Below are 114,313 nucleotides of genomic sequence, written 5' to 3'. Positions count from 1 at the left end.
GTCCGGCTCGCCGCGGGCGTCCGCGGCACGGGCCTGGGCACCGCCGCCTTGAACTGGGCACACGCCTGGGGTCGCCGGCACGGTGCGGTGCTCGCCCAGCTGACCTCCGATGCCACGCGCACCGGGGCCCACCGCTTCTACGCCTCACTGGGCTACGCGGCCAGCCACACGGGATTCAAGCGCCCCCTCTGAGCCCGCCACCCTGCCCCGCCCCCATCCGCGGGGCCGAGACGCTCGCGGACGCGCACCCGTGGGCGGGCACCCGCTAGGGTCCACCCCATGGAAGAGCGCGACCTCGCACTGCCCGCCCCGTACGATGCCCCCGGTGTCTTCGCCTTCCTGTCCCACCGCGCGATCCGCGGTGTCGAGCACGCGCAGCGGCTGCCGGGCGGCCGCCTGCGCTACGCCCGCACGCTCCACCTGCCGGGCGGCCCCGGGGCCTGCGAGGTGACCTTCGCGCCGGCGCCGCGCACACCCGCAGCGCAGGTGACGGCAGCGCACGCGCCGGCCGCCGAGGCACCGGCCACCCAGCGCTGGGCCGCCCGCGCCCGCCTGGAGCTGGCCCGCGAGGACGACGCGGATGCCGCGCTGGCCACCGTGCGCGCCCTGTTCGACCTCGACACGGACCCGGCGGCGGTGGGCGCCGCACTGGCGGGCAATCCGCTCACCGCGCAGGCCATCGCCGCGCGGCCGGGCGTGAGGGTGCCCGGCATCCCGGATGCGCCCGAGGCCCTGCTGCGCGCGATCAGCGGGCAGCAGATCGCCGTGGCCCGGGCCGTCGGCTACCTGGGGGAGGCCGCCGAGCACCTCGGCACCCCCTACCGGCCCGGGGGCTCCGCCAGCGCCTTCGAGGGGCTCAGCGTGCTCGTCCCCACCGCCGCCCAGCTGGCCGAGGGGATCCCACCGGCCGTGCCCGGCAAGCCCGATCCCGCTCGCCCCCTGCGCCTGCCGGCCCGCAGCACCGAGGCGATCCGCGCGCTCGCCGCGGACCTCGCCGCCGGCCGGCTGGTCCTGGAGTCCGGTGCACGATCGACAGGAGCGGACGCGAGCGCGGACGACCCGGCCGCCGCGCTGAGCGCCTATGCGGGCGTGGGCGAGTGGAGCGCCGGCTACGTGCGCATGCGCCTGCTGCGCGACCCGGACGTGTGGCTGGGCGGGGACATGTACCTGCGCGGCATCGACGCGGAGGGCTGCCGGCCCTGGCGCTCCTACGCCGGCATGCTCGTCTGGCTCTTCTGAGGCCCCGCCCGGCCGGTTCACCCGAGCTCCACCGCACCCGGCAGGGCGCAAACCCGGCGCCCGCCCCTGTGACGCCCCATGACGCCCGGTGACGCGCGCATGACGAACCCGCCGGGGCGCCTCGGCGGCCTCTCCTAGCGTGCGTGGTGTCGGGCACGCGCATCCGCGTGCCGCAGCCCAAGCCACACCGCCACAGCGAGGAGCCCCTCATGAGCGACCTGTCCTTCGAGACCCGCCAGATCCACGCGGGCCAGGAGCCCGATTCCGCCACCGGGGCGCGCGCCCTGCCCATCTACCAGACGACCTCGTTCGTCTTCGACTCCGCGCAGACCGCCGCGGACCGGTTCGCCCTGGCCGACCTCGGGCCCATCTACTCCCGGCTGGGCAACCCGACGCTCGAGGCGGTGGAGAACCGGATCGCGGACCTCGAGGGCGGCGTGGGCGCCGTGCTGACCGCCTCGGGCCAGTCCGCGGAGTTCCTCGCCCTCATCAACGTCCTGGGCGCGGGCGACCACGTGGTGGCGAGCCCCAGCCTCTACGGCGGGACGTACAACCTCCTCGACGTCACGCTGCGCAAGCTCGGCATCGAGACGACGTTCGTGACAGACCCCAGTGACCTCGAGGCGTGGCGGGACGCCCTGCGGCCGGAGACCCGTGCGCTCTTCGGCGAGGTCGTGTCCAACCCGCGCTCCGACGTCCTCGACATCGCGGGCGTCGCCCAGATCGCCCACGAGGCGGGCGTGCCGCTCATCGTCGACAACACGCTGGCCACCCCGTACCTCGTGCGGCCCATCGAGCACGGCGCGGACGTCGTCGTCCACTCGGCCACGAAGTACCTGGGCGGCCACGGCACCGCGATCGCCGGGGTCATCGTGGACTCGGGCAACTTCGACTACACGGCCGAGCCGGAGAAGTTCCCGGGCTTCAACACCCCGGACGAGTCCTACAACGGCATCGTCTTCGGGCGGGACCTGGGCGCCGACTCCGCGTTCGGGGCCAACGTCTCCTACGCGATCAAGGCCCGCGTCCAGCTGCTGCGCGACCTGGGGCCGGCCGCCTCGCCGTTCAACGCGTTCCTCCTCAGCCAGGGACTCGAGACGCTGAGCCTGCGCATCGAGCGCCACGTCGCCAACGCCGAGCGCATCGCGGCCTACCTCGAGGCCCACGAGCAGGTGGAGTCCGTCAACTACGCCGGGCTGGCCTCGAGCCCGTGGCACGGCCTGGCGCAGAAGTACCTGCCCCGCGGCGTCGGCTCGGTGCTGGCCTTCGAGATCGCCGGCGGCTACGACGCCGCGGTGGCCTTCGTCGACGCGCTCGAGCTGCACTCCCACGTCGCGAACATCGGCGACACCCGCTCGCTCGTCATCCACCCCGCCTCCACCACGCACTCCCAGCTGGGGGAGCAGGCGCAGGCGGCCTCCGGGGTCACCCCGGCGCTCGTGCGGCTCTCGGTGGGCCTCGAGGGCGCCGATGACCTCATCGCCGACCTCGAGAAGGGCTTCGCCGCCGCCCGCGGCTGAGTTCCATGGCACTGAGTGTGCACACGTCCGCCGTGGACCTCGGCGCGTTCCGCCTCGAATCGGGGCAGCGGCTGCCGGCCGTCCACCTGGCCTACGAGGCCTACGGGCGCCTGAATGCGGCGGGCACGAACGCCGTGCTCGTCGAGCACGCGCTCACCGGCGACTCGCACGTGGCCTCGGCGGGCGTGGACGGCAGCGGGGCGTTCGCGCCGGGCTGGTGGGAGGCCGTCGTGGGCCCCGGCCGCGCAATCGACACCGACGAGTTCTTCGTCGTGTGCGCCAACACGCTGGGCGGCTGCTCCGGGAGCACGGGCCCCGCGAGCACCGCCGCCGACGGGCTGCCCTACGGTTCGCGCTTTCCCCGCGTGGGCATCCGGGACATGGCGCGCGCGGAGCTCGCCCTGTCCGATGCGCTGGGCATCGAGCGCTGGCACGCGGTGATCGGCGGGTCGATGGGCGGCGCCCGCGCCCTGGAGCTCGCGCTGCTCGCCCCGCAGCGGGTCGCGCGGGCGGGGATCCTCGCCGCACCCGCCTACTCGCAGGCCGACCAGATCGCCTGGGCCCACGCCCAGCTCCGCGCGATCCGCATGGACCCCGACTACTGCGGCGGGGACTACGCGGCGCTCGGCCGGTGCCCGGCCGCCGGGCTGGGCCTCGCCCGCCAGATCGCCCACCTCACCTACCGGGCGGACGCGGACCTCAACGAGCGCTTCGGTCGCGACCTCCAGCCCGGCGCGAGCGCGGAGGCGGGTGCGCGCGCAGGGGCCGTTCCGAGTGCGGGGGCCGGGGCGCAGGGCGCCTACGCGATCGAGAGCTATCTCGACTATCAGGCGAACAAGCTCGTGGCCCGCTTCGATGCGAACTCCTACGCGGTGCTCACGGCCGCGCTGCGCGATCACGATGTGCGCCGCGGGCGCTCGGCCGACCTCGCCGAGGCACTGGCCGGCGCGCGCTGCCGGTTCTCCGTGGCCGCCCTGTCAAGCGACCGGCTCTACCCGCCGGGCCAGGTCGAGCAGCTCGCCCAGGCGCTGCCCGGCCGGGTGGACTACGCGCTCATCGCCACCGCCGCCGGCCACGACGGCTTCCTCACGGAATCGCACGCGGTGGGCGAGGTGCTCGCCGCGCTGCTCGCTCACTGAGCCGCCCGGCCCGCCGGAGCGCGGCGTCCGGACCCTCTCCGGTGGCGACCACTGCCAGCGGGGCCTCCCACCGCTGCCGGTGGGAGGCCCCGCGAGGCGCGCGGCTCAGGATTTCTGGGCGCCCTTGGCCGCCTTCGCCTCGGCCTTCCGGCGGCGGTGGAGGACCTTCTCGTCGACCGGGGCATCGGCCTTGGCCCGCTCGCGGCGCAGGTACTCCGCCGCCTCCTCCTGGCGCTCGGCCTCGGCGCCCTCGGCGATCGCGGAGCGGCGCTGGGCCGGGCCGTAGCCGAACGCGCCCACGAGCTCCGCGGCGTTGTCGCGCAGCTTGCGGCACAGGCGGTCGATCGCCGGGCCGATCTGGCGGGCGCGGGCCATCGACAGGCGGCCGAACATGATGTGCCAGCCGATGTGCTCCTCGATGAGGCTGAGCCCGAAGAGGTCGCGGATGCGCCGGAGCACCTTCGCCTCGCTCGGGTGGGCCTTCGCATCCACCGCGTGCATCGCCTCGTTGAGCGCCTGCCACTTGAGCAGCTCGACGTAGGCCTGGGCGGCCTCGATGAGCGCGTGCTGGTTGTCGTTGAACAGCGCGGCCGCTGTGGCCGGGTCCGCCTTGGCCGCCGGGCGCAGGTCCTGGGCGACCTGCGCGACCATCGACTCGACGCGGCTGGCCAGCAGGGCCTCCTGCATCTTGCCCGAGCGGATCCGCGAGGCGTTGAGCGCCGGGGTGAACAGATCGCCGATCGTGCGCCCCACATTGGCCAGGCCGGAGCGGTAGAGGGAGTACTCCGCGGCCTGGGAGCCGATGAGGCGCGCCGCGCCGCCGAAGTCGATGTGGCGCAGCTCCTCCGAGTAGTCGCCCAGCAGGCGCTTGCCCACGAGCTGGAGCAGGACCGTGTTGTCGCCCTCGAACGTCGCGAAGACATCGAGGTCCGCGTGGAGGCCGACGAGGCGGTTCTCCGCCATGAAGCCGGCCCCGCCGCAGGCCTCGCGGCACACCTGGATCGTGTCGAGCGCGTTCCACGTCGTCATCGCCTTGAAGCCCGCGGCCTCGGTCTCGAGGCGCTGCTGGGCGGCCTCCGAGTCATCGGCGCCGGAGAAGACGGCCTGGAAGCTCTCCAGCAGCTTCTCGTGGGCGAAGGCATCGGCGTAGGCGCGGGCCAGGCGCGGCATGAGCCTACGCTGATGGCGGCCGTAGTCGAGGAGCACGGTCTCCGCGTCGCCCGCGCCGCTGAACTGGCGGCGCTCGAGCCCGTAGCGGATCGCGATGTCGAGGGCGAGCTTCTCCGCCACCGTCGCCGCGCCGTCCAGCGACACGCGGCCCTGGACAAGGGTCGAGAGCATCGTGAAGAACCGGCGGCCGGGGGACTCGATGGGGGAGGAGTAGACGCCGTCCGCGTCCACGGCGCCGTAGCGGTCGAGCAGGTTGGTGCGCGGGACGCGCACGTGGTCGAACGCGATGCGGCCGTTGTCGACGCCGGGCAGGCCGCCCTTGTACCCGTCGTCCTCGAACGACACGCCGGGCATGGGCGCCCCGTCCTCATCGCGCACCGGCACGAACAGCACGTGCACGCCGTGGTCCACCCCGTCGACGATGAGCTTGGCGAAGACGACGGCGGCCTGCGCGTGGCAGGCGGCGTTGCCGATGTACTCCTTCGTCGCCGCCCGGAACGGGGTGTCGAGGACGAACGAGTCATCCGCGGGATCGTACAGCGCGGTGGTGCCCAGGGAGGCGACGTCGGAGCCGTGGCCGATCTCGGTCATCGCGAAGCTGCCGAGCAGCTCGCCCTTGAGCGCAGGCAGGAGCCACTTGGCCTGCTGCTCGGCGTTGCCCAGGTGCTGGATGGCACCGCCGAAGAGGCCGAACTGCACGCCGGCCTTGATCTGGAGGCTGGGGGAGCTGGCCACGAGCTCCTCGAAGCCCGAGACGTAGCCCGCGTGGTCGTTCTTGCCGCCGGCGTCGACGGGCAGCGGCAGCTGCGTCATGCCGGAGTCGACGACGTGGTGGAGCGCCTCCTTCGTCGCCTCGCGCTTCTGGTCGAGGGTGAGGTCGTCGGGCAGGTGCGCATCGGCGTGCTCGGCGACCTCGCGGCCGCGGTGGCGCTTGTCCGCGTGGGGGCCGTCGAGGAGCGCGCCGAGGAAGCCCGTGTCGAGGTCGAGCCGGTGGTTCGCAGCGGTCATGGTGTCCTCCTTGTGGACGTGGCGGTGGCGTGTGCGTGCGTGGGCCGGCCGGCCGGGGCCGGCGCGGAGGCGGCGAGCCAGTCGGCGACCCGGCCGGCGAAGGCGGGCAGGTCGGCCGGGGCGTGGAGCCACTGGTCGGTGGCGGCGCGCACGAAGCCGATGGCGCCGCAGCCCCAGAGCACCTCGGTGGGCTCGGTGAGGCCCAGCCGCTCGCAGAGCAGGCCGGTGATGTCGGCGAAGAAGCCGCCGACGGGGGCCTCATCGCCCGAGGGCGGCTCGTCCGTGGCGGCGACGGCGGGGTTGCAGAACCGGTAGACGTCGGGCCCGGCGGCCGCGAGCTCGGCGTACGCGCTGATCATCGCGTAGAGGACGGCGCGCGGGCTGCTGTCGGGCGCCTCGGCCTCCTGGAGGCGGCGGCGGATCGTGCTCATCGCCCATTCGCCCATGGCCAGGCGCAGGCCCCGGCGGTCGCCGAAGTAGCGGTAGAGGACCGGCTTCGAGGTGCCCGAGTACTGCGAGATCTGCTCCATCGTGACGTCCTCGCCGAAGGCGGCGATGGCCGCGCGCACGGCGCGGAGCAGCTCGCGCCGGCGCTCGCGGCGATGGCTGTCCCAGCGGGTGGCGCGGCCGTCCCGTCCTGTCGAACTCATGTTACGAACCGTACCAGGAAGAATCGCGGGCCGGGACGCGCATCACACCGGCAGAACTGGCTGGTACTGTTCGTCACAGATAAACCCATCGACCTGGAGGCACCGTGACCCGCAGAGCACTCATCCTCGGGGGCAACCGCACCCCGTTCGCCCGCTCGAACAAGGAATACTCGCACGCGTCCGAGCGCGATCTCCTCACCGCCGCGCTCGACGGCCTCGCCGCCCGCTACGGCCTGGCCGGCGAGCGGATCGGCGAGGTCGCAGGCGGTGCCGTCATCAAGCACCCGCGCGACATCAACCTCACCCGCGAGGCCGTGCTCGGCTCCGCCTTCGCGCCCACCACCCCCGCCTACGACGTGGGCATGGCGTGCGCCACCGGCCTCGAGGCGATCCTGGGCATCAGCAACAAGATCCGCCTGGGCCAGCTCGAGTCCGGCATCGGCGGCGGCGCGGACTCCACCTCGGACGCCCCCCTCGTGCTGGGCGACAACGCCCGCACCGCACTGCTCGACGCAATGCGCGCCAAGACCACCGCGCAGAAGCTCAAGGCGTTCGCCCGGCTGCGCCCGGCCGACCTCGCGCCCCAGGGCCCCGAGGCCGGCGAGCAGCGCACCGGCAAGTCCATGGGCGAGCACCAGGCCATGACGACCCTCGAGTGGGGCATCTCGCGCCAGGCCCAGGACGAGCTCGCCGCCCTGTCCCACCAGCGCGCCGGCAAGGCGTGGGACGAGGGGTTCTTCGCCGACCTCGTCACCCCGTTCCTGGGCGTGTCGCGCGACACGAACCTGCGCCCCGACTCCACCGTGGAGAAGCTCGGCAAGCTCAGCCCGGTCTTCGGCACGAAGCTCGACGGCGAGGCCACGATGACCGCCGGCAACTCCACGCCGCTGACCGACGGCGCCTCGGCCGTGCTGCTGGGCTCCGACGAGTGGGCCGCCGAGCACGGCCTCACGCCGCTGGCGCAGATCGTCGACGCGGAGGCCGCCGCGGTGGACTTCGTCTCCGGCGCCGAGGGCCTCCTCATGGCCCCCGCCTACGCGGTGCCCCGCCTGCTGGCCCGCAACGGCCTGACCTTCGCGGACTTCGACGTCGTGGAGATCCACGAGGCATTCGCCGCAACCGTGCTGTGCCACCTCGCTGCCTGGGAGAGCGAGGAGTACTGCCGCGAGCGGCTCGGCCTCGACGGCCCCCTGGGCTCGATCGACCGCGACAGGCTCAACCCGCTGGGCTCGTCCCTGGCGGCGGGCCACCCGTTCGCCGCGACCGGCGGGCGCATCGTCGCCCAGGTCGCCAAGTACCTGCACGCGACCGGCAAGCAGCGCGCACTCATCTCCATCTGCGCCGCCGGCGGACAAGGACTCGCAGCGATCGTGGAGGCAGCCAAGTGAGCGATACGTACCTCGACCTCGTCAACGGACCCCTGCGCGGGATCGCGAAGAAGCTCGGCCTGCCCGCGCCCGTGCCGCTGCGCCGCTTCAGCCCCGACGACCCGCAGCACGGCTACCTGGCACAGCCCGTCCTCGTGGCGGGCGCCACCCCCGGTGCCGAGGCGCTGGCCGGCCTGCTCGTCGACGCGGGCTTCTCCGTCCAGCGCGCCGCCGATCCCGGCCAGCGCTACAGCGCGATCATCGCCGCCTACGACGGCGCGCAGACCCCGGCCGACCTGCAGGATGCGACGCTCGCCGTCGGCACCGCCCTGCGCGGGCTCGTCACCTGCGGTCGCGTCATCACGCTCTCCGATGCCCCGGCAACGGCCGATGAGGCCGCCGCGGCGCCCGTCGACCCGGCGCTCAACGCCGCGCGCGGCGGCGTGACCGGCATCCTGCGCTCCGCGGCCCACGAGATGCGCTCGGGCAGCACCGCCAACGGCATCCTGCTCGACGGCGTCGGCCCCGAGGCGCCCTCCGTCGCCGCGGCGCTGTGGTTCCTGCTCTCGGCGAAGTCCGCCTACGTCTCCGGCCAGTTCCTCACGGTCGACTCCGAGCGCGGCCGGCGCATCGGCGCCGCCGACTTCGCCGCCACCGGCGACTCCGCGGCCGCGCCGCTGGCCGGGCGCGTCGCCGTCGTCACGGGCGCGGCCCGGGGCATCGGCGCGGCGATCGTCGAGGTGCTGCACCGCGACGGCGCCCAGGTCTACGGCGTCGACGTCCCGGCCGCGGGCCAGGCGCTGGCCGACACGATGAACCGGGTGCGGGGCACGGCCATCCAGGCCGACATCACCGCCCCCGACGCCGCGGACACGATCGCCGCCGCCGTCGGCCGGCCCATCGACATCCTCATCCACAACGCGGGGATCACGCGCGACAAGATGCTCGCGAACATGGACGCCGGGCGCTGGTCCTCCGTGCTGGGCGTCAACGTCCTCTCCCAGCTGCGCATGGACGACCGGCTCGACGAGCTGGGCGCGTGGGGCGATGCCCCCCACGTCGTCTCCCTGGCCTCGACCTCCGGGATCGCGGGCAACCGCGGGCAGACGAACTACGCGGCCTCCAAGGCCGGCGTCATCGGGATGGCCGCGGCCGCCGCGGACTCGTTCGCGCGCCGCTCGGGCAGCATCAACGCCGTGGCCCCGGGCTTCATCGAGACGGAGATGACGAAGAAGATGCCCGTGCTCACCCGCCAGGTGGCCCGCCGCCTGTCGAGCCTCGCCCAGGGCGGGCTGCCGCGCGACGTCGCGGAGGCGATCGCATTCCTCGCCTCGGACGCCGCCGCCGGGATCAACGGGCGCACGCTGCGCGTGTGCGGCCAGAACATGGTGGGCGCCTGATGGCCGGGCAGGGCGCGAACGAGCGCACCCCGGCCCGCGCCTCGGCGGGCGCGACCTACGCGCGTGCCCTGCGCGGGCTGCTGCCCGGGCGGGGCACGCCGAGCGCCCACGTCCCCGCGCGCACGATCGTGGCCGACACCGTGCTCGACCCGCTGGCCGTCTCACGGTTCGACACCGTCGTGGACGCGCCGGTGCGCGACACCGTCTCACCGGCCTACCTCCACACGCTCGGGTTCGCGCCGAGCCTGGAGCTCATGACGGACCCCGGCTTCGGGCTGTCCGTGCTCGGCATGGTCCACGTGCGCAACGCGTTCGCCCAGCTGCGACCGGTGCGCGTGGGCGAGAAGGTCCGCGCGGAGGTGAGCCTGTCGCCCCTGCGCGCGGTGCACAACGGCACCGAGGTCGACATCCTCGTGGCCGGCAGCGTGGACGGCGAGCCCGTCTTCACCGAGTCCTCCACGTACCTGGCGCGGGGGAAGACGGTGCCCGGGGCGGCCGCGGGGCAGCCCGCCGAACGGATGGCGATGCCCGACGGGCTGACGGCCACCGCGCTGTGGCGGCTGCCGCGGGGCATCGGGCCCACCTACGCCCGCGTGTCCGGGGACTACAACCCCATCCACGTGAGCGTGCTGGCCGCCAAGGCGTTCGGCTTCCGCTCGACGATCGCGCACGGGATGTACACGGCCGCGCGCGCGCTCGCCGCCGCGGACCCGCGCCTGGACGCCTTCGACTGGACGGTGCAGTTCGCCAGCCCGCTCACGCTGCCCGGCACCGCCGGCTACGCGCAGTTCGACCGGGACGCCGAGGGGTTCTCGACCGCCGTCTTCAGCCCGTCCAAGGGCAAGCCGCACGTCCTCACCCGCGTGCAAAAGCGCTGATCAGGCACGGATTTGGCACCCGGCCAGCGGGCGTGTATTGTTCTATCCGTTGCCTGCGCGGGTGGCGGAATAGGTAGACGCGCTAGCTTGAGGTGCTAGTGCCCCAATTAGCGGGCGTGGGGGTTCAAGTCCCCCTCCGCGCACAGGACGGCGAAGGGCCCCGGCGAATCGATTGATTCGCCGGGGCCCTTGCTCCTGCCGGGCCCTGTCTCCTGTCAGGGAGCCCGTGGACAGCGCAGTTAGGCTTGGCCCATGCCCAGCCCGCAGACCGTGCCCGCCGCCGCCACCGCCGTGCGGTTCCTCTACGCCGCCGGGGCGGGGCTGCCCTCCGTCGGCCCGGAGGCGGCTGGGGCCGCGCTGCCGGAGGCCGAGGCGCGCGTCATCCGCGCGGCACTCGTGCGCCAGGGTGCGGACCAGGCGCAGGCCGAGGCGCTGCTGAGCGAGCTCGCCGCCGGCGCCGCCGCCGCGGCCGAGGTCATCGCGGCGGGCGAGGCGAGCCCGCTGAGCGCCGAGGCCTACGATGCCGCGCGCGCTGCCTGGCTGACCGCCCACGGCATGAGCGCGCGCTCGGGTCTGCGGACCTGGCCGCCCACCTCGCAGACCGTCCGGGCCCTGTTGGGCGCCCAGTACTGGAACGATGCGATGACAGCGGTGGGCCTGCCGGCCTCCGGGCGCGGCCGGCAGCGGGGCAACACCCGCTTCTCCGCCGCGGACTACGCTCAGGCGATGCGCGACTTCCTCGCAGCGGCGGGGTCCAGCGCGCCGTTCGCAGCCTACGCCCCCTGGGCCAAGGACGAGGCGAGCGCGGGCCGGCCCCGCCCCTCGGGTGCCGCCGTGCGCAAGCAGTTCGGCTCGTGGTCGGCTGCGAAGGCGGCGGGCGCGCCTCGCTAGACTGCCGGAGGATCCCCACCGACGGAAGGCAGCCATGGCAGAGCAGACGCAGACCCACCCGGCCGCGCAGGACGAGGTCGTGCGCATCGCGCAGGAGCTCATCCGCATCGACACCCAGAACTGGGGCGACAACCGGGCCAACCCCGAGCGCCCCGCGGCCGACTACATCCAGCGGCTCTTCGCCGAGGTGGGCCTCGAATCCGTCATCGAGGAGTCCGCCCCCGGCCGGGCCAACCTCGTCGCCCGCATCCCCGGCAGCGATCGGAGCGCCCCCGCCCTCGTCGTCCACGGCCACACCGATGTGGTGCCGGCCGCCGCCGAGGACTGGAGCGTCGACCCCTTCGCGGGTGAGATCCGCGATGGCATGCTGTGGGGCCGCGGCGCGGTGGACATGAAGGACATGGACGCGATGATCATCGCGAACGTGCGCGCGATGATGCGCGAGGGCATTGTGCCCCGGCGCGACCTCATCATCGCGTTCTTCGCCGACGAGGAGGCCGGCTCGACGTACGGCTCGCGCTACATGGTCGAACACCACCCGGAGCTGTTCGCCGGTGCCACGGAGGCGATCTCCGAGGTGGGCGGGTACTCCGTGGAGGTGCGCGGCCAGCGCATCTACCTCGTCCAGACCGCCGAGAAGGGCATCGAGTGGGTCAAGCTCGTCGCCCACGGCACCGCCGGGCACGGCTCCCAGGTCAACCGCGACAACCCCGTCGTCACGCTCGCCGCGGCGATCGCGCGCATCGGCGCCCACGAATGGCCGATCGAGCTGCCGCGGGCCACCCAGGACCTGCTGCGCGGCGTCGCCGAGCTCACGGGGATCGACTTCGCCCCGGAGAACTACCAGGCGCTGCTCGACGAGCTGGGCTCGGTGCAGAAGTTCGTCGGGGCGACGTTCGCGACCTCGGCCAACCCCACGGTGCTCGACGCCGGCTACAAGCACAACGTCATCCCCGGCACCGCCGAGGCGCTTGTGGACTGCCGCACGCTGCCGGGCCGGTCCGAGGACGCGCTGCTCACGCTCAAGGAGCTGGCGGGGGAGAACGTCGACGTCGTGCCGCTGCTCAGCGGCATCGCGCTCGAGACGCCCTTCGAGGGCTCGCTCGTCAACCAGATGATCGCGGCGCTCAAGGCCGAGGATCCCGGCGCCGACGTCATGCCCTACGCCCTGTCCGGCGGCACGGACAACAAGCAGCTGGCCCGCCTGGGCATCACCGGCTACGGCTTCGCGCCGCTGCGCCTGCCCGCCGAGCTCGACTTCCCGGCGATGTTCCACGGCGTCGACGAGCGCGTCCCGCTCGACGCGCTGGACTTCGGCACCCGGGTGCTCGGCCGGTTCATGCGCGAGGCCTGAGCCGCGCCCGAGGCGGGGGCGGGCAGGCCGCCGCCCTGCGCCTCGGGCCCGGCCCGGGAGGGGACCGGCGCTTCGGTGCGGGCGGGGCCATCGCCCGGGCAGTCGGGCCGCCCATCCGGCGGCTGCGGCCGACCGGGGGCTCCGACCGCACTTCGGGCGGCGCCTCAGCGGCTCGGTGCGCCCCTCCTGCGGTTCAGCGCAGGCGGCCCAGGGGGCGGCCGGGCACGGAGGCCACGCACACGCCCACGAGCACGAGCCCCATCGCGATGAGCGTGGAGGGGGCCAGCGCCGTCGCGGCGCTGCCGGTGATGACGTCCGTGACGAGCGAGCCGGCGAGATTGCCGAATAGCGTCGTGAGGCTGAGCAGCAGGACGCCCAGCCGCGCGACCGTGAGGGTCGACACGCCGATGAAGACGACGCCGAGTACGCCGCCGATGAGCGTCCACCACTGCGCGGGCAGCTCGGGCGCGCCCCGCACGGGAGTGCCGGTCGCGAGCACGAGCGCCGAGCACACGGCCAGGAAGACCGTGCCCACGAGGAAGTTCGTGAACGTCGCCGCGGCGGCGGAGTTCGCCGCCGCCTTGAGCCGCCCGTTGAACGCCTGTTGGAATGCGGTACCGACGCCGGCGATGAGGGGCAGCAGGGGCGCCCACCAGGCGATGCCCTGCCCGAAGACCCCCGCGGAGGAGACGACCACACCGGCCAGCACGATCCCCGTCCCGGCCAGGCGTGGCAGCGTCGGATGCCGGCGCCCGCCCGGGGGCAGGTCCGTGTTGTCGACCAGCAGCGCCCCGCCCAGCTGGCCGCACACGAACGCCATCGTGAAGATCGAGACCCCGAAGAGGGGGACGGTGAGCGACTGCGAGATGACGATGAGCGAGCCGCCCACCCCGCCCAGCAGCATGAACCAGGGGAACTGCCCGGCGGCCACGAGGCGCCGGGCGCGCCCGATCCCGCGGCGCGCGCTCGGCCATGCCGCGCACACGACGATGAGGACGGCGAGGCCCCCGGCGAACGAGACGGTGGCGGCGAGGATGCCCGAGCCGACGATCCCGGCGAGCACGCCGTTCGAGTGGCCCTGCACGGCCATGGCCGAGCCGGCGATCATGGCGGCGGCGGCCGCGAGGACGGCGGCGAGGGGGGAGTCGCGGACGGGAGCGGCGCTCACGGGCGGCTCAGGCGGTGCGCTCGACGCGCACGATGCGCCGGCGCAGCCAGTGCGTGCGCACACCGCCCATGCCGATGCGGGTCCGGGCCAGCTCCCAGCGGCCGTATTCCGCGGCCTCGGTGAGCGCCTGCTTGGCCTCGCCGCGCGGGGTGTCGCGGGTGAAGCGCACGGTCCTGAACTCGTACTCCATGGCGGCGCGGGTCCGCTTCATACGGCCTCCTCGATCGGATGAACCCGAGCACTCTACCAGCCGGTCGGCTAGCCTGGGCCCATGGTCCGAATCATCGCCGTGCGCCACGGCCAGACCGGTGCGAACGTCGCGGGAGTGCTGGCCGGCCGGCTGCCCGGCGTCGAGCTCACCGCCGCGGGACGGGCCGATGTGCTCGCACTCGGCCGCCGCTTCCCGGTGTCCTCCGCGGCGATCCTCGCGCATTCGACGGTGGAGCGCTGCGCCGTGACGTCCGGGCTGCTCCTCGAGTCCGTCAGCGCCGCGCAGGTGCGCGCCGAGCCCGCCTTCGACGAGGTCGACTACGGCGCCTGGTCGGGGCGCACGCTGGCCGAGCTCGGGGCGCTCGACGAGTGGCGGCTGGTCGCCCGTCAGCCCTCCAGAGTCGTGTTCCCGGGCGGCGAGGCGCTGGCCGGCGCCGCCGCCCGGGCGCGGGCCGGCGTCGCGGCGCTCGCGGCCGAGCTGCGCGACCTGCGGGCCGGCGATGAGAGCGGTGCGAACGGCGCCCCGAATGGCAGCGGCGGCGGCGGGGGAGCGGGCGGCGCGGTCGGCATCGTCGTGAGCCACGGTGACATCATCAAGGCGATCCTCGCCGATGCGCTCGGCATGGACCTCGACGACTTCCAGCGCATCGCGGTCGCGCCGGGCTCCTACAGCATCATCGACTACCCCGACGATCCCTCCGTGCCCCATGCCCACCCGACCGTCGCGGCGATGTCCGTGACCGCCTCGGGCACGGCCGGCAGCGCCCAGCTGGGCGGCGGGGACGGCGCGTAGCACCGCAGCGCATCCGGGCGGCGCCCCGCGCGGGGTGAGGGCCGAACGCCCGCTGGGGCACGCACGGAGAGCCCGCAGCGCCGGCCGAACGGGCCCAGGGCGCGGGCCCAGTGTGCCCGGGGTACCGGCCCCGTGCGCTCACGCCCCCGCCCACGCACCCGAACTGCCGGCCGAGCAGCCGGCGCGGGCGCGGCTCAGGCGGTGAGGACGCCGGTGCCGAGCAGCAGGAAGAGCAGCAGGCCCAGGGCCACCCGGTACCACACGAAGATCGCGAACGACTTCGTCTCGATGAAGCGCAGGAAGCCCACGATCACGGCGTAGCCCACGGCGAACGACACGATCGTGGCGAACGCGGTGGGGCCCCAGCTTAGCGACGAGGGCTCGCCGATCGCCTTGTACACGCTGTAGAGGCCGGAGGAGAGCACCGCGGGGATCGCGAGGAGGAACGAGTAGCGGGCAGCGGACTCCCGGGTGAAGCCCATGAGCCTGCCGCCGGTGATGGTGCCGCCGGAGCGGGAGACGCCCGGGATGAGCGCGAGCGCCTGGAACAGGCCGAACGCGACGCCCTGGCCCCACGTCATCTGCCCGAGCGTGCGGTCCTGGCGGCCGAACCGGTCGGCCAGGCCCAGGATGATGCCGAAGACGATGAGCATCGAGGCGACGACCCACAGGCTGCGCAGCGTCGTCTCGATCGCGTCCTGGAACAGCAGGCCCAGCACGGCGATCGGGATCGACCCGGCGATGATGAGCCAGCCCATGCGCACCTCGGGGTCGCGCCGGTCGTGCCGGCCCACGAGCGCCCGGCACCACTTCGTGATGATCGCGACGATGTCGTCCCAGAAGTAGACGAGCACCGCCGCCTCGGTGCCGATCTGGATGATCGCGGTGAAGAAGGCCCCGGGCTCGCGGCCGGGCATGAGGAACTCGCCGATGATGCGCAGGTGCGCCGACGAGGAGATCGGCAGGAACTCCGTGAGCCCCTGCACCACACCCAAGATGCCCGCTACGAGCCAGTCCATAGTCTCCTCTTCCGTGCCCGCGGCCGGCGGTCGCGCGGCCGTAGGCCAGCGTAGGGCCTCGAATCGGGTAACCTCAACAGACATGCAGGTCAATCGCGTCGGTCACAGCGGATTCTTCGCCTCCGAGCTCACCCTGGGCGCGTTCGACTGGGGCCGCGGCGTCGCTGCCGGCACCGCGCAGGAGCTGGTGGACGGCTATGCCCGGGCCGGCGGCACGCTCATCGAGATCCCCGCCTTCCAGTCCCCGGCCGCCGAGGTCCTGGGCTCCCTCACCATCCCCAAGGGCGTGGGCATCGCCGCGCGCATCGGGATCGCCGGGCGGGGCGACGACGTGCGCATCAGCGCCGGGCGCGCCACCCTGCTCGACCAGGCTTCCCAGGTGCTCGACCGCCTGGGCCGCGACGCGCTCGACCTCGTCATCCTCGACGCCTTCGATCCCGTTACCCCGCTCGCGGAGACCGCCGGGGCCCTGACCCGCCTCGTGGAGTCCGGCCGGGCGCACTACGCCGCGGCGGCCCACTGCACGGGCTGGCAGCTCGCCGCCCTGTGCGGCGCGGGCGCCCCGCTCGTCGCCGCGTGGGCCGAGGCCTCGCTGCTGGCCCGCGACGCGGAGGCCGAGCTCGCACCGGCAGCGGAGTACCTGGGGCTGGGCGTGTTCGCGGGCGCGGCCCTGGGCCGCGGGGTCCTCACGGGGAAGTACGACTCGGGCACGCCGCAGAACTCGCGGGCAGCCGGGGCCGCCCGCGCCTATGTCGAGCCCTACCTCGAGGACGGCCCGGGCCAGGTGGTCGCGGGTGCGGCGCGCGCCGCGAGCGCGCTGGGGGCCAGCCCCCTCGATGTGGCGCTGGCCTGGAACCGGTCGATGGGGTGGGCGAGTTCGGCCGTCGCGCCGCGCACCCCGGCCCAGCTGGAGGAGATCCTCGCCTCCGAGCTCGTCCTCGAGCCGGAGATCCGCGATGCCCTCGATCAGATCTCCGCGCCGGACGGCCTGGTCTAGCCTGCATCGGGCAGCGCCCCGGCAGGCGGTGCCCCGGCAGGCAGCGCCCCGGCGGGCTCAGTCCTCGTCGTCGTCCTGCTCGTCGGCCTCGTCAGCGTCCTCGCCGAGGTCCACCTGGTCGTCGAACTCATCGTCGTCGTCCTCGTCGTCGCCGTCCTCGCGGGCATCCTCGACATCGTCGAAGAGCTCGAACGGGGTGACCTCGTCATAGGCGGTGTAGAGGGCGTCCTCGTAGAGCTCGAACGCATCGGCAAGCGCCATATAGGCCGCCTGGACGCGCGGGTCCGTATCGGAGGTGCGGTGCGCCGCGGCCGCGAAGTGCTGGCGGACGGCGCTGAGGAACTCTTCGAGTGCGACTGCCGGATCCTGGCTCATGGCCCCATTGTAGCCCGCCTCGGGCGCTAGGCTTGAGCCATGGCCTCCCGCAGCTTCACCTTCTCCCATCCCGACCGCTTCGTCGTCGGCACCGTCGGCCTGCCCGGCAAGCGCACATTCTTCCTCCAGGCCGTCGGCGACGGCAGCGTGGTCACCGTGACCCTGGAGAAGGAGCAGGTGGAGATGCTCGGCGAGCGGATGAACGAGCTCCTCGACATGGTCCGCGCCCGCGGCGGTGCCGGCCGGGCGGTGCCCGCCGCGGCGGATCCGGAGCTGGCGGACAACGCCGGACTCGAGATGCCCGTGGACCCCGAGTTCCGGGTGGGCACCATGAGCCTGGGCTGGGACACGGCCGAGGACCACCTGCTCGTCGAGTGCCTCGAGCTCACCGCCGAGGACACCGAGGCCGGGGTCACCGCCGACCCCGAGGACGATGCCGAGGACGAGAAGCGCGCCGCGCTGCGCGTCATCCTCACCGGGCCGGCCGCACGCGAATTCGCCCGCCGCGCGGACCAGGTCGTCAGCGCCGGGCGCGCCGACTGCCCGTTCTGCGCCCTCCCGCTCGACCCGGAGGGCCACCTCTGCCCCCGCGCCAACGGCATTCCGCGGTGAGCCGGGCCCCCGCGGCCGGCGAGCGGGCCCGCGCGGCACGGGACCTGCTCGCCCGGGGCGAGCTCACGGACCTGGGCCGGATCCCCGGCGCCTCCAACGACACCCGCCTCGTGCTCGCCGCCCTGGGCCCCACGGTCCGCCGCGCGGTCTACAAGCCCATCGCCGGCGAGCGGCCCCTGCACGACTTCCCCGCCGGCAGCCTCGCCGGCCGCGAGGCCGCCGCCGCGGTCCTCGACGCTCAGCTGGGCACGGACGTCGTGCCGCCCACTGTGCTGCGCGCAGACGCCCCGCTGGGCCCCGGCTCCCTCCAGGCCTACGTGGAGCCGGACCCGGACGCCGCCGAGCCCGTGGGCGTCTTCGCCCCGGCCGAGGTGCCAGCCGGGTGGGCGCCCGTGTTCGCCGCGCAGACCGAGGACGGCGCCGAGGTGCTCGTCGCCCACGCGCCCTGGGAGCGGCTGCGGGCCCTCGCGTTCTTCGACGCGCTGGCCAACAACGCCGACCGCAAGGCCAGCCACATCGTGGCCGGCGACTTCGCCTTCTCACCCGCCCAGCCGCGCCTGTGGGCGATCGACAACGGGCTGTGCTTCCACGCGGAGGACAAGGTGCGCACCGTCCTGTGGGGCTTCGCCGGGGCGCCGCTGAGCGCGGCGGAGACCGCCGCCACGCAGCGCGCTGCGGACCCGGACGGGGCTGCGGCCCGTGAGCTCGCAGGGCTGCTGGCGGCCCCGGAGATCGCAGCGCTCCAGGCCCGCGCCCGCGCGCTGCTGGCCGCGGGCGCGCTGCCGGAGCCGCCCGCGCACCGCTACCCGATTCCCTGGCCGCCGCTGTAGGGTCCGAGTCCAGCCCCTATGCTGGGCGGGTGAGAGATTGGTCGGCACCCCAGGTCCCTGCCCTCGACGACGCGGGCATCAAGCCCGCCGTCTACAGCACCTCCGCGCAGGGGGAGGTGCAGCCGGTGGGGGAGGACGGGCCCGCCCGCCTCTACGTGTGCGGAATCACCCCCTACGATGCGACGCACCTGGGGCACGCGGCCACGTACGTCGCCTTCGACCTCCTCGTGCGCGCCTGGCGCGATGCGGGCGTCGACGTGGTCTACGTGCAGAACACGACGGACATCGACGACCCGCTCCTCGAGCGCGCCGCGGCCACCGGGGTGGACTGGCGCGAGCTCGCCGAGTCCCAGATCGAGCTCTTCCGCACGGACATGGAGGCGCTGCGCGTCATCCCGCCGCAGGCGTTCGTGGGCGCGGTGGAGTCCATCCCCCAGATCGCGGAGGGCGTCGAGGCCCTCCTGGCCTCCGGCGCGGCGTACACGCTGCCCAGCGGGGACGTCTACTACCGCGTCGCCACGCCCGTCGAGCCGCCCTTCGGCTCCGAGTCCCACTACGACGCCCAGGAGATGGCGCGCACCTTCGCCGAGCGCGGGGGAGACCCGGACACCCCCGGCAAGGAGGATCCGCTCGATGCCCTCCTGTGGCGCGCGGCGCGCCCGGACGAGCCCAGCTGGCCCGGGGGCGGCCTGGGGGCGGGCCGGCCGGGCTGGCACATCGAGTGCGCGCTCATCGCCCGCGACCACGCCGGCCTGCCGCTGAGCGTCCAGGGCGGCGGCTCGGACCTCATCTTCCCCCACCACGAGATGGGCGCCGCCCACGCCGAGGCGCTCACCGGCATCCCGTTCGCCCAGGCCTACGTCCACACGGGCATGGTGGGCTACGAGGGCGAGAAGATGAGCAAGTCGAAGGGCAACCTCGTGCTCGTCTCGAAGCTGCGCGCCGCGGGCGAGGACCCGATGGCGATCCGCCTGGCGCTGCTGGCCCACCACTACCGCAGCGACTGGATGTACGACGATGCAGTCCTCGCCACGGCCAAGCAGCGCCTGGCCGCGTGGCGCACCGCCGCCGCGCGCGGCTCGCGCACCCCCGCGGCGCAGGTCAGCGCCGCGATCCGGGCCGCCCTGGCCGCGGACCTCGACGCCCCGGCCGCACTTGCGGCCGTGGACGGCTGGGCCGCCGAGGCCCATCCTGCCGATGCCCATGCCGAGGGCGCGGGCGCGGATGCGGCCCGCGTGGTCCGGGCTGTCGACGCGCTGCTGGGCGTCGACCTCGCGGGCTCCTGAGGGGGGCTACTTGCCGCCGTCGCGGCGGCGGCGCTCCAGGTAGCGCTCGAACTCGCGGGCGATGACCTCGCCGGAGGCCTCCGGCAGCTCGCTGGCGTCCATCGCACCGGCGAGCGCCTCGACGTGCTCGGCCAGGTCCTCGTCCTCGGCGACGAGCGCGTCGGTGCCCGTCTCCCAGGCGCGGGCTTCCTCCGTGAGCGCGCGCTGGGCGACGACGAGGCCCGTGACGTCCTCGAACGCGCTCAGCAGCGCGAGCACCGCCTTGGGCGAGGGCGAGGCGCCGGCGTAGGCGGGCACGGCGACCCACTGCGAGACCGTCGGGATCGCGCGTTCGAGCAGCATCGTCGAGAGCACCCCCGTGATGCCCGAGGGGCCCTCGTACTCGGAGGCGAAGACCGTCTCGTCGTCGACCAGCTCCGCGTCCTCCGACGTCGTGGAGACCGGCAGCGGGCGCACGTGGGGGACATCGGCCAGCAGGGCGCCCAGCAGGACGACCCTGTCCTCGGCGCTGAGCGCACCGCACAGCTGGCCGGCGAACTCCTGCCACCGGAAGTTCGGCTCGAAGCCGATGATGACGAGCGCCTCGAGCGCTGTGCCGGGCACCGTGCCCCGGTAGAACGAGCAGGCCGGCCACACGAGCTCGGGCCTGCCGTCCTCGTCGCGCACGGTCAGCGGGCGCATGACGGTGTAGTCGTAGAACGCCTCGTCCGTGAGGATGCCCGCCAGCTCCAGGCCCCACTCCTCGACGAGGTGGCGGGCGGTGTCCGAGGCGGCGTCCGCGGCATCGTTCCAGCCGCGGAAGCTCATGACGACGAGGCGGCCGCTGGCACCGGGCAGAAAGCTCATGGGCCAAGACTACGCTGAGGCCATGGATCCCTTCCGAAGCTATGCCGCGGTGCTCTGGGACATGGACGGCACGCTCGTCGACACCGAGCAGTACTGGATGGCCGCGGAGGGCCGGCTCATGGCCGCCCACGGCCTCCCGTGGTCGCACGAGCAGGGGATGCTCATGGTGGGCAACGAGCTGCTGGTCTCCGCGCAGATCATGCGCGAGCACGGCCTGGAGCTGCCGGCCGAGGCGATCGTCGAGCACCTCCTCGACGCCGTCATCGCCCAGGTCCGCGCGCACGTGCCCTTCCGGCCCGGCGCCCGTGAGCTGCTCGCGGACCTCGCGGCCGCCGGGGTCCCGTGCGCGCTCGTGACGATGTCCTACCGCAGGCTCGCCGAGGCCGTGGTCGCGGCCTGCCCGCCCGGTTCGTTCGCCGCGCTCATCGCCGGCGACGAGGTGCCTGCCGGCAAGCCCGATCCCGCCCCCTATGTGCTCGGCGCCCACGCGCTGGGGCTCGAGCCCGGCCAGTGCATCGCGCTCGAGGACTCCGTGCCGGGCCTCGCGAGCGCCGAGGCGGCGGGCACGCGGGCCATCGGCATCCCGCACCTCGTGCCGCTTCAGCCCGCGCCCGGCCGCATCCTGGCGCCCACGCTCGCGGGACTCGACGCCCGCGGCCTGGAGGAGCTCAGCCGGCCAGCAGGTCGCGGCCCGCGATCCGGGTGATCGGCGGCGCGGGCGGGGGAGTGCCGCCCCACGCGGGGCACAGCGGCTTGAAGTGGCACCAGCCGCACAGCGGGGACTTGCGCGGGCGCCACGTCCCGGACTCCGCACTGGCCGTGATGTCGGACCAGATGTCGAGGACCTCCGCCTCGGTGCGCTCCACGTCCGCCAGCTGCGGGTGCATCGCCTTGACGCTGCCGGAGCCCAGGTACATGAGCTGGAGCGTGTGGGCGAGCTCGCCGTCCGTGCGGTAGCGCAGCAGCGCGTAGAAGCGCATCTGGAAGTCCGCCTCGCGGGAGTACTGCGGCTTGGGCTGCTTGCCGGTCTTGTAGTCGACGAGGCGCACCTGGCCGCCCGGGGCCACGTCCACCCGGTCGATGAAGCCGCGCAGCACGAGCCCGTTGTCCAGGGGCGCGCTCACGAAGCTCTCCCGGGCCGCCGGCTCCAGGCGGTCGGGCAGCTCGAGCGAGAAGTACGTGCCCACGAGGGCGTCGGCCTGCGCGCGCAGCGCGACCCGCGCGGCCTCGTCGGGGAACAGCTCGGCGGCCTCGGCATCGCGCTCGAGCAGGCGCTCGAGCTCGGGTGCGATGAGCCCGCCGGCGGTCTCGCGGGTCCGCTGCGCGGCGGGGAAGTCGAAGAGGCGCTCGAGGATGGCGTGGACGAGCGTGCCCTTGAAGGCGGCCGGCGAGGGCGGCTCGGGCAGGCGGTCGACGGTGCGGAAGCGGAACTTCAGCGGGCACTGCACGAAGTCGTTGGCCCGCGAGGGCGAGAGCGCGAGGAGTTCGGCCATGCCGCCAACTCTAGCGAGGTGCACGGACGTTAGGATGGCCCCCATGCCTTCCTCCAGCGCGACGCGCAATCCCGGTGCGCCCCGCGGCCTCGTCGTCGGCCGCGTGTTCGGTGCGCCGATCGTGCTCGCCTGGTCCTGGTTCGTCGCCGCGGTCGTCATCACCGTCTTCTTCGCCCCGTGGATCATGCGCATGTCCCCGGGCCTGGGCTGGCCGCTGGCGTGGGGCATCGCGTTCGGCTACGCGGTGCTGCTGTTCTCCTCCGTCTTCCTCCACGAGCTCGCGCACGCGGTGGCCGGCCGCGCCAGCGGCCAGCAGGTCGCCGGCATCGAGCTCAACATCTGGGGCGGCTTCACCCAGTTCTCCCCGCGCGCGGAGGAGGACACCCGCCGCGCGGCGACGACGAGCTTCATCGTCTCGATCGTGGGCCCCCTGGTCAACATCGTGCTGGCGGGGGCGGCCGTCTGGGGGCTCTACGCGCTGCCGCCGTGGACCGCGGGCTGGCTCCTGCTCCTCGCGGTGGCAGTCGCCAACGGGGCCCTGGGCATCATGAACCTGCTCCCGGGCATCCCGCTGGACGGCGGCTGGGCGCTCCAGGCGCTCATCTGGCGCGCCACGGGCAGCCAGTACCGCGGCACGATCCTCGCCAGCTGGGTGGGCCGGCTCATCGCGCTGGCCTTCGTGTTCGCTGCGGTTGTCGTGCCCCTCCTCTCCGGTCAGCGGCCCGATCTCATCACCGTCGCCTGGACCACCGCGATCGCCGTCATGCTGTGGTTCTCCGCCGGCGATGCCGCGGCCCACGCGCGCCGCGCGCAGCGGATGGAGACCTACGACCTCGACCGGGTCATCCAGCCCGCGATCGCCGCGGCCTGGGACGCCGACGTCGACCAGACGCTGCGCGTGGCCGACGCCCAGCCCTCGCAGACCGCCACCCTCGTCGTCGTGCTCGACGCCCGCGGCCTGCCCTCGGGGCTGCTCGACCGCCGGGCGGCCTCCCGCGCCCCGGACCTCGAGGGCCGCCAGGTCCACGAGTTCATGCACCCCCTGGGGGCCTGGATCGGCGTGCCGCACTCCATCACCGCACCGCACCTCCTGGAGTCGCTCACGCACCGGCCCAAGGCGGCGTTCTGCCTCGTCATGGAGGGCAGCACGCTCACCGGGGTCATCGACCTCCAGGAGTTCTACGACGAGCTGCTCGCCGACTGAGCCGGGCGGGCGGCTGCCGGGCACCGCGGCGGGCCGACTAAGGTAGGCCAAATGACGTCTTCTCCCGTTGGGGCCGCCGACCGCCGCGGCCCGCTGCGCGCCGGCGACAAGGTCCAGCTCACGGACCCCAAGGGCCGGATGCACACGATCCTCCTCACCCCGGGCCAGGAGTTCCACACCCACCGCGGCATCATCGCCCACGACGACCTCATCGGGCGCCCCGAGGGCATCGTCGTGCACAACTCCGGCGACATCGCCTACCAGGCGCTGCGGCCCAGCTACGAGGACTTCGTCCTCTCCATGCCACGCGGGGCCGCCGTCGTCTACCCCAAGGACGCCGCCCTCATCGTGACGCTCGGCGACATCTACCCCGGGGCCACCGTGGTCGAGGCCGGCGTGGGCTCGGGCGCGCTCACGCTCGCGCTGCTGCGCGCCGTGGGCGACGGGGGCCGCCTGCACTCGTTCGAGCGCCGCGAGGAGTTCGCCGCGATCGCCCGCGGCAACGTGGAGGACTTCTTCGCCGGCCCCCACCCCGCGTGGGACCTCACGGTGGGCGACCTCGCAGCCGAGCTGCCCCGGGCCTTCGGGCCCGGCGAGGTGGACCGCGTCGTGCTCGACATGCTCGCGCCCTGGGAGTGCCTCGACGCGGTCTCCACGGCCCTTGCACCGGGCGGCACGCTCATCGTCTACGTCGCCACCGTGCCCCAGCTCTCGCGCACGGCGGAGGCCATCCGCGCCTCGGGCCGCTACGCCCAGGCCCACGCCTTCGAGTCCACCGTGCGCGACTGGCACCTCGAGGGGCTGGCCGTGCGGCCGGAGCACCGCATGATCGCCCACACGGGCTTCCTCCTCACCGCGCGCCTCCTCGCGCCCGGTGAGCGACCGCTCGAGCGGCGCAAGCGGCCCCAGGGCACCGAGCCCAGCGCGGCCGATCGCGCCGCATGGGAATCCGGCGAGGTCACGGAGCGTTCCCTTGGACAGCGGGAGCCCACGCCCAAGAAGCTGCGCCGCGCGGTCCGGGACGCCGGCCGGCGCGGGCGCCACCTCGGCAGCGGCGCGCCAGCGGGCGACCCGCCCGCACCGGGCCCCGGCACCGCAGAGAACACTACAGGCACGAATCGGGAGGAAGCATGACACAGGCCTCGGACCGGAGCACGGACACCGAGCTCGACCGGCTGCGCAAGGACTCCGCGGCGCTGCGCCAGCAGCTGTTCACCGCGGGCCAGCGCAACGAGGCCCTGAGCAAGACGCTGCGCACAGCGCGCGAGGAGCTCGTGCGCATCCGCGGCGAGGCCGAGCGGCTCAGCGAGCCGCCGAACTCCTACGCCACCGTGCTCGAGGTCATCGAGCTCGCCGAGGGCGCGCACGTCCTCGACGTCCTCTACGCCGGGCGCCGGATGCGCGTGGCGATCGCCCCGGACCTCGACCTCGCCTCGCTCGTGCCCGGCATCGACGTGCGCCTGTCCGAGAGCCTCGTGGCCCTCGAGGCCGCGGACTACCCGCAGGCCGGCGCCGTCGCCACGGTGCGCGAGCGGATCGGCTCGGACCGCATCCTCGTGGGCGCTCCCGGCGACGACGAGCAGGTCTACCGGCTCACCGGCGCCCTGGCCGCCCAGGGCGTCCGGCCCGGCGATGCGGTGCTCGTGGACACCCGCACCCACTTCGCCGCGGAGAAGGTGGAGAAGCCGGAGGTCGCCTCACTGCTGCTCGAGACCGTCCCGGACATCTCCTACAGCGACATCGGCGGCCTGCAGGCGCAGATCGACATGATCCAGGACGCCGTCGAGCTGCCGTTCGAGCACCCCGAGCTCTACACTGAGCACGGCCTCAAGCCGCCCAAGGGCATCCTCCTCTACGGCCCTCCCGGCTGCGGCAAGACGCTCATCGCGAAGGCCGTGGCGAACTCGATCTCGCAGCGCCGCACGGGCCAGCCGCAGCGCTCCTACTTCCTCAACATCAAGGGCCCCGAGCTGCTCGACAAGTACGTGGGGGAGACCGAGCGCCAGCTGCGCCTCATCTTCTCGCGCGCCCGGGAGAAGGCCACCGCCGGCTCGCCCGTCGTCGTGTTCTTCGACGAGATGGAGTCGCTGTTCAGAACCCGCGGGACGGGCAAGTCCTCGGACGTGGAGACGACGATCGTCCCGCAGCTCCTCGCGGAGATCGACGGCGTCGAGCGGCTCGACAACGTGATCGTCATCGGCGCCTCGAACCGCGAGGACCTCATCGACCCCGCGATCCTGCGCCCGGGCCGGCTCGACGTGAAGATCCGCATCGAGCGCCCCGACGCGGCCGCCGCCGTCGACATCTTCTCGAAGTACCTCACCCCGGAGCTGCCCCTGCACCCCTCGGTGCTCGCGGGCTCGGACGGGCCCGAGGCCCGCCAGCGGGCCGTCGAGTCGCTCATCGAGCGCTGCGTCGAGCGCATGTTCGAACCCAGTGCCGCCAACGAGTTCGTCGAGCTGACCTACGCCGACGGCGGCCGCGAGCTCCTCCACTTCGCCGACTTCGCCTCCGGCGCGATGATCGCCAACGTCGTCGACCGCGCGAAGAAGCACGCGATCAAGTCGCTGCTGTCCACCGGCGAGCGGGGCATCCGCTGGGAGCACCTCGACCAGGCGATCGGCGAGGAGTTCCTCGAGCACGAGGACATGCCCAACTCGTCGAACCCGGACGAGTGGGCCCGGATCTCCGGGCGCAAGGGCGAGCGGGTCACCCACCTGCGGATGATCGACCACGAGCCCGCCGCGCCCGTCGTGCTCGAGCCCGCGGCCGAGCGCGGCCCGGCCGGCGCCTCGGCGCCGGAGGCGGGCGCGGCCGTCACCGGCACCCCGGACCCCACCGTGCTGTGAGGCCCGCGCGGCGCCGGCCGCTCAGCGCGAGCGGCCGGCGACGGCGGTGGCGATGAGCCGCCAGCCCACGAGCGTGAGCAGGTTGAACGAGGCCGCGACGATGAGGAACGTGCCGGGGATCCCGGTGCCGCTCTGGCCGGCGAGGAAGCGGATGATCATGCCCACGAGCACGGTGGTCGCCCAGATCCCGGCGCCCGTGCGCAGCGGCGCGAGCGGTGCGGACCAGACCGCGTTGAGCACCCACGCCGCGGCGAGCGCCGCGAGGAACGGCCAGGCGGTGCGCACGAGGCCCGCGACCTCGAGACTGTGCTCGTGGGTGTAGTGCCCGACGACCGCGAAGACGGCGACGAGCACGAGGTCCACGAGCAGGGCGACGGGCAGATGCGAGGTTCTCTTAGCAGGCACGCTTAGAGTGTAGACGGACCGATGAGGGGAGACGCCATGGTGAGCGCGCGGCGCGTGATGGGCGCGGAGACGGAGTTCGGCATCTGGCAGCAGGGCAACCCGCGGGCCAATCCGATGCGCGATTCGGCGCGCGTCGTCGACGCCTATGCCGGCCCTCGCGGACTGAAGTCCTCGCAGAGCTTCTGGGACTTCGCCGCCGAGTCGCCGCTGGCCGATGCGCGCGGGTTCCTCATGAACGTCGCCGAGGCGCACACCTCCCAGCTCACCCACCTGCCGGACGCGCAGCCGGAATCGCAGTACCTGGCCAACGTGGTGCTGGAGAACGGCGCACGGCTCTACGTCGACCACGCCCACCCCGAGTACTCGTGCCCGGAGGTGCTTACCCCCCGCGACCTCGTGCTCTACGACCGGGCCGGCGACCTCGTGGCGCTCCAGGCGGTCCGCGCGCTGGCCCAGAGCCCGGAGCCGGTCAACCTCTACAAGAACAACACGGACTCGAAGGGCTCGTCCTACGGCGCGCACGAGAACTACCTCGTGGACCGCAGCGTCGAGTTCGACGACATCGTCGCGGGCCTCACCCCGTTCTTCGTCACCCGCCAGGTGCTGTGCGGCGCAGGGCGCGTGGGCCTCGGGATGTCCGGCGAGGAGCCCGGCTACCAGCTGTCCTCGCGCGCGGACTTCTTCGAGGCCGAGGTGGGGCTCGAGACGACCCTGCGCCGGCCGATCATCAACACCCGCGACGAGCCCCACGCGGATCCCGCCCAGTACCGCCGGCTCCACGTCATAGTCGGCGATGCTACCCTCGCCGAGCCCGCGACGCTCGTGCGCTTCGGGGCCACCGCCCTGGTGCTCGGCCTCATCGAGGAGGGCCTGGCGCCCGCCTGCGAGCTCGCCGACCCCGTCCAGGCGCTGCGCGATGTCTCCCACGACCTCACCCTGGCCCGGCCCCTCGCCCTGGCCGACGGCACGCAGACCACCGCCCTGGCAGTCCAGCGGGCCTACCTCGAGGCGTGTGAGGCCGCCGCCGGTGCGCAGCCGGACGCCGCCACCGCCGAAGTGCTCGCCGAGTGGCGCCGCTTCCTCACCGCGCTCGAGACCGATCCCATGGAGCTCGCCGACTCCGTCGACTGGGTGGCCAAGCTCTCGCTCCTCGAGGGCTACCGCCGGCGCGAGGGCCTCGCATGGGACCACCCGAAGCTCGCGCTCATCGACGTCCAGTACGCCGACGTGCGCCCGGAGAAGGGCCTGTTCTACCGCCTCGAGGCCGCCGGTCGGATCCGGCGCCTCACCGACGACGCCGCGGTGGCGCGGGCCGCGGTGGAGCCGCCGGCGGACACCCGGGCGTGGCTGCGCGGCACAGCCGTGGAGCGCTTCGGCCAGCAGCTCGTCTCCGCCAGCTGGGACTCGCTCGTGTTCTCCGTGGACGGGGGGCTGGTGCGCGTGCCCATGAAGTACCCGCTCAAGGGCACCCGCGCGCTGCTGGAGGAGCGGATCGCCGGGGCCCGCGACGCCCCGTCACTGCTGCGGGCGCTCGGCGTCACTAGACTGGGGGACACGACCACGGAAGGAGAGGTCTGAGATGAGCCAGGAGCAGTTCCGCGCCCAGCCGCGCGGCGGTTCGGACCACGGCGAGGAGCCGGCCGAGCTCGGCCAGGTGCAGGCGCAGGCGAACACGCAGGGCGTCGACGACGTCCTCGACGACATCGACTCGGTGCTGGAGACCAACGCCGAGGACTTCGTGCGCAACTTCGTCCAGAAGGGCGGCCAGTGAAGCGCATCTTCGGCCTTGAGACCGAATACGGCATCGCCTTCACCCCCTCCGAATCCGGCCGCAGGCTGGGCCCCGAGGAGATCGCCCGCTACCTGTTCCGCCCCGTCGTCGCCTGGGGCCGGTCGTCCAACGTCTTCCTGCCCAACGGCGCGCGGCTCTACCTCGATGTGGGCTCGCACCCGGAGTACGCCACCGCGGAGTGCGACCGGCTGCCCGACCTCGTCGCCCAGGACGGCGCGGGCCAGGCCATCATGGTCGACCTCCTGGGCCGCGCCCAGGATGCGCTGGCCGACGAGGGCGCGGCCGGCACCGCGCACCTCGTGAAGAACAACAAGGACTCCGCCGGCAACTCCTACGGCAGCCACGAGAACTTCCTCATCCGGCGCAGCGTGGACTTCAAGCACCTCACCGGCGTGCTCCTGCCGTTCCTCGTCGCCCGCCAGCTCCTCGTGGGCGCCGGTGCGGTGCTGCCCGCCGGGATCAGCACGGAGATCGCCCCCGCGGATGCGAACCGCGCCCCGAGCGCCGGCCAGGCGCCGCCGGTGCGCACCGGCGAGCTCGTCTACGGCCTCTCCGCCCGCTCGGACGTCATGTGGGAGGGCGTGTCCTCGGCCACGACCCGTTCGCGGCCCATCATCAACGCCCGCGACGAGCCGCACGCGGACGCGGAGAAGTACCGTCGCCTGCACGTCATCGTGGGCGACTCCTCGATGTCGCAGACGACGAGCGAGCTCAAGGTCGGCTCCGCGGGCCTCGTCCTCGACCTCATCGAGGCCGGCGTGCCGCTCGAGGACCTCAGCCTGCGCAACCCGATCCGCGACATCCGCCGCATCGCGCGCGACCTGACGGGCTCCACGGTGCTCGAGCTGCGCTCCGGGGCCACCCTGACCGCACGCGAGCTGCTGGGCCGCTACTTGGAGCGCGCCGCGGCGCTCGTGGCCGCCGGCGACCACAGCCTGGGCGACGACGCGGCCGCGGCACGGGTCATCGACCGCTGGGAGCGGATGCTCGCAGCCCTCGAGACCGGTGACTTCTCCGCCGTGGACACGGAGATCGACTGGGTCATCAAGAAGAAGCTCATCGACCGCTACCTCGAGCGCTCCGAGGCCGGGCTCGCCGATCCGCGAGTCCAGCGCCTCGATGTCGCCTACCACGACCTCACCCCCGGCAGCGGGCTCTTCCCCCGGCTCGAGGCCGCGGGCCTCGCGGCCCGGGTGGTCGACGCCGCTGCGATCGAGGCTGCCAAGGACTGTGCCCCCGCCACCACCCGCGCCGCGATCCGCGGCGACTTCGTGGCCGCCGCCCACGACGCGCGGCGGGACTACACGGTGGACTGGGTGCACCTGCGCCTCAACGACCACGCCCAGCGCGCCGTCGTGCTCAAGGACCCCTTCGCCCACGCCAGCGAGCCCGCGACGGCCCTCATCGCCGCACTGCGCGCCGACACCGCGCCCAGTGGCCCGCCCGCGCCATGACCGTCAGGCCGCGCCCACAGGCCAACGCCCGCCCCTTCAGCCCCCTCATGCCCGGCGGCCCGCAGCTGACCGCCTCAGGAAGGAAATCCGTGCGCAGAAGAATCCTCGCCGCGTGTGCCGTCACCGTGCTCGCCCTCACCGGCTGCGGTGGGAACGGGGACGACGAGGGCGGGGGCGAGACGCCCCAGGCCAGCGGCTCCCAGTCCGCGGCGGCCGACTCGCTCGACGCCGTCAAGGTCACGGGCAAGCCCGACGCCAAGCCCTCCGTGGAGTTCCCCACCCCCCTCGTCATCGCCAAGCCGGCGCACAAGACGCTCGTGACGGGCTCGGGGGAGAAGCTCGCCGCCGGCAAGCAGGTGAGCGCGAACATCACCATGGTCTCCGGCACCACCGGCAAGGTCGCCAATTCGACCTACGACCAGGGCAAGCCCGCCACGTTCCCCATGGACAAGGAGAACGGCATCAGCGAGGACCTCTACTCCGCGCTCGAGGGCCAGCCCGTCGGCTCGCGCATCGCGGTCGCGATGCAGGGCAGCGCGCAGCAGGGCGAAGCCGCCCAGACGCTCGTCTACATCATCGACATCGTCAAGCAGGAGAACGCGCCCAAGACCTACACGAAGGCCGAGGGCAAGGCCGTCGCCCCCGCGAAGGCGATGCCGAAGGTCACCCGCGACGCCAAGGGCAAGCCCTCCATCGCGAAACCCCAGGGCAAGGCGCCGACCTCCCTCGTGTCGGACTACGTGATCGAGGGCAAGGGCGCCGAGGTGAAGAAGGGCCAGAAGGTCAGCGTCCAGTACTCCGGCTGGCTCTGGACCGACAACACGAAGACCTTCGACTCCAGCTGGGACAAGGGCCAGCCGTTCAGCTTCACCACCGGCGGCGGCGAGGTCATCGCCGGCTGGGACGAGGGCGTCGTCGGCAAGAAGGTAGGCTCGCAGATCCTCCTCGTCGTGCCGCCGGACAAGGGCTACGGTGCACAGGAGAGCGGCTCGATCCCGGCGAACTCCACCCTCGTCTTCGTCGTCGACATCCTCTCCGCCGCCGGCTGACCCGGCCCGCGCCTACCCCCCCCGCACCCAACCGCCCACCCAAGGAGCACACCATGGACCGCACGAAGCCCGAGGTCGACTTCCCCGGCGAGACCCCGCCCACCGAACTGGAGATCATCGACGACATCGTCGGCGAGGGCCGCGAGGCTCAGCCCGGCGATGCCGTCGCCGTCCACTACGTGGGCGTCGCGCAGTCCACCGGCGAGCAGTTCGACGCAAGCTGGGACCGCGGGGAGCCGCTGCGCTTCACCGTCGGCACCGGCAAGGTCATCGAGGGCTGGGACCGCGGCCTGCTGGGCATGCGCGTGGGCGGCCGGCGCACCCTGCGCATCCCGGCGGCCCTGGCCTACGGTGAGCGCGGCGTCCCGGGCGTCATCGCCCCCGGTGACGCCCTCGTCTTCGTCTGCGACCTCGTCGACGCGGTCTGAGCTCCGCAGGCCGTCCATGGACCGGGTGAGGAAGCAGACCGAGCGGCTGCTCAACCTGCTCATCGCACTGCGCTCGGCGCGCGGCTGGATCGACCGCGATTCGCTGCGCGCAGCGCTGGACGACTACCGCGCGCAGCCGGACAACGCGGCATTCGACCGCATGTTCAGCCGGGACAAGGACCTCCTGCGGCGCCTGGGCATCGAGATCTCCACGACGGACTGGTCCGATGCGGACACCGGTGAGACGGCGTACGGCTACCGCATCACGGAGGGCGACTACGCGCTGCCGCCCATCGTCCTGACCCCGGAGGAGGCGGGTGTGCTATCGGTTGCCCAGACGGTCTTCGAGGGCTCCGAGCTCGCCGCCGACACGGCGCGTGCGGTGACGAAGCTGCGCGGGCTCGGCCTCGACATCGGCGGGGGAGCCGACCGCGAGGTGCCCCCGGCGCGCATGGCCTCCGGGCTGTTCGCCACCTTCGTCGCGGCGCTCGGCGACCGGCGCCCGGTCGAGTTCGACTACCGCCGACCGGGCGACCGGCTGCACCGCCGCCGCTTCGAGCCCTATGCGCTGCTCACCCGCGGCGACCGGGTCTACGCCGTGGGCCGTGACATCGACCGCGATGCGGTGCGCACGTTCCGCCTCAGCCGGATCGCGGGCCCCGTGAGGCCGTTGCGCTCGCGCGCCGCGGGCGACTATGCGATCCCCACGGACTTCCGCGCGGAGGACTACTTCGCCCCGGAGCGGGCGCCGGAGGGCGCGCGCACGGCGCTGCTCGCGCTCGAGCCCGGGCGGGCCGACCCCCTGCGCCGCGAGGGCCGCGCGCTCGGCGCCGCCGCCGCGGCGGCCCAGGACGCCGGAGCGCCCGCCCCCGGCGCCGGCCGCGAGGACTGGGAGGGCCTCGAGCTCGACTTCGACGACGCGGAATCGCTCACGGCCCGCCTGCTGGGCTTCGCCCCGGGGGTCGAGCCACTCGCGCCCGCAGCCCTGCGCACCGCCTACGCGGCGCGCCTGCGGGAGACCGCCGCGGCACTGGCGGCGATCGCCGCACCCCAGGGAGCCGACCGTGGCTGACGCATCCGAGCGGCTCACCCGCCTGCTGGGCCTCGTGCCCTACCTCACCCGCAACCCCGGCACGGGCATCGCGACGACCGCCAACGTCTTCGGCATCACCCCCGCCCAGCTCATCGACGACCTCGAGCTCCTCTTCGTCTCCGGCCGGCCCGGCCACATGCCCGACGACCTCATCGAGGCCAACTGGGAGGGCGACCGGATCTACGTGGCGAACGCGGACGAGGTCTCCGTCCCCGTGCGGCTGAGCTCGCGGGAGGCCCGGGCGCTGCTCATCGCGCTCGACTACCTCGCCGAGGTCGACGACGTCGAGCCCGCCACGATCGCGCGGGTGCGGGCGAAGGTGTCGGCCGCTGCCGCCCTGAGCCCCGCCGGCGGTGCCGTGGACGTGCGCGTGCCGGAGCGCCCGGCCGCGCTGCAGGCGGCGCTGGCGCAGGCGCGCGCCCGCGGCGAGGGCCTCGCCCTCGACTACTACGTGGCCGCCCGCGATGAGCTCACCCACCGCCTCGTGACCCCCAAGCGGCTGCGCCTGGCCGGCGCCTGGTACCTCGACGCGTGGTGCCACACCTCCCGCGGCCCGCGCACCTTCGCCGTCTCCGCCATCCGCGGCTTCGCCCCAGCCCCTGTGCCCGAGGTGCCCGCCGGCGCCGCTGCGGGGGCGGGCGGCCCGCGCGACGAGGGACTCGGGGTCGCGCTCACCTTCACCCCGGAGGCCGCGTGGCTGGCCGACGAGCTCGAGACCACGGCCGTCGACTACGACGCGGCCGGGCCCGGCACGGTCCGGGCGCAGCTGCGGGTGCACTCCCGCGAGTGGCTCACCCGCCTCCTCCTGGCCCACGGCCGCCACGTGCTCGCCGTCGAGCCGCCGGGACTCGCCGCGGATGCCGCGCGGATCGCGGCCCAGGCGGCCGGGCGCGTAGACTAGGGGCGGATCAACCTTAGGAGCCGCACATGTTTCACCCCTCCGCCATGCACGTCATGATCGTCGTGCTCGTCATCGTGCTCATCTTCGGCGCCGCCAAGCTGCCGTCGGTGGCGAAGAACCTCGGCAAGTCGATGAAGGTCTTCAAGGACGAGGTCAAGGACATGCGCAGCGACGATGCGGATGCCAAGCGCTCCGCGGAGATCACGGACGCGCCGCCCGCGGCGCCCGCCTCCGCTCCGCAGGCCGACCCGGCAGCCGAGGCCGCCCGCCGCGCCGATGTGCAGGGCTCCGAGCAGCGCAATCCCTGACCGGCGGTGGTCGACTCCCTTCCGGGCCGGGCGAAGAAGCCGCGCCGTCAGAAGAACCGCGAGCGGCGGATGCCGCTCATGGGCCACCTGCGCGAGCTGCGCAACCGCGTCGTCATCGTCGGCGCCGCGCTGCTCATCGGCTCGGCCGTGGGCTGGTTCCTCTACGACCCGGTGCTGGCACTGCTCCAGGCGCCCATCGACGAAGTCGCCCGCAGCCAGGGCCGCACCGCGGAGCTGAACTTCGCGGGCATCGCCTCGCCCTTCGACATCCGGCTGAAGGTCTCGGTCTTCATCGGCATCTTCCTCACGCTGCCCATCTGGCTCTACCAGCTCTGGGCGTTCATCGTCCCGGGCCTCACCCGCACAGAGGTGCGCTACAGCCTGGGCTTCCTGCTCACCGCGCTGCCGCTGTTCCTCGTCGGGGCGGCGTGCGCGTTCTTCGCGCTGCCCAACGCCGTGGCAGCACTCGGCGAGCTCATCCCCTCGGGGGCCTCGTACATCGTGCCCGCCCAGGACTACCTGACGTTCGTCATGCTCATCATCGTGGTGTTCGGGATCGCGTTCGTGCTGCCGGTGCTCATGGTGGGCCTCAACATGCTCGGCCTGCTCTCCGCTGCGACGCTGCGCCGCTCCTGGCGCTGGCTGGTGGTCCTCGTCTTCGCGTTCGCCGCCGTGGCCACGCCCTCGCCGGATGCGATCTCGATGTTCTACCTCGTCGTGCCGATGCTCGTCATGTTCGTCCTCGCCTGGGCGATCTGCGCGCTCGGCGACCGGCGCCGCAAGGCGCGGGCGATCGCGGCGGGCACGTGGGTCGAGCCCGCCGTCGTCGACGACGACGACTGAGCCCCGGGCCGGCCGATAGACTGGCCCGATGCCAGCCGATCCCTCACCCGCACAGGCCTATGCCGCCTCCCGCCGCCGCGCCGCACTCGACGCCGGCGAGCTGGGCGCCTTCGAGGCGGCGCTGCCGTACCCGCTCGACGACTTCCAGCGCGAGGGCTGCGCGGCTCTCCAGGAGGGCCGCTCCGTGCTCGTCGCGGCGCCCACCGGGGCCGGCAAGACCGTGCTCGCCCAGTTCGCCGTCATGCTCGCCGTGGCCCAGGACGTCCGCGTGTTCTACACGACCCCCATCAAGGCGCTGAGCAACCAGAAGTACCAAGAGCTGTGCGCGGCCTACGGGGAGGACCGCGTCGGCCTGCTCACCGGCGACACCTCGATCAACCGGGATGCGCAGATCGTCGTCATGACGACCGAGGTGCTGCGCAACATGATCTACTCGGGCGCCGACCTGAGCACCCTGCGCTACGTCGTGCTCGACGAGGTGCACTTCCTGGGCGACCGGTTCCGCGGGCCGGTGTGGGAAGAGGTCATCATCCACCTCCCGCCCCACGTGCTGCTCGTGTGCCTGTCGGCCACCGTGTCCAACGCGGAGGAGTTCGGCGACTGGCTCGCCGAGGTGCGCGGCTCGACCGACGTCATCGTCTCCGAGCACCGCCCCGTGCCGCTGTACAACCACGTGGCCGTCGGCACGGACCTCTACCCGCTCTTCGCCCCGCGCGGCTTCGAGGTCGACCGCGACCTCCAGCAGGCGGTGCGGCCCTACCAGGCGCGCCGGGGCCGCGGGGGGCGGCGCGGGGGCCGGCCGCCGCGCTTCCACCGCCCCGGGCGCGCGGCCATCATCCGCGAGCTCGACGCCGACGGCCTGCTGCCGGCCATCTACTTCATCTTCTCCCGCAACGCCTGCGACGACGCCGTCGAGCAGTGCCTCGCGGCGGGCCTCGACCTCACCGACCGCGAGCAGAAGCGCCACATCATGGCCCGCCTCGACGAGCTGCAGGAGCAGCTGGGCTCGGAGGACCTCGGGGTGCTGGGCTTCGGCAGCTTCGCCGCGGGCCTCGTCAACGGCTTCGGGGCGCACCACGCCGGCCTCATCCCGCAGTTCAAGGAACTCGTGGAGGAGCTCTTCGCCGGCGGCTTCCTGCGCGTCGTCTTCTCCACGGAGACGCTCGCGCTGGGCATCAACATGCCCGCCCGCACGGTCGTGCTGGAGAAGCTCACGAAGTTCAACGGCGAATCGCACGTCCAGATCACGCCGGGGGAGTACACGCAGCTGACCGGGCGCGCCGGCCGCCGCGGCATCGACGTCGAGGGCCACGCGGTGACCGTGTGGTCGCCGGACGTCGAGCCCGCCGACATCGCGGCCCTCGCCTCGAAGCGGATGTACGCGCTCTCCAGCCGCTTCGCCCCCACGTACAACATGGCCGCCAACCTGCTGGCGCGCATGACCCGCGAGGACGCCGCGAAGGTGCTCGAGACCTCGTTCGCCCAGTTCCAGGCCGACGCCTCCGTGGTCGGGCTGGCGAAGCGGGCCCGCCGCAACGACGAGGCGCTGGCCGGCTACGAGACCGCCATGCAGTGCGACCGGGGCGACTTCGGGGAGTACTTCGGCCTGCGCCGGAGCCTGAGCGAGCTCGAGAAGCGGGCGGGCAAGGCGCGCTCGAAGCAGCGCCAGCGCCAGGTGCTCGCGTCCCTGTCCGACCTCGAGGTCGGCGACGTCGTGCTGCTGCCCTCCCGGCGCTCGTTCGGCGCCTGCGTGGTCCTCACCCCGCTGCGCGGCGAGGACGACGGCACCCGCCTGCCCACCGTGCTCACGCAGTCGGGCAAGGTGTGGCACCTGCGCCCCCACGAGGTGACCGAGCCCGCGCTCGAGCTCGGCCACATCCGCACGCCCAAGAAGCTCAACCACCGCAGCCCGGCCGAGCGCCGCCGGCTGCTCGACGTGCTCTCCGAGGCGATCGCCGCGGGCAAGGTCCGCGACCCGGCCGCTGCGCAGCCGGCGGATGAACGCGCGGAGCCGGAGCGCGAGGAGATCGCCGCGGTGCGCCGCCAGCTGCGCGAGCACCCGTGCCATGCGTGCCCGGATCGCGAGGCGCACGCGCGGTGGGCGGAGCGGGCGCAGGCGCTCGAGCGCAAGAACAGCGCCGTCGCGGCCCAGATCGAGGGGCGCACCGCGTCGATCACCCACGTCTTCACCCGCGTGTGCCAGGTCCTCGAGACGCTGGGGTTCCTGCCCGACGGGATGGCGATCCTGCGCCGCATCTACGGCGAGCGCGACCTGCTGACGGCGCTGAGCGTCCGTGAGGGGCTCTGGGACGGGCTCGACGAGCCGGAGGTGGCCGCGTTCGCCTCGACGCTCGTCTACCAGGCCCGCCGGGAGGTGGGAAGCGCCGTCACCGTGCCCACCGAGCGCCTCGGCGAGCGGCTGGCCGAGCTCGGGGAGCTGTGGCGCGGCCTCGACCGCATCGAGGCCGATGCCCGCCTGCCCCTGACCCCGGAGCCGGAGCTGGGGATCGCGGTGCAGATCTACCGCTGGACGCAGGGGCGGAGCCTGAGCGCGGCGCTGGGGCGCTCGGACATCGCCGCCGGCGATTTCGTGCGGTGGGCCAAGCAGACCCTCGACCTGTTGGGCCAGGTCGCCCACGTCGCGCAGCCGCAGACCGCCGAGGTCATCCGGCGGGCGGCCAACGCGATCCGCCGCGGGGTCGTGCTCGAATAGCCCCGCGGCGGGGCCCTCAGCGCTCGGCCGTCAGCGCTTGGCGACCCGCTTGACGACGGCCTCGATATCGGAGCCGAACGTCGACTCGGTCGACAGGTAGGTCCACGTCGACGACGGCCGCTTGAGCCCGTGGGCCCGCAGGTCGATGCCCGTCGGGGTGAACTCCGCCTCCCGCACGACCTCCGCGGAGTCCGCCAGCACATCGGGCCAGAACGACTCGAAGGCGCGGATGGACTCCGCGTTGAACGCCTCGTGGGGCTTCTCCTTCGCCAGGGTGCGCAGGTGGATGCCCTCGCGCAGGTCGTTGAGGTAGGCGAGGTGGTCGACCCAGCGGGAGTCGAGCTCGAACAGCAGCACCTCGCGCAGGGCGGCGTCGACGACCTCGGCGCCCACCTTCTCATCGGCAGCGGCCACCGCCTCGGCGGCCTCGGCCCGCAGCTCGTCGACCCCGGTGGACTCCCGCCGGATGGCGTCGCGGCGGCGCAGCACGAGCTCGCGCTGCTTGGCCATGAGCTCGTTGAACCGCCACGTGTCGCGGTGGACCGCGGTGTTCTCGCCCTCCGACATGCGCTGCGCGTGCTCGACGAGCTGGGCCGCGCGGCGCGCGGCGATCCGCCCGTGCTCGTCGCCCTCCTCGATGAAGCGCTGGGCCTCCGGCACGCGGGTCATGAGCTCGTCTTCGAGCGAGGTGAAGAAGACCGAGGTGCCCGGGTCGCCCTGGCGCCCTGCCCGGCCGCGCAGCTGGTCATCGAGCCGGGAGGACTGGTAGCGGCCCGCGCCGATGACGAGGAGCCCGCCGGCCTCCGCGGCGCCCTCGCCCAGGCGGATGTCCGTGCCGCGGCCGGCCATCTGGGTCGACACGGTGACCGCGCCTGCGGCGCCGGCGGCCGCGATGATCCCGGCCTCGTGGGTGTCGTCCTTGGCGTTGAGCACCTCGGCGCGGATGCCGCGCTCGCGCAGCCGCTCGGCCAGGCTCTCCGATTCGGACACCGAGCGCGTGCCGATGAGGATCGGGCGCCCGGAGGCGTGCTGGGCGGCGACCTCCTCGACGATCGCGCGCTCCTTGGACTCCTGGTAGGTGTACAGGCGGTCGGGCTCGTCGACGCGCACCACCGCCTCGTTGGGCTCGATGGGGAGGATCTCGAGCTCGTAGAACTCGCGCAGATCATCGCCCACCGCCAGCGCGGTGCCCGTCATCCCGCAGACCGTCCGGTAGCCGTGGATGAGCTCCTCGACGGTCATCTGGTCGAGGATCTCACCCGATTCGCTGGCCGTCAGGTGCTCCTTGGCCTCGACGGCCGCCTGCAGGCCGTCGGGCCAGCGCTGGAGGTCTGCCACCCGGCCGCGGGAGTCGGAGATGAGCTTGATGACGCCGTCCACCACGAGGTAGTCGACATCGCGCTTGATGAGCGCGCGGGCGTAGAGCGCGAGGTTGACGGAGGCGAGCACGTCCGCATCCGCGCCGTAGAGGTCGACGTCCAGCTCGCGCTCGACCCGATCGGCCCCCGCGTTGGTGAGCGAGACGGCCTTGCGGTCCTGGCTGACCTCGTAGTCGGCGTTCGGGTCGAGGTCGGCGACGAGCGCGGCGATCTTCGCGTCGGCCTCCTCGACGCTGGTGGAGCCGGCCAGCACGAGGGGCACGCGCGCCTCGTCGATGAGCACGGAGTCCGCCTCGTCGACGATCACGACGTCCCGCTCGCCCACGCGCAGCTGCGCGTCATCGGCGGCGAAGCGGTCGCGCAGCACGTCGAAGCCCACCTCCTGCACGGAGGCGTAGACGACCTCGGTGGCGTAGGCGGACTGCCGCGCGGCCTCGTCGTCGGACTCGCTGACGGCGGCCGATTCGACGCCGAGCAGCTCGAACAGCGGCGCCATCCAATCGCGGTCGCGCACCGCGAGGTAGTCATTCACGCTGACCACGTGGACGCGGCGGCCCTGGAGGGCGTAGCCGGCGGCGGCCATGGCGCCCACGAGGGTCTTGCCCTCGCCGGTGAGCATCTGGACGACGTGGCCGTCGAGGAGGCCGACGAGCCCGGTGAGCTGGGAGTCGAAGGGGCGCTCGCCCAGCGCGCGCTCGGCGGCCTCCCGCACGAGCGCGGCGAAGGCGATCTGCTGCTCGCGCCGCTGGCCGGTCGTGAAGATCTCCGCGGCGGTGGCGGCGATGTCCTCGTCGGCCAGCGCCGCGTAGTCCTGCGACTTCTCGTCGATGGCGCTGCGCGAGCGCTCGAGCCAGCCGGTGCGGCCGGCGGCCTGCGCGCCGGGTCGGTTGAGCAGGCGGGCGAAGATGCCCATGCGTCCGTCCTCACTGTCGATGCTGCGTGGCGAAGCCGCGCGCCGCACGCACGGCGTGCGAGCCCGGGGCGCCGCCCAGTCTACGACGGCGCCCCGGGCTCCGCGGTCAGCCCGCTCGAAGGCGCGCGCTCGCTGCGGCCGGTCCGGTGCTCGCTGCCCGGGACCCGGTGGTCACTCCTCGAACGGCCATGCGCGGCTCACGCGCGCCTGCGGGTCGCGCTTGGCGCGCAGATAGGCCTCGAGATCGGCGGCCTGCTCGGCCTTCCAGGCGATCTGGGCTGCGTGGACCGCCGCCGGGCTGAGCCCGCCGATCTCCGCGCTCGCCGCGCCGATGGCCAGGGCGATGGCCGCCGCGGCGGCCGCATCGGCATCGGCCGAGTGGGCGTCGACGAGCTCGACCCCCCAGCGCTCGGCGAGTGCCTGCAGGATGCGGGGCCCGCGCCGGTACTTCTCCGCGCGCCGGTCGAGCACGAGCGTGTCGACGATGGGCGGATGGACCTCGCGGACGGCGGGGCTGATGCCCAGGCGCTCGCATTCGGCCTGGAGCACGGTGAGGTCGTAGGCGATGTTGTGGCCGGCGAGCACCCCGCCCGCGGCAGTGATATCGGCGATGGCCGCGCACAGCTGCTCGACCACGGCCCGCCGGTCCATGCCCTCGGTGCGGGCGCGTTCGGTGCTGATCCCGTGCACCGCGGCGGCGGCCGCCGGGATCTCCACCCCGGGATCGGCCAGCCACGTGTAGGCCTCGCGCCTGGCGCCCCGGTCGAACTCGACGAGGGCGGCCGTGACGATGCGCGCGGTGCGGGGATCGACACCCGTCGTCTCGAGGTCGAAGCCCCACACGGGCCCCGCGGGCCAGCCGGGTTCGGTCCCGTCCTCAGCCTCGTTCGCAGCTGCGCCGCCTCTCCCGGTGCCCGCAGTGCCGATATCCGCAGCGCCGGCCTCCGCAGTGCCGGGCGCAGGCTCGCCCGCGGTCCCCGCGCCCACAGGGCTGGCAGCGTCGACCTCCGCAGTGCTTGCCGCAGACACGCCCCCGGTTTCCGTACCCGCCGAACCGGCAGCGGCGCCATCCGTCGTGCCGGCCGCGGGCACACCCACGGTCCCCGTGCCCGCTGAGCCGGCAGCGGCGCTATCCGTCGTGCCGTCCGCAGCGGCGGTGTCCGTCTTGCCGCGGCCCACTGTGCCGGCCGCAGCGGCGCTGCCCGGTGATCCGTCGGCGGTTGCGTGCCCAGGCCCACCGGGAGCGCCGCCTGCTACTCCGTCCTCAGGTGCAGCCGGAAGCCCAGCGGCGGGGGAGGGGGCCGCTCCCGACCCAGGCCCTTCGACGTCGGATGAGGCGCCGGCGCCCGCGGCTGCGCCGCCGCGCGCACCGTGCTCCCGGCCGGCCGCGGACCAACCGCCCAGGGCAGCGCTGAGCCGGTCCGCGGCGGCAACGACACTGTGGGCGCGGCCCAGCTCCGCGAGCGCCGCGCGATCCAGGCGCTCGGGCACGTGGTCGGCGGCGGCGAGCCAGTCGCCCACGGGCAGGTCCTCCAGGCAGGCCATGACCGCCGCATTCGCGCGCACCGCCTCCTCGGACTCGAGCAGGGCGGCCCGGCGCTTGGGCGTCAGGCCGCCGTCGGCCGAGCCCGCGCGCGCGGCGGCGAAGACCCCGTCCAGACTGCCGTGGGCCGCGAGCAGCCGCGCGGCGGTCTTCTCCCCGATCCCGGGGGCACCGGCGAGTCCGTCGGAGGGGTCCCCGCGCAGCGCGGCGAGCTCCCGGTAGAGCTCCGGGCCCGCAACCCCGTAGAGCGCGGGCAGATCTGCCGCGGCGGTGACCTCCCACTCGCCCTTGGGGCGGGGCCGGCGCAGCACCACGCGCTCACCGTCGAGCAGGGCCAGCAGGTCGCGGTCGGGGGAGACGATGGTCACGGGGCCGGGGACCTGCGCCGCGAGGGAGGCGATGACGTCGTCGGCCTCGGTGCCCGGCACCTCAGCGATGGGGATGCCGGCCGCGGTGAGCGCGCGCCGGATGATCGGCAGCTGGGGCGCCAGCTCCTCGGGGGTCTCCGTGCCGGCGGCCTCATCGCGCACGCGCTGGGCCTTGTACTCCGGCACGAGGGCCGTGCGGAACGCCGGGCGCCAGTCTGCGTCGAAGGCGGCGATGACCCGCGGGCGGGGGAGTTCGGCGCACAGCGCGGCGACCGTGTCGAGCAGCCCGCGCACCGCGTTGACCGGCGTGCCGGCGGCATCGCGCAGCGAGGTGGGCAGGGCGTAGAAGGCCCGGTAGTACAGGGCCGGCGTGTCGAGGACGAGCAGCGCTTCTCTCACGCCGGGAAGCCTATACCGCGGCACGGACGCGGCACCGGGCAGCAGCGCCCCGATCCGGCGCGGGCGGCGCGCCCGTCCGGCTCCGCTGCGCCCGCTTCGCACTCACCCCCGTGCCCTATCGCGGGGCGCGGACGCTCCGGTGGGATACCAGTGGGATACTGGGCGACGTGATTCCCACGGAGAAGTCTGAGCAGGATCCCGCCGTCACGGTGCTCGCCGGCGGCGATGTCTATTCGAGTGCCGATCCCTTCGCCACCGCGATCGCCTTCGAGGGGCCCATCGTGTCGTGGGTGGGCTCCGACGAGGCGGCGGGCACGCTGGGCGCGCCCGTGCAGGACCTGGAGGGCGATTTCGTCGCCCCCGCGTTCGTCGATGCGGGTCTCGACCTGCGCGTCTCCGCCCCGGAGCCGCAGGCCTTCGTGGCCGCCGGGATCGCCGGCGTGCACGCGATCGGCACGGCCGCAGCCCTCGCGGCGTTCGAGGCGCGAGCCGGGCGGTTGGCGGTCCTCGGCTACGCGCTCGATGCGCAGGAGGGCCCCGCCGCGCGCAGCGCGGCGCAGCTCGCGGACGGCCAGCGGCCGCCGGGCGCGCTCTGCGTGCTCGTGGAATCGGAGGCCGACGAGGCCGCGCTCGCAGCGCTGCTCAACGATGCGGGAGCCGTCGCACACGCGCAGCGCTCCGGCTGGCGGCTGCGCTTCGGCCGGCGCGTGCCGGAGGCGCTGTGCGAGCGGCTGGGTGCGGCCGGCATCGCGCTGACGGTCGATCCGAGCGCCGAGCAGCCACTGGCAGGACTCCTGGCGGCCGGTGCCCAGGTGAGCTTCGCACTCGATCCAGCCGCCCCGTGGCGCAGCATCCGCGCGGCCGTCTGGGACCGCGCCGGGGGGATCTCCGGACGCGCGGCGTTCAACTGCGCGACGCGGTTCGCCCACCGCGCCGCCGGCCGCTTCGAGGCCGGTGTGCTCGCACCGGGTGCCGCGGCCACCGCGGTGCGCTGGCGCGCTGATCGGCTGGTCGTGCAGGTCTCCGATGACCGCGTGGCGGCCTGGAGCACGGACCCGCGCTCCGGCACTCCCGGGCTGCCGGACCTCGGCGACCCGGAGCGGCTGCCCACGGTGCGCGAGGTGTGGGTCGACGGGGTGAGCGCGGCCCTCGGCTGAGCGCGACGCGCCGAGGCGCACACTTTTCCCACCGCTGCGCCGGTCCGAAAATCACCCTCGTGACCTGCAACGATGCACAGATCCCCTGGTGAGGGCGATTTGTCGCGGGGACACCGCGTTGCTAGATTCTCAATCGGTCCGCTCAGCGGATGCGCCCCGGGCGCAGGCCTTAGAAAACGCGTGTCAGCACGCGGTCCGAAGCCTGTCGGCCCGGGGCGCTTTGCCGTCTCACGGGCCCGCGAACGGGGTCCGCGCGCTCGGCCCGCGGCCGCGATCGTCGGCTAGGGTGGACGGGTGACTGACGCCCCCCTCATCGTGATTCCGACCTACAACGAGCGCGAATCGCTGCCGCGCACGATCGCCGCCGTGCACCGCTTCGTGCCCGCGGCCCATGTCCTCGTCGTCGACGACGGGTCGCCGGACGGCACCGCCGACTGGACTGCGGAGCAGGCCGAGCACGATGAGCACATCCACCTGCTGCGCCGCACCGAGAAGAACGGCCTGGGTGCGGCGTATCTCGCCGGCTTCGCCTGGGCGCTCGAGCGGGACTACCCCGTCATCTGCGAGATGGATGCCGACGGCTCGCACCGCGGCCGCGACCTGCCCCAGCTGCTGGCGGCCATCGCGGACGGAGCCGATCTGGCGATCGGCGCGCGCTGGGTGCCCGGGGGAGCGGTGGTGAACTGGCCGCTCAACCGCCAGCTGCTCTCGCGCGGTGCGAACGTCTATGTGAATGCCGCGATCGGCCTGGGCGTCCACGATGCGACGGCGGGCTTCCGCGCCTATCGGCGGGAGGTGCTTTCCGCCATCGACCTGCAGGCGGTGCGCTCGCAGGGCTACGGGTTCCAGATCGACCTCACCCTGCGCACGGCGCGCGCCGGGTTCGCCATCGCCGAGGTGCCGATCGTCTTCGTCGAGCGCGAATACGGCGAGTCGAAGATGTCGGGCAACATCATCCAGGAGGCGTTCGTCAACGTCGCCAAGTGGGGCGCCGCTGAGCGGGCACGCCGCGTGCGCGCCGCGCTCGCGCGCCGCACCTGAGGGCGAAGCCGGCCGCGGCGCAGCACGCCGAGCCCGAGCCCTGGGTGACGACCCTCACGCCACCACGGCGCCCTTGAAACAACATGGCAGTCTTGAAACAACACGGGGGTCTTGAAACGCGGCGCCCTTGAAGTGCGCGGCGTTCTCGATACGACCCGGCGGTCGTGCTCCCACACAGCGCTCTGAACCGACACAGCGCTCTTGATACAGAACAGCGCAGCGGGTTGTCCCGCTGCGCTGTGCGATTGCAGGTGCCGAGCACTGTGCGATTGCAGGTGCCAGCGCTCTGGTCGCAGGCACCGGGGCCGCGAAGTGCCCGGAGGAGCTTCGGGCCGCGTTGGCCCGGTACGCCGGCTCGGCCCGGCTCAGACCTCGGGGGCCTTCTCGCCGCGGCGTACGGCCAGGCGCTCATCGAGGAGGACCTGGAGCTCTTCGAGGGAGCGGCGCTCGAGCAGCATGTCCCAGTGGGTGCGACCCTGCTTCTCCGTCGTCTCGGCGGCCTCGCCGCCGCCCACGCGCTTGCCCAGGCCGTGCGTGCCCGACTCCCACGTCGCCGGCACCTCGGCCTCGACGGAGAAGGGAACGGTGAAGGTGAAGCCGTCCTCGCACGCGTACTCGACCAGCTGGCGCGGCGCCGGCTCGACGCCCACCTCCGATTCGAGGCTGCGGGATCCGAGCTGGGTGCCGCGAAGACTGCGCTCGCTCATGGTGGGGCCACCTTCCACTGTCGACGTTGGGGGCTGCTGGGCGACACAACAGTCTATCGGGTCCCGTCATTCCCGGCGAACCCGCGAATGCCACGGCACCGCGCACGAACGCCGCGCCTGCGAGCACGAATGCCACGGCACCGAGCAACCACCACCGCTCTTGCGAGCCCCAGCGCCGCAGCGCCGCACGCGCTCAGCGCCACCGCGGCGCCGCTGAGCGCGTGCGGCACGGTTCCGAGTGCGCGTGGAGTGAACCCGTCCGCTCCGTCGGGGACGCGCAGGCCTGGGGCGATCCGGTGTGTGGACTGCGGTCGGGGAGACGCCGGGCAGCGGCAGCGCGGGCGGCGGCTATACAGTCGGCGCAACAAGGGGCTCCTACGTCTCATTCCCGCTCAGGCTCGGCCCGCGGCTGCGCAGTCTCAGCGCTGCGGTCTGCGGATACGCCCTCGGGTGGCTGCCGGCTGAGCGTCTGGCCTGACGCATGTGCCCTTGCGCGTGCCTTGCCCGGGATGTGCGCACGCCCACGCGCGCGCATGCGCCTGCCACGAAGGAGCGCGCCTGTGACGAACTGTGCCTGCATTCATGCGTTGACGAGTCCCGTGCCCCGCACGCACCCGGGGCGGCACGAGCGCAGACTCGGGGGAGAGGCCCTGCAGACGGCAGTGGAGAGCCACTTCCCCCGCCAGTGGCAGCGCGCGAGAGGGTGGGAGAGCGTCGGGCATTCGCCTCTGGGTGCGGGACTGCGGGCAATGATCAGTGCGGCCGCGGACCCCGGGCGAACGCGCGCAGTCCCAGCTCGACATCGTCGGTGACGATCGCATCGACCCCCAGCGCCGCCAGCCGCTCCATCTGGGCGGCATCGTTGACGGTCCAGACGTGCACCTGGCGACCGGTCCGGTGGGCCGCAGCGATGAGGCGGGGCGTGACGACGCGGATTCCCGCCCGGGCTTCGGGGACCTGCAGGCAGTCGATGCGCTCGTCGAGCGCGCGCATCCCACCGGCTGCGGCCAGCGCGATCTCCCCAGTTCCCGCCGAGGTCCGGACGCCGGGCACGGCCGCGCGCAGGCGGCGCAGGCGCCGGGCGCTGAATGACGCGAGCCGCAGGCGCTTGCGCAGCCGGGGCTCGCGCGCCAGGCGGATCATGGGCTCCGTGCCGGAGTCGGCCTTGACGTCGACGTTGAAGCTCAGCGTTGGCGCCGTCTCGAGCACGTCCACCAGCCGGGGCACGCGCGAGCCGTCGAGCAGGCGCAGCCGGTCAAGGCGGGCCGAGGAGAGCTGCTCGATGCGCGCCGCGACGCCCGCCGTGCGCTTAAGCGAGGGGTCGTGCACGGCGTAGAGCACCCCATCGGCGGACGCGTGGACGTCGGTCTCGGCCCACTGAAGACCGGCCTGCGCGGCGCGCTCGAACGCCGCGAGCGAATTCTCCTCGCAATCGGGCCACAGCCCGCCGCGGTGCGCGATGACGGCGGCGGACGCGGCGGCCGGTAAGGGGATCATGGCAGCCACGCTACCCAATTCCAGCCGGTCTTCGCGGCGCGGCTGTGTTGCCCGTCACGGCCCCGCCGTGGACAATCGGAGCATGACACAGCGCGAGGATCCCGTTGAGCCCACCCAGGTCTACGATGCGTCGCGGCCCGGCACCCGCGAGCGCGCCCGGCGCGCGGCCTCCTGGCTGCGCACGAACTCGGAGTCCGCGTACCGGCGGGCCGATGAGCGCACCCGCGGCCTGCGGGCCAACGGTCGCCAGCTGGGGGAGCGGGTGAGCCGGGTGGCTGCCGACGCGGCGCGCACCGGCGGCCCCATCGACCGCACCGAGGAGCGCATCAACGGTGCGCTGTCGAGCGTCAGCCGGCAGATCGACGGTCGCGCCGAGCAGGCTGCCGGGTTCATCCGCACGGGCGTGACCCGTTCCGCCGCCGCCACGCGTCGCCTGCTGCGCGGCCGCAGCGGCCGCTGACCGATTCCTCAGGAGATCCGCTGGGCTTCCAGTCCGACGGTCCCCGTTGGCGAACCGGGGCTGATGCCCTCGCTCGCTGCGCAGGCGCACCCCGGAGTTGCGACTTCCCGACGGTCAGCGCCCCCTGGTACTCAGCGCTCGTGTAACTCAGCACCCCGCCAGGGGCGCAGGCCGTCCGGTGGCTCCGCCTGACGAGGGACGCCATACCGAGGCGCGGATTGCCCGCCCGTGAGTTCTTTCCGGCTTCGCAGCGCTGAGCCCGCGCAGCACTGTCCTCGCACGACTGCCCTGTTTTCGCAGGACTGCGCCGGGCCACGTGGGACCCTCCCGGCCGAGGGGCACGCGACCGCGCCGTGATCGCGCGCGCGTGGGCGGTGCCACCCGCTCCACAACCGGGTCCACAACCGGGCCGAATGAATTGGCGCGCGGCCGGTTTGTTATCTATGCTGTGGTCTGATAACAAGTCGGTCACGGGATCGTGAAGGAAACATCTGTGGGCAAGCACTCCTCTCCAAAGGCCTCCGGGCGCCGCAGCGCCGCGGGCCTCCTCGCCGGCCTCACCACGCGCAGCGCCGGACGCCACTCGGCAGCCGCCGCGCCGCATGCCACCGCCGCCGAGGTCCTCGAGGCCAACCGGCGCGGACCGGTCATGGCCGCCATCGCGATCCCCACCGCGGCCGCCGCCGCCGTCATGGTCGCCGGCGCCGTGAACATGCCCAGCGGTGCGGAGGTCTCCGCGGAGACCGCGCCCGTCACCGCCCCCGCCGCGACCCTGCCCGATGCGCAGCCCGCGGCCCAGGCCGATGCCAAGGCGCTGCGCACCGCGCAGAAGCAAGGCGGCAGCGCCTCGCACCTCACCGGCCACCTCGCCACCCCCAAGCCCAAGCCCACGGCGAAGCCCGCGAAGGACTCCGGCTACTCGGGTCCGAAGAACTCGAAGGCATCCGGCCAGGGCGGCACGTGCGAGGCCTCGATGTACGGCAACGGCGACGGCACGGACGGCGGCCCGACCGCTTCGGGGGAGACCTTCCACGCCAACGCCATGACCGCCGCGCACAAGACCCTGCCGCTCGGCAGCGTCGTTAAGGTCACGAACAAGTCGAACGGCAAGTCCGCGACGGTGCGCATCAACGACCGCGGCCCCTACATCAGCGGGCGCTGCCTCGACCTCTCGGTCGCCGCGATGAAGGCCGTCGGCGGCTACAGCGCCGGCACGATCAACGTGAGCTACAAGGTCCTCTGACCTCACCCGCCGCAGCGGCGGCCGCGACACCCCCACGGGCCCCAGCCGGCCGGCTGGGGCCCGTTGCTGTCTCCGCACACCCCGCGCACGGCCACTCCAGAGCCCGGGGACCCAGCTCTGGGGTGGTGGCGCGTCGTGGAGCAGTCGACCATCCCAGACTCGAAGTACCCGTGATTGTGACAAATTCGACGTCATCTCACCGCTATTCGGGTAGTCATCTAACGTTTCGTTACCTAGGCTGGGCGACTGTTACACAATGATCACAAGAACGTGAAGGAGTTCGGGTGGGCAAGCACGCAGCGCAGGACGATCCCCAGCACAACGGCATCGGGGGTCTCTTCACTCGGCGCCGCGCCGGGCGGCACGCAGACCAGGACGCCTCGGCGGCAACCATTCTCCGCGAGAACCGCCGCACCCCGGTCATGGCGGCGATCGCAATCCCCACGGCCGCGATCGCCGCACTGGGCGTGGCTGGCGCCGTGAATGCCGCCCCCAGCGGCGACGACTCCGCGGCCGTTGCGCCGGAGCAGGCGGCCGCCGCGAGCGCCGCGCAGGCTCCGAAAGCGCAGGATACCGCGGATGCGGCCGCGCAGAAGGCGCAGCAGAAGGCCAAGGACAGTGGCAAGGCCGCCGGCGTCTCCGGCACGCTCACCACGCCGGAGCCCAAGCCGACCCCGAGCACCTCGGCTGCCCGGACCACCGCCTCGAAGTCCGCCGCGAGCGATTCCGCGAAGGGGACATCGAGCAGCTCGGCGAAGAAGTCGTCGAAGAAGAAGTCGTCGAAGTCCTCCTCGTCCGGCTCCTCGAGCGAGTCGTACAAGAAGAACTCCAAGGCGTCCGGCCAGGGCGGCACCTGCAAGGCGTCGACCTACGGCGAGGGCGACGGCACGGCCGGCGGCCCGACGGCATCGGGGGAGCGGTTCAACCCCAGCAAGCTGACGGCGGCGCACAAGAGCCTGCCGATGAACAGCAAGGTCAAGGTGACGAACAAGTCCAACGGCAAGACCGTGACGGTGCGCATCAACGATCGCGGGCCCTACGTCAGCGGCCGCTGCCTGGATCTCTCCACCGCCGCCATGAACAAGATCGGCGGCGACGGCGTGGCGAAGGTGTCCTACAAGGTCCTCTGAGCCGCCGCTGCTCTTCGCCCAGCACTGAGGCCCCCGGCATGCGCCGGGGGCCTCAGCTGTCTGCGGCTCCCTGTGCTGGAGCCCCGGGGGCACTGCGCGGGACGCGCACACGCGCGCCCCGCGGGCCGGGATCACTCGCTGTCGGCGGCGATCTCCGGAGTGCGCGAGCCCAGCTCGGAATCGATGCGCAGGATGCCCGAGCCGTCCTCGCCCACGAGCGCGAGGTGCGAGATGATCTCGTCGACCGTCGACTCCTCCTCGACCTGCTCGTCGACGAACCAGTTGAGCAGCGGAATGACGTCGAGATCCGTCTCCGCCTGCGCGAGCCGGTAGAGCTCGCGGATGGACTCCGAGACCTTCTGCTCGTGCGCGAGGGCAGCGCGGAAGAGGTCGATCGGCTTCTTGCCGGACAGGTCGGACACGGAGATCGTGCCGATCTGCGGCGCCGAGTCGCGATCGATGCAGTGCGCGATGAACTTGTGGGCGTGGACGAGCTCCTCTTCGGACTGCGCGCGCATCCACGCGCTCATTCCGTTGAGGTCCTGGTCCTCGAGCTCGATGGCGAGCTGGAGGTAGACCATCGAGGCGGTCAGCTCGAGGGTGACCTGGTCGCTCAGTGCCTTGGCCATGGTGTCGGACAGACGCATGTCGGAGTCCTTTCGGAAGAGGGTGGGCCGCGCGCGGTGCGCGGACCCGGCGGTCGCCAGCCATGCTAATTGGACTCGTTCCAATTCGCATGCATGGTGAGGCTGGCCTGGGATTGGAACGAGTCAAGACTGGGGCCGAGTCGAACTGGGGGCCGGAAGTCACGCGAGGTGGGCACCGGTGAGTGTGCAGCGGACGGTAGGTAGCCCGGGGCGACCGAGCGTGCCCCGAGACGAGCGAGCGAATCCGAGCAAGTCTGCAAAGCGCCGACGCCGAGTGCGGATCGCCGCCGGTGCGCAGGCAGGGGACGCGTCCATCAGACGGGAGGCGCAGTCTGCGCGCGTTCATCGGTGGCGCGATGCGGTGCTCGGCGCCGCTCATGGCACCGGCTGGGCGATGCTATCGCTTAGCCGATAATATACATTATGTTAACTAAACGGAAATGCCTGCCGCGGGCAGTGGGTTCGCGGCCCTTCCCTCCGTGCTGATGAGCAGGATGTTCGCACCGTCGGCCAGCATGCCGCGCTCCCGCAGCAGGCGCACACCCGCCAGCGATGCCGCGCCGCACGGGCCGGAGTCCACACCGTGCGCCTCGAGGTCGCGGACGGCCCGCGTCACCGCGGCGTCCGGGACGACCGCGCTGAGGTCCACGCCGTCGCGCAGCGCCGGCCACGATGCCGCCGCCACCGTCCCGCAGTTGAGGCCGGCCATGATCGTGTTCCCCGTCTGCACCGTGACGGGCTGACCGGCCAGCAGCGAGGCGAACAGGCTGGGCGCGGCGGACGGTTCGACGGCGAGGATATGCGGAGCGGCGTCCGAGGCGCCCGCGGTGCCCGAGGCGAACCCCCCGGAGCGGGTGAAGCGGACGACGGCCTCGGCGAATGCGCCCACACCGGTGGGCGCGGTCACGAGCGTGGGCGCGGGCGCTCCGGCTTCGCGCAGCTGCGCCGCGGCCTCCTCGAGGACCGAGCCGTAGCCCTCCACGATCCAGGCGGGCACCTCCTCATAGCCCTCCCAGGACGTGTCCTGGATGAGCAGCGACCCACTGCCGCGGCTCTCCTCGGCGGCGCGGGCGACCGCGGCATCGTAGGAGCCGCCCAGCGGCACGATCTCGGCGTCCTCCGCGCGGATGCCATCGACGGCGGCCTCGGAGACTCCCCCGGGCAGGAAGATGCGCGCGGGCAGTCCGACGAGCGCGCCGGTGCGCGCCACCGCCCGGCCGTGGTTGCCGTCCGTGGCCGCCACGAGCTCGCGCACCCCCGTCTCCGGGAGCCGGGCTGCGATCTCGCTCAGCGGCAGGGCGCTCTCCCCGACCCCCAGGCGCGCCGAGAGCGCACGGGCAACCGCGTGCGCGGCCCCGAGCATCTTGAATGCCGGCAGCCCGTACCGGTGCGCCTCCTCCTTGACCCACACGCGGGCAGCACCCAGTTCCCGGGCCAGCGCGGGCAGTTCGACGAGGCGGGTGGGCGCGTAGCCCGGAATCGAGCGGTGGAAGTCCAGGACGTGGGCCGGTTCGTCGCTCCGCCAGTCTCGGGCGGCGGGGCGCGAGCGGATCGCAAACTCCGTCTCGGCGCCCGGCAGCGGATGGTCCTGCGCGCTCATCGCGTACCCTCCTGTGCAAGGCGGGCAATCGTGTTGAGCAGCGTGGAGGCCCCGGCCGCGCAGTCCTCCGGGGTGGAGTACTCGCGCGGATTGTGGCTGATTCCGTCGTATTGGCCGCGTACGAAGACCATGGCGGTGGGGGCCAGTGCAGCGATCTCCTGGGCGTCGTGGCCCGCGCCGGACATGAGCCGCGGGGCGGCATGGCCCAGATCGGCGGCGGCCTTCTCGATGGTGTCCTGAATGTCTGCGGAGAACGGAACCGGGGAGGTCCGGGCCATCCGAGCGGTCTCGACGCCCAGCCCCGGCTGTGAAGACGGCAGGGAGTCGAGGAACCCCGCGAGCTCGCGTTCGGCCGCCTCCACGTCCTGATCGTCGGGGTTGCGCAAGTCGACGGTGAGCTCCGCACGGTCGGGGACGACGCTCGGCAGCCCGGGGTGAACGCTCAGACATCCCACCGTGCCCCGCAGGCGGCCGAACCGGCCGGAATCGACCATCTCGCGGACCTTGACGACGATCTGGGCGGCGGCGAGCCCTGCGTCGGCGCGCAGCTGCGTGGGTGTCGTGCCCGCGTGGGCCGCGCGCCCGTGGATCGTCACCCGCTGCCACGAAATCGCCTGGACTCCGGTGACGACCCCCAGCGCAGCGCCGCTGTGCTGGAGGACGGGGCCCTGTTCGATGTGGCACTCGACGTAGGCGTGCGGCGGGTCAAGGAGTGCCGGCCCCTTCCCCGCAAAGCCGATCCGGCGCAGCTCGTCGCCGAACGCGCGCCCCTCCGCGTCTGTGAGGCCATGCGCGGTCGCCAGCTCGATGCGCCCCGCCGCCACCGCGGAGCCGAGCATGTCGGTGCCGAACCGCACGCCCTCCTCTTCGGTGAAGGCGGCGATGACGATGGGCCGCTCGGTGACGATGCCGCTGTCGTTGAGGGTGCGGACCGCTTCGATGCCCGACAGGACCCCCAGGCAGCCGTCGAACGCGCCGGCGGTTCCGACAGAGTCGATGTGCGAACCCGCCATGACCGGAGCGAGATCGTCGCGGCGCCCAGGGCGCCGGCCGAAGATCGAGCCCATGGGGTCGATCGACACCTCGAGGCCCGCCGCTTCCATCCACCCGACTACGAGGCGGCGGCCGGCCGCGTCCTCGTCGGTCAGCGACTGCCGGTTGACTCCCCACAGCCCGGTGGGCTCGTCCTCATACGCGCCGATCCGCGCGAGCTCCATGAGGTCGGACCACAGGCGATCGCCGTCGATGCGGAGAACGGGTGGTTCGAGGGCGCTGTCCATGCGAGGGCCTTTCCGGGAGGCGGGCCGGGCGAGTGCCCGAGCGTCGTGGGACCCACATTACGAAGGCCGCGACCGGTAAGTCGAGCGAATGTTTCTCACGATAACCATTCACCGTTACTACACAGTCTGTGCGCTGCGCCGACCGCCCGCGCCAGCGGACGTGCAGGGCCCCCAGGGGCCAGCGCGAGTCCGCGCCCCCGTCGCGGAGGAAGACCACTCCTCCCCTGGTCTGTCCCCGTCCTGGCTCTCAACTTTCTGCCAGCATCGTCTCATCCGTTTTCCAGCTGAACGGGAATGATCGCCAAGTTGAGTGTGTTGGACTCAATGTAACGACCTGTTCCGACGAAAGGACACATCATGGCCCCGAAGTTCGAGCCCCTGCGCGACATCGACCGCTTCATCACCGAGGTGGCCCGCAGCTCGCAGTCCGCGGCGCTGCCGATGGACCTCTACCGCGACGGCGAGGTGTTCATCGCCCGCATCGACATGCCCGGCGTCGATCCCTCGAGCATCGACGTCGACGTCGAGGACCGCACCCTCACGGTGCGCAGCGAGCGCCAGCCCGTCAGCGCCGAGGGCGTCCAGTGGCTCACCCGCGAGCGCCCCACGGGGACGTTCGCCCGCCAGCTGACGCTCGGCAGCCGCGTCGCGCTCGACAAGATCTCCGCGGACTTCAGCGACGGCGTCCTCACGCTCACCATCCCGGTGTCCGAGGAGGCCAAGCCGCGCAAGATCGCCGTGCAGCACCAGGCCGGCCGCACGGAGAACTCCGTGAGCTCGACCGCCACGTCCGCACCGCAGCACAAGGACGCATCAGGCACCGAGTCCTGAGCCGCACCCGCGAAACGAGGCCGCAGCCCGCTTGAGCTGCGGCCTCGTCGCGTCCGGGGCACTCCACGCCGACCGGGGCGCCTCGGCGATGTGCCCCCTGCCCCGTCTTCGCAACCGGCGGCTTTCCCCCGACCGACTACCGTCGGCCCCATCGGCTGCTTCCCCCGCACCGACTACCCTCCGCCCCATCGGCGAGCGGCACCCAACCCGGGAGCCGCTCGGACCCATCCCGAGCCATTCCGCTCACTCGACCCGAAGCCCGGTGGCGATTCCTCCCCGAGGCGCCGCAGTCGGCTAGCTTCGGGCCCGCGCCACGGCGAGCAGGCACAGATACGGCAGCCCGAAGGGCTCGGGCATGGGATGCTCCCGGCCCAGGAAGTCGCGGATGTTGCCCGCCACCCGCGCCCGGGTGGCCTCGTCGGAGCGCAGCCAGTACGAGCGCGTCGCGGCCAGCTCCACGGCGCGCTCCACCGACATCTCCTGGCGGAACTCCACCACCGCGACGGAGCTGGGCCCGAACCCGGGCAGCTCCGGGCGCCAGGAGGGGCGGTAGACGTCGCCCGCGTGCATGATGCGGCTCAGGCGCAGCACCCAGTCGAGGCGCACGTCGAGCTGGTTGACGACGATCGCCGCCGCTCCCCCGGGCGCCAGCACGCGCCGCAGCTCGGCCGCCGCACGCGGCGCGTCGAACCAGTGCCAGGCCTGGGCCACCGTCGCCAGCCCGAACGCGCCCGAGGCCACGGGCAGGGCCTCCGCGGTGCCGAGCAGCCCCGGCACAGGATTGCGGGTGAGGGCCGCCCGGTCGGGATCCACGGCCGTGACCTCGCAGCCCCGCGCGGCCAGGCCCGCGCTGAGCTTGCCCGTGCCGGCGCCCACGTCGAGCACCGGACGGCCCGCGGCCAGTCCCTCCAACCGCGTGAGCACCTCGGCGGGATAGCCCGGGCGCACGGCATCGTAGGCGGCGGCGTCCGCACCGAAGCCGCGGCCGTAGGCACGCTTGGCCTGGGGCGAGAGTCGGGGGTGGTCCACTCCCCCATTCAATCAGCCGCGCCGGTCGTAGACGATCGCGAGCCCCCGGTGATCGCTGCCCGCGATGTCGAACAGCTCGCCGGAGACAGCCGCGAAGGCGCGCCCGTCGTAGAGCTGGTGGTCGATGCGCGCGCCCAGGGCCGCCGGCAGATCGGCCGGCCACGAGCCCAGGCCACCCATCCGCAGCCGGGTGCCCGCGTCGGCGCAGCCGTTGCGCTCGCGCAGCACCGCGCTGTCCACCGAGGCGTTGAAGTCCCCCGCCACGATCGTGCCGGCCGCGCAGAGCCCGACGGCCGCGCGGACGGTGCGCGCCCACGCCCGTTGGACGGGCGCCCGCTCCACCGGTGCGGCGGTGTGGATGGAGAACAGCGTGCCCGCGTCCGTGGCGAATCCCGCGGCGGCCGTGGGCAGGGGCCCCTCGACGGCGCGCGGGTGCAGGCCGCGGCGCACCGCGAGGATCGTGTCCGGGGCGTCCGGGTCCTGCCCGGTCGGGGCGGAGAGCGCGAACTCGGCGCCGAGCCCCACCGCCGCGAGCTCGCGCTCGAGCTGCCCGCGGTGTGCCTCCTGCAGGGCGATCGCGTCCGCGCCCGCCCGGCGGGCGGCGGCGATGACGGAGCCGTAGCTGCGGTTGCTCAGCAGCACATTGGCATCGACGACGACGAGGCGCTCGCGGGCCACAGCGCCGGTGGCACCCGTGCGGCCCATCCCCCGGGCGGCCACCGCGGCGCCCACCGCCGCGGCGAAGACGGCAAGGCCCACACCGCCCGCCAGGAGCGCCGAGGCCCACCGCAGCTGGCGGCGCCGGCGCAGCAGCGCCGCGCCCAGCGCGGTGGCGCCCGCGGCCGCGAGCAGCGCGGCCAGCACGGTGGCCGCGCGCAGCGCCGCGAGCTGCGCGAAGCCCGTCACCGTGCCCAGGCCCAGGAGGTTCGGAACGAAGAGCAGCGCCGCTGCGATGAGCGCCGCGACCAGCCCGGCGCGGACCCCGAGGCGCGAGAGGCGGCGGGGCCGCGGGGCGCCTCGGCGGGGGGATGGCATGGTGCATAGGATAGAGCGTGCGCACCAGGACCGGGGCCGGCCAGGCCCCGCCGAGTCACGATGGAGCCGACTATGACCGCAGCGCAGGATCCGCAGGCCGCCCTCCGGGCCGCCCACGACGCCTACGAGGAATTCGCCCAGCGCGGACTCGACCTCGACATCACCCGCGGCAAGCCGGCGCCCGAGCAGCTCGACCTCTCCGCGGAACTGCTCACGGCCGTCACCGGCGACGATGTCCACTCCCCCTCCGGCGTGGACGCGCGCAACTACGGCGGTGCCGAGGGGCTGCGGGAGCTGCGCGAGCTGTTCGCCCCGCTGCTGGGCGTGCCGGCCGACCAGCTGCTCGCCCAGGGCAATTCCTCCCTCACCCTCATGCGCGATGCGCTCACGTTCGCGCTGCTCTTCGGCACGCCCGCCGGTGGTGCGCCCTGGGTCGAGGGGCGCCGCGCCATGCTGTGCCCGGTCCCCGGCTACGACCGGCACTTCGGGCTCGCCGAGGCCCTGGGCTTCGAGCTCATCTCCATCCCCATGGACGACGAGGGCCCGGACCTCGAGGCGGTGCGACAGGCCGTCGCGGACCCCGCTGTCAAGGCCATGTGGACCGTGCCGCTGTACTCCAACCCCACTGGGGTGAGCATGAGCGAGCGGCGGGCCCGCGATCTGCTGGCCCTCGAGACCGCTGCGCCGGACTTCACGATCCTGTGGGACAACGCCTACGGCCTGCACCACCTGCGCGAGCCCCACGCCCAGCCGCTGGACGCGCTGGGCCTGGCTGCCGAGGCCGGCCGCCCGGACCGGGTGTGGGAGTTCGCGTCGACTTCGAAGATCACGTTCGCCGGCTCCGGCGTCGCGTTCTTCGCCTCCTCCCCCGCCAACGTCGACTGGTTCCTCGAGCACACCGCGGCGGGATCCATCGGCCCGGACAAGCTCAACCAGCTGCGCCACCTGCGCTTCTTCGGCGATCCCGAGGCGGTGAGGGCCCACATGGAGCGCCAGGCCGCGCTCATCGAGCCCAAGTTCGCCGCGGTCGAGCGCGCGCTCGCCGACGGGCTCTCCGAGGGCAGCGCCGCGAGCTGGACGCGCCCCCACGGCGGGTACTTCATCACGCTGCGCGTGGCGCCGGGCACCGCGGACAGAGTCGTCAAGCTCGCCTCCGAGGCCGGGGTCAAGCTCACGCCGGCCGGGGCCACCCACCCCTACGGCCTCGACCCCGAGGACGCCTACATCCGGATCGCGCCGACGATGCCCTCGCTCGATGATGTCCGCGCCGCGGCCGAGGGACTCGTCGCGTGCGTGCGGCTGGCCGAGCTCGAGGCCGCGGCGGCCTCCTGAGCCCGCCGGCAGGGCCCCCTGCCGCGCTGAGACCGGCGTCATGAAGTCATTGCGAATTCGTCACCGAAACGTGACCGTTTTCGGACGAGTCGGCGCGCCGGCCCGTCTAGATTTGGGGGCATGAAGCGTTCACTTGTCGCCGTCGCCGCGGCCGTCGCCCTCGCGACCGCGTTCTCCACCGTCCCCGCCCAGGCCGCGCCGCAGGGCTCGCTGACCTCCGCTGACTCCCACCGCGCGGGGCTGGGCTCCGGCTCGGGCCATGGGAGCAAGAAGACCACGCCCAAGAAGGCGAAGTCGCCCGCCAAGCACTCCTCGGCCAAGCACAAGACCGTGAAGTCCGGCTCGAAGGGCGCCCACGTCAAGGCGGCCCAGAAGCGCCTGCTCGCACTCGGCTACTTCCTCCCGAAGGCGGACGGCAAGTACGGCCCCAGCACCCGCCAGGCCATCTGGGCGATCCAGAAGGCCGCGGGGATCAAGCGCTCCGGCAACGTCAACGCCGCGACGTGGAAGGCACTCGACCGCGGGGTGCGCCCGCACGCCAAGTCCAAGAAGGGCTATGTCGTCGAGGTCAACAAGAAGCGCCAGCTGCTCATGCTCGTGAAGAACGGCAGGGTCGTCAAGACGTTCAACACCTCCACCGGCCGCGCGGGCTGGCGCACCCCCAGCGGCCACTACCGCTTCATCCGCCAGATCAACGGCGTGCGCCACTCCCGGCTGGGCTACCTCTACCGCCCCAAGTACTTCAAGGGCGGCTACGCGGTGCACGGCGAGTACTTCGATGTGCCGAACTACGCGGCCTCCCACGGCTGCGTGCGCGTGTCCAACCCGGCCATGAACTGGCTGTGGGGCAAGGGCCGGATGCCGCTGAAGACGAAGATCTGGCTCTACTGAGGCGACGTCGCTCGGCCCGGGCGCCTCGACCCGGCTGAGCCGGGCTGCGGGCACCGCGCCGGGCTGCGCGCAGAGCGCGAGGGACACGGACGGCACCGCGCGCAGACCACGAAGGACGCAAAGGGCGAGGCGCCCGCAGGATGAACCTGCGGGCGCCTCGCCGTCTGCGTCCCCGGGGCCGGGTGCTCAGCCGCCGTACTCGTAGAAGCCGCGGCCGCTCTTCGTGCCGAGCATCCCGGCGTCGACCATGCGCGAGAGGATGAGCGGCGGCTTGGCGGCCGGGTCGCCCGTCTCGGCGTACATGCTCTGGCCCACGTAGAAGCACGTGTCGAGGCCCACCATGTCGGCCAGGCGCAGCGGACCCATCGGGTGCGCGCAGCCCTTGACCATGCCGGTGTCGATGTCCTCCTTTGTCGCGTGGCCCGCCTCGTACATCCGGATCGCGGAGAACAGGAACGGGATGAGAAGCGCGTTGACCACGAAGCCCGGGCGGTCGTCGGCCCTGATCGGCTCCTTGCCCAGGACGCCGGAGACGAATGCCTCGACCTCGTCGACCACCTCGGGCGCGGTGAGCACCGAGGTGACGAGCTCGACGAGCGGCTGCACCGGGGCCGGGTTGAAGAAGTGGATGCCCAGCACGCGCGAGGGCCGCGAGGTGGCCTGGGCGAACCGGATGATCGGCATGGACGAGGTGTTCGAGGCGAGGATCGCCGACTCGTCCTCCACGATCGAGTCGAGCTCGGCGAAGATCGACTTCTTGATCTCCTCGTTCTCGCTGGCCGCCTCGATGACGAGCTGACGGTCGGCCATCGCGGCCATGTCCGTCGTGAACGCCATGCGCCCGAGGGCAGCCGAGCGCTCATCCTCGGTCATCTTGCCGCGGCTGACCCCCTTGTCGAAGGACTTCTCGATGCGGGCGCGGCCGGCGGCCACCGCCTCGTCGCTGATGTCGCGGACGACGACGTCGAGGCCGCTGCGGGCCAGCACCTCGGCGATGCCGGAGCCCATGAGGCCCGAGCCGATGACGCCTGCGCGTTCGATTGCCATGGTTGCGGTTCCTTTCGCTGCTGCGGGGCGGCTCTGGCGCCGCCCGCGGGAGTGGGTGGGGTGGTCAGAACCAGCTGGACTGGCGGATCTGGCGCATGGCCTCGCGCCGCCGCTGGCCCGGCAGTGTCTGCACGTAGACGGTGCCGTCGAGGTGGTCCGTCTCGTGCTGGAGCATCTGGGCGAAGACCGCCTCGCCCTCGAGCTCGACGGGCTCGCCGAACTCGTCGAGGCCGGTCACCCGCGCGTACGACCAGCGCGGGGTCGGGAACCACAGGCCCGGCACGGACAGGCAGCCCTCGTCGATGTCGACGCGCTCGCCCCCCGTCTCGACGACCACGGGGTTGAACACCGCGCCGCGCCGGCCGTCGAGGTCGTAGCCGAAGGCGCGCAGCGCCACCCCGATCTGCGGGGCGGCGACGGCGGCCCTGCCCTCCGGCAGGGCGGTCTCGATGAGGTCGGCGGCCAGTTGGGCGGTGGCCGCATCGAAGGCGGTGAGCGGCGCACAGGCCTCGCGGAGCACGGGATCGCCGAAGAGGCGTATCTCGCGCTCAGCCATCGATGACCACGACCAGGTCCCCGCCCTCGAGCTGCTGGACGCTGCCGATCGCCGCGCGGGAGACCGTCCCGTCGATGTGGCTCGTGATGGAGGCCTCCATCTTCATCGCCTCGATCGTCGCCACCGTCTGGCCGGCCTTGACGGCATCGCCCTCGGCGACCTGCAGGGTCACCACGCCGGCGAACGGGCTGGCGACGTGGCCGGGGTTGTTCGGATCGGCCCGCTCGGCGGTCGCGACGTCGACGGAGACGGAGCGGTCGCGCACGCTCAGCGGGCGCAGCTGGCCGTTGAGCGTGCACATGACGGTGCGCATGCCGCGCTCGTCCGGCTCGGAGATCGCCTGGACTCCCACGAGCAGCGACTTGCCGCGGTCGATCGTCACCACGTGCTCGGTGCCGTCCTGGAGGCCGTAGAGGAAGTCCGTCGTCTCGAGCACCGAGAGGTCGCCGTAGTTCTCCCGCATCTGCGCGTACTCCTTCGTGGGAGCCGGGAACAGCAGGCGGTTGAGGGTCTCCTGGCGGGAGCGGCCGGGCTCATCGAGGAGCGCGGAGTCCGCATCGCTGAGGTCCTCGGCCGGGGCGCGGTGGGTGCGGCCCTCGAGCGCCTTCGAGCGGAAGGGCTCCGGCCAGCCTGCGGGCGGATCGCCCAGGTCGCCGGAGAGGAAGCCGATGACGGAGTCCGGGATGTCGAAGCTCTGCGGATTGGCCTCGAACTCCGCGGGGTCGGCGCCCACGGCCACGAGGTGCAGGGCGAGGTCGCCCACGACCTTCGAGGACGGGGTGACCTTGACGAGGTGGCCGAGGATCCGATCCGCGGCCTCGTACATCGCCTCGATCTCCTCGAACTTCTCCCCCAGCCCCAGCGCGACCGCCTGCTGGCGCAGGTTCGACAGCTGGCCGCCGGGGATCTCGTGGCGGTAGACGCGGCCCGTGGGCCCCGGCAGGCCGGACTCGAAGGGCCGGTAGACCTTGCGGACCGCCTCCCAGTACGGCTCGAGGTCCTCGACGGCGGCCAGTGAGAGCCCCGTGTCGCGCTCGGTGTGCTCGAGCGCGGCGACGAGCGCGGACAGGGCGGGCTGGCTCGTCGTCCCGGCCATCGCGGCGCTCGCCGCGTCCACGGCATCGGCGCCGGCCTGCGAGGCGGCGAGGAGGGTGGCGAGCTGACCGCCGGCGGTGTCGTGGGTGTGCACGTGGACCGGCAGGTCGAAGTTCTCCCGCAGCGCGGACACCAGCCGCCCGGCCGCGGCCGGGCGCAGCAGCCCGGCCATGTCCTTGATCGCCAGCACGTGGGCGCCGGCCTTGACGATCCTCTCCGCCAGCGCCAGGTAGTAGTCGAGCGTGTACGTCTCCTCGCGCGGGTCGAGGAGGTCGGAGGTGTAGCACAGCGCGACCTCGGCGACCGCGCTGTTCGTCTCGCGCACCGCCTCGATGGCCGGGCGCATCTGCTCGACGTCGTTGAGCGCGTCGAAGATGCGGAAGATGTCGACGCCCGTGGCCGCCGCCTCGGCAACGAACGCGTGCGCGACCTTCTCCGGGTACGGGGTGTAGCCCACGGTGTTGCGCCCGCGCAGCAGCATCTGCAGGTTGAGGTTGGGCATCGCCTCGCGCAGCTTGCCCAGCCGGTCCCACGGATCCTCGGCGAGGAAGCGCAGCGCGACGTCGTAGGTGGCCCCGCCCCAGCACTCCACGCTGAGCAGCTGGGGCGTCAGGCGGGCCACGGCCGGGGCCACGGCGAGCAGGTCCCGGCTGCGCACGCGCGTGGCGAGCAGCGACTGGTGGGCGTCGCGGAAGGTCGTGTCCGTCACCCGCAGGGCGGTCTCGGCTCGCAGCGCCTCGGCCCAGCGCTCGGGGCCCGCGTCGAGCAGGTGCTGGCGGCTGCCGGCCTGCAGCGGGGCATCCGCATCGAGCTCCGGCAGCTTCGCGGACGGGTGGAGATCCACGGGCGAGTCGCCGTTGGGCCGGTTGACGGTGACGTCGGCGAGGTAGTCGAGCAGCTTGGAGCCGCGGTCGGCGCCCACGCGGGCCTCGAGCAGCTCGGGCCGCTCCTCGATGAAGTTCGTGGCCAGGTCGCCCGCGGCGAAGGCGGGATCGTCGAGGACGGCGCGCAGGAAGCCGATGTTCGTCGACACGCCCCGGATGCGGAACTCCGCCAGGGCGCGGCGGGCGCGGCTGACGGCCTGGGCGAAGTCGCGCCCGCGGCACGTGCACTTGACGAGCATGGAGTCGAAGTGGGCGCTGACCTCGGCACCGGCGTAGACCGTGCCGCCGTCCAGGCGCACGCCCGCGCCGCCCGCGGAGCGGTACGCGGTGATCTGCCCCGTGTCCGGGCGGAACGAGTTGGCCGGATCCTCCGTGGTGATGCGGCACTGCAGCGCGGCGCCCTTGATCGCCACGGAGTCCTGGCTCAGGCCCAGGTCCGCGAGCGACTCACCGGCCGCGATGCGCATCTGCGACTGGACGAGGTCGACGTCGGTGATCTCTTCAGTCACGGTGTGCTCGACCTGGATGCGCGGGTTCATCTCGATGAACGCGTGCTTGCCGGCCCGCGGGCCGTCCGTCTCGAGGAGGAACTCCACCGTCCCGGCATTCTGGTAGCCCAGCGCCCGGGCGAACTTCAGGGCATCGGCGCGCAGGGCCTCGGCGATGGCGGGGTCGAGGTTGGGCGCCGGGGCGATCTCGACGACCTTCTGGTGGCGGCGCTGGATCGAGCAGTCGCGCTCGAAGAGGTGGATCGCGTTCGAGTCGTTGTCCGCGAGGATCTGCACCTCGATGTGGCGGGGCCGCTGGACGGCCTGCTCGACGAAGACGGTGGGGTCGCCGAACGCGCCCTCGGCCTCGCGCATCGCCGCCTTGAGCGCGTCGACGAGCTCATCGCGGCCGCCGACGCGGCGCATGCCGCGGCCGCCGCCGCCGGCGACGGCCTTGACGAACAGCGGGTACTCCATGTCCTCGGCCTCGGCGAGCAGCGCGTCGATGTCCGCCGAGGGCCGGGTCGAGGCCAGCGTGGGGATGTCCGCGCGGCGGGCGGCGTCGAGCGCGTCGACCTTGTTGCCGGCCATCTGCAGGACATCGGCGGCGGGGCCGATGAAGGTGATGCCGTTGGCCGCGCAGGCGCGGGCGAGCTCCGGGTTCTCGGACAGGAAGCCGTAGCCGGGGTAGATCGCATCGGCCCCGGACTCGCGCGCCACCCGGATCATCTCGTCGACGCTGAGGTAGGCGCGCACCGGGTGGCCCTCCTCGCCGATGAGGTAGGCCTCGTCGGCCTTGAGCCGGTGCTCGGAGTTGCGGTCTTCATAGGGGAACACGGCGACGGTCGCGGCGCCCAGCTCATAGGCTGCGCGGAAGGCCCGCACGGCGATCTCGCCGCGGTTGGCCACGAGGACTTTCGAGAACATCTGCGTTGCTCATTTCACTCCGGCGCCCCAGGGTGGCGGGCGCTGCGGGTCCGTTGTCGGGGCCTACTCTACCCAGGGGCCCCCGCCGGTCCGCCCGGGGGCGCCGGGGCCTGAGCGCGGGCCCGCGTCCGTGCCGCCCACTACGCTGGCGGGATGCGGATCCTCCACACCTCGGACTGGCATCTGGGCCGGTCGTTCTACGGCGCGGACCTCCTGCCGGCCCAGCGCCGGTTCGCCGATCACCTTGTCGCCACCGTCGAGCGCGAGGGCATCGGCGCCGTCATCGTCGCGGGCGATGTCTACGACCGCGCGGTCCCCGGCCACGACGCCATGGAGCTCTACGACGCCACTGTCACGCGCCTGCTCGCCGCGGGCGCCCAGCTCATCGTCACGAGCGGCAACCACGACTCCTTCATGCGCCTGGGCGTCGGGCGCCGCCAGCTGGACGCCGCCGGGCTGCACCTGCGCACCCGCCTGAGCGACATCGAGCGGCCAGTGGTGCTGGCAGACGGCGCGATCGCCGCCTACGGGATCCCCTACCTGGAGCCCGGGCTCGTCTGCGAGCGCTTCGGCACGGCGCGCACGCACACCGCGGTGCTCGCGGCCGCCATGGACCGGATCCGGGAGCACCGCGCCCGGCACCACCCCGACGCGGCCCTGCTGGTGGCCGCGCACGCGTTCGTGGCGGGCGCGGTGGCCAGCGAATCGGAGCGGCCCATCGAGATCGGCGGGGTCGGCGCGGCCGCGGCGAGCGTGTTCGCGGGCACCGACTACGCAGCCCTCGGCCACCTGCACCGGCCGCAGTCGGTCGCCCCGGGCGTGCGCTACGCGGGCTCGCCCGTGCCCCTGTCGTTCGGCGAGGCGCAGACGGGCAAGGAGTACGTCCTCCTCGACGTCGCAGAAGCGCCCGGACAGCGGGACCGGCGCGTGCGGGAATCGGCCCTGCCGCTGCCCCCCTTCGAGTCCGTCGCGACCGTGCGCGGCACGCTCGCGGAGGTGATCGCCCAGGCCGATGAGTGCGCGGACGCGCTCGTCTCCGCCGAGCTCACGGACGAGGCCCGGGTCCCCGGTGCGCTGGCGCGCCTGCGGGCCGCCTTTCCCCGGCTCGTCCGGTTCGACTGGGTGCGGCTGGCCGCCCCGCAGGCCCCGGTCGAGCCCGCGCCCGGGGCCGCGGCGGTGCCCACCGACGCCGAGGTCTTCGACGACTTCGTGCGCACCGTGGCCCAGCGCTCCCCCAGCCCCGGGGAGCAGCGCCGCTTCGCCGCCGCCCTGGACGCGGCGCTGAGGGAGGACGCATGAGGATCCACGCCCTCGAGCTCGAGGCCTTCGGGCCGTTCCCCGACCGAGTCGCACTCGACCTCGACGCCCTCAGCGCGGACGGCGTCTTCCTCATCGCCGGGCCGACCGGGGCGGGCAAGACCACTCTGCTCGACGCGATCTGCTTCGGCCTCTACGGCCGTGTGCCGGGTGCCCGCAACGACGCGCAGGCCCTGCGCTCCCAGTTCGCGGACCCCGCGGCGCGCACCGCGGTCACGGTCGAGTTCTCCGCCCGCGGCCGCCGGTACCGGGTGGAGCGCTCCCCCGCCTACGAGCGGCCCGCCAAGCGCGGCGGCGGGACCACGCTCCAGCGCGCCTCGGCGCAGCTGTGGGTCTGCGAAGACGAGCAGTGGGCGGGGCGCGCGCGCACCATGGCCGAGGTCTCCGACATCGTCTACGACGCCGTGGGGCTGAGCGCCGAGCAGTTCACGAAGATCATCATGCTCCCGCAGGGCGATTTCGCGGCCTTCCTGCGTGCCGACCCGCAGGAGCGCGAGCCCATTCTCGAGCGGCTCTTCGGCACGGAGCGCTTCGCCACCGCGGCCCGGGAGCTCGGAGCCGCCGCCACCCGCGCGCGCGGCCGGATCGACAACGTCTCCCAGGAGCGCCTGCGCCTCATCGCCCAGGCCGCGGAGCTCGCGGCCGCCGCCGGCCCGGTTCCGCCGGACATGGGCGAGCGGGCGCCCGAGAATCCGAGCGCCGCAGCCGTCGACGCCGCGCTCAGCGTCGCGCTCACCGTCGCCCGCGAAGACGATGAGACGGCCCAGGCCAGCGCGCGACTCGCCGCGGCGGACGAGGACGCGGCCCGGGCCGGGGCCGAGGCCATCGCCGAGCGGCTGCGCCTGCGCGAGCGGGTCGACCGGGCGGGCCGGCTGCGCGCCGCCGCCGACGAGCGGCGCACCGGGGACGCCGAGGCACGCGGCGTGCTCGACCGGCTGCGCGCCGCCCGGGCCGCCGAGCCCGCCCGCCAGGAAGCGACCCGCGCCCGCCGCGCGGCGGCTGAGGCCGCACAGCGGTCGGCCGAGGCGCAGGCAGCACTCACGACCGCCGCCGGCCGCGCCGAGCTGCGGGGCCTCACCGCTGGGCGGCCCGAGTGGGCTCCACCGCCGACCGCCGGATCGCGCACGGACGCCGGCGCTCGCGCGGCCGCCGATCCTGCCCCTACCGCAGAGGGTCCTCCCCCCTCGTCCGCTGCGACACCGCCCGCTGTGCCCTCGGCCGCGGATGCCCCCGCGGTTTCGACCGCGCACCGCGATCCGGCCGCGCACCGCGATCCAGTCCAGCATGACGATCCAGCCGAGCACCGCGATCCGGCCGAGACGCTGGAGGCCGGCTCCGCAGCCGCGGCACGGCTCACCCAGGCGCGCACGGTGCTGGCCGCGGCGAGCACCGCCGCCGAGCTCCTCGGCGCCCGCGAGGACCTCACCGGTGCGCTGACCGCAGCGCTCGAGCGCGAGGAGCACGCCGCGGCAGCGCAGCGCGCCGCCGAAGAGGAGCTCGAGACACTGGGCGCACGGCGCGCGCAGGCCGCCCAGCGGAGCGCCGCTGCGGCCGATCCCGCCACGGCCGAGACGGCCGTCGAGGACGCCGGGCGGCGCCTGGGTGCGGCGCGCGGTGCAGACTCGGACGTCGAGGACAGCGCGGCGCGCGCAGCCCGAGCCGAAGCCGAGGCGGCCGAGGCCGCACGGGCCGCCCGGACGGCGGAGGAGGAGTACCGGCGCATCCGCGCCCTGCGCCTCGACGGCATCGCGGCCGAGCTCGCCGAACGGCTCGAGACCGGCGCACCCTGCCCCGTCTGCGGAGCCGCCGAGCACCCGCACCCCGCGCCCAGTGCCGACGACCGCGTGACCCGCGCGGACGAGGACGCGGCCCGAGAGCGCGAGGCCACGGCCGCCCGGCGCGAGCGCGAGACCGCGGCGCGCCTCGCCGAAGCGCGGAGCGCACTGGCGGCCGCGCGCGCGGCCCGTGCCGCGTTCGCCATCGACGACCTCGACGCCGAAGCCGCCCGGCTGCGCGCCGAGCGCGAGCGCACACAGGCGCTACGGGCGGAGCACCGAGCCGCGCTGGACGCGGACACCGCCGCCGCGGCCCGACTCGAGGAGGGCACCGCCGCGGCCCGCACGGCCGGTGAGCGCGCCGCGCAGGCGCAGCGGGCCGTCGCAACCGCCCGCGGCCGCCTCGAGGCGCTGGCCGACACCGGCCTCGCCGCCGCCCTGGACGAGCTGGACGCGGCGGGCCTCACGCCGCCCGAGGATGCGCAGCAGGCACGCGGCCTCGCCGCCGCCGCTCGCGAACTCGAATCCGCCGCGGCGGCCGCCGAGCGGGCGGCCGCCGCGGCCGCAGCCCGCGCCGAAGAGGAGCGCGAGCGCTCCGCCGCATTCGCAGCGGCCCTCGCGGCCTCGCCCTTCGCCGATGAGGAGGGCCTGGCCACGGCCCTGCGCACCGACGAGGACGCCCTCGAGGCCCGGCTGCGCGAATCCGAGGCGATCGCCGCCCAGCTGGCCGGCATCGAGGCCGAGGACTGGTACCCGCGGGCCGCGGCCGATGCCGCGCCGAGCGCGGAGCTCGAAGGCCTGCGCACCGCGGCCCAGGACGCGCTGCGCGAGGCCACCGTCCGGCGCGAGGCCGCCGAGCGCCGGCGCGCGGTGGCCGCCCACGCGGTGGGCACCGCCGAGCAGGCGCGGGAGCGGTTCCGGGCGGAGGCGGCTGCGCAGGAGGCGGAGCTGAGCGAGCTGCGCTGCGATGTGGAGCTCGCGAGCCTCGTCCAGGCCACCTCGGCGGACAATGCCGAGCGCCTGCCGCTGAGCGCCTTCGCCCTGCTGCGGCTCTTCGCCAAGGTCGCAGACAACGCGTCCGAGCGCCTGGCCCGGATGGCGGGCGGGCGCTACCGGCTCCTCCACGACACCGGGCGGCACCGCCGCGAGCGGCGCGCCGGGCTGGGGCTGCTCGTGTTCGACTCGTTCACCCAGGAGACGCGCGACCCGCGCACGCTCTCGGGCGGCGAGAGCTTCATGGTCGCCCTCGCGCTCGCGCTCGGTCTCGCCGATGCCGTCGCCGAGGCCGCGGGCGGCCTCGAGCTCGACACGCTCTTCATCGACGAGGGCTTCGGCTCGCTCGACCCGGATGCGCTGGCCGATGTGCTCGGCCTGCTCGAGGAGCTGCAGGACGGGGGCCGGCGCATCGGCATCATCTCCCATGTGGGGGCGCTGCACCAGACCATCCGCAGCCGGGTCGAGGTCATCGCCGGCCCCACGGGATCGCGGATCGCACGGCGCTCAGCGCCCGCCGCGTCGCGCGATGACCGGGAGGGCTGAATGGGCTACCGTGGGACTGTGCTCGTGCTCAGTGTCTCCAGTCTCAAGGGCGGGGTCGGCAAGACCTCCATGACCCTCGGCCTCGCGTCGGCCGCGTTCAGTCGCGGGATCCCGACGCTCGTCGTCGACGTCGACCCGCAGGCCGATGCCTCGACGGGCCTCGACGTCCCCGTCACGACGCCCGTGGACATCGCCGACGTGCTCGCCGCGCCGAAGTCCCGGCTGCTCGAGCAGGCCGTCGTGCCCAGCGGCTGGTCGGAGGGCAAGAAGGGGCTCGTCGACGTCATCCCGGGCTCCCCGCGGGCCGCGGAGTTCGACCGCCCCTCGCTCTCGGAGCGCTACCTGCGCCGGCTGCGCGAGGCCCTGGGCCGCATCGCCGGGGACTACCGGCTCGTGCTCATCGACTGCCCGCCGTCGCTCAACGGGCTGACCCGCGCCGCGTGGAGCGCCAGCGACCGCGTGCTCGTCGTCACCGAGCCCGGTCTGTTCTCCGTGGCCGCCGCGGACCGCGCGCTGCGCGCGACCGCGGAGCTGCGCCGCCGCAGCGCCGCGAGCCTCCAGCCCCTGGGCATCCTCGTCAACCGCGTCCGGCCCAATTCGCGCGAGCACAGCTTCCGCATCGACGAGCTCAAGGAGATGTTCGGGCCCCTCGTCATCAACCCGCAGCTGCCCGAGCGCACCGTGCTCCAGCAGGCGCAGGGCTCGGCGCGCCCCATCCACGCCTGGCCGGGCAAGCCGGCGGCGGAGATGGCCGCGGCGTTCGACAAGATCCTCGATCGGGCCCTGCGCTCCCAGAACGTCCAGGGCCGCCGCGCCCCGGCGGGCGCGGGCGCCGAGGCGCCCGCGCAGGGCACAGCATCCGATGCCGCAGAGCCCGGTCGCGCCGGGGCCGACGGCCAGGAAGCCCGCCGCCCGGGGGCCGGCACTGCCGTCCGCGATCTGGCCGGTGAGCGCGTCGAGGGCACCGCCGCGCGCCAGACCGCCGACACCACGCCCCCTGCACCCTCCACGGCGCCTGCGATCGGCCGCACGACGGCCGGCGCTGCCGCCGACCGCAACGCCGGCGACGGAGCAGGTTCGCACGCCGCCGAGGGCGGTCACAACGCCTCCGGCGCAGGCGACGCCGCGCGTGCGGGCGATGCCAGCGGACAGACGGCTCCGGAGGCCACCGGCCCGAACGGCGCGGATCATGCGGCCGCGCACGGCTCGTACGGCTCGGACGGTGTGGCCGCGAGCAGCGCGGCCACGGGCCGTGCCGATGCCGGCCGTTCGTCTGCCACCGCCCCAGGCCGTTCGCCCGCCGGCGGCACCGCAGAAGAGCACGGTGCGTCGACAGCAGGCGCCAGCGGCGCGTCGGGCGCGTCAAGCCCGTCAGGCGCCGGCGGCGCGTCGGGCGCATCCGGCGCCAGTGACGCACCCAGCGCGTCCGGTGACACCGCAGAGGCCCCCCAGACTCCGCAGACGCGTGAGAACGGCGAGCTCATCGGGGTCGATTCCATGCGCCTCGAGCGCCCCACCGGCTCGAGCGCCGGCGCCCTTTCCCTGGCCGAGCGCCCCGAGCCGGAGGCGCCCCAGCGCCGCCGGCCCCGCCACTGAGCTGCACGCCCCGATCTCGCCGCTCCTGGTGTCAGGGGTGCGTGAGCGTGGGACATGCAGGCCTCCGGTGCTCGATTGTGAGTGCGGCAGCCCGCATCCTGCCGGGGTCTTCCTCTCGTATCAGGCGCTCACAGCCGGCCAGAGAAGTGGACCGTGCTCGCCCCCGCGCTCACCTCGGGCACTGGCCCGTACTTCCTGAGCTCGCTGTCGGCCCTCCCCCGCTGCCGCCGGCCCTCGCCGGCTGCCGGGTAAGCGCGGGCGTCGGTCCTCGCTGACCGCCGGCCCTCGCTGACCGCCGGGCAAGCGCAGGCGCCGGTCCTCGGTGACCACCAACCCTCTCCGGCTACCGGGCAAGCGCAGGCGTCAGCCCTCGCTAACCACCGGCCCTCGCTGACCGCCGGTCAAGCTCAGGCGCCCAAAAGGGTGTGGGCCCATCCCGCCACCGCGACGTCCGCGTCGCTGCTTGCCGCTCCGCCGACGAGCAGCCGTCCACGCCCGGCGGTACTCGGGAGCCGAGCCGGCGATCGACACAGGGCGCGCGAAAGAGGGGCAGAGTCAGCGACTCTGCCCCCCTGCGCACATCTGCGGCTGCCCCCTCCCCCGAGGGCAGCGGGCTCAGCTCGACTTCTTCTGCGCCCTGCGCAGTGACAGCTCGTCGAGCGGGAGCTGGGCGTCGTGCTCGGGCCGTTCGCTGGGCAGCTCGGAGAGCGTGCCCTCGACCTCGCGCCACACGCGGCCCACGGCGATGCCGAAAACGCCCTGACCGCCCTGGACGAGGTCGATGACCTCATCCGATGACGTGCATTCGAAGACGCTGGCGCCGTCGCTCATGAGCGTGATCTGCGCGAGGTCGTCCACACCGTGCTCGCGCAGATGGCCCACTGCGATCCGGATCTGGGCGAGAGCCACCCCGGTGTCGAGGAGGCGCTTGACGATCTTGAGGACGAGGATGTCCCGGAAGCTGTAGAGGCGCTGCGAGCCGGAGCCGCTGGCGGTCCGGATCGACGGGACCACGAGGTCGGTGCGCGCCCAGTAGTCGAGCTGGCGGTACGTGATGCCGATGACCCGGCAGACGGTCGGGCCGCGGTAGCCGGCCTCCTCGTCGAGTTCGGGCAGGTCATCGTCGAAGAGCAGGCCCTGCGCGGCGACGGGCACCGACGCGGAGCGCGCCTCTTCGGACTGTGAGCGGTTCACACCGACTCCTCCTTTACACCCCAGGGGGAAGGGGGCCCTGTTCGACCGTGCTGTGGAGCTCAAGTCTAGCGCACGGCACGGACGCGGGCCCGGGGTTTTCGCGTATGCCACGAACCTATGCGGTCCGGCCGAGCGGGCGCCCGAGGCGGGCGGTAACGATTGCGGCGTGTCGCCGTTACCGCAGGAATCGAACACCGAAGCCGCCTCCCCGGCCGGCCGCTCAGCCGCGCCGCGCGCCGGCTCTGGCCGGCGGACCCATGCCGCCGCACTACCCGGAGGGGCCGGAGGGCCGGGCGGCGTCAGTCGGCCGCCTCGCCCGTCTTCTTCTGGGTGAGCAGGCGCGTCTTGACCGACGATGCGTAGGTGTCCACGTACTGCTGGCCGGAGATCCGCAGGATCTCGTACATGATCTCGTCGGTGATCGAGCGCATGAGGAAGCGGTCGTGCCCGAGGCCCTCGTACTTCGAGAAGTCGAGGGGCTGGCCGAAGACGATCCCGACCCGGCGGATGCGCGGCAGCGTGCGGCCCATCGGCTGCACCTCGTCCGTGCCGATGAGCGCCACCGGGATCACCGGTGCACCCGATTCGAGCACGAGGCGGGCCACGCCGGTGCGGCCGCGGTAGAGCCTGCCGTCGGGGCTGCGGGTGCCCTCCGGGTAGATCCCCAGGAGCTTGCCCTCGCGCAGCACCTTGAGCCCCGAGTTCAGGGACGCCTCCGAGGCGGTTCCGCCCGAGCGGTCCATGGGCAGCTGGTTCGTCATGAGGAAGAACCGGCGCATGAGGATGCCGCGCAGGCCGCGCCCGGTGAAGTAGTCCTTCTTGGCCAGGAAGACGACGGGCCGGGGCGCCATGAGGGGCAGGAAGATCGAGTCGAGGAACGACATGTGGTTGCCCGCGAGGATCGCGGGCCCCTCGGCCGGCACGTTCTCCATGCCGCGCACCCAGGGGCGGAAGAGCACCCGGAGCAGCGGACCCACGAAGACGCGCTTGAGCAGCCAGTAGAACACTCGGGTCCCTTCGATTGCGCGTGCGGAGATCTCCGCCAACTATACGTGAGCGCAAGCGGCCCGCCGCCGGGCTCGCGTATGGCATCCTTGTGCCCATGACGGCAGGGCAGAGTGGGCCGGACGATGCCGTCCGCGCCCTGAGCATCGCAGGTGAGGGCACCGACTGCGGCATCCTCCTCATCCACGGCATCACGGGCTCCCCGGCTTCCCTGCGCCCCCTGGCCGCGGACGTCGCGCAGCGCACCGGCGCGGCTGCGGAGGTCCCCCTGCTCGCCGGCCACGGGACCCGCTGGCAGGAGCTCTCGCGGGCGCGCTGGGAGGACTGGACGGCCGATGTCGACGCGGCCTTCGACGATCTGAGCGGCCGCTGCGCGCGCGTCGTCGTGGTGGGCCTGTCGATGGGCGGGGCCCTCGCCCTCGACCTGGCCCAGCGCCGCCCCGGCGTCGCGGCGCTCGTGCTCGTCAACCCGGCCCTCTACATCGATTCGCCGCTGGCCCCCGTCCTGCCGGTGCTGGGTCGCGTCGTGCGCAGCGTTCCCGCGATCGGCGACGACATCGCCCGCCCCGGCGTGACGGAGCGCGCGTACCCGCGTACCCCGCTGCGGGCGATCGCCCGGTTCCACCGCGCGCTGCCCGGGGTGCGCGCGCGGCTGTGGGAGGTCCGCAACCCCGTCACCCTCTGCCTCTCCGGCGCCGATGCGGTGGTGGGCCCGCGCTCCGCGCGCACCCTGCGCCGACGGCTGCCCGCCCCGCCGCGCATCATCGCGCTGCGCCGCAGCCGGCACGTCGCCACGCTCGACTACGACACGCCCCTCATCGCCGATGCGATCGCCGCGCACGTCGGGCCACAGCCCGGCGGGGGAGCACCAGCGTGAGCGCGGGCACTCCCGACCCGGGAGAGCCGGGCGATGACGATGCCCGCAGCCCCGACTGGGAGGCCCTGGGCGATGCCGACCGCGTCTCCGAGGCGCAGTGGGCCGAGGTGCTCGCGGGCTACGATTCCCCGGCGGCGGTGAACTCCGAGGTGCCCGCGGACCTGGTCGCCGATGAGCTTGCCGCCGGTGACGACTGGGAGCGCCCCGACCCCCCGCCGGTGGGCTGGCGCACCGCCCCTCGCGCGCTCGTGCTCTCCCTCATCGCAGTGCTGGGCGCGATCGCGGGCCTGCTCGTGGGCGCCCTGTTCTTCCGCCCGATGCCCGGCTGGCTCACCCTCCTGCTCGTCGTCGTGATGCTCGGCGGGGGCGTCCAGCTCTTCCGCTCGCTGCCGAGCGAGCGCCGCCGCGACGGGGACGACGGGGCGGCCGTGTGAGTCTCAGCCCGCGCGGCGCAGCCGGCGGGCGGGAGTGAACCCGATGGGCTCAGCGCCGGCGGGGCCGGCCTCGAGCCCGACGACCTGCGGGACGAGGCCCGCATCGCCGAGCACGGCAAGCGCCTCGACCTCGCGCGCATCGAGCCGGTCCGGCGAGGCGAGGATCCACTCCGGGCGGGCCGCGGGCAGGCGGTCCATCGGATCGAATCCGCCGTCGGCCGCGGCCACGAGGCAGTCGGGGTCCGGGCAGGCCGTCCGCCCTGTGGCGGGGTCGACGGCGTGGTCGGGGTGGGTGCATTCGATGATCATGGTGCGCTCCTCCGTCGGTGGCCGGCCGGGCGGCCGGTGCGGCCTGCGCCGCGGTGCGTCCGGCACCGCCGCAGCGGCCCGGGTGGACGGTGCTGACGCTACGGGCAGGCACGGACACGGGGACCGCACAGCGCCTCCGGACCGTCGGCGCTCCGCCCTCGGTGCGCGGCCGCGGGGGCCGTGTCCGCGGCGCATGTGACGATGGGGCGATGCGAGAACACACGGCCCTGCGCTTCGAGCGCCCCGACGACCCGCGCAGCGGCCAGCTGAGCATCGACGATGTGGGCACCGACCTGTCCGAGGTCTCGTTCGTCGTCGTCGACCTCGAGACCACGGGCACCTCGAACGGCGAGAACGACATCACGGAGATCGGCGCCGTGCGCACCCGCGGCGGTGAGGTCCTCGGCGAATTCTCCACGCTGGTACGGCCGGAGGGCTCTGTCATCTCGCCGTTCGTCGAGCGCCTGACGGGGATCAGCAACTCCATGGTCGTCGATGCCCCGCGGCTGTCGGCGGTGCTGCCGGCCTTCCTCGAGTTCGCCCACGGCTCCGTCCTCGTGGCCCACAATGCGGGCTTCGACATCGGCTTCCTCCGCAGCGCCTGCGCCCGGCTCGACTACCCGTGGCCCAACCCGGTCGTGCTCGACACGGTCAGGCTCGCCCGCCAGGCCGTGCCGCGCGGTGAGGTGCGCAATCACAAGCTCGCGACGCTGGCGGCGTTCTTCGGGACCCGGATCGAGCCGAACCACCGCGCACTCGCCGACGCGCGGGCCACCTCGGAGATCCTGCACCTCCTGTTCGACCGGTTCGGCTCCGCGGGGGTCACGACGCTCGAGGAGCTGCGCGCGCTCAAGCCCGCCGGCTGGAAGCGGCGCAACTCCAAGGCGCACCTGGGCCGCGACGTGCCCCACGGCCCCGGTGTCTACATGTTCCTCGACGGTGCCCGGCGGGTCCTCTACGTGGGCCAGAGCCGGGACATGCGCACGCGGGTGCGCAGCTACTTCAACGCCGGTGAGACGCGGGGGCGGATGGCGGAGATGGTCACGGCCGCGCAGTCGGTCTCCACGGTCGTCTGCGAGACCGCCCTCGAGGCCCAGGTGCGCGAGGTGCGGCTCATCGGCGAGCTCGCTCCCCCGTACAACCGCCGGTCGAAGAACCCGGAGCGGGCGGCGTGGGTCGTGCTGACCTCCGGGCCCTTCCCCCGGCTGTCGATCGTGCACTCCCGGCCCGCGGCCGAGGCGGCGGGCCCCTTCCGCAGCCACCGCGGTGCGCGCGCGGCCAAGGACCTCCTCGAGGCGCTCTTCCCGGTCAAGCGGTGCACGCAGCGGCCCGGATCGGCGTCGTTCGCTCCGTGCGCCGCGGCGGGGCTGGGCCGCTGCGCCGGACCCTGCGCCGGGGAGCACGAGCCGAGTGCCTACGCAGAGGGCATCGCGGGCATCCGCAGCTTCTTCGCCGGCGATCCGGGGCAGCTCGTCGAGCGCTTCCGCGCCCGCGTGGGCGAGCTTGCCGCAGCGCAGCGCTTCGAGCGCGCCGCGGAGCTGCGCGACGGGCTGACCGGGGCGCTCTCGGCCATGGCCCGCGGCGATCGCACCCGCTGCCTGCGCAGCGCCGCCGAGGTCGCGGCGGCCGCCCCGCGCGGCGACGGCGGCTGGGACCTCGCGCTCATCCGCTACGGCCGGCTCGCAGGGTGCGCCGTCAGCCCCGCGGGCACCAGCCCGTACCGCACACTTGCCGCCCTCGCCCTGACCGCCGAGCACGTCGACAGCCCCGCTGGCACGCTCGCCGAGGAGCAGTCCCTCATCGCGGCGTGGCTGTTCGATGGGGCAACGAGGCTCGTGCGCGCCTCGGACCCGCTCAGATCCCCGGCACGCGGTGCCGAGCAGGCGCTCAGCGCCGTGGGCGGTCCGCGGAGCGCAGCTCCCGCGACACCGTGATGAGCTCGTCGAGCTTGGCGGCGGCGCGGCCTGTGTCGAGCGCCTCACGAGCGCGCTCGAGCGCCCCCGCGACCCGCTGCTCGAAGGGGCCCTGCGCGGAAGGGTCGGCGGCGACAAGAGCCGCCGCGGCATTCAGCAGCACGACATCGCGCACGGGCGACTGAGTGCCCCCGAGCACCGAGCGCATGACGTCGGCGTTGAACGCCGGGTCGCCTCCGCGCAGCTCGTCCTTGGCAGCGCGGGGCAGGCCCACCTCGCGGGCGTCGAACTCCGTGTGCGCGACGCCCCCGTCGCGCACCTCCCAGACGTCGTTGACCGCGGTGGTGCTCAGCTCGTCGAGCCCGTCGCGGGAGCGGAAGACGACGGCGCTGTCCCCGCGCGCGGCCAGCACGCCGGCCACGAGCGGGGCCATCTTGGGGTCGGCCACGCCGATCGCGGTGGCCCGCGTGCGCGCGGGGTTGGTCAGCGGGCCCAGGATGTTGAAGGCGGAGGGCACGGCGATCTGCTTGCGCACGGGGGCGATGAAGCGCATCGACGGGTGGTAGACGTTGGCGAAGCAGAAGGCCATCCCCACTTCGCGGGCGGCCCGCCCGGTCTGCTCGGGGGTGAGGTCGAGGACGAGCCCCAGCCGCTCGAGCACATCGGCGGATCCCGAGGCGGACGAGGTCGCCCGGTTGCCGTGTTTGACGAGGCGCTGGCCGGCGCCGGCGATGACGAACGAGGCGGTCGACGAGATGTTCACCGTCTTCGCGCGGTCGCCGCCCGTGCCGACGATGTCGACCGCGTCCTCCAGTCCCGGCAGCGCGACGGCGTGGGACATCATGGAGGCGACGAGCCCGGTGATCTCCTCGACCGTCTCCCCCTTGCCGTGGTGGGCGACGAGGAACGCGGCCATCGTCACGTCCGGGACGTCGCCGGACATGATCTCGTCCATCGACCAGGCGGCGGTCGCCGCATCCATGTCGCGGCCGGCCATGAGCCCCACGAGCAGCTCGGGCCAGTCCCGGACCCCGCGCATCGCGGCGGGCGTGTGGGACTGGGCGGATGGCTGGTTCACCGGGGACCTCTTCGACGAATCGGGCAGTGCGGGCAGCGCCGGGGCGCCACCCCATCGTAGGTGCTCGGCGCTGCTGCCCACGGGCCGGCCTGGAGGACGGGACGCGGGCGGGCGGCGGCGGATGCGGGGGGCCGCATGACCGACACGCCGCCGGGCGCGGAGGAAAAGTTCTGCGGGCCCCGACCAGCCCTGGCGCGGCAAACGCCTACACGCTGTAGAAAAAGTGGCCGCGCAAGCTGAGCAAAAGATGAAATCTTCCTGCTGACTGAGTAATAATGACTCCGTGTCCACTGCCACTGCATCCCAGACAGCGCCCGTACATCCGGTGATCAACCGGCCGAATACCACGACGGTCGGCTTCATCGTGTGGCTCGCCTCCGAGCTGATGTTCTTCGCGGCGCTCTTCGCCATGTACTTCACGATCCGGTCGGTCGTCCCCGAGCTGTGGGCCGAGGAGACCAAGGTGCTCGACGTGCCCTACGCGCTCGTCAACACCACGATCCTCGTGCTGTCCTCCGTGACCTGCCAGCTGGGCGTGTTCAAGGCCGAGCGCTTCGCCCCCCGGCGCACCGGCGGCCTGTTCGCCATCGGCAAATGGGGCATGGTCGAGTGGTATTTCCTCTCGTTCGTCCTGGGCGCGATCTTCGTCGCCGGGCAGGTCTACGAGTACGCGAACCTCGTCTCCGAGGGCATCGCGCTGAACTCGAACGCGTACGGCTCCGTCTTCTACCTCACGACCGGCTTCCACGGCCTTCACGTGATCGGCGGCCTCATCGCGTTCCTCCTCGTCATCGGCCGTGCCTACGGCGCGAAGCGCTTCGGCCACCGCGAGGCGACGTTCGCGATCTGCGTGTCCTACTACTGGCACTTCGTCGACGTGGTGTGGGTGGGGCTGTTCTCAGTCATCTACCTGCTCAAGTGAGCCTGCGCACCTGCATCTGAGATTGGAAAAGGATTACCAGTGAAGCTACTCTCAGCCCGGCGCCGCCACCCGATGGCGCTCGTCGTCCTCCTGCTCGTGGGCCTACTGCTCACGGGCGGCGCCTACGCGCTGTTCACCTCGAACAGCAGCGCCAAGGCGCAGGAGTACTCCAGCGATGACGTCGCGCAGGGCCAGAAGCTCTTCGTCGCCAACTGCGCCACGTGCCACGGCATGAGCGGGCAGGGCACGGAGAACGGCCCGAGCCTCGTGGGCGTCGGCGCCTCCTCGGTGGACTTCCAGGTGGGCACCGGGCGCATGCCGCTGCAGATGAGCGGACCCCAGGGCCAGGTCAAGAAGCAGCAGTTCAACCAGGACCAGATCGACCAGCTCGCCGCCTACGTGGCCTCCATGGGCCCCGGCCCCTCGGTACCGGAGGGCGACTACCTCGACGCGTCCAAGGGCGATCCCGCCAAGGGCGGCGGCCTGTTCCGCACCAACTGCGCAATGTGCCACAACGTCGTCGGCGCCGGCGGTGCGCTGACCCGCGGCAAGTACGCCCCGAACCTGCAGAACGTCTCGGAGAAGCACCTCTACGAGGCCATGCAGACCGGCCCGCAGAACATGCCGATCTTCAACGATGCCAACCTGACGCCCGAGCAGAAGCGCGATGTCATCGCCTATGTCCGCAACGCCTCGGAGGAGCCCTCCCCCGGCGGCTTCAAGCTCGGCGCGCTCGGCCCGGTGGCGGAGGGCCTGTTCATCTGGTTCTTCGGCCTCGCGGCCGTCATCGGCATCACGGTGTGGCTCACGGCCCGGTCCAAGTGACCGCAGCAGAATTCTCATCCGCAACGAGTATTAGACGAGGAACCGAATGACCTCGAAAGACCACGACGGCGCAGCGGGCGGCACGCTCGACACCGTGAACGGCTTCACCGATCCGGGTCTGCCGGAGCACAAGCCGCGCATCACGGACGTCGAGCCCGCCGCCGCGAAAGTCGCAGAGCGCCAGGTCGCCGCCTGGTTCATCCTCTCGATGATCGGCACGATCTGGTTCATCGTGTCCTACTTCCTCTTCGCGCCCGACGGCTCGCTGGGCCGCCTGCGCCTGCAGAACGCCATGCTCGGCATCGGGGCGGCCATCGCGCTGGGCTCGGTGGGAATCGGCATCATCCTGTGGGCCAAGACGCTCATCACCGACGCCGAGGTGACCGAGGACCGCCACAGCATCGCGGGCTCGGCCGAGGACCAGGCGATTGCGCTCGAGATCCTCAACCAGGCCAAGGAGGAGTCGGGCATCGCCCGCCGCCCGCTCCTGCGCAACCTCCTCATCGCCGCCGTCGCGATCGCGCCGCTGCCCGCCGTGCTCGTCCTGCGCGACCTGGGCCCGCTGCCCGGCGATGCGCTGTTCCGCACGCTGTGGAAGCAGGGCGTGCGCCTGTGCCAGGACCCGGGCGGGGTGCCCGAGGAGGACCGGCCCATCAAGCTCGCCGATGTCACGATCGGCTCCGCGTTCCACGTCATCCCGGAGAAGCTGCGCGAGTCCGAGGACCCGCTCAACGAGAAGGCCAAGGCCGCGGTGCTCCTCATGCGGATCCGGCCCGAGGAGCTCAACATCGAGCCCGGGCGCGAGAACTGGTCGATCGACGGCGTCGTGGCGTACTCGAAGATCTGCACGCACGTCGGTTGCCCCGTCGCGCTCTACGAGCACCAGACGCACCACCTGCTGTGCCCCTGCCACCAGTCGACGTTCGACGTCACGAACCACTGCAAGGTGATCTTCGGTCCGGCCAAGCGCCCGCTGCCGCAGCTGCCCATCGCCGTCGACTCCGAGGGCTACCTCGTCGCGCAGAGCGACTTCCACGAGCCCGTGGGCCCGACGTTCTGGGAGATCCACACAAGGAGCACTGACGCCTGATGAGCAATACCGTCACCGATTCGAAGTTCCTCACCGGCGCCGCGCGCTTCGTCGAGTCCCGCACCGGGGCGTCCGCCGCGGTCAAGGAGTTCGGGCGCAAGATCTTCCCGGCCCACTGGTCGTTCATGCTCGGCGAGGTCGCCCTCTACAGCTTCATCGTCCTGCTGCTCTCCGGCACCTTCCTCACCCTGTGGTTCAAGCCGGCGATGGGTGAGATGCACTACGAGGGCAGCTTCGCCCCGCTGCGCGGTGTGGAGATGTCCGAGGCCTACGCCTCGACGCTGAACATCTCGTTCGAGATCCGCGGCGGACTGTTCCTGCGCCAGCTACACCACTGGGCGGCCCTGCTGTTCATGGCGGCGCTGAGCCTCCACGCGCTGCGCATCTTCTTCACCGGTGCGTACCGCAAGCCGCGCGAGCTCAACTGGATCGTCGGCGTCGCGCTCATCGCGATGGGCATGGCGGCCGGCTTCACGGGCTACTCCCTGCCCGATGACCTGCTCTCCGGCAACGGCCTGCGGATCATCGACGGGCTGCTCAAGTCGATCCCGCTGGTGGGCACCTACGTGTCGTTCTTCCTGTTCGGCGGCGAGTTCCCCGGCACGGACATCGTCTCGCGGCTCTACACGATGCACATCATGCTCGTGCCTGCGGTGCTCATCGCGCTCATCGGCGTCCACCTCATGTTCGTCGTCATCCACAAGCACACCCAGTGGCCCGGCGCCGGCCACACGGAGAAGAACGTCGTGGGCGAGCCCGTGCTGCCCACCTTCGCGGCCAAGGGCGGCGGGTTCCTCTTCATGATCTTCAGCCTCCTGTGCCTCATCGCGGGCCTGTTCACGATCAACCCGATCTGGAACTACGGGCCCTACGATCCCTCGCCGGTCTCCGCGGGCACGCAGCCCGACTGGTACATCGGCTGGATGGACGGCTTCCTGCGCCTCATGCCGGGCTGGCTCGAGTTCTACATCGCGGGCTACCCCATCAGCTTCAACATCTTCTCCGCGCTGCTCGTGGCCGCCGTCCTGTTCGGCGCCATGATCGCCTGGCCGTTCTTCGAGGCGTGGCTGACGGGCGACCACCGCGACCACAACATCCTCGAGCGCCCGCGCAACAACCCGACGCGCACGGCCGTGGGTGTCGCGGCGACCGTGTGGTACCTCGTCATGTGGGCCGCCGCCTCCGGCGACCTCATCGCGGTGTTCTTCCACATGTCGCTCAACGATGTGACCTACGTGCTGCGCACGCTGTTCTTCCTGGGGCCGATCCTCGGCTACATCGTCACCCGCCGGGTGTGCCTGGGCCTCCAGCGCAAGGACCGCGAACTCGTCCTGCACGGCATCGAGTCCGGCCAGATCATCCGCCTGCCCCACGGCGAGTACCAGGAGCGCCACATTCCCGTCGACCCGCACGCGCGCTGGAAGCTCACGGCCTTCGAGTCGCCCGCGCCGGTTCCCGCACGGGCCAATGCGAAGGGCGTGGTGCCGCGCAGCGAGCGCGTCCGCGCGAAGTTCGCGCAGTTCTTCTTCGAGAACCGGGTCGAGCCCGTCACGAAGGACGAGCTCGATGCCGCCCACCACGATCACCACGGCGAGGTCGAGGGCGGCCACGACGCCGAGCTGGCAGGCGCCGGCCACGGCGAGCTGCCGAAGGGCCACTGAACCGCGTACGCCTGAGCGCACACGAGCGCCGTCTCCCGCTGGGAGGCGGCGCTCGTCCATGCCCGACCGGCGAGCCGGACTGATTCCGTGCTGTTCGTGCGGAGTGGTCGGCCCGTGATAGCTCGTCGAGTCGCGTCCATGCCCAGGCCTCTGCTCATGCCGCATGCGCACCCTGGAGGACGCCTCGGTGCGCGGCGGTCGACGGGCGCGCGTGCAACCGCCTGCGCACTCTGGAGGACGCCTCGGCGCGTGGCGGCCAACGCGCACCCGTGTGCCCGAAGCCGTATACGCCCACCGGTGCCTCTCGAGTTCGCCGTCCGATTCACCGGTACGCGGTGGGCCGCGCGCACGACCGTCGGCCCGCCCATCGCAGGGTCCGCGCAGCGATCTCGCCAGCGGGTTGACTCGCTGCGCTGGGCCTCACACCCGCTGCCGCGCACACATCCTGACCGTTCGGAAACACCGTGGCAGCTCACCAGGCCTCGCTGTGCACGCGTGTGGCGCCCACGCCCGGGTCGCTCATGGCCCGGCGCGGCCTCGGGCTTTCGGACAGTCGCGGGGCACCTGCGTACCCGGACGGTGCTGGAAGCCCCCACGCGGCTCCCGACTCGCAGGGCGCCCTCGGCAACAATCGGAACCAGGTCGCTCCCGGCTGCAATCGGAACCGGAGCGCTCCTCAGCGACTCGGTGCGTGCGCCCTGGCTCGTCTGGAAGGAGCGGCCCTCTGCTCACGTGTTCGGCTGCCCCGGGAAGGCCGCGCGCGCCGTCTTTCGGGACTACGCTCAAGTGGCCCCCACCCGGCTCACACTTCGCCCCGCCGCGCCCTGCCGGCCTCCGCGCAGGCTCCCCGAGCGGCTTGCCGCTCCCGGCATCATTCGCTGGGCAGCACGGCTATCGAAGGATCGGTGCCTGGTCCCACGCCATACCGGATCGAGCCGGGCCGTCCTCCACTCTCGTGGTAAAGCCTTCATCCCGGTTGGCCGTTCCCGGCAGTGGTCAGAGCTATCGGCACGCGTCACGGAGTCGCCCCGCGCCTTCTGGCGCGTCCTGCCCAGCCCTTCGGCTACGTGAGGTCATCCGTCGTGAAGACCGCCCAGAGTTGTCCGCAGAGCCAGGCAGAGGTTGCCGCCCCCTCCCCCGCATACGCTTCGACGGATCCTGCACCAGCTCGCGTTGGACGCGTGTCCACCGGTGAGGCACCCCCGCGGAGGGTTCGGAGGCGAGCACACGACTGGGAGCGCTCCGACGCGCCACGATGCACCCACCGAGGGCAAACGGCCCGAGTGCCCAGCTGCGGGCGTCTCTGCCCCAGTCGACGGACGGGGCGGCGTCTCGCCGTCGAGCGTTTCCGTGCCGTCCCACGCGCGGTCGGGACCCGCACGCGCCGTCGGGCCCTGTGCACGCACCGACAGGCCCCACACGCCTGGTCCGGCCTCCCCATCCACTGTCAGGCCCCCCACGCACCGTCTGGCCCCACACACAGGCCGCGCGCGCAGTGTCGGGGCCTGTGCACGCACCGACAGGCCCCACACGCCTGTCAGACCGACCATGCGGTGCCAGGCCCCCATACATCGTGACCGTGCGCTCACCGTCAGATCGTGCGCGCACCGTTAGAGCGCGCGCACACCGTCCCAGTGCGTACGGACGTGCCCGCACACCGCTCGGGGCTGGCCGAGACCCGCCGAAAGACCGGCCCACTACGTTGAGACCCCGCCGCGGGCGCCCGACGCCGTCGCGATGGAGGAGGCGCGACCGGCTCCACGACCGGCGCCCACCGCGGCGGCCCCTCGGCGAAGCGCTCCCTCGCGGCACTCCCCACCGGGGCACCCCACATCGTGTGCGGCCCGCGCCTACCCGAGTGCTGCCGCGATCTCCTCATCGGCCAGCGGGCGATCGGCGAGGACAAGGCGAACCGCGGCTGCGTCGGGATTGCCGACGTCGGGGCTGTCAACGTCGGCTGAATTTTGACCCCTTATCGACGCATGAAAATTGACCCCCTCGGGTTCGTTGTTACTGGTCGCCGCCCGGCGCGGGCGGGGTTTTGAGGAGCTCGCGTCGGGCTCGGGTGCGGTAGGAGTCGCCGGCGAGGGTGAGGACCTCGGCGTGGTGGACGAGGCGATCGATCATCGCGGATGCGACGATGTCGTCGGCGAAGATCTCGCCCCACCGGCCAAAGGGCATGTTGCTGGTCACGAGGATTGAGCCTTGCTCGTAGCGGGCTGCGATGAGCTGGAAGAACAGGTTCGCGGTATCGGCGTCGAAGGGCAGGTAGCCGACCTCGTCGATGATCAGCAGCCGGTAGCGGCGGAGCCGTTTGAGTTCGTGTTCGAGGCGCCCCTCGCGGTGCGCGGTCTGGAGGCGTGATGCCCATCCGGTGGCGGTGTCGAACGCGACGGGGTAGCCGGCGTGGCAGGCTCTGATCCCGAGGGCGATGCCGAGGTGGGTCTTGCCGACTCCGGGTGGTCCGAGCAGGATCACGTTCTCTGCTTTCGGGATCCAGGTCGTCGTCGCCAGGTGCGCGAGGACATCGCGACGCAGCGAGGGCTGATGATCGACGTTGAAGTCCGCGAGTGTCTTGACGGCGGGGAAGTGCGCGCCCGCGATCCGCAGGCTGGTGCCGTTGGCTTCTCGGTCTGCGACCTGGCGTTGCAGGACCGCGGTCAGATACTCCTCGTGGGACCAGCCTTCCTCTCGTGCGGTCTCGGCGAGGGGCTCCCAGACGCGACCGATCGTGGGAGCTTTCAACGCCCGGGCGAGATACCCGAGTGTCGCGGCGGTCTCGGTCGTGACGCCCATCAAGCCACCTCCCCGGTCGCCGGGTCGAACCGGACCCCGAACAGGTCGTCGTAGTCGGCGGTGTCCCGGAACATCACCCGCTGCGCGGGCCTGCCCCGGTCTGCGCGTTCTCGATCGCGTTTCGCCGCCGAGAACAACGATCTGAGCCCTCGGGCGGTCTCGACGTGGGCAGGGTCGGTGACCACCGCCCCGGCCGCCCAGCACCGGTCGTGGTCAGCGACTGTGTTCCCGTCGCAGACGACGATCACACGGGTCAGAGTCGCGGTGACATCGACGAGCCGGCCGATCACCCGCGGGTCAACGGAGTAGTCGTTCGAATCGACACGGACGTAGTAGTCGCGGCCGAGGCGGACCCGGCTCACCAGGCCCGTGGCCGGCGGGTGCGGCGGCAGAGCCGTCATCGCCGCAACATCACGGTCCAGGACATCGATGGGCCGCCCGCCGAGGGAACGGACCGTCCGGGCGTTCGCGCGGGGCAGCCAGTCACCCAGCTGCGCGTTGAAATCGGCCGGGGACGTGAACGCCCGGCCAGGCAGGAACGACGTCTCCAGATACTGGTTGTTGCGCTCCGTCATGCCCTTGAACTCCGGATCCCGCGGCGGTGCGAGCACGACCCTGGTCGCGAGGGTCCCCGCGAACGCGGCCGCCGCCTGCGTCACCTTCCCCTTCCCTCCGATCGCTGCCTCACGATCCCAGACCAGCGTCTTCGACACCGCACCGACTTGCGAGATCAACTGCCACATGCCCGCCAGCAGATCCCCGGCCTGACGCGAGGGGAGCATCACCGCGGACAAGAACCTCGAGAACGTCAGCGTCATCACCAGCACCGGCAGCATCGCCGCCTGCCCGAACCCGACCGGGATCCGCGGCTCCGGGAACCACAGATCCATCTGCGCAGCCTGCCCCGGCTCATGCACCAGACGGTCCGCGGGATCCACCCCGGCATACTCCGGCCGGATCACCCGGATCCGGTCCTTGAGGATCGTCAGCGAGTGCGACCATCCGATCCGCTCCGCGATCACCGTCGCGGGCATCTTCGCATCCACCCGCAACAATTTCCGCACCTCCGGCTCAACAGCGTCGACCAGCGACCCCTTCGGCGCACGCCGATACGACGGCGGCTCGTTCGACGCCAACGCCGACTTCACCGTATTCTTCGAGATCCCCAGCTCCCGCGCGATCTGCTTGATCGGCACCCGCTCGGCCCTGTGCAAACGGCGGATCTCCGCCCAATCTTCCACTGAAATCACCCTCCAAGGATGCTGGAGGGGGTCAGAATTCACCCGTCGCCACGGGGTCAGTATTCACCCGTCGTCGACAGGGGCCGCGAAAGCGGACGCTGAGGCCGCAGCGCTCGGCTACGGCTCGCGAGCCGGTGTTGTGCTCGAGCACGAGCGCGACGACGGGACGAGCCGCGTCGAGCCTCTGCGCCTGCGCGACCGCTTCCGCAGCCGCCTCTGTGGCGAAGCCGCGACCCTGCGCACTGGGGGCGAATCGATACCCGAGGTTCCACAGGCGCCCAGCGGCACGGCCCCAGCAGCCCGGGTATCCGATGATCCGGTCGGGCTCCCCAGCCGTGCTGACGAGCCACGCACCCAGCCCGTCGGCGGCACAGCCCTCACGCCAGCGGTCGATCCCGGCCGCGGACTCCCCCTGACCTCCAGGGGCCTTCCGGAGGGAAAATGGGTCCACACGCGCGGATCGGCGGCGATGGCGAACACGGCCGCCGCATCGTCTGGACGCGGCGCCCGCAGCACCAGGCTGCGGGTACGGTGGCGTTCGAGCGACGTGTGCATGTGCCGATGCTATGCCCAGGCGAAACCCGATTCCAGGTGATTCACGCAGGCCGGGCCACGGCAACCGGCGCCCGACACAAACGCAGGGCCGCCGGACGCTGTGCGTCCGGCGGCCCTGCGGCTAGCCCTCAAGCAAGCCCGTCAGTGGGCGAAGTTGCCCCGGTCGTACTCGAAGACCAGGCCCACGAGCCCGACGAGCGCGATGACCGCGCCGAACGGGACGATCCAGAAGCCCACGGCCATCCCGAAGAAGCAGATGCCGGCCCCCACGCCGATGACGAGCGGCCACCAGCTCCACGGGCTGTAGAACCCGTATTCGTAGGCCTCGTCGGCGATCTCACCGTCGTCCGAGTCGGCCGCGATGCGCCCGATGCTGCGCGAGTGCAGGAACAGGTACCCGCCGATCATGATCGACATGAGTCCGGCGAGGAGGATCGCGGGGAAGCCGACGAGCTCCTTGAAGTCGGTGAGGATGCCGTAGACGATCCCAACCGGGATGAAGAAGAAGATCCCGCTGGAGAACATGATGGCTGAGACCTTCACTTGGCTGCCCCCTGGGTGGTCGCCGGGGAGTACGCGTCGCCCGGGTACCCGGCGAGCTCGAGGAGCTCCGGGTGATTGGCATCGAACGCCGGGCGCTCCGAGCGGATGCGCGGCAGCGAGTCGAAGTTGTGGCGCGGCGGCGGGCACGACGTGGCCCACTCGAGCGATCCGCCGTAGCCCCAGGGATCGTTGACCGAGACCTTGGGCGCCCGGCGGGCGGTGATCCACACGTTGAAGAAGAACGGGATCATCGACAGGCCCAGGATGAGCGAGCCGTACGTCGAGATCTGGTTCATGAACGTGAAGCCGTCCTGCGGCAGGTAGTCCGCGTAGCGGCGCGGCATGCCCATGGCGCCCAGCCAGTGCTGGATGAGGAACGTGCCGTGGAAGCCCACGAACAGCAGCCAGAAGTGGATCTTGCCGAGGCGCTCGTTGAGCATCTTGCCGGTCCACTTGGGCCACCAGAAGTAGAAGCCCGCGAACATCGCGAACACCACGGTGCCGAAGATGACGTAGTGGAAGTGCGCCACCACGAAGTACGAGTCCGAGACCTGCTGGTCGAGCACCGGGCTCGCGAGGATGACGCCCGTCAGGCCGCCGAAGACGAAGCTCACGAGGAAGCCGAGCGACCACAGCATGGGCGTCTCGAACGTGATGGAGCCCTTCACCATCGTGAAGATCCAGTTGTAGATCTTCACGCCCGTCGGCACGCCGATGAGCATCGTCATGAAGGCGAAGAACGGGAGCATGACCGCGCCGGTGACGTACATGTGGTGCGCCCACACGGTCACGGACAGGGCCGCGATCGCGATCGTCGCGAAGACGAGCATCCGGTAGCCGAAGATGGGCTTGCGGCTGAACGTCGGGAAGATCTCGGAGACGATGCCGAAGAACGGCAGCGCGATGACGTACACCTCTGGGTGCCCGAAGAACCAGAAGAGGTGCTGCCAGAGTATGGGCCCGCCGTTCTCCGGTGAGAACACGTGGGCGCCGAAGATCCGGTCCGCGCCCAGCGCCAGCAGCGCCGCAGCGAGCGGCGGGAACGCCATGAGGACGAGGATGCCGGTGATGAGCGTGTTCCACGTGAAGATCGGCATGCGGAACATCGTCATGCCCGGGGCGCGCATCGTGATGATCGTCGTGATGAAGTTGACCGAGCCCAGGATGGTGCCGAAGCCCTGGAATCCGAGGCCCATGACCCACAGGTGCCCGCCCACCCCGGGGGTGAACGTCGTGTTGCTCAGCGGCGCGTACGCCGTCCAGCCGAATGAAGCCGCACCCTGCGGGGTGAGGAAGCCCGCGCAGGCGATGAGGCTGCCGAAGAGGTAGAGCCAGAACGCGAACGCGTTGAGCCGCGGGAACGCGACGTCCGGCGCGCCGATCTGGAGCGGCATGAGGACGTTCGCGAAGCCCGAGAAGAGCGGCGTGGCGAACATGAGGAGCATGATCGTGCCGTGCATCGTGAAGAGCTGGTTGTACTGCTCTTTCGTCTCGATGATCTGCATGCCGGGCTCGAAGAGCTCGAGGCGGATGAGCAGCGCCATGACGCCGCCGATGCAGAAGAACACGAAGGAGGCGATCAGGTACATGTACCCGATGGTCTTGTGGTCAGTCGAGGTGATCCAGTTGACGATCACCTTGCCGAGGCTGCGCGGGACGGGTCCCTGTTGGCCCGTCGTCGTCGAGGTCGGCCGGTTGGCTACCGCCGTCATTCTCCAGCGCCTTTCTGCTCGTGCGGGTTCTGGTACCAGTCGGTGCGATCGTACTCCGGCCCGAGCCGGCCCTCATTGCCCTCTGCCTTGAGTCCCGCGGTGTACTTCTTGTACTCGTCGTAGGACACGACCTTGACGTTGAAGAGCATCTCGGAGTGGAACTCGCCGCACAGCTCCGCGCACTTGCCCACGTACTCGCCCTCCTTGAGGGGCCTGAAGTGGATGTGCTCGGTGCGGCCCGGCGTCATGTCGCGCTTCTCGAGGAAGGCGGGAACCCAGAAGGAGTGGATGACGTCGCGCGAGCGCAGCTGCAGGTCGATGTCGCGGTTCGCGGGCAGGTAGAGCGTCGGGGCGTTGCGGCCCGGCGCCTCCGTGCCGTCGAGGTTGGCCTGGACGCCGGCGTAGTGGACGTTCTCCGTCATGTAGTTGAAGTCCCACGACCACTGCTTGCCGACGACCTCGATCTGCTCCTGGCCGGGGGTCTTGTCGTCGATCGTGTGCTCGAGGGAGTGCACCGTCTGGAAGAAGAAGCCCATGATGAGGACGATCGGCAGCGCGGTGTAGAGGATCTCGATCGGCATGTTGTACTGCAGCTGCACGGGCAGGCCGCGGTCCGACTTGCGGCGGCGGTAGACGACCAGGCACCACAGCATGAGGCCCCAGGTCACCGCGCCGACCGCGAGTGCGGCGATCCAGCCGCCGTTCCACAGCGCGATGTAGTGCTCCGTGTGGGAGGTGGCGCCCTTGGAGTCGACCGGCAGGAATCCGACTTCCCACTGCTCCTTGGTGCAGCCGGCGAGCAGCACCGTGCTGGCAAGGGCCCCGGCGACGCCCAGGCGCTTGGCCCAGGTGCCCCTCCCCCTGCGAACTGGCTGATTCGGAGAATCCACGTGCAGCCTTTCGAAACCTTCTTCGCGTCAGCGCGCGCTGCCCGCCCGGTGGGCGGACGACCGCGGGCGCGGGTCGCGAACTCTGACTCTTAACGGATACAGCCTACCGCTACACGGCGTAGAAATTCACACCCAGCTCCTCACTTGGTGGGAAAAGCCTGGCAGTGGTCGTCGCGACCCGCGTCCTCTAGCGCCGCAAGGTATTCGAGCCCGCTGATTTCCGACACGCCGAGCGTGCCGAGGTGCGGGGTCCACCACTGCGCGTCGACGAGCCACCGGCCCGGCGCGGCGGCGTCGAGGCGCCGCACGAGCTCGACGAGTGCGGCCTTCGAGGCGTCGGTGCGCCGGTGGAACATCGACTCGCCCGCGAAGACGGACCCGAAGGCCACGCCGTAGAGGCCCCCGGCCAGTTCGCCATCGGCCCAGACCTCGACCGAGTGCGCGTGGCCGGCCGCGTGCAGCGCCCGGTAGACCTCGGCGATCCGCGGGGTGATCCATGCGCCCTCGCGCTGCGGGTCCGCGCACGCGCTCAGCACCTCGGCGAAGGCGGTGTCCACGGTGGCGGTGAACCTGCGCGCAGACGCGCGCAGGCTGTGGGAGACGTGGAGGTCACCGGGGCGCAGCACACCGCGCCGCTCCGGGGCCCACCAGCCGATCGGGCCGGTTCCGCCTTCGCCGATGCCCATGGGGAAGAGCCCGGCCCGATACGCAGAGAGGACCTGGTCGGCCTCGAGCGCGGTGCCGACCGCGCGCAGGTCTTCCAGGTCCATCTCAGTGGCCCTCCCCGCCGCGGACGGCGGGCGGCGCTCAGTGGAACGAGTCGCCGCAGGCGCAGGAGCCCTGCGCGTTGGGGTTGTCGATCGTGAAGCCCTGCTTCTCGATCGTGTCGGAGAAGTCGATCGTCGAGCCGCTCAGGTAGGGCACGCTCATCTTGTCGACGATGACCTCGACGCCGTCGAAGTCGCGGATGGCGTCCCCGTCGAGGATCCGCTCGTCGAAGTAGAGCTGGTAGATGAGGCCCGAGCAGCCGCCGGGCTGGACCGCGACGCGCAGGCGCAGGTCCGTGCGGCCCTCCTGTTCGAGGAGGCTGCGCACCTTGTCGGCCGCGGGCGCGGAGAGCTCGACCTCGTGGACGGCGGTTCCCTCGGCAACAGTCATCGGATCCCCTTCGCGATTGGGTGTGTGCTCGTTGAGACTACACGCCCAACGCCCGGGCGCCCCGCGCTATTCCAGCCCATCCCCCGTGCTCGCCGCTCCCGCTCGTGACTACCGCTCGTCCCGGCCGCTCTGACCGTCCTGGTCACCGTGGCCGTCCCGGCTCCTGGCCGCCTGCTGCCGCGGGCTGCGCGCCGAGGCGGGCGAGCAGGAGCGCCTCGGAGACGATCGCGGACTCGAAGTCGGGCAGGTAGAGCGATTCGTTGGCGCTGTGGGCGCGCGAATCGGGATCCTCCACCCCCGTGACGAGGATCGAGGCTCCCGGGAAGACCTCGAGGAGGTCCGCGATGAAGGGGATCGAACCGCCCAGCCCGGTGAGCTCGCACGGCGCCCCGAAGCCGTCGGTCAGCGCCTCGCGGGCGAGGCCCACGACCGGGTCGGAGGGGTCGGCGCGCCAGGGGCTTCCCGCCTCGCTGGGGCCGAAGGTCAGCGTGGCCCCGAACGGCACGTGGGCGCTCAGGTGGCGGCGGAGGGCCTCGAGTGCGGCCGCGGGGTCCTCACCCGGGGCGACGCGCACGGAGACCTTGGCCCGCATCGCCGCCTGCAGCGTGTTCGACGACGAATCGACGGCGGGGATGTCGAGGCCGATGACGGTGATCGACGGCTGCGTCCACACCCGGCTCGACAGCGGGCCCGTGCCGATGAGCTCGGTGGAGTCGAGGACCCCGGAATCAGTGCGCACCTGCGCCTCGTCGTAGTCGACCTCCACCTCGTGCGAACCGCCCAATCCCGCGACGGCCACCGAGCCGTCGGGGCCGTGCAGGGTGGCGAGCAGACGCGTCATCGCGAGTGCGGCATCCGGCACCACTCCCCCGTACATGCCCGAGTGGACGGCGTGGTCGAGCGTGCGCACCGTGAACTCGAGGGCGGCCATGCCGCGCAGGCTCGAGGTGAGCGCGGGCACGCCAGGCGCCCAGTTGCCCGAGTCGGCCACGACGATGACGTCGCCGGCGAGGCGGTCGCGGTAGCGGTGGATGAAGTCGGAGAAGCTGGGCGAGCCCGCCTCCTCCTCGCCCTCGGCGAAGAGCACCACTCCGCAGTCCAGCCGGTCGCCGAGCAGCTCCAGCGCCGCCAGGTGGACCATGATGCCCGCCTTGTCGTCCGCCGCCCCGCGGCCGAAGAGCCGGTCGCCGCGCACGACCGCCTCGAAGGGCTCGGAATCCCAGTCCTCCGGGCTGCCGGTGGGCTGGACGTCGTGGTGGGCGTAGAGGACGACCGTGGGGCGACCCGCCGGGGCCGGGCGGCGGGCCACCACGGCCGGATACCCGTCCGTGCCGTCCGGGTTCTTCCCGCGCAGCACCTCCACCTGCTCGAAGCCGGCGTCGGCGGCCAGCTCGGCGACGCGCCGGGCGCTGGCCTCGACGTTGGCCGGGTCCATGCTCGGCCACGCGATCGACTCGATGGCGACGAGTTCGCGCAGCCGCGCGATGATTGCGGGCATGCGCTCGGAGAGCTGGGCGCGCAGCTCGGCCGCGGTGGGCGCTGCGGGCTGGGATTCGGTGTCCATGACTCCGATACTATGGGCTGCGTGATCGGACGGAAGAAGAACGCAGAGCCCGCGCCCACCTCGGCCCCGGAGAGCGCGGGCGCGCACCCCGCGCCCGCGGCCCCTGCCGACGGCAGGAAGGGCCGCCCGACTCCCAAGCGCAGCGCGCAGGAGGCCGCCCGCAAGCAGCCCCTCGTGCCCGATGACCGCAAGCTCGCCAACCGCCGGGCGAAGGAGGAGGGCCGCAAGCAGCGCGAAGAGGCGCGCCTGGGCATGATGAACGGCGACGAGCGCTTCCTCACGCCCCGCGACGCGGGCCCCCAGCGGCGCTACGTGCGCGACTTCGTCGATGCCCGCTTCTCGATCGGCGAGCTGCTCATCCCCGTCGCGATCATCGTCCTCGTCGTGGGCTTCGTGTCCACCGAGCAGATGAAGATGATCTCCACGCTCATCGTCTACGCGCTCTTCGCGCTCATCATCCTCGACTCGATCTTCCTCATCTGGCAGCTGAAGTCCCGGATGAAGATCAAGTTCGGCCGCGACCGCATCGAGCGGGGCCTGAACTTCTACGCGATCATGCGCGCCATCCAGTTGCGCCCGCTGCGGATGCCCAAGGCCGTCGTCAAGCGCGGTCAGTACCCCAGCTGAGCAGTACGCGGCTGAGCGGCAAGCCCGCCGAGGCGCACGCTGGCTGAGTAGCACACCTCTGAGCAGCCAGCCCGCCTAGGCGCACGCTGGCCGAGCTGACCGGCCGAGCGGCCCGGCCGCGCCTCAGTGCCGGGCCAGCAGGCGCGCACCGCCGCGCAGGCCGCGCAGCACGCCGGCGGCCCAGAACGGCCCGCCGTAGATGAGCGCCGTGTAGGCCTGCACGAGCTGGGCGCCGGCCGCCAGGCGGCCGCGGGCGTCGGCCGCGCTCGCCACGCCGCCCGCGGAGACGAGCACGAGGGCGTCGCCCGCCCGCTCGCGGATGAGTCGGAGCACCTCGAACGAGCGCGCGGCGACGGCCGGCCCGGAGATGCCCCCCGCCTCGGCGTCGGCCAGCGCGCGGTCCCGGCCGGCAAGCCCACCGCGGTCGAGGAGCGTGTTCGTGGCGATGAGCCCGTCCGCACCCGTCTCGAGCGCGAGGTCGACGATGGCGGCCACATCGTCGTCGGCGAGGTCCGGGGCGATCTTGATGAGCAGCGGCACCCGACCCAGGGTCGAGCGCGGCGCCGGAGCGCGATCGGCGATCTCCTTGACCGCGGCGATGATGGGGCGCAGCGCCTCGACGGCCTGCAGCTCGCGCAGCCCCGGCGTGTTCGGCGAGCTGACGTTGATGACGAGGTAGTCCGCGAGCGGGGCGAGGATCCGCGCCGAGGTGCGGTAGTCCTCGACCGCGCCGGCCAGCGGCACGACCTTGGTCTTGCCGATGTTCACCCCGATCACGGGGCGGCGGTGGTGAGGGAGTCGGTCGAGCTGCGCCCGCGCGCGGCGGAGGTTGAGCGCCACGGCCCGCGCCCCGGAGTTGTTGAAGCCCATCCGGTTGAGGATCCCCGCGTGGGCGGGCAGCCGGAACAGGCGCGGGCGCTCGTTGCCCGGCTGGCCGTGCGCGGTAACCGTGCCCACCTCGATGTGCCCGAAGCCCAGCAGCGCCATGGCGCGCACGCCGGCCCCGTCCTTGTCGAAGCCGGCGGCGAGTCCCAGGCGGTTGGGAAACGGCAGGCCCAGCACCTCGGCGGGCTCCGCGCCCCCCGGACTGCCGGCACCGCCCGCGCGGCGCGCACTGCTCGGGCCGCCGGCCGCGCAGCGCATGAGCGCGCGCAGGGCCCACCGGGCAGGTGCGAGCGCATCGAGCGCGCGCAGGGCGGCGAAGCTCACGCGGTGGGCGGCCTCGGCGTCGGTGCGGGAGATGAGCAGGCGGTACAGCAGCGGATACACGCCGCCATCCTAGCCAGCGGCCGGCCTCCCAGCGCGCGTACTACGATCGGAGCATCCGCGATCACCGTGCACGACGCCTGCGAGAGGAACCCCATGCCCCTGCCGAAAACCACCGCAGCCCCGACCGCCCCCGCGAAGGCCAAGGCCGATGTCCTCGTCGTCGGCCTGACCTCCGCGCACGATGAGCTGGCCTTGGCCGACGGCGCCCCGGGCGGCGCGCCCGGCACCGCCCTGCTCGCCGCCGCGCGCGCCGTCGGCGCCGCCGCAGCGGTCGGCAGCGCGCAGCGCATCCCCTCCCCCGCGGGCCTCGCCGCCGGCTCCGTCGTGCTCGCCGGCATCGGCGCCGACGACGCGGACACCGCTGAGTCGACCGTCTTCGGCGCCGACCGGCTCGAGCGCCTGCGCCGCGCCGCAGGCTCCGCCACCCGCGCCCTGACGAAGGGCGAGAGCGCCGCACTCGCGCTGCCGGCGCGGACCGCGGAGGAGGCCGAGGCGGTGACGGTGGGCGCGCTGCTCGGCGCCTACCGCTACGTCCAGTACCGCAGCGGCGGCGATGCCGACAAGGGCCCCGCTGCCCTGACGGTCCTCGCCCCCAAGGCCGCCGCCCCCGGCGTGGAGCGCGGCACGGTCATGGCCGCCGCCACCGCGGGGGCCCGCGACTGGGTGAACGAGCCGCCCCTCGACCTCTACCCGGAGTCGTTCGCCGCCGCCGTCACGCAGCGGGCCAAGGACCTCAAGGTCAAGGCCACCGTGCTCGACGACCGCCAGCTGGCCGCGCAGGGCTACGGCGGGCTCACGGGCGTGGGCCGCGGCTCCGAGCGCGGCCCGCGCCTGGTCAAGCTCGAGTACGCGCCCCGCCGCGCACGGGCCCACCTGGCCCTCGTCGGCAAGGGAATCACCTTCGACTCCGGCGGCCTCTCGCTCAAGCCGGCCGCCTCCATGGAGGAGATGAAGTCCGACATGGGCGGGGCGGCGGCTGCCGCCCAGGCGCTCTTCGCCATCGCGGAGCTCGGCCTGCCGGTGCGCGTCACCGCCTGGTTGGCACTGGCCGAGAACATGCCCGGCGGCGGGGCCCAGCGGCCCAGCGACGTCATCCGGATCTACGGCGGCAAGACGGTCGAGGTGACGAACACGGACGCCGAGGGCCGCCTTGTGCTCGCCGACGCCCTCGTCGCCGCCCAGGAGGACAAGCCGGACCTCATCGTCGACATCGCCACGCTCACCGGCGCGCAGATCGTCGCCCTCGGCGACCGGGTGTCCGGTGTCATGGGCACCGCCGAGGCGCGCAACCGGATCGTGCTCGCCTCGGAGCTCAGCGGTGAGCAGATGTGGCCGATGCCCTTCCCGGAGGAGATCCGGGCCGGGTTCGACTCGACCGTGGCCGACCTCAAGAACGCCGGACCGCGGGCCGGCGGGATGCTCGCTGCCGGGATCTTCCTCAGCGAGTTCGTCGCGGACGGCCAGCAGTGGGCCCACGTCGACATCGCGGGGCCGTCGTTTAATTCGCACTCCGGCTGGGGCTACACGCCGGCCGCCGGCACCGGTGTGCCCGTGCGCACCCTCGTCGAGACCGCCGCGGCCCTCTCCCGCGGCTGAGGCGAGCACCACAGGCAGCGCGCGGGCACCGGCCACGACATCGGCCGCCATCCGTGGAAAGATGAGTGCCAGACCGCGGCCCCCGCGGACACCAGACGATCCCGACCCGAGGAGTCATTCGTGAGCGATTCACAGAACACATACGATCTCGTCATCCTGGGTGGCGGACCCGGCGGCTACGCTGCCGGCCTGCGGGCCGCGGAGCTCGGGATGAAGGTCGCCCTGGTCGAGCGCGACAAGGTGGGCGGGACCTGCCTGCACCGCGGCTGCGTGCCGACGAAGGCACTCCTCCACGTCGCGGAGATCGTCGAGGCGACGAAGGACGCCGGCGCGTTCGGCGTGAGCGCCCAGTTCGAGGGCATCGACATGCCCAAGGCGCTCGAGTTCAAGCAGGGCATCACGGACCGCAACTACAAGGGCCTCGCCGGCCTCATCAAGGTCAACGGGATCGACACGATCTCCGGCGAGGGCAAGCTGACCGGCACGGACACCGTCGAGGTCGCCACCGACGACGGCCCCGTGACCCTGACGGGCAAGCACATCGTGCTCGCCACGGGCTCGGAGACGAAGACGCTGGGCATCGACGTCCGCGATCGCGTGCTGACCTCCACCCAGGCCCTCCAGTACGACTCGGTCCCGAAGTCTGCGGTCGTGCTGGGCGGCGGCGTGATCGGCGTGGAGTTCGCCAGCATCTGGAACGACTTCGGCGCCGACGTGACGATCGTCGAGGGCCTGCCGCACCTCGTGGCCAACGAGGACGAGTCGATCTCGAAGGCGCTGGAGAAGGCGTTCAAGAAGCGCAAGATCGGCTTCAAGCTCGGCACCATGTTCAAGTCCGTCGAGCAGGACGACAGCGGTGTCCACGTCACGCTCGACAACGGCGAGGTCCTCGACGCCGAGGTGCTGCTCGTGGCTGTGGGCCGCGGGCCCGTGACCAAGGGCCTGGGCTTCGAGGAGCAGGGCATCACGCTCGACCGCGGCTTCGTCATCACCGACGAGCGCATGCACACCGGGGTGGGCAGCATCTGGGCCGTCGGCGACATCGTGCCGGGCCTGCAGCTGGCCCACCGGGCGTTCGCGCAGGGCATCTTCGTCGCCGAGGAGATCGCGGGCAAGAGCCCCGTGCCCCCGGTCGAGTCCGGCATCCCCCGCGTCACCTACTGCGAGCCGGAGATCTTCTCCGTGGGCCTGTCCCAGGCGAAGGCCGAGGAGGAGTACGGCAAGGACGGCATCGAGACCGTCGAGTTCCCCCTGGGCGGCAACGCGAAGTCGGCGATCCTGCGCACCACGGGCTTCGTCAAGACGATCCGCCAGAAGGACGGCCCGATCGTGGGCGTGACCGGCATCGGCAGCCGCCTGAGCGAGCAGGCCGGTGAGGCGCAGCTCATCGTCAACTGGGAGGCGTTCCCCGAGGAGGTCGCGCAGCTCATCCACGCGCACCCCACCCAGAACGAGGCGATCGGCGAAGCCGCCCTCGCGCTGGCCGGCAAGCCCCTGCACTTCCACAACTGATCTTTCAAGGGAGACTTCCACCATGTCCAACACCGTGCAGATGCCCGCACTGGGCGAATCCGTCACCGAGGGCACCGTCACCCGCTGGCTCAAGGAGGTCGGCGACGACGTCGAGGTCGACGAGCCGCTCCTCGAGGTGTCGACCGACAAGGTCGACACGGAGATCCCCAGCCCGTACGCGGGCAAGCTCGAGAAGATCCTCGCCGAAGAGGACGACGAGGTCGAGGTCGGCGGCGACCTCGCGGTGATCGGCGACGGCTCGGGCTCGGACGAGTCCGAATCAGGCGACTCGGGCCAAGCGGCCTCGCAGGACGCCGAGGACTCGCAGGGGTCCGGCGAGGATGCCAACGAGGAGTACATCCAGGGCGACCAGGACACGGACTCCGATCCCAGCTCGCCCGTCGCCGAGGACGATGCCCAGAGCGGCTCCCTCAACGAGGTCGACGCCTCGCTCGAGGGCGACGACGACTCCGCGCCCGCCGACGGCGGCGCCGCCGACTCGTCGGACTCCGGCGGTGCGTCCGGTTCGGGCGAGTCGACCGACGTGACGATGCCCGCGCTGGGCGAGTCCGTCACCGAGGGCACCGTCACCCGCTGGCTCAAGCAGGTGGGCGACGAGGTCGAGGTCGACGAGCCGCTCCTCGAGGTCTCGACGGACAAGGTCGACACGGAGATCCCCAGCCCGGTGGCGGGTACCGTTCTCGAGCTGCTGGCCGAGGAGGACGAGGAGGTCGAGGTGGGCGGGTTGCTCGCCCGCGTCGGCTCCGGTTCTCCTGCCTCCTCCGGCTCGTCCTCCGACGACGGTGCGGACCAGGAGTCCGCGCAGTCCGGCGAGCAGGACGCGGAGGACTCCGAGCCGGCGCAGTCGGACTCGCAGGAGGCGCAGTCCGAGCAGGCGCAGTCCCAGCAGTCCGGTGAGGCCGAGCAGCAGAAGGCCGCCGCCGAGGAGCAGACCGCTCAGGAGGACGCGCAGGCGCAGGGCTCCCAGGAGCGCAAGCCCGCGGCCGACGATCAGTCGCAGGCGCCCTCCGGTGACAAGCCGGAGCAGAAGTCGGAGCAGAAGTCCGAGGGCTCGGCCGAGCGCTCGGCTTCGATCTCCCAGGCGGTGCAGGCCGACGCCTCGGCCTACGTCACCCCGCTCGTGCGCAAGCTCGCGCGCGAGAAGGGCATCGACCTGTCCGCGGTGCACGGCACCGGCGTGGGCGGGCGCATCCGCAAGCAGGATGTGCTGGCCGCCGCCGAGCGCGGCACCGGCGCGGCCGGCCAGGCGCAGCAGGCCGCGGGTGCGCAGGCGGCCGGGGCGGCCCAGGGCGGCCAGCGCGAGCCCTACCGCCTCGAGATCCCGGAGGAGGCGCAGAAGCTGCGCGGCACGACGCAGAAGGCGCCGCGCATCCGCCAGACGATCGCCGCGCGCATGCGCGAGTCGCTGCAGAACTCGGCCCAGCTCACGCAGACGACCGAGGCGGACATGACCCGCGTGTCGAAGCTGCGCAAGGCCAACAAGGACGCGTTCCAGGCCAAGCACGGCGTCAAGCTCACGTACCTGCCGTTCTTCGCCAAGGCGATCGTCGAGGCGCTGCAGATCCACCCGACGGTGAATGCGCACTTCGACATCGAGGCCAAGCAGATCACGTACTTCGAGAACGTGAACCTGGCCGTGGCCGTCGATACGCCGCGCGGGCTGCTCGTCCCGGTCGTGAAGAACGCCCAGGATCTCAGCATCGCCGGCCTCGCGAAGGCCATCGACGATGTCGCCGAGCGCACGCGCAACGGCAAGATCGCCCCGGACGACCTGTCGGACGGCACGTTCACGGTGACGAACATCGGCAGCTTCGGTGCCCTGTTCGACACGCCGATCATCAACGTGCCGCAGGCGGGCATCCTGGGCACGGGCACCATCCAGAAGCGCCCAGTCGTCGTCAAGGACGCGGACGGCGACGATGCGATCGCCATCCGCGACATGGTCTACCTGCCGCTGACGTACAACCACGAGCTGGTGGACGGCGCGGACGCGGGCCGGTTCCTCAAGACGATCAAGGAGCGCCTCGAGGACGCCAACTTCCAGGCCGATCTGGACCTGTAAGCGGCACCGGCGCAGGCACCGCCGCGCATCGTAGGGGCCCGCAGCCACCTGGCTGCGGGCCCCTGCGGCGTCTCCGGGCGGCCGATCGGGTGGAGGCCGTGCTCAGGCGCGCTCGACGGCGTAGACCCGCCAGGTGCCGCCCGCGTAGCGCAGCTGCGTGCGCACCCGCTGCGAGCCGTAGTCGCGCCGCGCGCCGTCGCGCTCGACGCTGACCGCCATCGTGGCGGTGACGACCGCCTGGTCGCCGGCCGCGCGCTCGACCTTCGGGCTGCCGACCTCGATCCGGACCCGGGACCCGGCGAAGCGGCGCGCGTCCGCTCCCTCCTCCGCGGTGCGCGCCGGCGAGCCCTCGGCGGTGAGCGCGCGCAGGGCCTCGGCGTCCCCGGTCTCGAACGCGCTCGCCCGCGCCGCGGTGAGCGCGGCGAACGCGGCCTCCGGGCTGCCGCGGTCCGCCACCGCCGTACGGCCGCCCGCCGGATCTGCAGCGGCGCCCGAGGCCCCGGTGGTCTGCGGCCGGTGGGCGGCCGCGGGCTCCGGGGTGCGCTCGCCCGCGACGAGGCCAGGCACCAGCAGGGCGGCACCGCCCAGCACCGCAGAGCTGGCCACCGCGAGCCCCAGGGCCCGCGGCGTGAGCCAGGCCGGCAACCTGCGCCGGCCCGCCGCAGCCCCCCGCATCCGGACCCCGGACCGACCGCGGTCCTCCGCCACCCGGATCCGGGAGCCCTTCCGACCGCGCCGCGCCCTGTGGCGCAGCGCCGCCGTGCCCCCGTCTCCGCCCCGGGTGCGGACCCCCGTCCTCCTGCCGTTGCGCTGCCCGTCGTCACCCCTGTCCGCGTCCCTGCCCGCGACCGTGCCCGCTCCCCTGCTCGTTCGCCTGCTGCCGCGTTCGGCCCGCGCGCCGGTGCCCCCCGCCGCGTGCGCCGCGCGCAGCGCGCCCACCGCGCCACCGGCCGGTGCGTCGGCATCCGGGGCCAGCCGGCCCACGAGCCCGGGGTCGAGGCGCAGTCCGGCCGTCGCGGCGGCCCCGACGTCGATGCCGGGCTCGGCGGCGATGAAGGGCAGGGGGCCGGGCTCCGGGCAGGCGAGCAGGGCCGCGGAGACCTCGGCGAGGTCGAGCCGGCCCGCCGCATTGCTGCAGCCGCCCACGAGCAGCTCGTCGATGAGCGCGGCCAGCGCCGTGGGCAGGCCTCCCGGCAGGCCCGCGGCGGGCACCCCGGCCTCCGCCCACGACATGCCCGCAGCGGCCCGGAAGGCCAGCTCGCCCACCGCCTGCGCCTCGGCACCGGGCTCCGCGTCCGCGAGCAGCCCGGGGACCAGCCGAACCCGCGCGGCCGAGTCGAGGGCGAACGCGCCCAGCCGGCCCCGCTCCTTGCCGACCGGGGGTTCGGGCGCGGCCTCGAGGGCGGCCGCGCAGCCGGCGACCACCGCGGCTGTCTGAGCGGCGCTGAGCGCCCCGAGGGCCGTGAGCGCGGCCTCGAGCAGGCCGCCCTCGCAGCGGGGCACGACGAGGCCCTCGACCTGCACGCCTTCGGCGCCCACCGCGCGCGCCTCGCGCACGGCCCCGCCCACCCACGCACGAGCCTCGGCGGGCGGACCCGCGCAGACGAACCAGCGGGTCGACTCCCCCGCGAACACCCGCCAGAGCCCCGGGGCAAGCTCGGCCTCCATATTCCACACATCGACCGCCATGGCCATCCCCCTCGTCCGTTCCTGCCCGAGCCCGTTCCCGCCCGAGTCCGTTCCTGCCGGGCCCGTTCCTACCCGAGCCCGTTCCTGCCCGAGCCCGTTCCTGTGCCGGCCCGTCTCGGAGGGCCCGTTCGTCTCCGTACCCGTGACTACATGCGGTTTGCAGCAGTTTGGCACCTTCCGCGTCGCGGCGTCGGGGGTTATCCACAGCGACACGGCGCACCCGCGGTGGCAGCGGGGTGACCGGGGTTCTAGGCTTGCGCCATGACGTTTGCCGTTCGCACGCTGGGGCTCGCCCCGGACTTCGTCGACTACCGCGCCGCGTGGGACCTCCAACGACAGCTGCACGAGCAGGTGCGCTCCGGCAGCGCCCCGTCGACCCTGCTGCTGTTGGAGCACAGCCCCGTCTACACGGCCGGCAAGCGCACCGAAGACTTCGAACGGCCAGCGGACGGCACGGAGGTCATCGACATCGACCGCGGCGGGCGCATCACCTGGCACGGACCCGGGCAGCTCGTCGCCTACTTCATCTACCGCCTGCGCGATCCCAAGGACGTGCGGCTCTTCGTCGACCAGGTCGAGGAGGCCGTCCTCGGGCTGCTGCCCGAGTACGGAATCGAGGGGCAGCGGGTGGAGGGCCGCTCCGGCGTCTGGCTGCCGGCCGGCGCGGGCCGCCCCGAGCGCAAGATCGCCGCCGTGGGCATCCGCATCCACGAGGGCGTCACCATGCACGGGCTGTCGCTGAACTGCTCGAACGACAGCGCGGGCTTCGATGCCATCGTGCCCTGCGGCATCCCGGACGCCGGGGTCACCACGATGTCCGAGGAGGCCGGCCGCACCATCGCCCCTGCCGACGTCGCCGACGAGCTCGCGAGCGCACTCAACCGCACCATCACCGCCTGAGAGCGAGAGGATCCCCATGACGATCGCCCCCGAGGGCCGCCGCCTGCTGCGCGTCGAGGCGCGCAACTCCGAGACCCCCATCGAGGCCAAGCCCGCCTGGCTCAAGGCCAAGGCCAACATCGGCCCCGAATACGCCGAGCTCAAGTCGCTCGTGCGGGGGGCCGGCCTGCACACCGTGTGCGAGGAGGCCGGCTGCCCGAACATCTTCGAGTGCTGGGAGGACCGCGAGGCCACCTTCCTCATCGGCGGCGAGCAGTGCACGCGCCGGTGCGACTTCTGCCAGATCGACACGGGCCGCCCGGCGGAGTTCGACCGCGACGAGCCGCGCCGCGTGGCCGAGTCGGTGGCGCAGATGGGCCTGCGCTACTCGACGGTGACCGGCGTGGCCCGCGACGACCTGCCCGACGGGGGCGCGTGGCTGTATGCGGAGACCGTCCGCCAGATCCACGACCTGCCCCACGCCGATGGCCAGGGCACGGGCGTCGAGCTGCTCATCCCGGACTTCAACTCCGATGACGAGCAGCTGGCCGAGGTCTTCTCCTCCCGCCCGGAGGTGCTGGCGCACAACGTCGAGACGGTGCCGCGGATCTTCAAGCGGATCCGGCCGGGCTTCCGCTACGAGCGGTCGCTGTCGGTCATCACGAAGGCCCGCGCGGCCGGCCTCGTCACGAAGTCCAACCTGATCCTGGGCATGGGCGAGACGAACGAGGAGGTCATCGCGGCGATGCGCGACCTGCACGCCGCCGGCACGGACCTGCTCACGATCACGCAGTACCTGCGCCCCTCCCCCCGCCACCATCCGATCGACCGCTGGGTCCGCCCGCAGGACTTCGTCGAGCTGCGCGATGCGGGCGAGGAGATCGGCTTCGCGGGCGTCATGTCCGGGCCCCTCGTCCGCTCGTCCTACCGCGCCGGGCGCCTGTGGGCGCAGGCGATGCGCCACCGCGGCACCCCCATCCCCCCGCACCTGGCGCACCTCGACCGCGAGACCCCGGCCAAGCAGGAGGCGCAGTCCGTCGTGGACGCGTTCGGCGCCGGCGAAGAGGTAAGCTTCTGAGAATGGCTGATACCGACACTCCCAAGCGCGGACTCTTCCGCCGCAGGCCGAAGGACCCCTCGAAGCCGGGCCGCATCGCCCAGATGGTCCAGGTCTACAAGATGGCCCGCAAGCACTATCCTGCGGTGCCGTGGCTGCTGGCCGCCGCGATCCTTGGCGGAGCAGCGATCGGCGTCGTCGTGGGACTGCTGCTGCCGCCCATCTGGCTGTGGATCGTCTTCGGCGTCATGGTGGGCCTGCTGGGCGCGGTCTTCATGCTGGGGCGCTTCGCGGAGAGCGCCGCCTTCGAGGAGATGCGCGGCCAGCCCGGTGCGTTCGGCGCGGTGCTCAACACCGTGCGCCGCAGCTGGCTGGCCGAGGAGCAGCCGGTCGCGATCGATCCGCGCACGAAGGACCTCGTCTACCGGGCCACGGGCCTGGGCGGTGTCGTGCTGCTCAGCGAGGGCCCCAAGGGCCGCACCGCGAAGATGCTCGAGAAGGAGCGCAAGCGCCACGAGCGGGTCCTGCCCAACGTGCCGATCACCTGCATCCAGGGCGGCGAGGAGGACGGCCAGGTGCCGATGAGCCGCGTCTCGTCCACCGTGCGCAAGATCCCCAAGAAGCTCAACAAGGCCGAGGTCCTCGTCATCCGCAAGCGCCTGGCGGCGCTCGGCACGATGTCGACGAGGCCGCCGGTGCCCAAGGGCATCGACCCCAACAAGGTGCGCCCCGACCGGCGCGCGATGCGCGGACGCTGACCCGCCCGAGCCGCCAGCGGCCCCCATCCTGCAGGATGGGGGCCGCTGTGCGCTGCCGCGCCGGGTCCGAGGCGCGGTCTGCGGCCGCGCACGGCGCGCCTCGGGCGCGGGCTCAGTGCGGGGGCGCGTGCGCACCGGCCGTTTCAGGTGGGCACGCGCCCCTTCCGCGGGCGCGCTTGCCCCACCGCGTGCTCGCTTGGCCTACCGCGTGCGCACGACGGCCGTGTTAGCGGCGAGATCGTGGAGTCCCCGGTGATCGCGGTTGAAGATGACGGCGGGGATCACGAGGCACAGGAGCACGGCGCGCACGAGCAGCGGCAGGACGCGCGCCCGCCCGCCCCGCGAGTCGATCGTGGTGATCCCCATGAGCCGCTGGCCCACCGTGGCGCCCAGACTGGCCTGGAGCAGCCAGTTCTCCAGCGCGAAGATCGCAATGGTCCACAGTCCGCCGTCGTGGAAGAAGGCGAGGCTGATGAGCCGGCACAGCGTGTAGTCGATGCACAGCGACACGAGCCGGCGCCAGATCGCCGCGGTGGATCCGCGCCCCGTCTGCGGCAGGCCCAGCCGCTCCCCGGGCCACGAGCCCTCCGGCAGGGGCGAGCGGGGGCCTTCGAGCCAGGAGCCGATGTCTTCGCGATTCACCACGTCCCCAGGCTAGCGCGCCAGCCTGAGCGGGCGCCGGAGTGCACACGGGGGGCCATTGGACGGGAAACATGTCCGAAACACGGGCGTGACGCGCACTTCACAGCCCCTGGCTACACTGAGACCGACACTGGGATCGACCGAGCGGGCCGGCGCAAGCGGCCCGGGTCCCAGGCATCGAAGACACCAGGAGTGAGCTTGTTCTCGACACCCTCTGAACTCGTCGCCTATATCAAGGACAACGATGTCGACTTCGTCGACGTCCGGTTCTGCGACCTGCCCGGCGTGGTCCAGCACTTCAACCTGCCCGCCGCATCCTACGGCGAGGAGGAGATCAGCGAGGGCCTGCTGTTCGACGGCTCGTCCATCCGCGGGTTCCAGGGCATCCACGAGTCCGACATGAAGCTCCTGGCCGACGTGGAGACGGCGTTCATCGACCCGTTCCGCGAGGCGAAGACGCTCGTCGTCACCCACTCGATCGTCGACCCGTTCACCGACGAGCCCTACGCCCGCGACCCCCGCCAGGTGGCGGAGAAGGCCGAGGCGTACCTCAAGTCCACCGGGATCGCCGACACCGCGCTGTTCGGCGCGGAGGCTGAGTTCTACCTGTTCGACAGCGTGCAGTTCCAGAACAGCCCCTCCAACAGCTTCTACAAGATCGACGCCGAAGAGGCCGAGTGGAACAGCGGCCGCGAGGAGGAGGGCGGCAACCTGGGCTACAAGACCCCCACGAAGGGCGGCTACTTCCCGGTTCCCCCGCAGGACCACTCCGCCGATGTGCGCGACGCGATCTCGCTCACCCTCGCGGAGATCGGCTTCGAGGTCGAGCGCGCCCACCACGAGGTGGGCAACGCCGGCCAGCAGGAGATCAACTACAAGTTCAACGAGCTCAAGCACGCCGCGGACGAGCTGCTGAAGTTCAAGTACGTCGTGAAGAACGTCGCGCTCGACTACGGCAAGTCCGCGACGTTCATGCCCAAGCCCCTCTACGGCGACAACGGCTCCGGCATGCACTGCCACCAGTCGCTGTGGAAGGACGGCAAGCCGCTGTTCTTCGACGAGAACGGCTATGCGGGCCTGTCCGACGTGGCGCGCTGGTACATCGGCGGGCTCATCGAGCACGCCGGCGCCGTGCTCGCGTTCACGAACCCGACGATCAACTCCTACCGCCGTCTGGTCAAGGGCTACGAGGCGCCGGTCAACCTCGTGTACTCGGCGCGCAACCGCTCGGCGGCCATCCGCATCCCGATCACGGGCTCCTCCCCCAAGGCCAAGCGCCTGGAGTTCCGCGTCCCGGACCCGTCGTCGAACCCCTACCTGGCGTTCTCCGCCCAGCTCATGGCGGGCCTCGACGGCATCAAGAACCGCATCGAGCCGCCGGAGCCGGTGGACAAGGACCTCTACGAGCTGCCGCCCGAGGAGCTCAAGGACATCAAGCTCGTCCCGCAGTCGCTCGAGGAGGCGCTCGCCGACCTCGAGGCCGATCACGACTTCCTCACCGCGGGCGACGTGTTCACCGAGGACATGATCAGCACGTGGGTCGCCTACAAGCGCGACGAGGAGATCGAGGTCGCGAAGCTGCGCCCGACCCCCACCGAGTTCGAGCTCTACTACAGCATCTGAGCACAGCAGCTGAGCACGGCCAGGGCGGCTAAGCGCCGCCCTGCCCGCCCGTCCGCGGCGCCGCATCCCTTCGGGGGTGCGGCGCCGCGGCCGTCCCGGGCGCCCTCGTAGGATGGGGCCATGGCAGACTTCGACGTCCTCATCATCGGCACCGGCTCCGGCAACTCGATCGTCAACCACCGCTTCGACGGGCTGCGCGTCGCGATCGCCGAGGAGTGGCACTTCGGGGGCACGTGCCTCAACGTCGGGTGCATCCCCACGAAGATGTTCGTCCGGGCCGCCGACGTCGCCGAGGACGCGAAGACCGCGCAGGCCGTCGACGTGGAGGCCCGCTACGAGGGCGTCGAGTGGGATCGCCTGCGCGAGCGGATCTTCGGCCGCATCGATGCGATCGAGGCCGACGGCCGCGACTACCGCACCCACCGGCAGGACAACGTCACGGTATTCGCAGAGCACGTCGCCTTCACGGGCCCGGGCAGCTTCGCCACCGCCTCGGGCGAGCGGTTCACGGCCGAGCGGGTCGTCATCGCGGCGGGCTCCACGCCGCGGGATCCGCAGATCGCCGGCATCGACGGCGCACGGATCGACTCCGATGGCTACCCCGTGCACACCTCGGATTCGATCATGCGGCTGCCGAGCCCCCCGCGCTCCCTCATCATCCTGGGCTCCGGCTACATCGCCATGGAGTTCGCCCACATCTTCGCCGGGCTCGGCACCGAGGTGACCGTCGTCGTCCGCGGTCCGCGCCTGCTGGGCGATCTCGACGAGGACGTCTCGGCCGCCTTCACGAAGATCTTCGCCGACTCCCACAGCGTGCGCTTCGGCCTCGAGGCCGAGCGGGTCGAGGTGGGCGGGCCGGGCGGCGTGAGCGTGGCGCTCTCCCCCACCGGCCGGGTCGCCGACGCCACGGCGCAGTCGCTGCAGGCCGACGCGCTCCTCATCGCCACCGGCCGCGTGCCCAACACCGCGGCCCTGGACGCGCAGGCGGCCGGGATCGATGTCCGGGAGGACGGGCGGATCGCGGTCGACGCCTACCAGCGGGTGCTCGCCGGGGGCGAGCCGCTGCCCGGCGCCTTCGCGCTCGGCGACGTGAGCTCGCCGTTCCAGCTCAAGCACGTGGCCAACCACGAGGCGCGGGTCGTCAAGCACAACCTGCTCGCCGACATCGCGGCGGGCAGGCCCGGCGCGGCGCCGGTCGGCGACCTCGAGGAGGTCAACCACCACGCCGTGCCCGCGGCGGTCTTCACCCGGCCCCAGGTGGCGTCCGTGGGCGAGACGGAGGCGGCGCTGCGCGAGCGCGGGGCGCGCTGCGTCGCCCACACCCAGCCGTACTCCTCCACCGCCTACGGCTGGGCGCTCAACGACGAGACGAGCTTCGTCAAGGTGCTGGCCGATCCCGCCACGCGCCTCATCCTGGGCGCGCAGATCGTGGGCCCGGAGGCCTCGATCATCATCCAGCCGCTCATCCAGGCGATGGCGTTCGGCCAGCGCGCGGACGACGTGGCCCAGCACCAGTACTGGATCCACCCGGCACTCACCGAGGTCATCGAGAACGCCCTGCTGGGCCTCGACTTCGACGCCGACTGAGCCGTCCCGCGCGGCCGCGGCTGAGCCGAGTCCGGAGCGAACCGCGCCGCGGCCGGGCTCAGGCGAGCAGGTCCTCGTACACCGCCACGGTGTCGCGGCCGATGCGGTCCCAGGAGAACTCCTCGCGGGCCCGCCGGCGGCCGGCCTCGCCCATCGCGGCCGCCCGCTGGGGGTCGGAGACCATCTCGGTGAGCGCGGCGGCCAGGTCGCGCACGAAGCCCTCGGGATCGAGTGGCGTGCCGGTGCCGTCCTCGGCCTGCGCGAGCGGCACGATGATCCCCGTCCGGCCGTCGGCGACGACCTCGGGGATGCCGCCCGTCCCGGTGCCGACGACGGGCGCCCCGCAGGCCATGGCCTCGAGGTTGACGATGCCCAGGGGCTCGTAGATGCTCGGGCACACGAATGTCGTGGCGTGGGTGAGGATCTGCGTGAGCTCGTTGCGCGGCAGGACGCGGTCGATGAGGACGACGCCGCTGCGCGTCTCCTGCAGCCCGGCGACCAGGCCCGCGACCTCGTCGGCGATCTCCTGGGTGTCCGGGGCGCCCGCGCACAGGATGAGCTGGACCTCCGGGGGCAGCAGCGCGGCGGCCCGCAGCAGGTACGGCAGTCCCTTCTGGCGGGTCACGCGCCCCACGAAGACGACCGAGGGGCGGTCGGGGTCGATGCCGTTGGCGTCGAGCGCGGCGGTGTCCTCGTTCGGCGCCCACTGCGCGGTGTCGATGCCGTTGTAGACCACGCGCACCTTCGCCGGATCGATCGTCGGGTAGGCGCGCAGGATGTCCCGGCGCATGCCCTCGGACACGGCGATGATGCCCGCGGCAGACTCGTAGGCGGTGCGCTCGGCCCAGGACGAGATCGCGTAGCCGCCGCCCAGCTGCTCGGCCTTCCACGGGCGCAGCGGCTCCAGCGAGTGGGCGGAGAGCACGTGCGGGATGTCGTACATGAGCGAGGCGAGGTGGCCGGCGGTGTTCGCGTACCAGGTGTGGGAGTGGACGAGGTCCGCGCCCTCGATGTCGGCGAGCATCGACAGGTCGACGCCCAGCGTGCGGATCGCGGCGTTCTGGCCGGTCAGCGCCTCGAGCTCGGGGTAGCCGCGCGCATAGGGGATGTCACGCGGGGCGCCGAACGCGCGCACGCGCACGTCGATGAGCTCGGAGAGGACGCGGCTGAGCTCGGCGACGTGGACGCCGGCCCCCCCGTAGACCTCGGGCGGGAATTCCTTCGTGATGATGTCTGTGCGCACGCCCCCATCCAACCACAGGAGCGCTGGGCACAGGGCGCCTTCCATGCAATAGGCTGAAGGCCCACAGCCGATCACAGCGTTAGGCGGTCTCCGATGGCGGATCCCAAGGTCCTGGCAATCGTCCTTGCCGGCGGCGAGGGCAAGCGGCTGCAGCCGCTCACCGCCGACCGCGCCAAGCCCGCCGTGCCCTTCGGCGGGTCGTACCGCCTCATCGACTTCGTGCTGTCGAACCTCGTGAATTCGGGTCAGCGCGAGATCGTCGTGCTCACCCAGTACAAGTCCCACTCGCTGGACCGCCACATCTCCGAGACGTGGCGGTTCTCCAATCTGCTCGGCAGCTACGTCGCCTCCGTGCCCGCCCAGCAGCGCGTGGGCAAGCGGTGGTTCCAGGGCAGCGCCGACGCGATCTACCAGAGCCCCAACCTCATCTCCGATGCGAAGCCCGACATCGTCGCGGTGCTCGGCGCCGACCACGTCTACCGGATGGACTTCCGGCAGATGATCGACGCCCACATCGAATCGGGCCTGCAGGCCACGGTGGCAGGCGTCCGGCAGCCGCTCGACCAGTCCGACCAGTTCGGCGTCATCGAGACCGATCCGGACAATCCCGCGAAGATCCGCGAGTTCGTCGAGAAGCCGGCGACGACTCCGGGCCTGGCCGACAGCCCCGGCGAGTTCCTCGCCTCGATGGGCAACTACGTCTTCGACGCCAAGGCGCTCGTCGATGCCGTGGTGGCCGACTCGAAGGACGATGCGAGCCGCCATGACATGGGCGGGGACATCATCCCGGCCTTCACCTCGGCGGGCGAGGCGGGCGTGTACGACTTCGCGTACAACGTCATCCCCGGTGCCAATGACGAGGACCGCGCCTACTGGCGCGATGTGGGCACGCTCGACGCGTTCTACGACGCCCACCAGGACCTCATCGCCCCGGTCCCCGCGTTCGACCTCTACAACCAGCGCTGGCCCATCTACACGCGCCAGACGGTGCTGCCCCCGGCGAAGTTCGTCCACGACGTCGACCACCACCCGGGCCGGGCGGTCGACTCGATCGTCTCCCCCGGTGTCGTCGTCTCCGGCGGCTACGTGGAGGGCTCCGTCGTCTCGCACGGCACGCAGGTGGACTCGCTGGCCGCCGTGTCCTCCTCCGTGCTCATGGACGGGGTGCGCATCCAGCGCGGTGCGCGGGTCCACCGGGCGATCCTCGACAAGAACGTCGTCGTGCCCGCCGGTGAGACCGTGGGCATCTTCCCCGAACTCGATGCGCGCCGCGGCTTCACCGTCACGGAATCCGGCCTGACCGTCGTGCCGAAGAACGTCGTCGTCAACGACGACCCGCGCGACGATCTTCCGCGCTGGTGAACCCCTCCTCCTCGTCGAAGTCGAAGAACAGCCGCTCGACCACGCGGCGCGCGCGCCGCGTGGCCGCCAGATAGGCCTCGGACAGCGCCTGCGCGCCGCCCGTGCCGTAGCCCATGAGGCGGGCGGTGGCCTCGAGCTCGGAGCGGTCGGCCGGCAGGCTGTCCGCGGTCCGGCCGCGGAAGAGCATGACGGCCGAGCGGACCTCCGTGGCCATCGTCCACGCCGCCTCGAGGACGCGCGCGTCGGCTGGGTCCACGAGCTCGGCCTCGACGGCGGCGTGCAGGGCGCCCAGCGTCGACGTCGTCCGCAGGGCGGGGTGGTCGTGGGCGTGGCGAAGCTGGAGCAGCTGCACCGTCCACTCGACGTCGCTGAGCCCGCCCACGCCCAGCTTGAGGTGCAGGCGGGGATCCGCTCCGCGCGGCAGCCGCTCGCCCTCCATGCGCGCCTTGAGCCGGCGCATCTGCATGAGCGAGGACTCCGGTACCCGCTGGGGATAGCGCAGCCCGTCGATGAGGTCCACGTAGTCCTCGCACAGCGCGGCGTCGCCGCCCACGGGCCGGGCCCGCAGCAGCGCCTGGGCCTCCCACGGCTCGGACCACTTCGCGTAGTACGCGCGATAGGACTCGAGGCTGCGCACGAGCGGGCCCGAGCGGCCCTCCGGGCGCAGGTCCGCGTCGAGCTCGATGATGGGCGCCGACAGCGTCCTGCCCAGCCGGGAGGTCAGCGCGAGAGCCACCTTCTTCACGTGGGCGGCAAGGCCCTCCGGCGCGCCGTCGCCCGCCCGGTAGGCGAACATGACGTCGGCATCGGAGAAGTAGCCGATCTCCGCCCCGCCCAGGCGGCCCATGGCGATGACCGCGAACTCGTAGTCGCCGATCCCCGCCTGCGGGTCGAGCTCCGCGCGCACGGCCTGGACCGCGGCGTGGATGCAGGCGTCCATCGCCGCGGACAGGCGGGCGGCGACCTCGGCGGGGCCATCGGCATCGAGGATGTCGGCCAGCGCGGTGCGCAGCAGCTCGCGGCCCCACACCCCGCGGATGCCCGCGATCGCATCGCCCCGTCCCCGCCCGGCGAGCTCGGCGAGTTCGCCGGCCAGTTCCTCACCGGAGCGCGCGGCCAGCTGCGCGGGGTCGTCGAGCCAGGCCGCGGCGGCGGGATTGACGAGCAGCAGCTCGGTGGCGAAGCGCGAGAGCGAGAGCACATGGGCCAGGGACTTCGCGGCGCTGCCGGAGTCGCGCAGCAGGCGCAGGAACCAGGCGCTGCCGGCCAGGTCCTCGCTCAGCCGCCGGAAGGCCAGCAGCGCGGCGTCCGGGTCCACCCCGGAGGAGAACCAGTCGAGCAGGGCCGGCAGCGCCTGCCGGATGACGTTCGAGGGCCGGGAGACGCCCGAGGTCAGCGCACGGATGTGCTTCATCGCCGATTTCGTGTCCCGGTAGCCGAACGCGGAGAGGCGCTCGCGGGCCGCGGCGTCGCTGAGACCCGCGAGGTGGGGCTCGCCCGCGGCCGCTTCGAGGATGGGGCGGTAGAAGATCTGCTCGTGGAGGGCCCGCACCCGGTGCGCCAGGCGCTCGCGCTCGGCCAGCAGGCGCTCGGCCGAGCGGTCACCGGAGCCGTAGACGGTGCGCGCGAGGAGGCGCAGCTTCGCCTCGTCGGAGGGCAGCAGCGCGGTGCGCTGCATGCGCGGCATCTGCAGCCGGTGCTCGACGACGCGCATGAACCGGTAGGCATCGCCCAGCAGCCCCGCGTCCTCGCGGGACATGTAGCCCCGCTCCCCCAGCACCGCGACGGCGGAGAGCGTGGCCGGCACGCGGATCTCCTCGTCATCGGCGCCGTGGACCAACTGGAGGAGCTGGGCGGAGAACTCGACATCGCGCAGGCCGCCGGCGCCCAGTTTGAGCTGCCGGTCGGCCTCCGCGGACGGCAGCAGGTCGACGACGCGCCGGCGCATCGCGCGGACGCCGTCGATGAACCCCTCGCGGCCGGAGGCGGTCCAGACCAGGGGCGAGAGCTCGGCCGCCCAGCGGCGCCCCAGCTCGGCCGCGCCGGCGATGGGGCGGGCCTTGAGCAGGGCCTGGAACTCCCAGTTGTGGGCGACCTCCCGGTAGTAGTGGGAGAACTCGCCCAGGGTGCGCACGAGCGGGCCGGCCTTGCCCTCCGGGCGCAGAGCCGCGTCGAGCTCCCACAGGGCGGGCTCCGCGGCGTGGCCGGAGACGGCCTCGGCGGTGCGCACGGCCAGGCGCGCGGCGATCTGGGCACGGTCCTCGGAGCTCTCAGCCTCGTGCGACCCGCCGTCCCCCGCCACGTCGTCCGCGCCGTCGGCCTCGCCCGCCGCTGCGTCCTGCGCGCGGTCGCCTTCCTGGTCGCCTGAGTCACCCGGGGAGGACGCACCGTCCGCGCTGTCCGGCTCGGGCGCATCGGGGTCCTGAGCGTCGTCCGCGACGGGCTCCCAGCAGTAGACGACGTCGACGTCGCTCACGTAGTTCAGCTCCCGCGCCCCGCACTTGCCCATCCCGATGATGGCGAGGTCGACGCCCGCGGCGCCGGGCACCTCGGCGCGCGCGACGGCGAGTCCCGCCTCCACGGCGGCGGCGGCCAGGTCGGAGAGGATGCGGGAGACCTCGGCGACGCAGGCCTGGGGGTCCGGCGCAGTGAGGTCGTCGGCGGCGAGCATGATGAGGCGATCGCGGTAGGCCGCGCGCAGGGCGGCCACGCCCTCCTCGCCCGCCAGCTGCGCCACCGGGCGGGGGGAATCGGGGTCGGCGCCCACAGCCTCGAGCAGCGCCGCCCGCAGCACCGGCGCCGCGGAGCGCTCATGGCCGAGCATGAGGTCGCCGGCCGGCTCCGCGAGCAGGCCGGCGGCGCGGGGGTGGCGCGCCAGGTGATCGGTGCACGCCTCCGAGGCGCCCGCGAGCGCCGCGAAGCGCGCCAGCGGGGCCGCGGAGGTGAAGGCGGGCGCGGCCTCGGCCACGGCGTCGGCGGCCTGGGCGGCCTCGGCCACGCGCAGCGCGCCCAGCGCCACGGCCCCGGGATCCGGTGCCGCGCTCACGAGGGCCCGGAAGTCATCGCCCTCGAGCGCGGGGGCGTCCAGCAGCTGCGCGGCCTCGCCCAGGAACCGGTCGATGCGCTCGCTCTGCCCGCCGGCGCGCTGGGAGCGGGCGGGGTCGCCGCCGCGCCATGTCACCGCCATCGCCGGCCCCTACAGCGAGTTGAAGTGGCGGGCGAGCTCGAAGGGAGTCACCTGCGAGCGGTACTCGGTCCACTCCTCGAGCTTGTTGCGCAGGAAGAAGTCGAAGACCTCCTCGCCCAGCGTCTCGGCGACGAGCTCGCTGGCCTCCATCGCGTCGATCGCCTCGGCGAGGCTGGCGGGCAGCGCCTTGATTCCCATGGCGCGCCGCTCGTGGTCGGACAGCTGCCAGACGTCGTCCTCCGCCTCGAGCGGCAGGTCGTACTCCTCCTCGATGCCCTTGAGGCCGGCGGCGAGGATGAGCGAGTAGGCGAGGTACGGGTTCGCGCTCGAGTCCATGCCCCGGTACTCGATGCGCGCGGAGGATGACTTGCCGGACTTGTACTGCGGAACGCGCACGAGCGCCGAGCGGTTGCGATGCCCCCAGCAGATGTAGCTGGGCGCCTCATGCCCGGTCCACAGCCGCTTGTAGGAGTTCACGTACTGGTTGGTGACCGCGCAGATCTCCGGCGCGTGCTTGAGCAGGCCGGCAACGAAGCGGCGGCCCGTCGTGGAGAGCTGGTACTCCGCCCCGGGCTCGTAGAACGCGTTCTGATCGCCTTCGAACAGGGAGACGTGCGTGTGCATCCCGTTGCCCGGCTGGTCGGCCAGCGGCTTGGGCATGAAGGAGGCGTAGACGCCCTGGGCGTGGGCGACCTCCCGGACCACCGCGCGGAACGTCAGGACGTTGTCCGCCATGGACAGGGCGTCCGCGTAGCGCAGGTCGATCTCGTTCTGCCCGGGTCCGCCCTCGTGGTGGGAGAACTCGACGGAGATGCCCATCGCCTCAAGGGTCTGCACGGCGGTGCGGCGGAAGTCGTTGGCGGTGCCGCCGTTGACGTGGTCGAAGTAGCCGGCGGTGTCGACGGGGACCGGAAGCTCGCCGTTCAGCTGCCCGGACTTGAAGAGGTAGAACTCGATCTCCGGGTGCACGTAGTAGGTGAAGCCGGCCTTCGAGGCCTTCTCCATGGTGCGCTTGAGGACGTTGCGGGGGTCCGCGGCGGCGGGGCCGCCGTCGGGCGAGTCGATGTCGCAGATCATCCGGCCGGTGGGCTCCACCTCACCGCGCCAGGGCAGCAGGGAGAAGGTCGAGGGGTCCGGCTTGAGGACCATGTCCGCCTCGAAGATGCGCGAGAAGCCCTCGACGGCCGAGCCGTCGAACCCGATGCCCTCGCCGAACGCGCCCTCGAGCTCCGCGGGCACGATCGCCACCGACTTGAGTCGGCCGAGCACATCGGAGAACCACAGCCGGATGAACCGGACATCGCGATCCTCGACGGTGCGCAGCACGAACTCCTGCTGCCGACTCATGGACGCCATCAGCCGTTCCAGTCCTTGTCCTCGGCGTCCCATGCCTGGTTGCGCTGCTTGGCCTCGGCCAGCGCGTTCTGGGCCTGCTCCCGGGTGTCGTACGGGCCCATGCGGTCCTCGAAGCTCGACTGGGCGCCCTGCTCCACCTCGTGGGTGCGGGCGTTGTACCAGTACTTCTCGTCGCCGGGGACGCTCTGATCGGTGCTCACGGTGGCTCTCCTTCGCAGGTGGCTGGGCTGGGCGCGGCGCCCGTGCCGCGCGCCTCCCAGCTTAGCGGGTGGCCCCGCCCGCCGTGCCCGCCGCCGAGGCGCGGGCCGCCTCGGGTGCGGGAGTGCGGCCCAGGCCGGTGCGGGTCGGAACCGGAGCCGACGCGGCCGCGGGGCGAAGTGGCGCAGAAGGTCTGCCTGGCATACCTTTGGGGTGGACACGCACAACCACTCCGCGCGCCGACGGCGGCGCGCCCGCACCGCGCAGCGCCGCGCGGCCCGCTTCGTCGAAGGGCTCATCCCATGAAGGTCGCAGTTCCCACTGAGGTCAAGAACAACGAGAACCGGGTGGCGATCACGCCGGCCGGCGTGCACGAGCTCACCGCCCACGGCCACGAGGTCCTCGTCCAGGCCGGCGCGGGACTCGGCTCCACCTTCACCGATGCCGAGTACGAGGCGGCCGGCGCGACCATCGTGCCGGACGCCGCGGCCGCCTGGGAGCCCGCGGACATGGTCCTCAAGGTCAAGGAGCCCGTGGAATCCGAGTACGGGTTCCTCCGCGAGGACCTCATCCTCTTCACCTACCTCCACCTCGCCGCCGACGAGCCGCTCACCCAGGCGCTGCGGGAGGCCAAGACCACCGCGATCGCGTACGAGACCGTCCAGCTGCCCGACGGCTCGCTGCCGCTGCTCGCCCCGATGTCGGAGGTCGCCGGCCGCCTGTCCGCCCAGGTGGGGGCCAACAGCCTGCTCAAGGCCGAGGGCGGGCGCGGGGTGCTGCTGTCCGGTGTGACCGGTGTCCAGCGCTCGAAGGTCACCGTCATCGGCGCTGGGGTGGCCGGGACGAACGCCGCGCGCATCGCCATGGGCCTGGGCGCGATCGTCGAGC

Annotated in this window: 98 protein-coding genes and 1 tRNA gene (2 of these 99 only partly in view); 58 read left to right on the top strand and 41 right to left on the bottom strand. The window is 72.8% G+C overall.

Annotated features, from left to right (window positions below):
* From BRM1_RS02745 to metX, 4 genes are all read left to right on the top strand, one after another.
* Nucleotides 1–192, top strand: the 3' portion of a protein-coding gene (locus BRM1_RS02745) for a GNAT family N-acetyltransferase (protein WP_160952393.1). Its footprint begins 282 nt before the window's first position; 192 of the gene's 474 nt are visible here — the last part of the coding sequence; its start codon lies off the left edge, out of view; the stop codon is at nt 190–192.
* Between the two features lie 87 nt (nt 193–279).
* On the top strand, nt 280–1,239 hold the full coding sequence (locus BRM1_RS02740; RefSeq protein ID WP_160952392.1) for an AlkA N-terminal domain-containing protein: 960 nt from the start codon (nt 280–282) through the stop codon (nt 1,237–1,239).
* 209 nt (nt 1,240–1,448) lie between these two features.
* Complete coding sequence (locus tag BRM1_RS02735) at nt 1,449–2,759, top strand: bifunctional o-acetylhomoserine/o-acetylserine sulfhydrylase (RefSeq protein WP_160952391.1); 1,311 nt, start codon at nt 1,449–1,451, stop codon at nt 2,757–2,759.
* 5 nt (nt 2,760–2,764) lie between these two features.
* Entirely contained in the window at nt 2,765–3,898 is a 1,134-nt protein-coding gene (gene metX, locus BRM1_RS02730; protein WP_268527940.1) for a homoserine O-acetyltransferase MetX, read from the top strand.
* 105 nt (nt 3,899–4,003) lie between these two features.
* Here metX and BRM1_RS02725 read toward each other — a convergent pair whose 3' ends face one another.
* Both BRM1_RS02725 and BRM1_RS02720 read right to left on the bottom strand, forming a co-directional pair.
* The gene (locus BRM1_RS02725; RefSeq protein ID WP_268527937.1) at nt 4,004–6,076 is read right to left on the bottom strand and encodes an acyl-CoA dehydrogenase family protein; all 2,073 of its coding nucleotides are present in this window, start codon (nt 6,074–6,076) and stop codon (nt 4,004–4,006) included.
* A complete protein-coding gene (locus BRM1_RS02720; RefSeq protein ID WP_268527934.1) occupies nt 6,073–6,726 on the bottom strand; it encodes a TetR/AcrR family transcriptional regulator in 654 nt (217 codons plus the stop codon). The genes BRM1_RS02725 and BRM1_RS02720 overlap by 4 nt, the downstream gene beginning before the upstream one ends.
* A 104-nt stretch (nt 6,727–6,830) precedes the next feature.
* On the opposite strand from BRM1_RS02720, the gene BRM1_RS02715 reads away from it, so the two are divergent.
* The 6 genes from BRM1_RS02715 (at nt 6,831) to BRM1_RS02690 (ending at nt 12,616) form a co-directional block, all read left to right on the top strand.
* Nucleotides 6,831–8,114, top strand: a complete 1,284-nt coding sequence (locus BRM1_RS02715; protein WP_268527932.1) for an acetyl-CoA C-acetyltransferase — start codon at nt 6,831–6,833, stop codon at nt 8,112–8,114.
* Nucleotides 8,111–9,493 carry a 3-oxoacyl-ACP reductase gene (locus tag BRM1_RS02710; protein WP_268527929.1) on the top strand — a complete coding sequence of 461 codons (1,383 nt, stop codon included), beginning with the start codon at nt 8,111–8,113 and terminating at the stop codon, nt 9,491–9,493. Before BRM1_RS02715 ends, BRM1_RS02710 begins: the two co-directional genes overlap by 4 nt.
* Nucleotides 9,493–10,371, top strand: coding sequence for a MaoC/PaaZ C-terminal domain-containing protein (locus BRM1_RS02705; RefSeq protein ID WP_268527927.1), 879 nt, complete (start codon nt 9,493–9,495; stop codon nt 10,369–10,371). The genes BRM1_RS02710 and BRM1_RS02705 overlap by 1 nt, the downstream gene beginning before the upstream one ends.
* Nucleotides 10,372–10,426: 55 nt before the next feature.
* Nucleotides 10,427–10,514, top strand: a tRNA-Leu gene (locus BRM1_RS02700).
* A 109-nt stretch (nt 10,515–10,623) separates the two neighbouring features.
* A complete protein-coding gene (locus BRM1_RS02695; protein WP_268527923.1) occupies nt 10,624–11,262 on the top strand; it encodes a hypothetical protein in 639 nt (212 codons plus the stop codon).
* A 34-nt stretch (nt 11,263–11,296) separates the two neighbouring features.
* Nucleotides 11,297–12,616: a M20/M25/M40 family metallo-hydrolase gene (locus BRM1_RS02690; protein ID WP_268527920.1), complete on the top strand. Its 1,320-nt coding sequence runs from the start codon at nt 11,297–11,299 to the stop codon at nt 12,614–12,616.
* Between the two features lie 193 nt (nt 12,617–12,809).
* On the opposite strand, the gene BRM1_RS02685 is transcribed toward BRM1_RS02690, so the two are convergent.
* Both BRM1_RS02685 and BRM1_RS02680 read right to left on the bottom strand, forming a co-directional pair.
* Nucleotides 12,810–13,784 carry a DMT family transporter gene (locus tag BRM1_RS02685; protein ID WP_268527919.1) on the bottom strand — a complete coding sequence of 325 codons (975 nt, stop codon included), beginning with the start codon at nt 13,782–13,784 and terminating at the stop codon, nt 12,810–12,812.
* A gap of 7 nt (nt 13,785–13,791) precedes the next feature.
* Nucleotides 13,792–13,995, bottom strand: a complete 204-nt coding sequence (locus BRM1_RS02680; protein ID WP_160952381.1) for a DUF5703 family protein — start codon at nt 13,993–13,995, stop codon at nt 13,792–13,794.
* 60 nt (nt 13,996–14,055) lie between these two features.
* On the opposite strand from BRM1_RS02680, the gene BRM1_RS02675 reads away from it, so the two are divergent.
* Nucleotides 14,056–14,787: a histidine phosphatase family protein gene (locus BRM1_RS02675; protein WP_268527916.1), complete on the top strand. Its 732-nt coding sequence runs from the start codon at nt 14,056–14,058 to the stop codon at nt 14,785–14,787.
* Nucleotides 14,788–14,981: 194 nt separating this feature from the next.
* Here BRM1_RS02675 and BRM1_RS02670 read toward each other — a convergent pair whose 3' ends face one another.
* Complete coding sequence (locus BRM1_RS02670) at nt 14,982–15,806, bottom strand: undecaprenyl-diphosphate phosphatase (RefSeq protein ID WP_268527913.1); 825 nt, start codon at nt 15,804–15,806, stop codon at nt 14,982–14,984.
* 82 nt (nt 15,807–15,888) lie between these two features.
* Here BRM1_RS02670 and BRM1_RS02665 point away from each other — a divergent pair, with 82 nt between their 5' ends.
* Nucleotides 15,889–16,803: an aldo/keto reductase gene (locus BRM1_RS02665; protein ID WP_160952378.1), complete on the top strand. Its 915-nt coding sequence runs from the start codon at nt 15,889–15,891 to the stop codon at nt 16,801–16,803.
* Nucleotides 16,804–16,860: 57 nt separating this feature from the next.
* Here BRM1_RS02665 and BRM1_RS02660 read toward each other — a convergent pair whose 3' ends face one another.
* On the bottom strand, nt 16,861–17,178 hold the full coding sequence (locus BRM1_RS02660; protein ID WP_268527911.1) for a hypothetical protein: 318 nt from the start codon (nt 17,176–17,178) through the stop codon (nt 16,861–16,863).
* 39 nt (nt 17,179–17,217) lie between these two features.
* Here BRM1_RS02660 and BRM1_RS02655 point away from each other — a divergent pair, with 39 nt between their 5' ends.
* From BRM1_RS02655 to mshC, 3 genes are read left to right on the top strand one after another with little or no spacing between them, the layout of a single operon-like run.
* Entirely contained in the window at nt 17,218–17,790 is a 573-nt protein-coding gene (locus BRM1_RS02655) for a DUF3090 domain-containing protein (protein ID WP_268527909.1), read from the top strand.
* Nucleotides 17,787–18,620, top strand: coding sequence for an SCO1664 family protein (locus BRM1_RS02650; RefSeq protein ID WP_268527907.1), 834 nt, complete (start codon nt 17,787–17,789; stop codon nt 18,618–18,620). Before BRM1_RS02655 ends, BRM1_RS02650 begins: the two co-directional genes overlap by 4 nt.
* Before the next feature lie 29 nt (nt 18,621–18,649).
* Nucleotides 18,650–19,906, top strand: a complete 1,257-nt coding sequence (gene mshC, locus BRM1_RS02645) for a cysteine--1-D-myo-inosityl 2-amino-2-deoxy-alpha-D-glucopyranoside ligase (RefSeq protein ID WP_160952375.1) — start codon at nt 18,650–18,652, stop codon at nt 19,904–19,906.
* Between the two features lie 6 nt (nt 19,907–19,912).
* On the opposite strand, the gene BRM1_RS02640 is transcribed toward mshC, so the two are convergent.
* Nucleotides 19,913–20,752 (bottom strand): proteasome assembly chaperone family protein, encoded by an 840-nt coding sequence (locus BRM1_RS02640; RefSeq protein WP_160952374.1) that lies wholly within the window; start codon nt 20,750–20,752, stop codon nt 19,913–19,915.
* 22 nt (nt 20,753–20,774) lie between these two features.
* Here BRM1_RS02640 and BRM1_RS02635 point away from each other — a divergent pair, with 22 nt between their 5' ends.
* Nucleotides 20,775–21,458: an HAD family hydrolase gene (locus BRM1_RS02635; RefSeq protein WP_268527904.1), complete on the top strand. Its 684-nt coding sequence runs from the start codon at nt 20,775–20,777 to the stop codon at nt 21,456–21,458.
* On the opposite strand, the gene BRM1_RS02630 is transcribed toward BRM1_RS02635, so the two are convergent.
* On the bottom strand, nt 21,421–22,245 hold the full coding sequence (locus BRM1_RS02630; RefSeq protein ID WP_268527902.1) for a RecB family exonuclease: 825 nt from the start codon (nt 22,243–22,245) through the stop codon (nt 21,421–21,423). The two genes, BRM1_RS02635 and BRM1_RS02630, sit on opposite strands and share 38 nt — an antisense overlap.
* A 43-nt stretch (nt 22,246–22,288) precedes the next feature.
* Between BRM1_RS02630 and BRM1_RS02625 the strand changes: the two genes are divergently transcribed.
* The 3 genes from BRM1_RS02625 to arc are packed head-to-tail and all read left to right on the top strand — an operon-like array spanning nt 22,289 to nt 26,298.
* Nucleotides 22,289–23,449: a site-2 protease family protein gene (locus BRM1_RS02625; RefSeq protein WP_268527899.1), complete on the top strand. Its 1,161-nt coding sequence runs from the start codon at nt 22,289–22,291 to the stop codon at nt 23,447–23,449.
* Nucleotides 23,450–23,500: 51 nt separating this feature from the next.
* The gene (locus BRM1_RS02620) at nt 23,501–24,583 is read left to right on the top strand and encodes a tRNA (adenine-N1)-methyltransferase (RefSeq protein ID WP_160952371.1); all 1,083 of its coding nucleotides are present in this window, start codon (nt 23,501–23,503) and stop codon (nt 24,581–24,583) included.
* On the top strand, nt 24,580–26,298 hold the full coding sequence (arc, locus tag BRM1_RS02615; protein WP_268527895.1) for a proteasome ATPase: 1,719 nt from the start codon (nt 24,580–24,582) through the stop codon (nt 26,296–26,298). The genes BRM1_RS02620 and arc overlap by 4 nt, the downstream gene beginning before the upstream one ends.
* Before the next feature lie 21 nt (nt 26,299–26,319).
* Here the strand turns inward: arc and BRM1_RS02610 are convergent, their stop codons facing one another.
* Nucleotides 26,320–26,703, bottom strand: coding sequence for a DUF3054 domain-containing protein (locus BRM1_RS02610; protein WP_160952370.1), 384 nt, complete (start codon nt 26,701–26,703; stop codon nt 26,320–26,322).
* A 36-nt stretch (nt 26,704–26,739) separates the two neighbouring features.
* Here BRM1_RS02610 and dop point away from each other — a divergent pair, with 36 nt between their 5' ends.
* The 10 genes from dop (at nt 26,740) to BRM1_RS02560 (ending at nt 37,284) form a co-directional block, all read left to right on the top strand.
* Complete coding sequence (gene dop, locus BRM1_RS02605; protein ID WP_268529675.1) at nt 26,740–28,281, top strand: depupylase/deamidase Dop; 1,542 nt, start codon at nt 26,740–26,742, stop codon at nt 28,279–28,281.
* A gap of 1 nt (nt 28,282) precedes the next feature.
* Complete coding sequence (locus BRM1_RS02600; RefSeq protein WP_268527893.1) at nt 28,283–28,474, top strand: ubiquitin-like protein Pup; 192 nt, start codon at nt 28,283–28,285, stop codon at nt 28,472–28,474.
* Nucleotides 28,471–29,949 carry a Pup--protein ligase gene (pafA, locus tag BRM1_RS02595; RefSeq protein WP_160952368.1) on the top strand — a complete coding sequence of 493 codons (1,479 nt, stop codon included), beginning with the start codon at nt 28,471–28,473 and terminating at the stop codon, nt 29,947–29,949. Before BRM1_RS02600 ends, pafA begins: the two co-directional genes overlap by 4 nt.
* A gap of 89 nt (nt 29,950–30,038) precedes the next feature.
* Nucleotides 30,039–30,998, top strand: a complete 960-nt coding sequence (locus tag BRM1_RS02590; RefSeq protein ID WP_268527890.1) for an FKBP-type peptidyl-prolyl cis-trans isomerase — start codon at nt 30,039–30,041, stop codon at nt 30,996–30,998.
* A 53-nt stretch (nt 30,999–31,051) separates the two neighbouring features.
* Nucleotides 31,052–31,426, top strand: a complete 375-nt coding sequence (locus BRM1_RS02585; protein ID WP_268527887.1) for an FKBP-type peptidyl-prolyl cis-trans isomerase — start codon at nt 31,052–31,054, stop codon at nt 31,424–31,426.
* Between the two features lie 25 nt (nt 31,427–31,451).
* A complete protein-coding gene (locus tag BRM1_RS02580) occupies nt 31,452–32,498 on the top strand; it encodes a helix-turn-helix transcriptional regulator (protein WP_268527883.1) in 1,047 nt (348 codons plus the stop codon).
* Complete coding sequence (locus BRM1_RS02575) at nt 32,491–33,420, top strand: WYL domain-containing protein (RefSeq protein WP_268527880.1); 930 nt, start codon at nt 32,491–32,493, stop codon at nt 33,418–33,420. Before BRM1_RS02580 ends, BRM1_RS02575 begins: the two co-directional genes overlap by 8 nt.
* A 26-nt stretch (nt 33,421–33,446) precedes the next feature.
* Nucleotides 33,447–33,728, top strand: a complete 282-nt coding sequence (gene tatA, locus BRM1_RS02570) for a twin-arginine translocase TatA/TatE family subunit (RefSeq protein WP_235936233.1) — start codon at nt 33,447–33,449, stop codon at nt 33,726–33,728.
* Nucleotides 33,729–33,734: 6 nt separating this feature from the next.
* Complete coding sequence (gene tatC / locus BRM1_RS02565; protein WP_326957790.1) at nt 33,735–34,571, top strand: twin-arginine translocase subunit TatC; 837 nt, start codon at nt 33,735–33,737, stop codon at nt 34,569–34,571.
* A 28-nt stretch (nt 34,572–34,599) separates the two neighbouring features.
* Nucleotides 34,600–37,284: a DEAD/DEAH box helicase gene (locus BRM1_RS02560; RefSeq protein ID WP_268527877.1), complete on the top strand. Its 2,685-nt coding sequence runs from the start codon at nt 34,600–34,602 to the stop codon at nt 37,282–37,284.
* A 30-nt stretch (nt 37,285–37,314) separates the two neighbouring features.
* On the opposite strand, the gene secA2 is transcribed toward BRM1_RS02560, so the two are convergent.
* Together secA2 and BRM1_RS02550 are read right to left on the bottom strand one after the other, a co-directional pair.
* On the bottom strand, nt 37,315–39,576 hold the full coding sequence (gene secA2, locus BRM1_RS02555; RefSeq protein WP_268527873.1) for an accessory Sec system translocase SecA2: 2,262 nt from the start codon (nt 39,574–39,576) through the stop codon (nt 37,315–37,317).
* Nucleotides 39,577–39,747: 171 nt separating this feature from the next.
* On the bottom strand, nt 39,748–41,886 hold the full coding sequence (locus BRM1_RS02550; protein WP_160952362.1) for an exonuclease domain-containing protein: 2,139 nt from the start codon (nt 41,884–41,886) through the stop codon (nt 39,748–39,750).
* Between the two features lie 167 nt (nt 41,887–42,053).
* Between BRM1_RS02550 and BRM1_RS02545 the strand changes: the two genes are divergently transcribed.
* Together BRM1_RS02545 and BRM1_RS02540 are read left to right on the top strand one after the other, a co-directional pair.
* Nucleotides 42,054–43,043 carry a metal-dependent hydrolase gene (locus tag BRM1_RS02545; RefSeq protein WP_268527869.1) on the top strand — a complete coding sequence of 330 codons (990 nt, stop codon included), beginning with the start codon at nt 42,054–42,056 and terminating at the stop codon, nt 43,041–43,043.
* A 294-nt stretch (nt 43,044–43,337) separates the two neighbouring features.
* Complete coding sequence (locus BRM1_RS02540) at nt 43,338–44,084, top strand: polyprenol monophosphomannose synthase (protein ID WP_268527866.1); 747 nt, start codon at nt 43,338–43,340, stop codon at nt 44,082–44,084.
* A 365-nt stretch (nt 44,085–44,449) separates the two neighbouring features.
* On the opposite strand, the gene BRM1_RS02535 is transcribed toward BRM1_RS02540, so the two are convergent.
* Nucleotides 44,450–44,791: an RNA polymerase-binding protein RbpA gene (locus BRM1_RS02535; protein ID WP_160952361.1), complete on the bottom strand. Its 342-nt coding sequence runs from the start codon at nt 44,789–44,791 to the stop codon at nt 44,450–44,452.
* Nucleotides 44,792–45,544: 753 nt separating this feature from the next.
* On the bottom strand, nt 45,545–46,288 hold the full coding sequence (locus BRM1_RS02530; protein WP_268527863.1) for a glycerophosphodiester phosphodiesterase family protein: 744 nt from the start codon (nt 46,286–46,288) through the stop codon (nt 45,545–45,547).
* Nucleotides 46,289–46,370: 82 nt separating this feature from the next.
* On the opposite strand from BRM1_RS02530, the gene BRM1_RS02525 reads away from it, so the two are divergent.
* The 3 genes from BRM1_RS02525 (at nt 46,371) to BRM1_RS02515 (ending at nt 49,121) form a co-directional block, all read left to right on the top strand.
* The gene (locus BRM1_RS02525; protein WP_160952359.1) at nt 46,371–46,748 is read left to right on the top strand and encodes a hypothetical protein; all 378 of its coding nucleotides are present in this window, start codon (nt 46,371–46,373) and stop codon (nt 46,746–46,748) included.
* 493 nt (nt 46,749–47,241) lie between these two features.
* Nucleotides 47,242–47,991: a septal ring lytic transglycosylase RlpA family protein gene (locus BRM1_RS13955; RefSeq protein ID WP_202410760.1), complete on the top strand. Its 750-nt coding sequence runs from the start codon at nt 47,242–47,244 to the stop codon at nt 47,989–47,991.
* 284 nt (nt 47,992–48,275) lie between these two features.
* Complete coding sequence (locus BRM1_RS02515) at nt 48,276–49,121, top strand: septal ring lytic transglycosylase RlpA family protein (RefSeq protein ID WP_268527860.1); 846 nt, start codon at nt 48,276–48,278, stop codon at nt 49,119–49,121.
* 131 nt (nt 49,122–49,252) lie between these two features.
* On the opposite strand, the gene BRM1_RS02510 is transcribed toward BRM1_RS02515, so the two are convergent.
* The 3 genes from BRM1_RS02510 to BRM1_RS02500 all read right to left on the bottom strand — a co-directional run bounded on the left by BRM1_RS02510 (nt 49,253) and on the right by BRM1_RS02500 (nt 52,648).
* The gene (locus tag BRM1_RS02510) at nt 49,253–49,768 is read right to left on the bottom strand and encodes a ferritin (RefSeq protein WP_268527857.1); all 516 of its coding nucleotides are present in this window, start codon (nt 49,766–49,768) and stop codon (nt 49,253–49,255) included.
* A 430-nt stretch (nt 49,769–50,198) separates the two neighbouring features.
* Nucleotides 50,199–51,368 carry a pyridoxal-phosphate dependent enzyme gene (locus BRM1_RS02505; RefSeq protein ID WP_268527856.1) on the bottom strand — a complete coding sequence of 390 codons (1,170 nt, stop codon included), beginning with the start codon at nt 51,366–51,368 and terminating at the stop codon, nt 50,199–50,201.
* Nucleotides 51,365–52,648 (bottom strand): Zn-dependent hydrolase, encoded by a 1,284-nt coding sequence (locus tag BRM1_RS02500; protein ID WP_268527854.1) that lies wholly within the window; start codon nt 52,646–52,648, stop codon nt 51,365–51,367. Before BRM1_RS02500 ends, BRM1_RS02505 begins: the two co-directional genes overlap by 4 nt.
* Nucleotides 52,649–53,005: 357 nt before the next feature.
* Here BRM1_RS02500 and BRM1_RS02495 point away from each other — a divergent pair, with 357 nt between their 5' ends.
* A complete protein-coding gene (locus BRM1_RS02495; protein ID WP_160952355.1) occupies nt 53,006–53,479 on the top strand; it encodes an Hsp20/alpha crystallin family protein in 474 nt (157 codons plus the stop codon).
* Between the two features lie 294 nt (nt 53,480–53,773).
* Here the strand turns inward: BRM1_RS02495 and BRM1_RS02490 are convergent, their stop codons facing one another.
* Both BRM1_RS02490 and BRM1_RS02485 read right to left on the bottom strand, forming a co-directional pair.
* Complete coding sequence (locus BRM1_RS02490) at nt 53,774–54,508, bottom strand: class I SAM-dependent methyltransferase (protein ID WP_268527851.1); 735 nt, start codon at nt 54,506–54,508, stop codon at nt 53,774–53,776.
* Nucleotides 54,509–54,520: 12 nt separating this feature from the next.
* Nucleotides 54,521–55,543 (bottom strand): endonuclease/exonuclease/phosphatase family protein, encoded by a 1,023-nt coding sequence (locus BRM1_RS02485; protein WP_268527848.1) that lies wholly within the window; start codon nt 55,541–55,543, stop codon nt 54,521–54,523.
* Nucleotides 55,544–55,615: 72 nt separating this feature from the next.
* Here BRM1_RS02485 and BRM1_RS02480 point away from each other — a divergent pair, with 72 nt between their 5' ends.
* The gene (locus BRM1_RS02480; protein ID WP_160954240.1) at nt 55,616–56,875 is read left to right on the top strand and encodes an aminotransferase class I/II-fold pyridoxal phosphate-dependent enzyme; all 1,260 of its coding nucleotides are present in this window, start codon (nt 55,616–55,618) and stop codon (nt 56,873–56,875) included.
* A 120-nt stretch (nt 56,876–56,995) separates the two neighbouring features.
* Nucleotides 56,996–57,766, top strand: coding sequence for a L,D-transpeptidase family protein (locus tag BRM1_RS02475; protein ID WP_160954241.1), 771 nt, complete (start codon nt 56,996–56,998; stop codon nt 57,764–57,766).
* A gap of 186 nt (nt 57,767–57,952) precedes the next feature.
* Here BRM1_RS02475 and BRM1_RS02470 read toward each other — a convergent pair whose 3' ends face one another.
* From BRM1_RS02470 to BRM1_RS02460, 3 genes are all read right to left on the bottom strand, one after another.
* Nucleotides 57,953–58,813 (bottom strand): 3-hydroxybutyryl-CoA dehydrogenase, encoded by an 861-nt coding sequence (locus tag BRM1_RS02470; protein WP_160954242.1) that lies wholly within the window; start codon nt 58,811–58,813, stop codon nt 57,953–57,955.
* 64 nt (nt 58,814–58,877) lie between these two features.
* Nucleotides 58,878–59,369, bottom strand: a complete 492-nt coding sequence (locus BRM1_RS02465; RefSeq protein ID WP_268527842.1) for a peptide deformylase — start codon at nt 59,367–59,369, stop codon at nt 58,878–58,880.
* Complete coding sequence (locus BRM1_RS02460) at nt 59,362–62,763, bottom strand: pyruvate carboxylase (protein ID WP_268527839.1); 3,402 nt, start codon at nt 62,761–62,763, stop codon at nt 59,362–59,364. The genes BRM1_RS02465 and BRM1_RS02460 overlap by 8 nt, the downstream gene beginning before the upstream one ends.
* A 153-nt stretch (nt 62,764–62,916) precedes the next feature.
* On the opposite strand from BRM1_RS02460, the gene BRM1_RS02455 reads away from it, so the two are divergent.
* From BRM1_RS02455 to BRM1_RS13950, 3 genes are read left to right on the top strand one after another with little or no spacing between them, the layout of a single operon-like run.
* A complete protein-coding gene (locus tag BRM1_RS02455) occupies nt 62,917–64,062 on the top strand; it encodes an exonuclease SbcCD subunit D (RefSeq protein WP_268527836.1) in 1,146 nt (381 codons plus the stop codon).
* Nucleotides 64,059–67,394, top strand: coding sequence for an AAA family ATPase (locus BRM1_RS02450; protein WP_268527828.1), 3,336 nt, complete (start codon nt 64,059–64,061; stop codon nt 67,392–67,394). Before BRM1_RS02455 ends, BRM1_RS02450 begins: the two co-directional genes overlap by 4 nt.
* An 18-nt stretch (nt 67,395–67,412) precedes the next feature.
* Nucleotides 67,413–68,990: an AAA family ATPase gene (locus tag BRM1_RS13950; RefSeq protein ID WP_326957771.1), complete on the top strand. Its 1,578-nt coding sequence runs from the start codon at nt 67,413–67,415 to the stop codon at nt 68,988–68,990.
* Between the two features lie 615 nt (nt 68,991–69,605).
* Here BRM1_RS13950 and BRM1_RS02440 read toward each other — a convergent pair.
* Together BRM1_RS02440 and BRM1_RS02435 are read right to left on the bottom strand one after the other, a co-directional pair.
* Nucleotides 69,606–70,184, bottom strand: a complete 579-nt coding sequence (locus BRM1_RS02440; RefSeq protein WP_160953670.1) for a MerR family transcriptional regulator — start codon at nt 70,182–70,184, stop codon at nt 69,606–69,608.
* Nucleotides 70,185–70,483: 299 nt separating this feature from the next.
* Nucleotides 70,484–71,191: a lysophospholipid acyltransferase family protein gene (locus BRM1_RS02435; protein ID WP_160953669.1), complete on the bottom strand. Its 708-nt coding sequence runs from the start codon at nt 71,189–71,191 to the stop codon at nt 70,484–70,486.
* Between the two features lie 95 nt (nt 71,192–71,286).
* Between BRM1_RS02435 and BRM1_RS02430 the strand changes: the two genes are divergently transcribed.
* Nucleotides 71,287–72,066, top strand: a complete 780-nt coding sequence (locus BRM1_RS02430) for an alpha/beta hydrolase (protein WP_160953668.1) — start codon at nt 71,287–71,289, stop codon at nt 72,064–72,066.
* Complete coding sequence (locus BRM1_RS02425; RefSeq protein ID WP_160953667.1) at nt 72,063–72,500, top strand: hypothetical protein; 438 nt, start codon at nt 72,063–72,065, stop codon at nt 72,498–72,500. Before BRM1_RS02430 ends, BRM1_RS02425 begins: the two co-directional genes overlap by 4 nt.
* 3 nt (nt 72,501–72,503) lie before the next feature.
* Here the strand turns inward: BRM1_RS02425 and BRM1_RS02420 are convergent, their stop codons facing one another.
* Nucleotides 72,504–72,809: a hypothetical protein gene (locus BRM1_RS02420; RefSeq protein WP_268527824.1), complete on the bottom strand. Its 306-nt coding sequence runs from the start codon at nt 72,807–72,809 to the stop codon at nt 72,504–72,506.
* Nucleotides 72,810–73,018: 209 nt separating this feature from the next.
* Between BRM1_RS02420 and BRM1_RS02415 the strand changes: the two genes are divergently transcribed.
* Nucleotides 73,019–74,743, top strand: coding sequence for a DEDD exonuclease domain-containing protein (locus BRM1_RS02415; protein ID WP_160953665.1), 1,725 nt, complete (start codon nt 73,019–73,021; stop codon nt 74,741–74,743).
* Here BRM1_RS02415 and trpD read toward each other — a convergent pair.
* A complete protein-coding gene (trpD, locus tag BRM1_RS02410; RefSeq protein ID WP_160953673.1) occupies nt 74,697–75,761 on the bottom strand; it encodes an anthranilate phosphoribosyltransferase in 1,065 nt (354 codons plus the stop codon). The genes BRM1_RS02415 and trpD overlap by 47 nt on opposite strands.
* Before the next feature lie 322 nt (nt 75,762–76,083).
* Here trpD and ctaE point away from each other — a divergent pair, with 322 nt between their 5' ends.
* The 4 genes from ctaE to qcrB are packed head-to-tail and all read left to right on the top strand — an operon-like array spanning nt 76,084 to nt 80,298.
* Entirely contained in the window at nt 76,084–76,722 is a 639-nt protein-coding gene (gene ctaE / locus BRM1_RS02405) for an aa3-type cytochrome oxidase subunit III (RefSeq protein WP_268527820.1), read from the top strand.
* 39 nt (nt 76,723–76,761) lie between these two features.
* Complete coding sequence (gene qcrC / locus BRM1_RS02400; protein WP_160953663.1) at nt 76,762–77,547, top strand: cytochrome bc1 complex diheme cytochrome c subunit; 786 nt, start codon at nt 76,762–76,764, stop codon at nt 77,545–77,547.
* Between the two features lie 46 nt (nt 77,548–77,593).
* The gene (gene qcrA, locus BRM1_RS02395; RefSeq protein WP_160953662.1) at nt 77,594–78,637 is read left to right on the top strand and encodes a cytochrome bc1 complex Rieske iron-sulfur subunit; all 1,044 of its coding nucleotides are present in this window, start codon (nt 77,594–77,596) and stop codon (nt 78,635–78,637) included.
* Nucleotides 78,637–80,298, top strand: a complete 1,662-nt coding sequence (gene qcrB, locus BRM1_RS02390) for a cytochrome bc1 complex cytochrome b subunit (protein ID WP_268527818.1) — start codon at nt 78,637–78,639, stop codon at nt 80,296–80,298. Before qcrA ends, qcrB begins: the two co-directional genes overlap by 1 nt.
* Before the next feature lie 2,010 nt (nt 80,299–82,308).
* On the opposite strand, the gene istB is transcribed toward qcrB, so the two are convergent.
* The 9 genes from istB to BRM1_RS02350 form a co-directional block, all read right to left on the bottom strand.
* Nucleotides 82,309–83,094: an IS21-like element helper ATPase IstB gene (istB, locus tag BRM1_RS02385; protein ID WP_268525472.1), complete on the bottom strand. Its 786-nt coding sequence runs from the start codon at nt 83,092–83,094 to the stop codon at nt 82,309–82,311.
* Nucleotides 83,094–84,344: an IS21 family transposase gene (gene istA, locus BRM1_RS02380; RefSeq protein ID WP_326956769.1), complete on the bottom strand. Its 1,251-nt coding sequence runs from the start codon at nt 84,342–84,344 to the stop codon at nt 83,094–83,096. The genes istB and istA overlap by 1 nt, the downstream gene beginning before the upstream one ends.
* Before the next feature lie 22 nt (nt 84,345–84,366).
* Nucleotides 84,367–84,786, bottom strand: coding sequence for a GNAT family N-acetyltransferase (locus tag BRM1_RS14045; protein ID WP_442864336.1), 420 nt, complete (start codon nt 84,784–84,786; stop codon nt 84,367–84,369).
* 245 nt (nt 84,787–85,031) lie between these two features.
* Nucleotides 85,032–85,433, bottom strand: a complete 402-nt coding sequence (locus BRM1_RS02375; protein ID WP_268527817.1) for a cytochrome c oxidase subunit 4 — start codon at nt 85,431–85,433, stop codon at nt 85,032–85,034.
* Nucleotides 85,430–87,145, bottom strand: a complete 1,716-nt coding sequence (gene ctaD, locus BRM1_RS02370) for an aa3-type cytochrome oxidase subunit I (protein ID WP_160953659.1) — start codon at nt 87,143–87,145, stop codon at nt 85,430–85,432. Before ctaD ends, BRM1_RS02375 begins: the two co-directional genes overlap by 4 nt.
* The gene (ctaC, locus tag BRM1_RS02365) at nt 87,142–88,035 is read right to left on the bottom strand and encodes an aa3-type cytochrome oxidase subunit II (protein ID WP_268527815.1); all 894 of its coding nucleotides are present in this window, start codon (nt 88,033–88,035) and stop codon (nt 87,142–87,144) included. The genes ctaD and ctaC overlap by 4 nt, the downstream gene beginning before the upstream one ends.
* Nucleotides 88,036–88,175: 140 nt before the next feature.
* On the bottom strand, nt 88,176–88,805 hold the full coding sequence (aat, locus tag BRM1_RS02360; protein ID WP_268527813.1) for a leucyl/phenylalanyl-tRNA--protein transferase: 630 nt from the start codon (nt 88,803–88,805) through the stop codon (nt 88,176–88,178).
* Nucleotides 88,806–88,842: 37 nt separating this feature from the next.
* Nucleotides 88,843–89,193 carry a HesB/IscA family protein gene (locus tag BRM1_RS02355; protein ID WP_160953656.1) on the bottom strand — a complete coding sequence of 117 codons (351 nt, stop codon included), beginning with the start codon at nt 89,191–89,193 and terminating at the stop codon, nt 88,843–88,845.
* A 142-nt stretch (nt 89,194–89,335) separates the two neighbouring features.
* A complete protein-coding gene (locus BRM1_RS02350; protein ID WP_268527811.1) occupies nt 89,336–90,757 on the bottom strand; it encodes a dipeptidase in 1,422 nt (473 codons plus the stop codon).
* A gap of 21 nt (nt 90,758–90,778) precedes the next feature.
* On the opposite strand from BRM1_RS02350, the gene BRM1_RS02345 reads away from it, so the two are divergent.
* Nucleotides 90,779–91,384, top strand: coding sequence for a DUF3043 domain-containing protein (locus BRM1_RS02345; RefSeq protein ID WP_268527809.1), 606 nt, complete (start codon nt 90,779–90,781; stop codon nt 91,382–91,384).
* A gap of 123 nt (nt 91,385–91,507) precedes the next feature.
* Here BRM1_RS02345 and BRM1_RS02340 read toward each other — a convergent pair whose 3' ends face one another.
* Nucleotides 91,508–92,653, bottom strand: coding sequence for a quinone-dependent dihydroorotate dehydrogenase (locus BRM1_RS02340; protein WP_268527807.1), 1,146 nt, complete (start codon nt 92,651–92,653; stop codon nt 91,508–91,510).
* Between the two features lie 93 nt (nt 92,654–92,746).
* Between BRM1_RS02340 and BRM1_RS02335 the strand changes: the two genes are divergently transcribed.
* The 3 genes from BRM1_RS02335 (at nt 92,747) to sucB (ending at nt 97,844) form a co-directional block, all read left to right on the top strand.
* Entirely contained in the window at nt 92,747–94,249 is a 1,503-nt protein-coding gene (locus BRM1_RS02335) for a leucyl aminopeptidase (RefSeq protein WP_268527806.1), read from the top strand.
* 120 nt (nt 94,250–94,369) lie between these two features.
* Complete coding sequence (gene lpdA / locus BRM1_RS02330) at nt 94,370–95,761, top strand: dihydrolipoyl dehydrogenase (RefSeq protein WP_160954317.1); 1,392 nt, start codon at nt 94,370–94,372, stop codon at nt 95,759–95,761.
* A gap of 22 nt (nt 95,762–95,783) precedes the next feature.
* On the top strand, nt 95,784–97,844 hold the full coding sequence (gene sucB, locus BRM1_RS02325; protein ID WP_268527804.1) for a 2-oxoglutarate dehydrogenase, E2 component, dihydrolipoamide succinyltransferase: 2,061 nt from the start codon (nt 95,784–95,786) through the stop codon (nt 97,842–97,844).
* A gap of 102 nt (nt 97,845–97,946) precedes the next feature.
* Here the strand turns inward: sucB and BRM1_RS02320 are convergent, their stop codons facing one another.
* Nucleotides 97,947–99,533 carry a hypothetical protein gene (locus tag BRM1_RS02320; protein WP_268527802.1) on the bottom strand — a complete coding sequence of 529 codons (1,587 nt, stop codon included), beginning with the start codon at nt 99,531–99,533 and terminating at the stop codon, nt 97,947–97,949.
* 261 nt (nt 99,534–99,794) lie between these two features.
* Between BRM1_RS02320 and lipB the strand changes: the two genes are divergently transcribed.
* From lipB to BRM1_RS02305, 3 genes are read left to right on the top strand one after another with little or no spacing between them, the layout of a single operon-like run.
* Nucleotides 99,795–100,433 carry a lipoyl(octanoyl) transferase LipB gene (gene lipB / locus BRM1_RS02315; protein WP_160952422.1) on the top strand — a complete coding sequence of 213 codons (639 nt, stop codon included), beginning with the start codon at nt 99,795–99,797 and terminating at the stop codon, nt 100,431–100,433.
* Nucleotides 100,434–100,449: 16 nt separating this feature from the next.
* Entirely contained in the window at nt 100,450–101,490 is a 1,041-nt protein-coding gene (gene lipA / locus BRM1_RS02310) for a lipoyl synthase (protein ID WP_160952423.1), read from the top strand.
* Nucleotides 101,491–101,492: 2 nt separating this feature from the next.
* On the top strand, nt 101,493–102,227 hold the full coding sequence (locus BRM1_RS02305; protein WP_268527799.1) for a DUF4191 domain-containing protein: 735 nt from the start codon (nt 101,493–101,495) through the stop codon (nt 102,225–102,227).
* A gap of 201 nt (nt 102,228–102,428) precedes the next feature.
* Here BRM1_RS02305 and BRM1_RS02300 read toward each other — a convergent pair whose 3' ends face one another.
* Nucleotides 102,429–102,872, bottom strand: coding sequence for an RDD family protein (locus BRM1_RS02300; protein WP_268527797.1), 444 nt, complete (start codon nt 102,870–102,872; stop codon nt 102,429–102,431).
* Nucleotides 102,873–103,067: 195 nt separating this feature from the next.
* Between BRM1_RS02300 and glnA (BRM1_RS02295) the strand changes: the two genes are divergently transcribed.
* A complete protein-coding gene (glnA, locus tag BRM1_RS02295) occupies nt 103,068–104,492 on the top strand; it encodes a type I glutamate--ammonia ligase (protein ID WP_268527795.1) in 1,425 nt (474 codons plus the stop codon).
* A 120-nt stretch (nt 104,493–104,612) separates the two neighbouring features.
* Nucleotides 104,613–106,079, top strand: a complete 1,467-nt coding sequence (locus BRM1_RS02290) for a mycothione reductase (RefSeq protein WP_268527793.1) — start codon at nt 104,613–104,615, stop codon at nt 106,077–106,079.
* 58 nt (nt 106,080–106,137) lie between these two features.
* Here BRM1_RS02290 and glgA read toward each other — a convergent pair whose 3' ends face one another.
* On the bottom strand, nt 106,138–107,322 hold the full coding sequence (glgA, locus tag BRM1_RS02285) for a glycogen synthase (RefSeq protein WP_160952428.1): 1,185 nt from the start codon (nt 107,320–107,322) through the stop codon (nt 106,138–106,140).
* A 93-nt stretch (nt 107,323–107,415) separates the two neighbouring features.
* Here glgA and glgC point away from each other — a divergent pair, with 93 nt between their 5' ends.
* On the top strand, nt 107,416–108,684 hold the full coding sequence (gene glgC, locus BRM1_RS02280) for a glucose-1-phosphate adenylyltransferase (RefSeq protein ID WP_268527788.1): 1,269 nt from the start codon (nt 107,416–107,418) through the stop codon (nt 108,682–108,684).
* Here glgC and BRM1_RS02275 read toward each other — a convergent pair.
* From BRM1_RS02275 to BRM1_RS02265, 3 genes are read right to left on the bottom strand one after another with little or no spacing between them, the layout of a single operon-like run.
* Complete coding sequence (locus BRM1_RS02275; protein ID WP_268527787.1) at nt 108,647–111,871, bottom strand: bifunctional [glutamine synthetase] adenylyltransferase/[glutamine synthetase]-adenylyl-L-tyrosine phosphorylase; 3,225 nt, start codon at nt 111,869–111,871, stop codon at nt 108,647–108,649. The two genes, glgC and BRM1_RS02275, sit on opposite strands and share 38 nt — an antisense overlap.
* 9 nt (nt 111,872–111,880) lie before the next feature.
* A complete protein-coding gene (glnA, locus tag BRM1_RS02270) occupies nt 111,881–113,218 on the bottom strand; it encodes a type I glutamate--ammonia ligase (RefSeq protein WP_160952431.1) in 1,338 nt (445 codons plus the stop codon).
* Between the two features lie 8 nt (nt 113,219–113,226).
* Nucleotides 113,227–113,427 (bottom strand): hypothetical protein, encoded by a 201-nt coding sequence (locus BRM1_RS02265; protein WP_160952432.1) that lies wholly within the window; start codon nt 113,425–113,427, stop codon nt 113,227–113,229.
* A gap of 300 nt (nt 113,428–113,727) precedes the next feature.
* Between BRM1_RS02265 and ald the strand changes: the two genes are divergently transcribed.
* A protein-coding gene (ald, locus tag BRM1_RS02260; RefSeq protein WP_268527784.1) for an alanine dehydrogenase crosses the window boundary here: on the top strand, nt 113,728–114,313 show its 5' portion. Its footprint extends 530 nt past the window's final position; only the first 586 of its 1,116 coding nucleotides appear in the window; it begins with the start codon at nt 113,728–113,730; the stop codon falls past the right edge of the window.

Source organism: Brevibacterium sp. BRM-1, assembly GCF_026802075.1.
Taxonomy (GTDB): domain Bacteria; phylum Actinomycetota; class Actinomycetes; order Actinomycetales; family Brevibacteriaceae; genus Brevibacterium; species Brevibacterium rongguiense.
This window is presented reverse-complemented; position numbering and strand designations above follow the sequence as displayed.

Bases quoted from the DNA above. Each gene is read 5' to 3' on its own strand.
- BRM1_RS02740 (WP_160952392.1), top strand. From the start codon at position 280: ATGGAAGAGCGCGACCTCGCACTGCCCGCCCCGTACGATGCCCCCGGT.
- BRM1_RS02735 (WP_160952391.1), top strand. From the start codon at position 1,449: ATGAGCGACCTGTCCTTCGAGACCCGCCAGATCCACGCGGGCCAGGAG.
- metX (WP_268527940.1), top strand. From the start codon at position 2,765: ATGGCACTGAGTGTGCACACGTCCGCCGTGGACCTCGGCGCGTTCCGC.
- BRM1_RS02725 (WP_268527937.1), bottom strand. From the start codon at position 6,076: ATGACCGCTGCGAACCACCGGCTCGACCTCGACACGGGCTTCCTCGGC.
- BRM1_RS02720 (WP_268527934.1), bottom strand. From the start codon at position 6,726: ATGAGTTCGACAGGACGGGACGGCCGCGCCACCCGCTGGGACAGCCAT.
- BRM1_RS02705 (WP_268527927.1), top strand. From the start codon at position 9,493: ATGGCCGGGCAGGGCGCGAACGAGCGCACCCCGGCCCGCGCCTCGGCG.
- BRM1_RS02695 (WP_268527923.1), top strand. From the start codon at position 10,624: ATGCCCAGCCCGCAGACCGTGCCCGCCGCCGCCACCGCCGTGCGGTTC.
- BRM1_RS02690 (WP_268527920.1), top strand. From the start codon at position 11,297: ATGGCAGAGCAGACGCAGACCCACCCGGCCGCGCAGGACGAGGTCGTG.
- BRM1_RS02680 (WP_160952381.1), bottom strand. From the start codon at position 13,995: ATGAAGCGGACCCGCGCCGCCATGGAGTACGAGTTCAGGACCGTGCGC.
- BRM1_RS02675 (WP_268527916.1), top strand. From the start codon at position 14,056: ATGGTCCGAATCATCGCCGTGCGCCACGGCCAGACCGGTGCGAACGTC.
- BRM1_RS02670 (WP_268527913.1), bottom strand. From the start codon at position 15,806: ATGGACTGGCTCGTAGCGGGCATCTTGGGTGTGGTGCAGGGGCTCACG.
- BRM1_RS02665 (WP_160952378.1), top strand. From the start codon at position 15,889: ATGCAGGTCAATCGCGTCGGTCACAGCGGATTCTTCGCCTCCGAGCTC.
- BRM1_RS02660 (WP_268527911.1), bottom strand. From the start codon at position 17,178: ATGAGCCAGGATCCGGCAGTCGCACTCGAAGAGTTCCTCAGCGCCGTC.
- BRM1_RS02655 (WP_268527909.1), top strand. From the start codon at position 17,218: ATGGCCTCCCGCAGCTTCACCTTCTCCCATCCCGACCGCTTCGTCGTC.
- BRM1_RS02640 (WP_160952374.1), bottom strand. From the start codon at position 20,752: ATGAGCTTTCTGCCCGGTGCCAGCGGCCGCCTCGTCGTCATGAGCTTC.
- BRM1_RS02635 (WP_268527904.1), top strand. From the start codon at position 20,775: ATGGATCCCTTCCGAAGCTATGCCGCGGTGCTCTGGGACATGGACGGC.
- BRM1_RS02630 (WP_268527902.1), bottom strand. From the start codon at position 22,245: ATGGCCGAACTCCTCGCGCTCTCGCCCTCGCGGGCCAACGACTTCGTG.
- BRM1_RS02625 (WP_268527899.1), top strand. From the start codon at position 22,289: ATGCCTTCCTCCAGCGCGACGCGCAATCCCGGTGCGCCCCGCGGCCTC.
- BRM1_RS02620 (WP_160952371.1), top strand. From the start codon at position 23,501: ATGACGTCTTCTCCCGTTGGGGCCGCCGACCGCCGCGGCCCGCTGCGC.
- arc (WP_268527895.1), top strand. From the start codon at position 24,580: ATGACACAGGCCTCGGACCGGAGCACGGACACCGAGCTCGACCGGCTG.
- dop (WP_268529675.1), top strand. From the start codon at position 26,740: ATGGTGAGCGCGCGGCGCGTGATGGGCGCGGAGACGGAGTTCGGCATC.
- BRM1_RS02600 (WP_268527893.1), top strand. From the start codon at position 28,283: ATGAGCCAGGAGCAGTTCCGCGCCCAGCCGCGCGGCGGTTCGGACCAC.
- BRM1_RS02585 (WP_268527887.1), top strand. From the start codon at position 31,052: ATGGACCGCACGAAGCCCGAGGTCGACTTCCCCGGCGAGACCCCGCCC.
- tatA (WP_235936233.1), top strand. From the start codon at position 33,447: ATGTTTCACCCCTCCGCCATGCACGTCATGATCGTCGTGCTCGTCATC.
- BRM1_RS02560 (WP_268527877.1), top strand. From the start codon at position 34,600: ATGCCAGCCGATCCCTCACCCGCACAGGCCTATGCCGCCTCCCGCCGC.
- secA2 (WP_268527873.1), bottom strand. From the start codon at position 39,576: ATGGGCATCTTCGCCCGCCTGCTCAACCGACCCGGCGCGCAGGCCGCC.
- BRM1_RS02535 (WP_160952361.1), bottom strand. From the start codon at position 44,791: ATGAGCGAGCGCAGTCTTCGCGGCACCCAGCTCGGATCCCGCAGCCTC.
- BRM1_RS02530 (WP_268527863.1), bottom strand. From the start codon at position 46,288: ATGATCCCCTTACCGGCCGCCGCGTCCGCCGCCGTCATCGCGCACCGC.
- BRM1_RS02525 (WP_160952359.1), top strand. From the start codon at position 46,371: ATGACACAGCGCGAGGATCCCGTTGAGCCCACCCAGGTCTACGATGCG.
- BRM1_RS02510 (WP_268527857.1), bottom strand. From the start codon at position 49,768: ATGCGTCTGTCCGACACCATGGCCAAGGCACTGAGCGACCAGGTCACC.
- BRM1_RS02505 (WP_268527856.1), bottom strand. From the start codon at position 51,368: ATGAGCGCGCAGGACCATCCGCTGCCGGGCGCCGAGACGGAGTTTGCG.
- BRM1_RS02500 (WP_268527854.1), bottom strand. From the start codon at position 52,648: ATGGACAGCGCCCTCGAACCACCCGTTCTCCGCATCGACGGCGATCGC.
- BRM1_RS02495 (WP_160952355.1), top strand. From the start codon at position 53,006: ATGGCCCCGAAGTTCGAGCCCCTGCGCGACATCGACCGCTTCATCACC.
- BRM1_RS02485 (WP_268527848.1), bottom strand. From the start codon at position 55,543: ATGCCATCCCCCCGCCGAGGCGCCCCGCGGCCCCGCCGCCTCTCGCGC.
- BRM1_RS02480 (WP_160954240.1), top strand. From the start codon at position 55,616: ATGACCGCAGCGCAGGATCCGCAGGCCGCCCTCCGGGCCGCCCACGAC.
- BRM1_RS02475 (WP_160954241.1), top strand. From the start codon at position 56,996: ATGAAGCGTTCACTTGTCGCCGTCGCCGCGGCCGTCGCCCTCGCGACC.
- BRM1_RS02470 (WP_160954242.1), bottom strand. From the start codon at position 58,813: ATGGCAATCGAACGCGCAGGCGTCATCGGCTCGGGCCTCATGGGCTCC.
- BRM1_RS02465 (WP_268527842.1), bottom strand. From the start codon at position 59,369: ATGGCTGAGCGCGAGATACGCCTCTTCGGCGATCCCGTGCTCCGCGAG.
- BRM1_RS02460 (WP_268527839.1), bottom strand. From the start codon at position 62,763: ATGTTCTCGAAAGTCCTCGTGGCCAACCGCGGCGAGATCGCCGTGCGG.
- BRM1_RS02455 (WP_268527836.1), top strand. From the start codon at position 62,917: ATGCGGATCCTCCACACCTCGGACTGGCATCTGGGCCGGTCGTTCTAC.
- BRM1_RS02450 (WP_268527828.1), top strand. From the start codon at position 64,059: ATGAGGATCCACGCCCTCGAGCTCGAGGCCTTCGGGCCGTTCCCCGAC.
- BRM1_RS02430 (WP_160953668.1), top strand. From the start codon at position 71,287: ATGACGGCAGGGCAGAGTGGGCCGGACGATGCCGTCCGCGCCCTGAGC.
- BRM1_RS02420 (WP_268527824.1), bottom strand. From the start codon at position 72,809: ATGATCATCGAATGCACCCACCCCGACCACGCCGTCGACCCCGCCACA.
- BRM1_RS02415 (WP_160953665.1), top strand. From the start codon at position 73,019: ATGCGAGAACACACGGCCCTGCGCTTCGAGCGCCCCGACGACCCGCGC.
- trpD (WP_160953673.1), bottom strand. From the start codon at position 75,761: ATGCGCGGGGTCCGGGACTGGCCCGAGCTGCTCGTGGGGCTCATGGCC.
- qcrA (WP_160953662.1), top strand. From the start codon at position 77,594: ATGACCTCGAAAGACCACGACGGCGCAGCGGGCGGCACGCTCGACACC.
- qcrB (WP_268527818.1), top strand. From the start codon at position 78,637: ATGAGCAATACCGTCACCGATTCGAAGTTCCTCACCGGCGCCGCGCGC.
- istB (WP_268525472.1), bottom strand. From the start codon at position 83,094: ATGGGCGTCACGACCGAGACCGCCGCGACACTCGGGTATCTCGCCCGG.
- ctaD (WP_160953659.1), bottom strand. From the start codon at position 87,145: ATGACGGCGGTAGCCAACCGGCCGACCTCGACGACGACGGGCCAACAG.
- aat (WP_268527813.1), bottom strand. From the start codon at position 88,805: ATGGACCTGGAAGACCTGCGCGCGGTCGGCACCGCGCTCGAGGCCGAC.
- BRM1_RS02355 (WP_160953656.1), bottom strand. From the start codon at position 89,193: ATGACTGTTGCCGAGGGAACCGCCGTCCACGAGGTCGAGCTCTCCGCG.
- BRM1_RS02350 (WP_268527811.1), bottom strand. From the start codon at position 90,757: ATGGACACCGAATCCCAGCCCGCAGCGCCCACCGCGGCCGAGCTGCGC.
- BRM1_RS02335 (WP_268527806.1), top strand. From the start codon at position 92,747: ATGCCCCTGCCGAAAACCACCGCAGCCCCGACCGCCCCCGCGAAGGCC.
- sucB (WP_268527804.1), top strand. From the start codon at position 95,784: ATGTCCAACACCGTGCAGATGCCCGCACTGGGCGAATCCGTCACCGAG.
- BRM1_RS02320 (WP_268527802.1), bottom strand. From the start codon at position 99,533: ATGGCGGTCGATGTGTGGAATATGGAGGCCGAGCTTGCCCCGGGGCTC.
- lipB (WP_160952422.1), top strand. From the start codon at position 99,795: ATGACGTTTGCCGTTCGCACGCTGGGGCTCGCCCCGGACTTCGTCGAC.
- lipA (WP_160952423.1), top strand. From the start codon at position 100,450: ATGACGATCGCCCCCGAGGGCCGCCGCCTGCTGCGCGTCGAGGCGCGC.
- BRM1_RS02305 (WP_268527799.1), top strand. From the start codon at position 101,493: ATGGCTGATACCGACACTCCCAAGCGCGGACTCTTCCGCCGCAGGCCG.
- BRM1_RS02290 (WP_268527793.1), top strand. From the start codon at position 104,613: ATGGCAGACTTCGACGTCCTCATCATCGGCACCGGCTCCGGCAACTCG.
- glgC (WP_268527788.1), top strand. From the start codon at position 107,416: ATGGCGGATCCCAAGGTCCTGGCAATCGTCCTTGCCGGCGGCGAGGGC.
- BRM1_RS02275 (WP_268527787.1), bottom strand. From the start codon at position 111,871: ATGGCGGTGACATGGCGCGGCGGCGACCCCGCCCGCTCCCAGCGCGCC.
- glnA (WP_160952431.1), bottom strand. From the start codon at position 113,218: ATGAGTCGGCAGCAGGAGTTCGTGCTGCGCACCGTCGAGGATCGCGAT.